96 protein-coding genes and 1 tRNA gene (2 of these 97 cut by a window edge) are annotated in these 115,343 nt (G+C 31.6%); 68 read left to right on the top strand and 29 right to left on the bottom strand.

Annotation, left to right across the window (positions count from 1 at the left end):
• The 3 genes in view from UEQ13_RS14385 to UEQ13_RS14395 are tightly spaced (at most 10 nt apart) and all read left to right on the top strand, a layout consistent with a single transcriptional unit that may run on beyond the window.
• On the top strand, positions 1-505 hold the 3' end of the coding sequence (locus UEQ13_RS14385; RefSeq protein WP_329807019.1) for a TonB-dependent receptor. Its footprint begins 2,279 nt before the window's first position; the window shows 505 of its 2,784 coding nt (coding positions 2,280-2,784); the start codon falls outside the window, past its left edge; its stop codon occupies positions 503-505.
• Between the two features lie 10 nt (positions 506-515).
• On the top strand, positions 516-1,136 hold the full coding sequence (locus UEQ13_RS14390) for a choice-of-anchor J domain-containing protein (RefSeq protein ID WP_329807020.1): 621 nt from the start codon (positions 516-518) through the stop codon (positions 1,134-1,136).
• 5 nt (positions 1,137-1,141) lie between these two features.
• The gene (locus tag UEQ13_RS14395) at positions 1,142-2,536 is read left to right on the top strand and encodes a DUF5689 domain-containing protein (protein WP_329807021.1); all 1,395 of its coding nucleotides are present in this window, start codon (positions 1,142-1,144) and stop codon (positions 2,534-2,536) included.
• A gap of 82 nt (positions 2,537-2,618) precedes the next feature.
• Here the strand turns inward: UEQ13_RS14395 and polA are convergent, their stop codons facing one another.
• Complete coding sequence (gene polA, locus UEQ13_RS14400; protein ID WP_329807022.1) at positions 2,619-5,453, bottom strand: DNA polymerase I; 2,835 nt, start codon at positions 5,451-5,453, stop codon at positions 2,619-2,621.
• Between the two features lie 125 nt (positions 5,454-5,578).
• Here polA and UEQ13_RS14405 point away from each other — a divergent pair, with 125 nt between their 5' ends.
• Entirely contained in the window at positions 5,579-6,808 is a 1,230-nt protein-coding gene (locus UEQ13_RS14405; RefSeq protein WP_329807023.1) for a metallophosphoesterase, read from the top strand.
• A 74-nt stretch (positions 6,809-6,882) separates the two neighbouring features.
• Entirely contained in the window at positions 6,883-7,179 is a 297-nt protein-coding gene (locus UEQ13_RS14410) for a thioredoxin family protein (protein ID WP_091469308.1), read from the top strand.
• On the opposite strand, the gene UEQ13_RS14415 is transcribed toward UEQ13_RS14410, so the two are convergent.
• The 3 genes from UEQ13_RS14415 to UEQ13_RS14425 form a co-directional block, all read right to left on the bottom strand.
• The gene (locus UEQ13_RS14415) at positions 7,176-7,805 is read right to left on the bottom strand and encodes a polysaccharide deacetylase family protein (protein ID WP_329807025.1); all 630 of its coding nucleotides are present in this window, start codon (positions 7,803-7,805) and stop codon (positions 7,176-7,178) included. The genes UEQ13_RS14410 and UEQ13_RS14415 overlap by 4 nt on opposite strands.
• Before the next feature lie 70 nt (positions 7,806-7,875).
• Complete coding sequence (locus UEQ13_RS14420; RefSeq protein ID WP_329807027.1) at positions 7,876-8,070, bottom strand: hypothetical protein; 195 nt, start codon at positions 8,068-8,070, stop codon at positions 7,876-7,878.
• 175 nt (positions 8,071-8,245) lie between these two features.
• A complete protein-coding gene (locus UEQ13_RS14425; RefSeq protein ID WP_329807028.1) occupies positions 8,246-11,473 on the bottom strand; it encodes a DUF2723 domain-containing protein in 3,228 nt (1,075 codons plus the stop codon).
• 140 nt (positions 11,474-11,613) lie between these two features.
• Between UEQ13_RS14425 and UEQ13_RS14430 the strand changes: the two genes are divergently transcribed.
• Positions 11,614-11,684: transfer RNA gene (locus UEQ13_RS14430), tRNA-Gln, on the top strand.
• 138 nt (positions 11,685-11,822) lie between these two features.
• On the opposite strand, the gene UEQ13_RS14435 is transcribed toward UEQ13_RS14430, so the two are convergent.
• Complete coding sequence (locus UEQ13_RS14435) at positions 11,823-12,647, bottom strand: universal stress protein (RefSeq protein WP_329807030.1); 825 nt, start codon at positions 12,645-12,647, stop codon at positions 11,823-11,825.
• 182 nt (positions 12,648-12,829) lie between these two features.
• On the opposite strand from UEQ13_RS14435, the gene rimP reads away from it, so the two are divergent.
• From rimP to UEQ13_RS14520, 17 genes are all read left to right on the top strand, one after another.
• Positions 12,830-13,297, top strand: a complete 468-nt coding sequence (gene rimP, locus UEQ13_RS14440) for a ribosome assembly cofactor RimP (protein ID WP_329807031.1) — start codon at positions 12,830-12,832, stop codon at positions 13,295-13,297.
• A gap of 15 nt (positions 13,298-13,312) precedes the next feature.
• A complete protein-coding gene (gene nusA / locus UEQ13_RS14445; RefSeq protein ID WP_329807032.1) occupies positions 13,313-14,554 on the top strand; it encodes a transcription termination factor NusA in 1,242 nt (413 codons plus the stop codon).
• Between the two features lie 55 nt (positions 14,555-14,609).
• The gene (gene infB, locus UEQ13_RS14450) at positions 14,610-17,462 is read left to right on the top strand and encodes a translation initiation factor IF-2 (RefSeq protein ID WP_329807033.1); all 2,853 of its coding nucleotides are present in this window, start codon (positions 14,610-14,612) and stop codon (positions 17,460-17,462) included.
• Between the two features lie 660 nt (positions 17,463-18,122).
• On the top strand, positions 18,123-18,722 hold the full coding sequence (locus tag UEQ13_RS14455) for a murein L,D-transpeptidase catalytic domain-containing protein (RefSeq protein WP_329807034.1): 600 nt from the start codon (positions 18,123-18,125) through the stop codon (positions 18,720-18,722).
• A 105-nt stretch (positions 18,723-18,827) separates the two neighbouring features.
• Positions 18,828-19,430 (top strand): flavin reductase family protein, encoded by a 603-nt coding sequence (locus tag UEQ13_RS14460; RefSeq protein ID WP_329807036.1) that lies wholly within the window; start codon positions 18,828-18,830, stop codon positions 19,428-19,430.
• A gap of 136 nt (positions 19,431-19,566) precedes the next feature.
• The gene (locus UEQ13_RS14465; protein ID WP_329807037.1) at positions 19,567-21,858 is read left to right on the top strand and encodes an oxidoreductase; all 2,292 of its coding nucleotides are present in this window, start codon (positions 19,567-19,569) and stop codon (positions 21,856-21,858) included.
• 9 nt (positions 21,859-21,867) lie between these two features.
• The gene (locus UEQ13_RS14470) at positions 21,868-23,457 is read left to right on the top strand and encodes an AMP-binding protein (RefSeq protein WP_329807039.1); all 1,590 of its coding nucleotides are present in this window, start codon (positions 21,868-21,870) and stop codon (positions 23,455-23,457) included.
• A 64-nt stretch (positions 23,458-23,521) separates the two neighbouring features.
• Positions 23,522-25,102, top strand: coding sequence for an FMN-binding glutamate synthase family protein (locus UEQ13_RS14475; protein ID WP_329807040.1), 1,581 nt, complete (start codon positions 23,522-23,524; stop codon positions 25,100-25,102).
• A 192-nt stretch (positions 25,103-25,294) separates the two neighbouring features.
• Positions 25,295-25,711, top strand: coding sequence for an acyl-CoA thioesterase (locus UEQ13_RS14480; RefSeq protein ID WP_329807042.1), 417 nt, complete (start codon positions 25,295-25,297; stop codon positions 25,709-25,711).
• A 291-nt stretch (positions 25,712-26,002) separates the two neighbouring features.
• Positions 26,003-26,983 (top strand): carbon-nitrogen hydrolase family protein, encoded by a 981-nt coding sequence (locus tag UEQ13_RS14485; protein WP_329807043.1) that lies wholly within the window; start codon positions 26,003-26,005, stop codon positions 26,981-26,983.
• Between the two features lie 61 nt (positions 26,984-27,044).
• On the top strand, positions 27,045-27,662 hold the full coding sequence (locus UEQ13_RS14490; protein WP_329807045.1) for a hypothetical protein: 618 nt from the start codon (positions 27,045-27,047) through the stop codon (positions 27,660-27,662).
• A gap of 56 nt (positions 27,663-27,718) precedes the next feature.
• Positions 27,719-28,828, top strand: a complete 1,110-nt coding sequence (locus tag UEQ13_RS14495) for a cupin domain-containing protein (RefSeq protein ID WP_329807046.1) — start codon at positions 27,719-27,721, stop codon at positions 28,826-28,828.
• A gap of 55 nt (positions 28,829-28,883) precedes the next feature.
• On the top strand, positions 28,884-29,792 hold the full coding sequence (locus tag UEQ13_RS14500) for a fumarylacetoacetate hydrolase family protein (protein ID WP_329807047.1): 909 nt from the start codon (positions 28,884-28,886) through the stop codon (positions 29,790-29,792).
• 70 nt (positions 29,793-29,862) lie between these two features.
• Positions 29,863-30,612, top strand: coding sequence for a maleate cis-trans isomerase family protein (locus UEQ13_RS14505; RefSeq protein WP_329807049.1), 750 nt, complete (start codon positions 29,863-29,865; stop codon positions 30,610-30,612).
• 97 nt (positions 30,613-30,709) lie between these two features.
• A complete protein-coding gene (locus UEQ13_RS14510; RefSeq protein WP_329807050.1) occupies positions 30,710-31,603 on the top strand; it encodes a J domain-containing protein in 894 nt (297 codons plus the stop codon).
• A gap of 7 nt (positions 31,604-31,610) precedes the next feature.
• Complete coding sequence (locus tag UEQ13_RS14515) at positions 31,611-31,901, top strand: chaperone modulator CbpM (RefSeq protein ID WP_166128977.1); 291 nt, start codon at positions 31,611-31,613, stop codon at positions 31,899-31,901.
• Between the two features lie 260 nt (positions 31,902-32,161).
• Entirely contained in the window at positions 32,162-32,398 is a 237-nt protein-coding gene (locus UEQ13_RS14520; RefSeq protein ID WP_329807052.1) for a 4a-hydroxytetrahydrobiopterin dehydratase, read from the top strand.
• A gap of 185 nt (positions 32,399-32,583) precedes the next feature.
• Here UEQ13_RS14520 and UEQ13_RS14525 read toward each other — a convergent pair whose 3' ends face one another.
• Positions 32,584-34,782: a TonB-dependent receptor plug domain-containing protein gene (locus UEQ13_RS14525; protein ID WP_329807054.1), complete on the bottom strand. Its 2,199-nt coding sequence runs from the start codon at positions 34,780-34,782 to the stop codon at positions 32,584-32,586.
• Positions 34,783-34,838: 56 nt separating this feature from the next.
• Positions 34,839-35,231, bottom strand: coding sequence for an SPOR domain-containing protein (locus tag UEQ13_RS14530; protein ID WP_329807055.1), 393 nt, complete (start codon positions 35,229-35,231; stop codon positions 34,839-34,841).
• Positions 35,232-35,437: 206 nt separating this feature from the next.
• On the opposite strand from UEQ13_RS14530, the gene UEQ13_RS14535 reads away from it, so the two are divergent.
• The 8 genes from UEQ13_RS14535 to UEQ13_RS14570 are packed head-to-tail and all read left to right on the top strand — an operon-like array spanning position 35,438 to position 46,989.
• Positions 35,438-36,769 carry a cytochrome c3 family protein gene (locus UEQ13_RS14535; protein WP_329807056.1) on the top strand — a complete coding sequence of 444 codons (1,332 nt, stop codon included), beginning with the start codon at positions 35,438-35,440 and terminating at the stop codon, positions 36,767-36,769.
• A gap of 31 nt (positions 36,770-36,800) precedes the next feature.
• Complete coding sequence (locus tag UEQ13_RS14540; protein ID WP_329807057.1) at positions 36,801-39,866, top strand: TAT-variant-translocated molybdopterin oxidoreductase; 3,066 nt, start codon at positions 36,801-36,803, stop codon at positions 39,864-39,866.
• A 26-nt stretch (positions 39,867-39,892) separates the two neighbouring features.
• Positions 39,893-41,332, top strand: coding sequence for an NrfD/PsrC family molybdoenzyme membrane anchor subunit (nrfD, locus tag UEQ13_RS14545; protein ID WP_329807248.1), 1,440 nt, complete (start codon positions 39,893-39,895; stop codon positions 41,330-41,332).
• An 11-nt stretch (positions 41,333-41,343) separates the two neighbouring features.
• A complete protein-coding gene (locus tag UEQ13_RS14550; RefSeq protein ID WP_329807058.1) occupies positions 41,344-41,868 on the top strand; it encodes a DUF3341 domain-containing protein in 525 nt (174 codons plus the stop codon).
• A gap of 5 nt (positions 41,869-41,873) precedes the next feature.
• The gene (locus UEQ13_RS14555) at positions 41,874-42,434 is read left to right on the top strand and encodes a c-type cytochrome (RefSeq protein ID WP_329807059.1); all 561 of its coding nucleotides are present in this window, start codon (positions 41,874-41,876) and stop codon (positions 42,432-42,434) included.
• Positions 42,435-42,461: 27 nt separating this feature from the next.
• Positions 42,462-44,009 (top strand): quinol:cytochrome C oxidoreductase, encoded by a 1,548-nt coding sequence (locus tag UEQ13_RS14560; protein ID WP_329807060.1) that lies wholly within the window; start codon positions 42,462-42,464, stop codon positions 44,007-44,009.
• A gap of 23 nt (positions 44,010-44,032) precedes the next feature.
• A complete protein-coding gene (locus tag UEQ13_RS14565; protein ID WP_329807061.1) occupies positions 44,033-45,193 on the top strand; it encodes a cytochrome c oxidase subunit II in 1,161 nt (386 codons plus the stop codon).
• Positions 45,194-45,222: 29 nt separating this feature from the next.
• Positions 45,223-46,989: a cytochrome c oxidase subunit I gene (locus UEQ13_RS14570; RefSeq protein WP_329807062.1), complete on the top strand. Its 1,767-nt coding sequence runs from the start codon at positions 45,223-45,225 to the stop codon at positions 46,987-46,989.
• Positions 46,990-47,043: 54 nt separating this feature from the next.
• Here the strand turns inward: UEQ13_RS14570 and UEQ13_RS14575 are convergent, their stop codons facing one another.
• The 4 genes from UEQ13_RS14575 to UEQ13_RS14590 are packed head-to-tail and all read right to left on the bottom strand — an operon-like array spanning position 47,044 to position 52,410.
• Positions 47,044-49,902 (bottom strand): DEAD/DEAH box helicase, encoded by a 2,859-nt coding sequence (locus tag UEQ13_RS14575; RefSeq protein WP_329807063.1) that lies wholly within the window; start codon positions 49,900-49,902, stop codon positions 47,044-47,046.
• 13 nt (positions 49,903-49,915) lie between these two features.
• Positions 49,916-51,268: a magnesium transporter gene (mgtE, locus tag UEQ13_RS14580; RefSeq protein WP_329807064.1), complete on the bottom strand. Its 1,353-nt coding sequence runs from the start codon at positions 51,266-51,268 to the stop codon at positions 49,916-49,918.
• A complete protein-coding gene (gene rsmA, locus UEQ13_RS14585; RefSeq protein ID WP_329807065.1) occupies positions 51,258-52,034 on the bottom strand; it encodes a 16S rRNA (adenine(1518)-N(6)/adenine(1519)-N(6))-dimethyltransferase RsmA in 777 nt (258 codons plus the stop codon). Before rsmA ends, mgtE begins: the two co-directional genes overlap by 11 nt.
• 49 nt (positions 52,035-52,083) lie before the next feature.
• The gene (locus UEQ13_RS14590) at positions 52,084-52,410 is read right to left on the bottom strand and encodes a DUF4286 family protein (RefSeq protein ID WP_166128928.1); all 327 of its coding nucleotides are present in this window, start codon (positions 52,408-52,410) and stop codon (positions 52,084-52,086) included.
• A 506-nt stretch (positions 52,411-52,916) separates the two neighbouring features.
• Here UEQ13_RS14590 and ruvB point away from each other — a divergent pair.
• From ruvB to UEQ13_RS14630, 8 genes are all read left to right on the top strand, one after another.
• Positions 52,917-53,939 (top strand): Holliday junction branch migration DNA helicase RuvB, encoded by a 1,023-nt coding sequence (gene ruvB / locus UEQ13_RS14595; RefSeq protein WP_329807066.1) that lies wholly within the window; start codon positions 52,917-52,919, stop codon positions 53,937-53,939.
• 119 nt (positions 53,940-54,058) lie between these two features.
• Entirely contained in the window at positions 54,059-56,356 is a 2,298-nt protein-coding gene (locus tag UEQ13_RS14600; RefSeq protein ID WP_329807067.1) for an NADP-dependent malic enzyme, read from the top strand.
• Positions 56,357-56,474: 118 nt separating this feature from the next.
• Positions 56,475-57,056, top strand: a complete 582-nt coding sequence (gene ruvA, locus UEQ13_RS14605) for a Holliday junction branch migration protein RuvA (RefSeq protein ID WP_329807068.1) — start codon at positions 56,475-56,477, stop codon at positions 57,054-57,056.
• 52 nt (positions 57,057-57,108) lie between these two features.
• Positions 57,109-64,281, top strand: a complete 7,173-nt coding sequence (sov, locus tag UEQ13_RS14610; RefSeq protein ID WP_329807249.1) for a T9SS outer membrane translocon Sov/SprA — start codon at positions 57,109-57,111, stop codon at positions 64,279-64,281.
• 70 nt (positions 64,282-64,351) lie between these two features.
• A complete protein-coding gene (gene gcvH, locus UEQ13_RS14615) occupies positions 64,352-64,732 on the top strand; it encodes a glycine cleavage system protein GcvH (RefSeq protein WP_329807069.1) in 381 nt (126 codons plus the stop codon).
• Entirely contained in the window at positions 64,725-65,099 is a 375-nt protein-coding gene (locus UEQ13_RS14620; RefSeq protein WP_329807250.1) for a VanZ family protein, read from the top strand. Before gcvH ends, UEQ13_RS14620 begins: the two co-directional genes overlap by 8 nt.
• Positions 65,100-65,131: 32 nt before the next feature.
• Positions 65,132-65,875 carry a deoxyribose-phosphate aldolase gene (deoC, locus tag UEQ13_RS14625; protein WP_329807070.1) on the top strand — a complete coding sequence of 248 codons (744 nt, stop codon included), beginning with the start codon at positions 65,132-65,134 and terminating at the stop codon, positions 65,873-65,875.
• Positions 65,876-66,004: 129 nt separating this feature from the next.
• Complete coding sequence (locus tag UEQ13_RS14630; RefSeq protein WP_329807071.1) at positions 66,005-68,089, top strand: gliding motility protein RemB; 2,085 nt, start codon at positions 66,005-66,007, stop codon at positions 68,087-68,089.
• Between the two features lie 130 nt (positions 68,090-68,219).
• Here UEQ13_RS14630 and UEQ13_RS14635 read toward each other — a convergent pair whose 3' ends face one another.
• The 5 genes from UEQ13_RS14635 to UEQ13_RS14655 all read right to left on the bottom strand — a co-directional run bounded on the left by UEQ13_RS14635 (position 68,220) and on the right by UEQ13_RS14655 (position 72,083).
• Positions 68,220-69,350 carry a hypothetical protein gene (locus tag UEQ13_RS14635; RefSeq protein ID WP_329807072.1) on the bottom strand — a complete coding sequence of 377 codons (1,131 nt, stop codon included), beginning with the start codon at positions 69,348-69,350 and terminating at the stop codon, positions 68,220-68,222.
• A 10-nt stretch (positions 69,351-69,360) separates the two neighbouring features.
• Positions 69,361-69,804, bottom strand: coding sequence for a hypothetical protein (locus UEQ13_RS14640; protein ID WP_329807073.1), 444 nt, complete (start codon positions 69,802-69,804; stop codon positions 69,361-69,363).
• A 342-nt stretch (positions 69,805-70,146) separates the two neighbouring features.
• Positions 70,147-70,911, bottom strand: a complete 765-nt coding sequence (locus UEQ13_RS14645; protein WP_329807074.1) for a hypothetical protein — start codon at positions 70,909-70,911, stop codon at positions 70,147-70,149.
• Positions 70,912-70,965: 54 nt separating this feature from the next.
• Positions 70,966-71,577, bottom strand: coding sequence for a hypothetical protein (locus tag UEQ13_RS14650; protein WP_329807075.1), 612 nt, complete (start codon positions 71,575-71,577; stop codon positions 70,966-70,968).
• A 56-nt stretch (positions 71,578-71,633) separates the two neighbouring features.
• Positions 71,634-72,083, bottom strand: coding sequence for a hypothetical protein (locus tag UEQ13_RS14655; protein ID WP_329807076.1), 450 nt, complete (start codon positions 72,081-72,083; stop codon positions 71,634-71,636).
• Positions 72,084-72,483: 400 nt separating this feature from the next.
• Between UEQ13_RS14655 and UEQ13_RS14660 the strand changes: the two genes are divergently transcribed.
• From UEQ13_RS14660 to UEQ13_RS14735, 16 genes are all read left to right on the top strand, one after another.
• On the top strand, positions 72,484-74,166 hold the full coding sequence (locus tag UEQ13_RS14660) for a helix-turn-helix domain-containing protein (protein WP_329807078.1): 1,683 nt from the start codon (positions 72,484-72,486) through the stop codon (positions 74,164-74,166).
• A 120-nt stretch (positions 74,167-74,286) separates the two neighbouring features.
• On the top strand, positions 74,287-74,439 hold the full coding sequence (locus tag UEQ13_RS14665) for a hypothetical protein (protein WP_329807079.1): 153 nt from the start codon (positions 74,287-74,289) through the stop codon (positions 74,437-74,439).
• A 63-nt stretch (positions 74,440-74,502) separates the two neighbouring features.
• Positions 74,503-76,140: a S8 family peptidase gene (locus tag UEQ13_RS14670; protein ID WP_329807080.1), complete on the top strand. Its 1,638-nt coding sequence runs from the start codon at positions 74,503-74,505 to the stop codon at positions 76,138-76,140.
• Positions 76,140-78,359 carry a lantibiotic dehydratase family protein gene (locus UEQ13_RS14675; RefSeq protein ID WP_329807082.1) on the top strand — a complete coding sequence of 740 codons (2,220 nt, stop codon included), beginning with the start codon at positions 76,140-76,142 and terminating at the stop codon, positions 78,357-78,359. Before UEQ13_RS14670 ends, UEQ13_RS14675 begins: the two co-directional genes overlap by 1 nt.
• Positions 78,352-79,251, top strand: a complete 900-nt coding sequence (locus UEQ13_RS14680; RefSeq protein ID WP_329807083.1) for a thiopeptide-type bacteriocin biosynthesis protein — start codon at positions 78,352-78,354, stop codon at positions 79,249-79,251. The genes UEQ13_RS14675 and UEQ13_RS14680 overlap by 8 nt, the downstream gene beginning before the upstream one ends.
• Positions 79,252-79,412: 161 nt before the next feature.
• Entirely contained in the window at positions 79,413-79,862 is a 450-nt protein-coding gene (locus tag UEQ13_RS14685) for a transposase (RefSeq protein WP_329807084.1), read from the top strand.
• A 74-nt stretch (positions 79,863-79,936) separates the two neighbouring features.
• The gene (locus UEQ13_RS14690) at positions 79,937-80,722 is read left to right on the top strand and encodes a toxin-antitoxin system YwqK family antitoxin (RefSeq protein ID WP_329807086.1); all 786 of its coding nucleotides are present in this window, start codon (positions 79,937-79,939) and stop codon (positions 80,720-80,722) included.
• Positions 80,723-81,076: 354 nt separating this feature from the next.
• Positions 81,077-81,970 (top strand): heme o synthase, encoded by an 894-nt coding sequence (gene cyoE / locus UEQ13_RS14695; protein WP_407934664.1) that lies wholly within the window; start codon positions 81,077-81,079, stop codon positions 81,968-81,970.
• A 117-nt stretch (positions 81,971-82,087) separates the two neighbouring features.
• On the top strand, positions 82,088-82,672 hold the full coding sequence (locus UEQ13_RS14700) for a cytochrome c oxidase subunit 3 (protein WP_329807088.1): 585 nt from the start codon (positions 82,088-82,090) through the stop codon (positions 82,670-82,672).
• Positions 82,673-82,716: 44 nt separating this feature from the next.
• The gene (locus UEQ13_RS14705; protein ID WP_329807090.1) at positions 82,717-83,685 is read left to right on the top strand and encodes a cytochrome c oxidase subunit 3; all 969 of its coding nucleotides are present in this window, start codon (positions 82,717-82,719) and stop codon (positions 83,683-83,685) included.
• 22 nt (positions 83,686-83,707) lie between these two features.
• Positions 83,708-84,058 carry a cytochrome C oxidase subunit IV family protein gene (locus UEQ13_RS14710; protein WP_329807091.1) on the top strand — a complete coding sequence of 117 codons (351 nt, stop codon included), beginning with the start codon at positions 83,708-83,710 and terminating at the stop codon, positions 84,056-84,058.
• 77 nt (positions 84,059-84,135) lie between these two features.
• Complete coding sequence (locus UEQ13_RS14715; RefSeq protein ID WP_329807093.1) at positions 84,136-84,828, top strand: hypothetical protein; 693 nt, start codon at positions 84,136-84,138, stop codon at positions 84,826-84,828.
• Between the two features lie 18 nt (positions 84,829-84,846).
• Entirely contained in the window at positions 84,847-85,749 is a 903-nt protein-coding gene (locus tag UEQ13_RS14720) for a hypothetical protein (protein ID WP_329807094.1), read from the top strand.
• 13 nt (positions 85,750-85,762) lie between these two features.
• Positions 85,763-86,389, top strand: coding sequence for an SCO family protein (locus UEQ13_RS14725; RefSeq protein WP_329807095.1), 627 nt, complete (start codon positions 85,763-85,765; stop codon positions 86,387-86,389).
• 130 nt (positions 86,390-86,519) lie between these two features.
• Positions 86,520-87,101, top strand: coding sequence for a DUF420 domain-containing protein (locus tag UEQ13_RS14730; protein ID WP_329807096.1), 582 nt, complete (start codon positions 86,520-86,522; stop codon positions 87,099-87,101).
• A complete protein-coding gene (locus UEQ13_RS14735) occupies positions 87,091-87,357 on the top strand; it encodes a hypothetical protein (RefSeq protein ID WP_329807098.1) in 267 nt (88 codons plus the stop codon). The genes UEQ13_RS14730 and UEQ13_RS14735 overlap by 11 nt, the downstream gene beginning before the upstream one ends.
• A gap of 79 nt (positions 87,358-87,436) precedes the next feature.
• Here UEQ13_RS14735 and UEQ13_RS14740 read toward each other — a convergent pair whose 3' ends face one another.
• Positions 87,437-88,828: a DUF4403 family protein gene (locus tag UEQ13_RS14740; RefSeq protein WP_329807099.1), complete on the bottom strand. Its 1,392-nt coding sequence runs from the start codon at positions 88,826-88,828 to the stop codon at positions 87,437-87,439.
• Positions 88,829-89,000: 172 nt separating this feature from the next.
• Between UEQ13_RS14740 and UEQ13_RS14745 the strand changes: the two genes are divergently transcribed.
• The 3 genes from UEQ13_RS14745 to tsaB all read left to right on the top strand — a co-directional run bounded on the left by UEQ13_RS14745 (position 89,001) and on the right by tsaB (position 92,513).
• Positions 89,001-90,431, top strand: coding sequence for a TolC family protein (locus UEQ13_RS14745; protein ID WP_329807100.1), 1,431 nt, complete (start codon positions 89,001-89,003; stop codon positions 90,429-90,431).
• A 4-nt stretch (positions 90,432-90,435) separates the two neighbouring features.
• A complete protein-coding gene (locus UEQ13_RS14750) occupies positions 90,436-91,761 on the top strand; it encodes an efflux RND transporter periplasmic adaptor subunit (RefSeq protein WP_329807102.1) in 1,326 nt (441 codons plus the stop codon).
• Between the two features lie 83 nt (positions 91,762-91,844).
• Positions 91,845-92,513, top strand: coding sequence for a tRNA (adenosine(37)-N6)-threonylcarbamoyltransferase complex dimerization subunit type 1 TsaB (gene tsaB / locus UEQ13_RS14755; RefSeq protein WP_329807103.1), 669 nt, complete (start codon positions 91,845-91,847; stop codon positions 92,511-92,513).
• A 1-nt stretch (position 92,514) separates the two neighbouring features.
• On the opposite strand, the gene UEQ13_RS14760 is transcribed toward tsaB, so the two are convergent.
• A complete protein-coding gene (locus UEQ13_RS14760; protein ID WP_329807105.1) occupies positions 92,515-93,276 on the bottom strand; it encodes a mechanosensitive ion channel family protein in 762 nt (253 codons plus the stop codon).
• 104 nt (positions 93,277-93,380) lie between these two features.
• Complete coding sequence (locus tag UEQ13_RS14765) at positions 93,381-94,277, bottom strand: NifU family protein (RefSeq protein ID WP_329807106.1); 897 nt, start codon at positions 94,275-94,277, stop codon at positions 93,381-93,383.
• Positions 94,278-94,453: 176 nt separating this feature from the next.
• Between UEQ13_RS14765 and UEQ13_RS14770 the strand changes: the two genes are divergently transcribed.
• Complete coding sequence (locus tag UEQ13_RS14770) at positions 94,454-95,473, top strand: PorP/SprF family type IX secretion system membrane protein (protein ID WP_329807107.1); 1,020 nt, start codon at positions 94,454-94,456, stop codon at positions 95,471-95,473.
• Positions 95,474-95,521: 48 nt separating this feature from the next.
• Complete coding sequence (locus UEQ13_RS14775; RefSeq protein WP_329807108.1) at positions 95,522-96,037, top strand: gamma carbonic anhydrase family protein; 516 nt, start codon at positions 95,522-95,524, stop codon at positions 96,035-96,037.
• A gap of 137 nt (positions 96,038-96,174) precedes the next feature.
• Here UEQ13_RS14775 and murI read toward each other — a convergent pair whose 3' ends face one another.
• From murI to UEQ13_RS14815, 8 genes are all read right to left on the bottom strand, one after another.
• Positions 96,175-96,951, bottom strand: a complete 777-nt coding sequence (murI, locus tag UEQ13_RS14780; protein WP_329807109.1) for a glutamate racemase — start codon at positions 96,949-96,951, stop codon at positions 96,175-96,177.
• A 74-nt stretch (positions 96,952-97,025) separates the two neighbouring features.
• Positions 97,026-97,532, bottom strand: a complete 507-nt coding sequence (locus tag UEQ13_RS14785) for an OmpH family outer membrane protein (protein WP_329807110.1) — start codon at positions 97,530-97,532, stop codon at positions 97,026-97,028.
• A 25-nt stretch (positions 97,533-97,557) separates the two neighbouring features.
• Positions 97,558-98,394, bottom strand: a complete 837-nt coding sequence (locus UEQ13_RS14790; protein ID WP_329807111.1) for an OmpH family outer membrane protein — start codon at positions 98,392-98,394, stop codon at positions 97,558-97,560.
• A gap of 37 nt (positions 98,395-98,431) precedes the next feature.
• On the bottom strand, positions 98,432-101,050 hold the full coding sequence (bamA, locus tag UEQ13_RS14795) for an outer membrane protein assembly factor BamA (protein WP_329807112.1): 2,619 nt from the start codon (positions 101,048-101,050) through the stop codon (positions 98,432-98,434).
• 7 nt (positions 101,051-101,057) lie between these two features.
• Positions 101,058-101,792, bottom strand: coding sequence for an isoprenyl transferase (locus UEQ13_RS14800; RefSeq protein ID WP_407934665.1), 735 nt, complete (start codon positions 101,790-101,792; stop codon positions 101,058-101,060).
• A 1-nt stretch (position 101,793) separates the two neighbouring features.
• Entirely contained in the window at positions 101,794-102,480 is a 687-nt protein-coding gene (gene porG, locus UEQ13_RS14805) for a type IX secretion system protein PorG (RefSeq protein ID WP_329807113.1), read from the bottom strand.
• A gap of 198 nt (positions 102,481-102,678) precedes the next feature.
• Positions 102,679-103,563: an NAD kinase gene (locus tag UEQ13_RS14810; protein WP_329807115.1), complete on the bottom strand. Its 885-nt coding sequence runs from the start codon at positions 103,561-103,563 to the stop codon at positions 102,679-102,681.
• A 3-nt stretch (positions 103,564-103,566) separates the two neighbouring features.
• Positions 103,567-104,226, bottom strand: coding sequence for a CBS domain-containing protein (locus UEQ13_RS14815; RefSeq protein ID WP_329807117.1), 660 nt, complete (start codon positions 104,224-104,226; stop codon positions 103,567-103,569).
• 90 nt (positions 104,227-104,316) lie between these two features.
• Here UEQ13_RS14815 and UEQ13_RS14820 point away from each other — a divergent pair, with 90 nt between their 5' ends.
• The 8 genes from UEQ13_RS14820 (at position 104,317) to clpX (ending at position 112,910) form a co-directional block, all read left to right on the top strand.
• Positions 104,317-105,030 carry a pyridoxine 5'-phosphate synthase gene (locus tag UEQ13_RS14820; RefSeq protein ID WP_329807118.1) on the top strand — a complete coding sequence of 238 codons (714 nt, stop codon included), beginning with the start codon at positions 104,317-104,319 and terminating at the stop codon, positions 105,028-105,030.
• A gap of 12 nt (positions 105,031-105,042) precedes the next feature.
• Complete coding sequence (locus tag UEQ13_RS14825; RefSeq protein WP_329807119.1) at positions 105,043-105,801, top strand: alpha/beta fold hydrolase; 759 nt, start codon at positions 105,043-105,045, stop codon at positions 105,799-105,801.
• A gap of 106 nt (positions 105,802-105,907) precedes the next feature.
• Positions 105,908-107,182 (top strand): OmpP1/FadL family transporter, encoded by a 1,275-nt coding sequence (locus UEQ13_RS14830; protein ID WP_329807120.1) that lies wholly within the window; start codon positions 105,908-105,910, stop codon positions 107,180-107,182.
• A 17-nt stretch (positions 107,183-107,199) separates the two neighbouring features.
• A complete protein-coding gene (locus UEQ13_RS14835) occupies positions 107,200-108,921 on the top strand; it encodes a G-D-S-L family lipolytic protein (RefSeq protein ID WP_329807121.1) in 1,722 nt (573 codons plus the stop codon).
• Between the two features lie 149 nt (positions 108,922-109,070).
• The gene (locus UEQ13_RS14840) at positions 109,071-109,412 is read left to right on the top strand and encodes a phage holin family protein (RefSeq protein ID WP_329807122.1); all 342 of its coding nucleotides are present in this window, start codon (positions 109,071-109,073) and stop codon (positions 109,410-109,412) included.
• A 102-nt stretch (positions 109,413-109,514) separates the two neighbouring features.
• A complete protein-coding gene (locus UEQ13_RS14845) occupies positions 109,515-110,843 on the top strand; it encodes a trigger factor (protein ID WP_329807123.1) in 1,329 nt (442 codons plus the stop codon).
• Positions 110,844-110,932: 89 nt separating this feature from the next.
• Positions 110,933-111,589: an ATP-dependent Clp endopeptidase proteolytic subunit ClpP gene (gene clpP, locus UEQ13_RS14850; RefSeq protein WP_166125466.1), complete on the top strand. Its 657-nt coding sequence runs from the start codon at positions 110,933-110,935 to the stop codon at positions 111,587-111,589.
• Positions 111,590-111,677: 88 nt separating this feature from the next.
• The gene (clpX, locus tag UEQ13_RS14855) at positions 111,678-112,910 is read left to right on the top strand and encodes an ATP-dependent Clp protease ATP-binding subunit ClpX (RefSeq protein ID WP_329807124.1); all 1,233 of its coding nucleotides are present in this window, start codon (positions 111,678-111,680) and stop codon (positions 112,908-112,910) included.
• Positions 112,911-113,145: 235 nt separating this feature from the next.
• Here the strand turns inward: clpX and UEQ13_RS14860 are convergent, their stop codons facing one another.
• Positions 113,146-114,717, bottom strand: a complete 1,572-nt coding sequence (locus tag UEQ13_RS14860) for an OmpA family protein (RefSeq protein ID WP_329807125.1) — start codon at positions 114,715-114,717, stop codon at positions 113,146-113,148.
• Between the two features lie 188 nt (positions 114,718-114,905).
• Positions 114,906-115,343, bottom strand: the end of a protein-coding gene (locus UEQ13_RS14865; RefSeq protein ID WP_329807126.1) for a GH3 auxin-responsive promoter family protein. 1,071 nt of this gene lie beyond the right edge of the window; 438 of the gene's 1,509 nt are visible here — the last part of the coding sequence; its start codon lies beyond the right edge, outside the window; the stop codon is at positions 114,906-114,908.

Below are 115,343 nucleotides of genomic sequence, written 5' to 3' on the forward strand. Positions count from 1 at the left end.
AGTTGATTTTGGTAAAGCATATTTAAAAAATTACAGAGTTGCAGGTATGCCACAAACAGCAGCATCTTTAGGTTTAGAATATAGAGATCCACATTTCTGGTGGATTGGAGCAAACATCAACTATTTAGCAGATTCTTATTTAGATGTTTCTAATATTTTAAGAACAGATAATTTTGTTATTAATTCTGCAGACGGTTTAGGTTACCCTGGAGCTAATGATGAATCAGTAAGAAAAGCTTTAAAACAAGAAAAATTTGCAGAGTTTAATTTATTAAACGTAACAGGTGGAAAGTCTTGGAGAGTAGATAATACAACAATTGGTTTCTTTGCTTCAGTTAATAATGTTTTAGATACAACATATAAAACTGGAGGTTTCGAGCAATCAAGAAAAGCTACATTCCCAGATCAACAAGCGGATAATGCAAACAGCACACCCTCTTTTGGATCTAAATATTTTTACGGATACGGAAGAACTTATTTTGTAAATTTGTATGTTAACTTCTAATTTAATTGCTATGAAAAATAATTTTTTAAGAATAGTACTTGCTTTTGCTACTTTAAGTTTAGTAGTAAGTTGCGAAGAAGATATTACGGACATCGCACCGTTTAAGCCATTAATTTTTTCTCAAAACTTTGAAGGACAACCTTACGGAAGTGGTTCAACAGAAATTCCTATTAATATTTCTGGTTGGGGGAATTATAATTTAACTGGTACCAGAAAATGGATTGGTAAATCATTTAATAATACTGTATTTGCTGAGTTTTCTTCGTTTTATTCTGCTGCAGGTACAACTGATCAAACTTGGTTAATAACTTCTAAGATTGACCTTACATCGACTAGAAATGAAACTTTTGTTTTTACTACTAAAACAAGATATGCAAATGGAGCACAACTTAAAGCATTAGTTTCAACAAACTTTGATGGTACTCAAGCTGGAATTTCTACAGCAACTTGGACAGAATTAAGCCCAACGCTTCCAACTGCTGATGATGTAGCTACTTCAAGCGGAAATATTGATTTAAGCAGTTATGAAAGTAATAATGTTTATATTGCTTTTAAATATATGGGTAGCAAAGCTGGTGGAACAACTACTACTTTTCAGTTAGATGATATTAAATTGTTTGAAAATAAATAATCGATATGAAAAATTTAAAATTAATTTTAGCCGCATCATTATTTACAACTCTTTTTAGTTGTATCAATAATGACAATTATAGTGAGCCAGATTTAACTGGTGAATGTGCTGATTTAACAGCTACAAAAACGATACAAGATGTTGCTTTAGTTGCAACTACAACTGCTCAACAATGGAATTCTACTACAGATTCTATAATTGAAGCATATGTAACTTCAAGTGACGAAGGTGGAAATTTCTACAAATCTATTTCTATGGTTTCTATTGATGGAACTAAAGGATTTAGTATGCCAATTGATGCTTATAATTTATATACTAAATACGAACCAGGAAGAAAAGTATTTATCAATTTGAATAAAAGATATTATGCAAATAATACACAAACAGCTTCATTAGATCTTGGGTCTTTATACGCTGGAACTCAAGTTGGAAGAATTTCTGGTGTAGAATATGAAGCTGCCATCAAAAGAAGTTGTACAAAAGTGGATGAAAACACATTGGTGAATCACTTAACAATTGCCGCTGCAAAAAACAATGCTAATACTAATAAATTAGTGGAGTTAGATGGAGTACAATTTGCAGAAATTTCAGTTGGTAAAAAATATTTTGATAAAAGTTTAAATGCTAGCCCAACTTGGACAGCTACAAATCATACTTTAACAGATGCTTCAGGGAATTCAATTATTGTAAGAGTAAGTGAATTTGCTAATTTTTCATCTAAAAACGTAGCAACTGGAAATGGTAAAATCAGAGGTATACTTACTAAATATAATAGTGATTTCCAATTTATGATTCGTACGGAAAATGATGTACATTTGAACGGACCGAGAGTTGATAGTTCTCCTCCAATTGTAGGAAGTGCTAATGTTTTTGATGCTACATTAAATGAGCCATTTACATCATACGCTTTGAATCTTGCAAATTTTCCAAAATATATTAATGATGCAGATTCAGGACCAAGATACTGGCAAGTGAAATCGTTTGGAACACCAGCAAATAAATATATTGAAATGTCTTCTTTTGCGGGTGCTACAAATCCTGGAGTTCCAGCTAAAACATTCTTTATGGTTCCTGTAGATTTTACTGCAGCTAGTACTATGACTTTTAAAAAAGAAATGAGATTTTATAGAGGAGAAGTTGCTTTAAAAGTATATTACATTAAAAGTGCAGATTATGTAGCGGGAAGTGCAGTAGATAGATCGAAATTAACTGATATCACAACTGGATCTGGATTCAATATTACTTATCCAGCAATTGGTGCTTCAGAGAATACATTTTCTTCTCCTGGGACATATAATATCCCAGTAAGTTTAACAGGAAATGGTTATTTTGTTTTCGAATATATCGGTACAACAACACAAACAACTACTGTACAAATTGATGATATCCTTATCAACTAATACAATTTAATATATAAAAAAAAGCCTTCTTAATTTTAAGAAGGCTTTTTTTTTAAGAATACATTGAACACTGAAAACTCTTTTAATGCGCTTCCAGCCAGTTTTTACCCATTCCAATTTCCACGTCTAATGGAACAATCATTTTAAAGGCGCTTTCCATTTCGTGTTTAATCATGGGTTGAATTTTCTCTAATTCGCTATTATGTACATCAAAAACTAGCTCATCATGAACTTGCAATAACATTTTAGATTGCCAGTTTTCCGATTTTAGTTTTTTATGAATGTTAATCATCGCAATTTTAATAATATCGGCAGCAGAACCTTGAATTGGCGCATTTACGGCATTTCTTTCAGCTCCACCACGAACGATAGCATTCGCAGAGTTTATGTCTTTTAAATAACGTCTTCTACCTGAAATCGTTTCTACAAATCCGTTTTCTCTTGCGAAATCAACTTGATCTGAAATAAACGATTTCAATTTTGGATAGGTTTTGTAATACGCATCAATTAATTCCGCACTTTCTTTACGTGATAAATTCGTTTGATTACTCAATCCAAAAGCAGAAACACCATAAATAATTCCGAAGTTTACCGTTTTAGCATGACTTCTTTGTTCTTTAGTCACTTCTTCTAAAGGTACATTAAAGACTTTTGCAGCCGTACTTTTGTGAATGTCTTCGTTATTTCTAAACGCTTCAATCATATTTTCTTCACCACATAAAGCCGCAATAATTCGCAATTCAATTTGAGAATAATCGGCAGAAACTAACGTATAATTTTCATCTCTGGCGATAAACGCTTTTCTAATTTGCCTTCCTCTTTCGGTACGAATTGGAATGTTTTGTAAATTCGGATTGTTAGAACTCAAACGTCCCGTAGCAGCAACCGTTTGCATATAATCGGTATGAACACGACCTGTTTTTGGATCTACTTGATTCGGTAATGCATCAATATAAGTACTTTGTAATTTCACCATTTGACGCCATTCTAAAATGTCTTTTACAATCGGATTGTCGTTAGCTAAATAACTTAAGATTTCTTCACCAGTAGCATATTGACCGGTTTTTGTTTTCTTTTGTTTCGCACCACCAATTTTCATTTTGTCAAATAACACATCTCCCAATTGTTTTGGAGATGCTAAATTGAACGTTTCACCAGCGGTTTCGTATATACTTTGTTCTAAAGCTTTACTTTCAGCAGTCATTTCAACTGACATTTTTTTCAAAAAATCGACATCTAAGTTAATTCCTTCTTTTTCCATATCGGCTAAAACGGGAACTAAGGGAATTTCAATTTCATCGTATAATTTTTTCGTACCTACTTTTTCTAAAATCGGTAAGAAATGATTTTTCAATTGAATCGTAACATCCGCATCTTCTACAGCATATTCTTTGATATCATCCAAAGGAATATCACGCATATTGCCTTGGTTTTTTCCTTTTTTACCAATTAATTCGGTTATAGATTTTGGTGAATATTTCAAATACGTTTCACTCAAAACATCCATGTTATGACGCATATCTGGATTAATCAAATAATGCGCAATCATCGTGTCGAATAAATTTCCTTTAACTTCAATTCCGTATCGAGAAAGAATTTTTAAATCGTATTTAATATTTTGTCCGACTTTTTCAATGGTTTCATTCTCGAAAAACGGTTTGAATTTGTCGATTAAAATTTGTGCTTCTTCCTGATTTTCTGGAAATGGTACATAAAATCCTTTTCCTTTTTCCCATGAAAACGCTAAACCAACTAATTCCGAATTTAAAGCATCCAAACCAGTCGTTTCCGTGTCAAAACAAACTGAAGTTTGATTCAATAAATTTTGAATGAACATTTTTGTAGGTAAATCACCTTGCACGTTTTGGTAAAAATGTTCTGTGTTTTCTAAGTTCGCATAATACGAAGTTTGTGTTTCTACTACATCTTCCGCATCAGAAAAACCAAATAAATCGTATTGTTCATCATTCGTTTTCTTAACTGGAGCCTTTTTTAAAACTGGAGTATCTGAAGCAGTTTCTTCTGAAGTTGCTGCTGGATTGTATAATTTGTCAAACTGCGCTTTCATTTGACGGAATTCTAATTCCATAAACAACGCATCTGTTTTTTCTACATCTGGTGTAGATAATTCGTAATCTTTTTCATCAAAAGTCACTGGGCAATCTAATAAAATCGTAGCTAATTTTTTAGATAAAATTCCTTGTTCTTTATTGGCTTCAATTTTAGTTTTTAAAGCGCCTTTTAGTTTATCTGTGTTGTCCAAAAGGTTTTCCATCGAACCGAATTCCGCCAATAATTTCTTTGCAGTTTTTTCTCCAACTCCAGGTAAGCCTGGAATATTATCCACGGCATCACCCATCATTCCTAAGTAGTCAATTACTTGTAATGGATGTACGACTTCAAACTTGGCTTGTACTTCAGGAATTCCCCAAATTTCAATATCATTTCCCATTCGAGCTGGACGATACATGAAAATATTTTCGGAAACCAATTGTGCAAAATCTTTATCTGGAGTCACCATAAAAACTTTGTAGTTTTCTTTTTCGGCTTGTTTGGCAATCGTTCCAATTAAATCATCGGCTTCAAAACCTGCCACTTCAATAATTGGAATGTGCATGGCGCTTAATAACTCTTGAATATACGGAACGGCAATTTTTATGGCTTCTGGCGTAGCATCTCGATTGGCTTTATATTGTTCGAACATTTCTAAACGAAACGTACTTCCTCCTTTATCAAAAGCAACGGCTAAATGATCTGGTTTTTCACGTTTAATTACATCCATTAAGGCATTCATAAATCCCATAATGGCAGAAGTATCCATGCCTTTTGAGTTGATTCTTGGGTTTTTTATAAAAGCATAATACCCGCGAAAAATAAGTGCGTAAGCGTCTAAAAGAAATAAGCGTTTTTGTGACATAAATGGTTTTTTATTTATTCGTTTGTAAAAATACAATTCTTTAAATAAAAAATCTTTGTTAAAATTCAATAAATATTTATGTTAATTGTCAAGTTGTTAGTTAATTTGTGTAAAATTTAAAAAACATGAAAGGTTTAATACCGTTAATTATATTGTTAATTGTTGAATTCTACTCGTTTCAAGCAATTAAAACCATAACCAAAAACAAGTGGGTTTTAGGTGTTTATTTAGCTATATCGCTTATTGCGATGCTTTTTATCGTGTATTCTTTTATGAATTTCGATAGAGGTAAAGGACAAAATAAATCGAGTTTGTTTGTTGTCGGCTTAGCCTTATTAATATATATTCCGAAAATTTTAATCTTTTTGGTGTTGTTTATTGAAGATGTTTCCCGTTTTGTAGAAGCTTGCATTATGAGTTTTGTGGATGAAGATAGAGAACAATTTTTCAGTCCAAGAAGAAGATTTGTGAGTCAGATTGCTTTAGGAATTGCTGCTATTCCGTTCGCCTCTTTAGTTTATGGAATGACAATTGGAAAATATAATTTCAAAGTGATTAAACAACAACTCTTTTTTGATGATTTGCCTGAGGAATTTGATGGCACAACTATTACTCAAATTTCAGATATACACAGTGGAAGTTTTGATAACAATACGGATAAGATTAAATATGCTGTTGATTTAATTAACGAACAAAATTCCGATTTGTTATTATTTACAGGTGATATCGTGAATACACATGCCAAAGAAATGGATCCATGGATTGATACTTTTAAAGGTTTATATCATCCGAAATTAGGAAAGTATTCTATTTTGGGAAATCATGATTATGGAAAATATTTTGAATGGGATTCTGATAAAGAAGAAAATCAAAATTTTGAAGATGTAAAAGCCATTCACCAAAAAATAGATTTCAATTTATTGATGAACGAAAACGTAAGGCTTAAAAAAGGTTTGAGTGAAATTGTATTGGTTGGTGTAGAAAATTGGGGCGTTCATTTCGGTAAAAAAGGCGATTTGAAAAAAGCTACTGCTAATACAAAACCAGAAGATTTTAAAATAGTAATGAGTCACGACCCAAGTCATTGGGAAAATGAAATCAAAAATCATGACACACATTATCACTTAACCTTATCTGGGCATACGCATGGTTTACAATTTGGAATTGAAATACCGGGTTGGTTCAAATGGAGTCCGGTGCAATACGTTTACAAACAATGGGCGGGTTTATATGAAAATGCGGGAAGATATATTTATGTAAATCGTGGTTTTGGCTTTCATGCCTATCCGGGAAGAGTAGGAATTATGCCAGAAATCACCGTAATAGAGTTAAAAAAAACTAAAAAAGACGCGTAATCACTGAAAAAGTCTGCATATTTGTTTGATATATTAAAAAAATATTTACATTTGTTTAATAAACACTTCGGTCTATGTCGAAATTTGGAGAACTTATAGATGCACAAGTACCCGTATTAATTGATTTTTTTACGGAATGGCACGAGCAATCTATTACTATGAATGAAACAATTCGTCACGTTGCTGCTGCCTTAGGCGATAAAGCAAAAGTGATTAAAATTGATGTAGATAAAAATAAAGAATTAGCAGAAGCACTGCGTATTAAAGGTTTGCCAACTTTTATGATTTATAAAGATGGTCAAATGGTTTGGAGACAAAGCGGTGAATTTGATGCGAATACTTTAATTACTCTTATTCAAGAACAAGCTTAGGCGATTTTTTCAAAATTAAATCCTTTACTTTTTAATGTTTCAATGGTTTTATCTAAACTATTGAGCAAGTTTTTTTGTGCTTTTACGCTATCATGAAAAACAATAATACTTCCTGACGACACGTTATTAACTACGTTTTCATAACACGTTTCTGGAGAAAGATTCACATCGTAATCTTTACTCAATACATCCCACATAATTATTTTGTAGCCTAATTTTCGTAGTTTATAAGATTGCCAAGGCGTAATTTTTCCATAAGGCGGACGAAACAATTTCGAATTTCGAATTTTAAATAGCGAGTTCAACTTGATTTCACAAGCTTCGGTGTTACTGATATAAGTTTTAGTTGGTGTTTTCCAACCTTTCAAATGACTATATGTATGATTACCTACAGAATGGTGTTTAGAAATGATTTTCTGAACGATTTCTGGATGTTCTCTGACATTATCACCAATGCAAAAAAACGTGGCTTTGATTTGATGTTTTTCTAAAATTTCTAAAACTTTTTCGGTGATTTCAGGAGTAGGTCCGTCGTCAAAAGTTAAATAAACAGAATTGTCAGCATTTGGAATGTTCCAAACCTGATTGAAAAATATGTGTTTTATTATTTTAGGAATTTTTGTCATTTACCACCCAAAAGTAATAAAGTTTTAAGTTCCTTTTTGTCTTAAGATGTTTTTTATTTTGAAAATACTCTTAAGATTCGTCTTTTGTTGTTTTTACAAGTCCAATCCCTGCAATAAAAAACACGATTCCTAATATTCCATATATGATTAAAGATTTTACGTCACGTTCGCTTCCAGATGTAGAAGTAAATACAAATGCGGTATAAATCAGACCAGCAATTCCAAGAATTGTTAATAATGCGCCAAAAAGTCGTTTAATATTCATGATTATAAGTTTTGAATTACTTCCAAAGTTAAGATTTAAACTTTTTGGCCTTGTTATTGAATTTTGGATATAATTTGTATAATTCCTACTTATAAGATGAGTGCTGTTCGCATAAATTTATTTCGCTATTATGTATAAAAAAAAGCCACTCGAAAGTGGCTTTAGTATTGTTGTTTTATTCTATGTTAATTCCGTAATCACCCATCATTTTGTTGTAATTGTTGAATTTTACAATTTGTTGACGATGGAAGTCTAAATCATTATTTTCTTCTGCAATAAGAAGTAACATGTAATATCTTTTAATTTCATCATTAATTTCTCTTCCATAAAATGCTTTTTGTTTTTCGGATTGCGAATTAAAGAACGTAATTTTTTCCTGATGTTTTTTCATCAGTTGATTCAAGATTTTTCTTCCTTCTTCTGGTTTGCCAATTTTATAATAACCTTCTGCAAATGGATTGACAGTGGTGTAGTATTCAAAATAGTCAATTGGCATGTTTTTCATTGCAATTTGAATTACTTTTTCCGCCTTATCGAATTTCTTTTCTTCAATTAAAGCTGTCATCAAACGAGAAAGATTATTTCTATACGATAAAGCATTTTTACGTGTTTCTGGATCATGATAAATTTTATCACTTCCGGCATTGCCCCAAGTCCATTTGTTTATAATAGTATACATTTTATCTGTATCAATATAACCCATGTCATAAGAATTTCCTTCTTCTAGCTTAGTTTTAACAGGTACTAATTTGTAAACCATTCCATCTAATTGCAGGTATTCTTTCATCCAAATATAATCATCAGAACCGAAACTTCCTGGAGAAAAGTAAATAGGTCTTTTCCAGTTGTTTTCGTTAAAAATATCTAACATTAATATTCTGTTTTTATATAATGCGCCACCTTTTAATTTCAATTGAATTTCATCAACAATCGAATCATTGTATTTTGGAGAAACCACTTTATTTTTAATAATATTTTGCTTGTCGATTTTAATCTTCAAGTGCTCACTTGGATAAAAATGAACAAATTGTCCGTTTTTCATTTCTCTTTTCGAACGGTCGTCTTTTAAGAAATCTAAGGTTAAGCCTAAATCTAATGTATCTGTTGTTCTTTCGTCAAACAAACAATAGTTTCTTTTATCACCAACATATTGATCATGTGTAAATGAAATCGGTAACGCATCAGATTTGTTTGATTTTACTTTCATTTCATCAATATACCAATCCGTAGCTAATAAACTGGTGTTTACAATTCTAATATCTGTTCTATAACCTTCAATTTCTTGTAAATACCACATTGGGAATGTGTCGTTATCTCCAATAGTAAATAAAATAGCGTTCGGTTCGCAAGAATCTAAATAGGCTCTTGCCATTGCAACAGCTGTGTGTTTTCCACTTCTGTCGTGGTCATCCCAGTTTTGAGAAGCTAAAACGACTGGAGAAGCCAATAAAGCAGTTGCTAAAACTGCTGGTAAAGCTACTTTCGGTTTCACATATTTTAAAATGTATTGATAAATGGCATACACTCCAACTCCAATCCACATCGCAAAAATGTAGAACGAACCCACTAAAGCATAATCTCTTTCTCTTGGTTCAAAAGGTCTTTCATTAAGATAAACTTTTAAGACTAAACCAGTGAATAAGAAGAGTAAAAGTAAAACATAAAAGGATTTCCATTCCTTCTTAGCGTGATATACCATTCCGATAACGGCTAAAATAAATGGTAAAAAGAAATATACATTTCTACCTTTATTGTTTTTCATGTCAGTAGTTAATTCGTCTTGATTGTCTAAGTGTAAATTGTCAATGAATCCAATTCCACTCAACCAGTTTCCTTCTAAACTTTCGTAATTTCCTTGTTGATCATTTTGTCTTCCAACAAAATTCCACATTAAATAGCGGAAATACATGTAGCCAAACTGATATTCAAACATGAATTTCATATTGTCTGAAAACGACGGTTTTTCAATGGTTAAATAATCGCCATATGTTTTTAAGAATTCTTCATATTCGTCTAATCCTAATTTATTTGAAGCAAATTTACTTCTAAAATCAGAAACAATTTCTGTAAACTGACCTAGTTTCTCTTCATTTGTTTCGCCAGTTTCTTCGTCATAAAAAGCTTCGTGATTGATGCTAAACTCTAATGGTTTTGTAAAAGTCATGTAGTTTTTAGCGTGTTCTTCACTCCAAAGTCTTGGTAAAAAAGCGTTGTGATCTGAGTTTGGATTGTGATTGGCGTCTTTATAGTTATTGGTAATTACATATTTACCAGTTTTCTCGTCTCTTTCGTAGTTAGGTTTGTCATCAGAGTAGGGGTCTTCTTTATCTGCTCCAGCATAAACATTTGAAAATTGTGGACCATAAAATAATTTCGTTTCACCGTATTGCTCTCTGTTATAATATGCTAAAACTTCGGCAGCGTCACTTGGTTTGTTTTCGTTAATGTTAATGTTTGAATTCGCTCTAACTGGTAACATGATCCATGTTGAGAACCCAATTAATATAAATAACACGCACAATAATAGGGAGTTGTAATCTACTAATCCTTTTTTCTTAGTGTACGATAATCCGAAATAAAATCCAGCAACAATTAATATAAAAGCAATTATAGTTCCTGAATTAAAAGGTAATCCAATTGAGTTAACTGCGAAAATTTCTGTTTTTGCGAAGAAGGATAACGTGTACGGAAGTAAAAATTTAAAAATAAACATCAGAATAGCCAAAATTACTACATTGGCGATAATGAAATTTTTTGTAGTTACATTTTTTTGTTTCTTGAAGAAATACAACATTCCAATTGAAGGCAAAGCTAACAAAGCCATAAAGTGGACTCCAAATGAAAGTCCAATCACCAAAGAAATTAGAATTAACCATTTGTTTCCTCTTTCTGATTCTAGTTCTTCTTCCCACTTCAATCCAAGCCAAAATAATAAAGCAATAAATAACGAAGCCATAGAATAAACTTCTGCTTCTACAGCATTATACCAGAAACTATCTGTAAAAGTAAAAGATAAAGCAGCAATTAATGAAGCGCCTAAAGTTAGTTTTGAAGTTTGGTCATTCCATTCAGAAGTAGCTTTTACAATTTTTCTAATAATTTTAGAAGTCGACCAATACATAAACAAAATAGTAAACGCACTAGAAAAAACCGACATCATGTTAATCATTAATGCAATTTGAGTGTCATCTGTTGCGAACATAGCAAAAAAGGCACCTATCATTTGGTATAAAGGCGCACCTGGTGGATGTCCAACTTGAAGTTTTGCTGCGGTTGCAATATATTCACCACAATCCCAAAAACTCATAGTAGGCTCTACTGTTAAAGTATAAGTTATTAATGCAATTATAAAAGCAAACCAACCTAAGTAAGTGTTCCATTTGCTGTAATTAAATGAAGTCATATTTGTGCTAAATTAATTTAGATTACAAAGAAACTATTTATTGAACAGATAAGCAATTAAAATTTTCTTAAAAATTTTTAAAGAAATGTTTGCAAAGAAAAAAATATATATTACATTTGCACTCGCAATAACGAAATAATTGGCTCATGGTGTAATGGTAACACTACTGTTTTTGGTGCAGTCATTCAAGGTTCGAGTCCTTGTGAGCCAACAAAAAATCCCGCTTTGAAAAAAGTGGGATTTTTTATTTTATATGGTTTGGGTTTTGTGAAATGTAATTAAGTTAATCCTATAAAAAAATCCCGTTCTGAATATATCTGAACGGGATTTTTATTAAATTATTTAGAACTTATATCTTAAAAGCAACAACTGGTCTTTTAGCATGGTTTACTAAATCTTCAGAAATACTTCCGTTTAAAAAGTGAGATAATCCTTTTCTACCGTGTGTACAAACTCCGATAATATCTGTGTTTGAATCTTTAGCGAAATGTAATATTCCTTTTTCTACATTGATGTCGTTGTAGATGTGTGTAGAATAGTCTGAAAAATGAAATTCTTCAATAAAACCTTTTACTTTTTCTTCTGCAGCTCTTGTTGTGCTAAAGTTGTTTGGAGTAATGATGTAAAGTAAATTAATATGAGATCCAAAGCTTTTTGCGAAATCAACTACTTTTTCAAATGGTTTTTTTATTTCTTTAGAGAAATCAGATGCAAAAGTAAGTGTGTCTACTTTGAAGTCTTCTTCTTCTTTTTTAATTACTAATACTGGGATTTCAGAATTTCTAGCTACTTTTTCTGCGTTAGAACCTACAAACATTTCGTGGAAACCGCTAGCGCCATGAGAACCCATAACTACTAAATCCACATTGTGTTTTTTAGCATTGTCCATAATTCCGTCAAATGCCATATTAAATTGAACCAAACTCGAAACTTTTACATCATCTAAAAAACTTGTATTCTCTAAATCTTCTAATTTTTCTAAAGCTGCATTTTTGAAAAACATCAATTCAGGAATGTCATGCGCAGTATGAAGAGCGTCATTTCCCGATGTAGATAACTCTAACATGTGTAATAATATAATTTCGCCATCATTTTTTTTGGCAATTTGTGCGGCTACTTTAAGAGCATTTTCTGCGTGTTTAGAAAAGTCGGTAGGTACTAAAATTGTTTTCATTGTGTTTAAATTTAATTACGGTTTGTTAACAAATATAAAATTACAAAAATATTTTGGAATTGTTCAACTTTTTTTGAAAAATGAAATATTTGTGCATTTCAAAAAAAATGTTGTATATTTGCGCAGTTATTTCGTAATGAACCAAATAATGAGGCACGCATTGCGTGCCTCTTTTTATAAAGATGACATTTAAAGAAAAAGTAAAAGACTTGCTTGGCAAGGCGTTAGAAGAGCACCCGCAATTGTTTTTGATTGATTTAGATTTTTCAGAAACAAACAAGATTTCCGTTGTTTTAGATGGCGATTCAGGCGTGAATTTGCAAGATTGTATCAATGTTAATAGGTTTTTAGACAACGGATTAGAAGGAGAAGAAATAGAATTTTCTATTGAAGTGGCTTCAGCTGGTTTGTCAACTCCGTTAAAATTGGTAAGGCAATACAAAAAAAATATCGGTAGAACGTTAAAAGTGAAAACAATTTCTCACGGAGATGTTGAAGGAACCGTAACTGAAGCAGATCAGGAAGGTGCAACATTAACTTGGAGCGCGAGAGAGCCTAAAGAAATCGGAAAAGGAAAAGTTACAGTTGAAAAAACTTTAAAGATTTCTTATACAGATATAAAAGAAGCAGTAGTAATAATATCATTTTAAAAAATAAAGCATAACATGGAGAATATTGCATTAATAGATTCATTTTCAGAATTTAAAGACGACAAACTAATCGACAGAGTTACCTTAATGGCAATTTTGGAAGATGTGTTTAGAAATGCGTTAAAAAAGAAATATGGTTCAGATGACAATTTCGATATTATCATTAATCCTGATAAAGGAGATATGGAAATATGGAGAAACCGTGTGGTAGTTGCTGATGAAGATTTAGATTTCGAAAATGAAGAAATTACGTTAACAGAAGCAAGAAAAATTGAACCAGATTTTGAAATCGGTGAAGAAGTTTCTGAAGAAGTTAAATTAATCGATTTAGGAAGAAGAGCCATTTTAGCTTTACGTCAGAACTTGATTTCTAAAATTCACGAACACGATAATACGAATCTTTACAAGCAATTTAAAGATTTAATTGGTGATATTTATACAGCAGAAGTACATCACGTAAGACCTAAAATGGTAGTATTGATGGATGATGATGGAAATGAAATTATTTTACCAAAAGAAAAACAAATACCAAACGATTTCTTTAAAAAAGGAGAAAACGTGAGAGGGATTATCGAAAGTGTAGAGCTTAAAGGTAACAAACCTCAAATTATCATGTCAAGAACAGCGCCAAGTTTCTTAGAGAAATTATTCGAACAAGAAATTCCAGAAGTTTTTGATGGTTTAATTACAATTAAAAAAGTAGTTCGTATTCCTGGTGAAAAAGCGAAAGTTGCTGTAGATTCTTACGATGACAGAATTGATCCAGTTGGAGCTTGTGTAGGTATGAAAGGTTCTCGTATTCACGGAATTGTTCGCGAATTAGGAAATGAAAATATCGACGTAATTAATTATACACAAAACACACAATTATTTATCACTAGAGCCTTAAGCCCAGCTAAAGTTTCTACTGTAAAAATTGATGAAGAGAATAAAAAAGCAGAAGTTTTCTTAAAAATTGAAGAAGTTTCAAAAGCCATTGGTAGAAACGGTCAAAACATTAAATTAGCTAGTCAATTAACTGGTTACGAATTAGATGTAATTCGTGAAGGTATTGTTCAAGAAGAAGATGATGTGGAATTAAGAGAATTTAGCGATGAAATTGAAGAATGGATTATCGAAGAATTTGAAAAAATCGGTTTAGATACAGCAAGAAGCATTGTAGATCAAGATGTAGCTGATTTAGTTAAAAGAACAGATTTAGAAGAAGAAACCATTTTAGATGTGATCAATATTTTAAAAAATGAATTAGATAGTTAATTCAAATTAACATAATAGCAACGCAACAACACAGAAAATTAAGCAAAATACACATATGTCTGAAGAAAGAGTAATACGAATAAGTAAAGTTTTAAAAGAATTCAACATTTCACTAGATAGAGCTGTTGACACCTTAAAAGAAAAGGGTCATAGCATTGAGCATAGTCCCAATGCAAAAGTTTCTCAAGTGGAATTCGACGTCTTGTGCGATATTTTTTCGGCCGATAAAGGTAACAAGGTAGCTTCGAAAGAAGTTGGCGAAGAAAAGAAAAAAGAGAAAGAAGCATTAAAACGTGAAATCGAAAAAGAACTTGAAGTTAAGCGTCTTGCAGAAGAAGAAAGACAAAAACAAGAAGTTATTAAAGCAAGAGCAGTTGTTACCGCTCCTGTTACTTTAGGAAAAATTGATTTAAATCCTAAAAAACAAGAACAACCAAAAGTAGAAAAACCTGTTGTTGCTGAGGAGAAACCTGCTGTTGTTCAAGAAAATAATGTTGTTGCAAAAGAAGAAAAACCAGTTGTTGCAGAAAAAACTTCAGACAAACCTGCAGAACCTGTAAAAAAATCTTTTGAGAAACCTAAAGAAGCTCCAGCAAAAGCTGAAGAACCTTCTATTCAACCACAAGAATTTAATGCTGACGGAACTCCAATTGAAGTAAAGTTAGACACACAATATACAAAGCTTTCAGGAGCAACTTTTACTGGTCAAACGATTGATTTATCTCAATTTAATAAACCTAAGAAAAAGAAAGAAGAGTTTAAAAAACCAGGAACTCCTGGTGCTGCAAACAAACCAGGTACGCCAGGAGCTGCCGGAGCAGGAGCTGCAGCCAACAAACGTAAAAGAATTATCAAGCCAGGAACTCCAAATACAGGTGGAACAGGTGGAAATACGCAAGGCGGTGGTGGCTTTGTAAAAAAACCATACCAAGGCGGACAAGGCGGAGGTGGTTTCAAAAAACCAGGTTTCAACAAAACAACACCAGTTGTAAAAGTTGAGCCAACTGAAGAAGAAGTCAAAAATCAAATTAAAGAAACTTTAGAAAGATTACAAGGAAAAGGTAATAAATCTAAAGCGGCTAAATATAGAAGAGATAAAAGAGATACGCACCGTCAACGTACTGATGACGATTTAGCACAACAAGATTTAGAAAGCAAAATCCTAAAAGTAACAGAATTCGTTACAGTTGGTGAAATTGCTACAATGATGGATGTGCCAATTACGAAAGTAATCGGAACTTGTATGTCTTTAGGAATCATGGTTACCATGAACCAACGTTTAGATGCAGAAACATTAACAATTGTTGCTGACGAATTTGGTTACGAAATGCAATTTATCACTACAGACATTGAAGAAAATGCAGTAGTTGTTGAAGATACAGAAGAAGAATTAGAATTCAGAGCGCCAATTGTTACGGTAATGGGTCACGTCGATCATGGTAAAACATCTTTACTGGATTATATTCGTAAAGCAAACGTTATTGCTGGAGAATCGGGAGGAATTACACAACATATTGGAGCATACGGAGTAACTTTAGATGGTGGTCAAAAAATCGCTTTCTTAGATACACCAGGTCACGAAGCCTTTACAGCGATGCGTGCCCGTGGAGCTCAAGTTACCGATATTGCTATTATTGTAGTGGCAGCGGATGATGACATCATGCCTCAAACAAAAGAAGCAATCTCTCACGCTCAAGCAGCTGGAGTTCCAATGATCTTCGCTATTAACAAAGTGGATAAGCCAAATGCAAATCCAGAAAAAATTAAAGAACAATTAGCAGGTATGAATTTACTTGTTGAAGATTGGGGTGGAAAATACCAATCTCACGATATTTCTGCTAAATTCGGACAAGGAATTCCAGAATTATTAGAAAAAGTATTATTAGAAGCGGAAGTTTTAGAACTTAAAGCTAATCCAAATAAACCAGCACAAGGAACTGTTGTGGAAGCACAATTAGATAAAGGTCGTGGTTATGTATCTACTATTTTAGTACAAGCCGGAACTTTGAAAATTGGTGACTACATGTTAGCGGGTAAAAATCATGGTAAAATTCGTGCCATGTTTGATGAAAGAGGAAACAGCATTAAAGTAGCTGGTCCATCAACGCCTGTTTCAGTACTTGGTTTAGACGGAGCACCAACAGCTGGAGATAAATTCAATGTTTACGAAGAAGAAAGAGAAGCGAAACAAATTGCAACTAAACGTGCACAATTAGCTCGTGAGCAATCTGTAAGAACTCAAAAACATATTACGCTTTCAGAAATTGGTCGTCGTATTGCATTAGGTCAATTTAAAGAATTAAACATTATCCTTAAAGGAGACGTGGATGGTTCGGTTGAAGCCTTATCTGATTCGTTCTCTAAATTATCAACAGAAGAAATTCAAATTAATATCATTCATAAAGGAGTTGGAGCGATTACAGAATCTGACGTATTATTAGCTTCTGCTTCTGATGCGATTATTATCGGATTTAACGTTCGTCCTGCTGGAAATGCTAAAGCCTTAGCTGACAAAGAAGAAATCGATATCCGTAACTATTCTATTATTTACGCAGCTATTGACGACTTAAAAGACGCAATGGAAGGAATGCTTTCTCCAGAATTGAAAGAAGAAATTACAGGTACTGCAGAAATTAGAGAATTATTCAAAGTTTCTAAAGTTGGAACAATTGCTGGATGTATGATTACAGATGGTAAAGTAATCCGTAACAACAGAATCCGTTTAATTAGAGAAGGTGTTGTTATCTTTACAGGAGAATTAGTAGCTTTAAAACGTTTCAAAGACGATGTAAAAGAAGTTTCTAAAGGATACGATTGTGGTATGCAAATTAAAGGATACAACGATATCAAAGAATACGATATCATTGAAAGTTTCCACGAAATTGAAATCAAAAAGAAATTGAAATAATATTTTGATATAACTTAAAAGTCCCAATGAAAATTGGGACTTTTTTTGTTTAATAATTTTTTTATTAATTCTATAATTTTAATATTTTTGAAAATATATTAAATAATAAAATTCATTTAAATCATTAATTTCTTTTACCATGAATGCTATTATAGGATTCAAATTTAAAACTCATTATGATAACTAAAATAGTAACACTTTTATTAATTAACGCTTTATTATACTTTCTATTCTTGAAAAATTTTAAATTGTATTATTATATAATATTTTATTTTGTTTTTGTTTTTATTTTTAAAATTATATTTAAGGTCATGACATCCTATGATGTGCAAATTTATGATATGGAGTTTAAAAACCTGTTGTTTTTAAGTTTAGGTTTGTTGTTTTATCACACAATTTCTAATAGAATTAATAAACTGTTTTCATTTAAAGAAATTAATTCCACATATGTTTTTTTAATGTTGATCTCCTTTTTACAATTTTTTATTTTAATTAAAATTGTTTAGTTGCGAAATAAATTTGATATTGTAGAAATATTTTAAGTGTCCAAATTGTAAATAAAAACTAAAACTCAAAATAAGCAGATTGGTTTGGTAGGTTTTGTTGATTTAGATGGCATAATAATATCACAACTTCTTCGTTATTCCATAAAAACTAACAATGAATTATATTAAAATATTTCTATTAGCAGTCTTATTTCTTTCTTGTCAAACGGAAACACCTAAATTAGAAATTAAACCAAAAGACTATACCTCTTATGTCAAAGAAGCAAAAGCTTATGTGAAAAAGAACAACCTCAATCAAAACAAATTTATATTAATCGATTTAGATGTACATTCCGGTTTAAAACGCTTCTTTGTCTACGATTTAAAAACCACTAAAAAAACAAAATCATACATGGTAAGTCACGGTTGTGGCGATCATATGTGGAGTTGGACCTCAAGCAAAGAAAACGCGCCAATTTCAAATGAACTCGATTCACATTGCTCTTCTATTGGGAAATATGTAATTGGTTCCCGTGGTGTAAGTCAATGGGGAATTAAAGTGAATTACCTTTTAATCGGAAAAGAGAAAACCAATTCAAATGCGGTAAAACGCGCAATTGTATTGCATTCTTGGGAGAAAATATCTTCTGAAGAAGTGTTTCCTAAAGGCACGCCAGAAGGTTGGGGTTGTCCAGCTGTTTCAAATGAAAGTATGAAGGAAATTGACATGCTTCTTAAAGCCAACAAAAACATGTTAATGTGGATAATTAAATAATTTGAATATCCCACAAATTCTTTGCAAATTCAGATAATTTTAAACCTAAAAAAATATAATTATTATTATTTTTAACTTATTTTTGAAGATACTAAAATTCTTCAAATGCAATTTGATATTCAAAATACAGAATCTTCGGCTTTATATAAATTATTAACAGGAACTGTTATTCCTCGCCCTATCGCTTGGGTTTCAACTGTTGATGGTTTTGGAAATAATAATTTAGCGCCGTTTTCCTTTTTCAATGTAGTTAGCGAAGATCCGCCACACATTATGTTTTCTACAGTTAGAACCGGAAACAAAAACAAAGATACCTTAAATAATATCATCCTAAACAAACAGTTTGTTGTCAATTTAGTAACGGAAGATGTAGTAGAACAAATGAACATCACTTCCCAAAGTGTAGCTTCAGATGTGGATGAATTCGAATTAGCAAACGTAACGCCAATCGATTCCATTTACATCAAACCAAAGCGCGTAAAAGAAAGTTTAGTGCATTTTGAATGTGAAATGGTGCATCATTATTTTATCGAAAACCATCAAAACGGTGGTGCTTGTATTATCATCGGGAAAATAATTACCATGCATATTGACGATGCTATACTATTAGAAAATCACAGAATCAATTTAGATACTTATAAACCTGTAGCACGTTTAGCAGGTTCTAATTATAGTAAAATAGGAGAAATTTTTTCCATTAAAAGATAATTTAATAGGAAAATAGATTTAAGAAATTAGAGAAATTATTATAATTTTTTAAATTTCTTAAATCTGTGTTCCAAACAAAAATAATAGTAAAAATAGTATCTTGATAACTTGAGATACTGAAACAAGTTCTGTGTAAATGAAAATAGCAATAATTGGTGGTGGTCCTGGCGGACTATATTTTTCGATATTAACCAAAAAAGCAATGCCGCATTGTCAAATCGATGTGTACGAGCGCAACAAACCAGATGATAGTTTCGGTTTTGGAGTGGTTTTTTCAGATGAAACTTTGGGTGAATTCTTAAAACGCGACATGCAATCCTACGAGTTAATTCGCAGCAAGTTTGCCTATTGGGACGATATTATTATTGCTCGTGACGGAGAAAGTGTTAATATCGCTGGAAATGGTTTTTGTGGTTGTTCTAGAAAAACGCTATTGCAATTATTGCAACAACGCTGTCAAGAAGAAGGCGTGAATTTGCATTTCGAACAAAATGTAGATGATATTTCGCTTTTCGAAAACGCTGATATGGTTATCGCTTCAGACGGAATTGGAAGTAGTATTCGTACCAAATACGAAAAGGAGTTCGGTACAAAAATCGTAATGAAACAAAACCGTTTCGTTTGGTTAGGTTCTACAAAACCCTTAGACGCTTTTACGTATTTTTTCAGAAATACGGAACACGGTTTAATCGTAGCCCATTCGTATCAATACCAAGAAGGTATGAGTACCTGGATTTTTGAATGTTCGGATGAAACCTGGCAAAAACATGGTTTTGAAGTCACCAATGAAGAGGATACGATTGCTAAAATTTCAGAAATATTCGCAGCTGAATTAGACGGACATCTTCTAATTTCAAATAAATCACATTGGCGCCAATTTCCGCACGTAACCAATGAAAACTGGTACCACAAGAATATCGTTTTATTAGGCGATGCCAAAGCTACGGCACATTATTCTATCGGATCGGGTACAAAATTAGCCATGGATTCCGCTATCGGATTATCGGATGCAGTAATTGCGAATCCAACAGATGTGCAAGCTGCTTTTCAACAATATGATAAATCTCGTAGAAATACAGTTGAAATGATTCAATATGCGGCTTTAGTCTCGTTAGATTGGTTTGAAAACATGAACCGTCATAACCAACATCCGTTTTATCAATTCGCTTTCGGTTGCATGACGCGTTCGAAAAAAGTAACTTTCGAAAACTTACGCTTGCGCGATAAATCATTTACAGATAAAGTTTTAGAAGAATTCAATGGCAATAATAATGTAAATGACAAAAATCAATCGGCAGCTTTCTCAACTTTCAAATTAAGAAATTTAGAATTGCAAAACCGAATCGTAATGGCGCCAATGGGACAATATGCCGCAGCAAATGGATTGGTTAACGATTGGCATTTTCAACATTATACGTCAAGAGCAGTTGGCGGTTTAGGTTTAATTTTAACCGAAATGACTGCTATTTCTGAAACAGGAAGAATTACAGAAGGTTGTGCCGGAATTTATAACGAAAATCAAATTACAGAATGGAAACGTATTAACGATTTCATTCATCAACATACACAAACAAAAACAGGAATGCAATTAGGTCATTCTGGTAGAAAAGGAGCAACTAAAAAACCATGGGAAGATTCATTTAATGGAATAAGTTGGGAATTACTTTCCGCTTCAGCCCTTCCTTTTAACGAGAATTCAAATACGCCAAAAGCAATGACTTTAGCCGATATGGATTTGATTATTTCTCAATTTGTTCAAGCTTCAAAAAATGCCAATGATGCCAATTTTGACATGATTGAATTGCAAGCACATCACGGATTTTTATTAGCTTCTTTCTTGTCGCCATTAACGAATACTAGAACTGATGCATTCGGCGGAAGTATCGAAAACAGATTAAAATTTCCATTACGAGTTTTCACCGAAATGCGAAATGCTTTTCCAAAAGAAAAACCCATGTCGGTTCGAATTTCAGCTACAGATTGGGCAGAAAACGGAATTACAGAAGATGATGTAATAACAATTGCCACTGCTTTCAAAAATGCTGGTGCAGATATTATCAATGTTTCAACAGGAAATACAGTAGCCAATCAAAAACCACAAACGGGAAGAATGTGGCAAACACCTTTTTCAGATACTGTAAGAAATACCGTTCATGTTCCAACGATAACTGCTGGTTACATTCAAGATATTGATCAAATTAATACCATCATTTTAAATGGTCGTGCCGATTTAGTAGCCTTAGGAAGACCTTTATTATTAGATGCAAACTTTGTAAGAAACGCTCAAGCCTACGAACAATTTCAAGCAACTGATATTCCAAATCCATACAAAATGGGAATTTCACATTTGTATCCGCTAAAAGCTTCGGAAAGAAAACAAACGGAAGGCATGAAAAAAGCATTGAAACCGAAGAGTAATAAGAAGTAATTGGTAGTTATGAAACATTACGAAGATAATTTTGCCCATATAAATTTACCTGATCTGGAGTTACAACCAGAATATAAATTCTTGGATTTAACACAATTCAATCGACCAGAAATGCTTAATTGTGTGCAAAAACTTTTGGATAATCACATTAAAGAAGGTCGTGGAAATAATATTTGTATCCGAACTTTTGAGGAAACTTGGACGTATCAAGATTTATACGAAAAAGCCAATCAAATTGCACATGTTTTGGTGGATGATTTAGGTTTGAAATCTGGAAATCGTGTTTTAATTCGTTCTGCAAATAATCCCATGATGGTCGCTTGTTGGTTTGCCGTGTTAAAAGCGGGCGGAATTGTAGTCGCAACTATGCCTTTATTACGTTCGAAAGAATTAACTACAATCATAGATTGCGCCGAAATTTCTCACGCCTTTTGCGATAGCGATTTAGCCGAAGAAATGCATTTAGTGAAATCCGATTTTCTAAAAAAAGTGAGTTTCTACAGAAATTCCGATTTAGAAAAGTTAATGGAATCTAAACCAAAAACGTTTCATAATTACCATACAAAATCTGATTCGGTAGCATTAATTGGTTTCACTTCTGGAACAACAGGTTTGCCAAAAATGACCGCACATTATCATAAAGATATTTTAAATATTTGCGAAGCTTTCCCACAATACGCTTTGCAACCTAATCAAAATGATGTGTTTGCTGGAAGTCCGCCACTTGGTTTTACATTTGGTTTAGGCGGCTTGGTTTTGTTTCCCATGTATTTCGGCGCTTCGACATTCTTAATCGAAAAGCCAAGTCCCGATTTACTATTAAAAGCGATTCAAGATTATAAAATCACTATTTGTTTTACAGCTCCTACGGCTTGGCGAATTATCACTACAAAAGTCAACGATTTTGATGTTTCAAGTCTTCGAAAATGTGTTTCTGCTGGTGAAACCTTACCCTTAAAAGTTTGGCAAGATTGGTACGAAGCGACTGGATTAAAAATCATAGATGGAATCGGAGCAACAGAAATGTTACATATTTTCATTTCATCCAATGAAGAAAAAATGAAGCCTGGCGCAACTGGTTTAGCTGTTACAGGTTACGAAGCTAAAATTATCGATGCAAACGGAAACGAATTACCTAGAAATGAAGCCGGAAGATTAGCAGTTCGAGGCATTACAGGTTGTAAATATTTAAACCGAGAAGACAAACAAAGAGAATACGTAGCAAACGGCTGGAACATCACAGGCGATATTTTCCGTCAAGATGAAGAAGGTTATTTCTATTTTGTAGCGCGTGGCGATGATATGATTATTTCTTCTGGCTATAATATTGCCGCAATTGAAGTAGAATCCGTACTTTTAACTCACGAAGCCATTTTAGAATGTGCCGTTGTCGGTTTACCGGATGAAGAACGCGGTATGTTAGTTTGTGCTTATGTAGTTTTGAAAGATTATAACGAAGCTTCAAATGCATTATCAAAAGAAATGCAAAATTGGTTTAAAGAAGTAGCAGCACCGTATAAATATCCAAGATTATTATATTTTGTAGAAGCTTTACCCAAAACAGAAACTGGGAAAATTCAACGATTTAAATTGAAATAAAAATAATTTAAAACTTGCGAAGCTTGCGTAAAACCTTATGAGCTTTGCGGTTAAAACATAAACTATGAGAAAAGCATTTTTAATAATAAGCATTACCATTCTTTCCTTAACAGGAATACTTATCTACATCAATTGGAAATTCAGTTTTCTACTTTTGATATTTCTTCCATTAATTGGGATGGGATTATACGATATGTTTCAATCGAAAAAAACCATTCGTAGAAATTTTCCACTATTAGGAAGAATGCGTTATTTGCTTGAAGCTCTCGGACCTGGAGCGCGTCAATATTTCATTGAAAATGATACGGATGGAAAACCTTTCAATCGTTTACAAAGAAGTATTGTCTACCAAAGAAGTAAAAAAGAAACAGATTCTATGCCTTTCGGAACACAACTCGACGTGTATAAAGAAGGTTACGAATGGATCAATCATAGTATAAAAGCGATTCCTTTTTCAAAAGTTAACGAAAATCCACGCGTAAAAATTGGTTCTTCGCAATGTGAAAAACCTTATGAAGCGAGTTTGTTTAATATCAGTGCGATGAGTTTTGGTTCGTTAAGTAAAAATGCCATTTTAGCTTTAAATAACGGAGCTAAACAAGGTGGTTTTTATCACAACACGGGCGAAGGCGGCTTATCACCTTACCATTTACAAGGTGGCGATGTGGTTTGGAATATCGGAACAGGTTATTTCAGTTGTCGTACCGATGAAGGAAAATTTAATTACGAAGAATTCGTAAAAAGGGCGACATTAGACAACGTAAAAATGATAGAAATCAAGTTTTCTCAAGGCGCAAAACCAGGTCATGGCGGAATTCTACCTAAAGAAAAAGTAACAGATGAAATCGCCGAAATTCGTTTGGTATCAAAAGGAAAAGATATTTTGTCTCCACCAACACATTCTGCTTTTACAACACCTTTAGAATTAATGGAATTCGTAAAACTATTACGAAAAGGTTCTGGCGGAAAACCCATCGGAATTAAAATTTGTATCGGAAATAAAACAGAATTCATCTCCATTTGTAAAGCTATGGTGGAAACTAAAACCTATTTAGATTTTATTACCGTTGATGGTGGAGAAGGTGGAACGGGTGCCGCACCGCAAGAATATTCAGACCATGTTGGAATGCCATTGCGAGATGCTTTAGCTTTTGTTTACGATTGTTTAAACGGTTTTGCAATCAAAGATCAAATCAAAATTATCGCATCAGGAAAAGTAATTACTGGATTTGACATCATTAGAAATCTATCATTAGGTGCCGATGTATGTAATTCTGCTCGAGGAATGATGTTTGCCTTGGGTTGTATTCAAGCATTAGAATGTCATGCTAACACTTGCCCAACCGGAGTAGCAACGCAAAATCCAAGACTAACAAAAGGTTTAGTGCCTGAAGAAAAAAGCATACGTGTTTCCAGATATCATCATGAAACGGTAAAAAGTGCGATGGATTTAATGGCGTCAGCAGGTTTAGCACATCCTGATGAAGTTGACAGAACAGTAGTAAGCACAAGAATTGAACGTTCCAAAATACAAACTTTCGAAGAAACCTATCCAGAATTAAAAAAAGGAGCCTTGCTTGAAGGAGCAACCGTTCCCAACGAATTTTTTAGATTTTGGAAAAGAGCCAATTCAGCAAGTTTCTAATTTTTTTAAGAAGCTAATCCCGCTATCCGTTACAATCTTTTCTTTTTTTTTAAGGAAAAACAAAAGGATTTACACTACTATCGGGGCTAGAATAAGCACAAATGAAGAATTTTTAGACAAACATAAAACAAAAACTTAGCGACTTGGTGTCTTCGTGGCAAACAGCAAAATTCGCGACATAATACATAAAAAATGATATTTACCAAACAAGAAAAAATCCGTTTCAAACACATCGATTACGCCGGAATTGTTTTCTATCCGCGTTTTCTAGAAATGCTAAATGATTTAGTAGAAGATTGGTTTGAAGAAGCTTTAGACAGACCTTTTTCAAAAATGCACGAAACCAACGGCATTCCAACCGTAGATTTAAAAGTACAGTTCAAAAATGCCGCTAGAATTGGTGAAACCTTATCCAAAAAATTGTGGGTTTCGGAACTAAAATCGTCATCAATAGTATGCGGATTTCAATTCACCAATCAAGAGGATAAAACCGTTTTAGAAGGTGAAGTCACTTTAGTGAATGTGAAAATTCAGGAAGACAGGCAAAGTATCAAAGCAGAACCTTTTAATGAGGAAATGAAAGGTAAAATTTCAAAATATACAGTATAACAACACAGATTAAAGAAATCTGAGAAATCCACACAGATTAATTTTTAAAATTTCTCAAATTACTTAAATCTGTGTTCCAGAAAAATCAGCAATTATCAGCGTTTGAAATGCAATCCGTTTCATCCGCGTACCAAAAATATCGAATTATAAAAGAGTTAAAATAACACTTAATTAAGGAACCTAAAAATTATAATAATTTCTCAAATTTCTTAAATCTGTGTTCCAAAAAAATCAGCAATTATCCGCGTTTGCAATGCAATCCGTTTCATCCGCGTACCAAAACAATAAAATATGGACTTTAAAAAATTCAAAGCAGCCACCGTTCAAACCTCACCCGTTTTTCTAAACGTAGAAAAAACAGTTGAAAAAGCGATTACATTCATTAAAGAAGCCAGTCAAAATGGTGCGCAATTGATTGCCTTTCCAGAAGTGTTTGTTGCGGGTTACCCTTATTGGAATTGGATCATGACGCCAGTTCAAGGTAGCAAATGGTATGAAAAACTATATAAATGTTCGGTAAAAACAGATGATGAAGCGATGCAACCTTTGTTTCAAGCGGCAAAAGATAATAACATACATATCGTAATCGGAATTAACGAACGAGGCGATTCTTACGGTGAAATTTACAACACCAATTTAATTATCGATAACAAAGGAATCTTAATCGGAAAACACAGAAAGTTAGTCCCAACTTGGGCTGAAAAACTAACGTGGACTTCTGGTGACGGTTCTTCATTAAAAGTATATAATACAGAAATTGGTCCAATTGGAACTTTAGCTTGTGGAGAAAACACAAATACTTTAGCACGTTTTACCTTGCTTTCTCAAGGGGAATTAATTCACATTGCGAATTATATTTCATTACCAGTCGCGCCACCAGATTATAATATGGCTGAGGCGATAAAAATTCGTGCCGCAGCCCATTCTTTCGAAGGAAAATTGTTTACGATTGTTTCGTGTTCAACCGTTTCTAAAGAAATTATGGAAGCGTTAAAAGAAGATGTTCCAAATGTAGAAGAATTACTAACTCGTAAAAACTCGGCTTTTTCTGGATTTATTGGTCCAAATGGCGCTGTAATCGGCGAACCTTTAATTGATGATGAAGGAATGGTTTACGCGGATATCGATTTAGAAAAATGCATCCAACCAAAACAAATGCACGATATTCTCGGACATTATAACAGATTTGATATTTTTGATTTGAGAGTCAACATCGCACCAACTCGAAAAATTACGTTTATCGACAATCACGAGGAATTTAATAAGAGATAAAAAATAACGTCTATAAACTACGACAGAGTTTTGAACTCTGTCGTAGTTTAATTTAAATTAAATGAAAAATTACAAGCCAATACCACTTGAAAAAGGAAATTATTACCACATTTATAATCGTGGCAATAATAGTATTGATGTTTTTTATGATGCTGAGAGTTATTATCATTTTTTAAGATTATATGATAAATATATTTCTCCAATTGCTGATACATATGCTTGGTGTTTGTTAAAAAATCATTTTCATATTTTAGTTTATGTAAGATTGGAAAATGAAATTGAATTTGAAAAATTAGAATATTCAACTATAGAAAAACCAAAATCTATTGAACCATCAAAACAGTTTGGCTATTTGTTTAATGCTTATACACAAGCTATAAATAAAAAATTCAATAGAACCGGAGGTTTGTTTGAAAAACCCTTTGAAAGAAAAGTAATTACTTCTGATAAGTATTTACAAAATGTTATTTATTATATACACAATAACCCAGTTCAGCACGGTTTTGTTAAACAAGCTAATTTATATCCTTGGTCATCTTACGATTCCGTTTTGTCTGAAAAGCCGACTAAATTAAAAAGGGATGAAATTATAGATATTTATGGCAGTAAAGAAGAATTTGTAAATTATCATAATATCAAACAAGATTTAAATGAAATTGCTAATTTTATTATAGAATAAATTATTTACTAACTCCGACAGAGTTCGAAACTCTGTCGGAGTTTAACAATGAAAATATGGAAGATAAATTTTCAGATGACCAAATTGGTCGTGCCAGAGTACAAGATTCACCAGAATTAGTTGCGTATTATAAAGAATTAGAAACACTTGGCGCTGGTGCATTGTGGACAGTTGCCAACGATATTGAACCATGGGAACCAAGAAGTTCATCAGTTCCAATGCTTTGGAAATATGACGATTTACGTGAATTCGTTTTAAAATCATCAGAATTAGTTACGCCAGAACAAGCGGGAAGACGTGTAGTTTATTTGGTAAATGACAAACGTAAAGATGTTTCGGCAGCTGTTGGTTGGTTGTATACTGGAATTCAAGTCACTCGCCCTGGTGAAAGTACTTCTGCGCATAAACATAAAGCTTCAGCTCTTCGATTTATTATGGAAGGCGAAGGCGGTTATACTGTGGTGGATGGAAATAAAATCACTTTTGAAGTGAATGATTTCGTAATTACACCTAATTCAACTTGGCATGAACACGGTGTTGCTGAAAATGGTAAAACCTGTATCTGGCAAGATGGATTAGATATTCCATTAGTAAATGCGTTGGAAGCGAATGATTATGCGGTGTATGATGGAAAACAACCACTTGAAAAACCGTTGAATTATTCTCCAATCGTTTATGGTTGTGCCGGATTAATTCCAGCTGATACAACTTGGGATAAACCGTATTCGCCCTTATTCAAATATTCTTGGAAAAATGTTTATCCAGCACTTTTAGAAACGCAAAAAGTAACGGAAGTCAATCCGTTTGATGGAATTTTTATGCAATATTCGAATCCATTAACTGGTGGACACGTCATGCAAACGATGGGAGCAGCTATGCAATTATTACCAGCTGGTTTTAAAGGAAAAGCGCATAAACATACAGGTTCGTTTGTATATCAATGTGCAAAAGGAAAAGGATATTCAATCATTAACGGAAAACGATACGATTGGAAAGAAAGAGATATTTTCTGCGTTCCATCTTGGGCTTGGCACGAACATCACAATTTATCAGAAACGGAAGACGCCTGCTTATTCCAATTCAACGATTTACCAGTAATTGAAAGTTTAGGTTTATTCCAATCTAGAGAATTAGAAGAAAATAACGGACACCAACAAATACAATAACAATAGTAAAACAATTTAGGTCAACTTTAAACCTGAAACTTGAAACAAAAATATAATGAAACTACTTACTTACAAAACACAAGACACTGAACCAAGATTAGGTTTTTTACATAACAATCAAGTTGTGGATATGGAAGATTTTGGAGAAATTTCTAACTTTCCATTACCAAATGATATGTTGGATTTAATTGATATGGGATTTGAAATTATTGCTGAAATCACAGAATTAATTTCGGAAACTGAAGAAAATTTCTTCGAAGAAATCTCTTATGAATTAGACGAAGTGACTTTCTTAGCACCCATCGAAAAACCAAGAAAAAATATCATCGGAATTGGTTTAAATTACACAGAACACGTGGCAGAAAGCGCAAGAACTTTAGATACAACAGGAAAATTACCTGCTAAACCAATTATTTTTTCGAAACCACCAACAACAGTTACAGCTACGAATACAGAAATAATTAAAAACACTAAATTAACTTCTCAATTAGATTGGGAATGTGAATTGGCTGTTATTATTAGTAAAAAAGGGAAATATGTAGCTAAAGAAGACGCATTAGATTACGTTTTTGGATATACTGTAATTAACGATATTTCTGCACGTGATTGTCGTCGTGAAGGACAATGGATTGTATCAAAAGGTCAAGATACTTTTGCGCCAATGGGTCCGGTTTTAGTGACAAGAGACGAAATTGAAAATCCACACAACTTAAATTTAACGTTAAAAGTAAATGGTGTGGAGAAACAGAGTTCTAACACAAAATTTATGTTATTTAATATCAATGATTTAATTGAAGATTTAAGTGTTATTTTCACTTTAGAACCAGGAGATATTATCGCAACAGGAACGCCAGCTGGAGTTGGAGCCGGAAGAAATCCACAAGAATGGATGTATGATGGCGATGTGGTAGAAGCGACGGTAGAAGGAATCGGAACGATTGTAAATACGATTAAAGAAATATAAAAGAGTGTTCAGTTAAAAACTTTGCGAACCTTGCGAAAACCTTAGCGTCTTTGCGGTAAAATAAAAAAATATGAGAAAATACAGAATAGGACAAATAGTTCCATCCTCAAACGTAACGATGGAAACCGAAATACCAGCCATTTTTCGCTCACGCGAAACCATTTTACCAGAACGTTTTACATTTCACAGTAGTAGAATGCGTATGAAAAAAGTGACCAAAGAAGAATTGGAAGCGATGGATGCGATGAGTTTAAAATGTGCCCAAGAATTATCGGATGCTCACGTCGACGTGATGGGTTATGCTTGTTTAGTGGCGATTATGAGTATGGGAAGAGGCTATCATTGTGTTTCAGAAGTAAATTTACATCAGGAAACTGTAGCTAATGATTTTCCAACGCCAATTGTAACTTCTGCTGGTGCTTTAATTAATGGTTTAAAGGTTTTAGGTGCGAAACAAATTTCAATCATCACACCTTATATGCGACCATTAACGGATATGGTGGTGGATTATATCGAAAATCAAGGAATAAAAGTAAAACAAAGTATTGCTTTAGAAATTCCAGATAATTTAGAAGTGGCGGCTCAAAATCCATTGAATCTTTTGGAAATTTACAAACAATTAGACCTAACTGATGTAGACGTTTTGGTAGCTTCAGCTTGTGTGCAAATGCCATCGTTAGAAGCCATTGATTTAATTCAAGCGGAATGTGGAATTCCCGTAACTTCTGCAGCCGTTTGTACAACATATGAAATGATGAAAAAGCTTGGAATCGAACCAAAATCAGCTATTGGTGGTGAATTGTTAAATGGGAAATATTAGCACATAATCTTGTAATATTTTTTTAAAGAAAGATCACTTGTTTTTCGTAAATTTACTATAACCTATTAACCGTTAATTTGTTTAATTCACTGCTGTTATGGAATTTATTGATTATTATAAAGTACTGGGTGTGTCTAAAGATGCAACAAGTGATGAAATAAAAAAAGCATATCGAAAATTAGCTAGAAAATTGCATCCCGACATTAATCCTAGCGATAAAGAAGCACATGCAAAGTTTCAACAACTTAATGAAGCTAATGAAGTTTTAAGCCATCTCGAAAAAAGAAAGAAATACGATAAATACGGTAAAGATTGGGAAAATGGCGAAGAGTATGAAAAATACCAACAACAGCAAAGATCCAATTCCGGTAGACAACAACAAGCTAATGCTGATTTTGGTGGAGAAGATTTTTCTGATTTTTTCTCTTCTATGTTCGGAAATCAAGAGCGCGGTGGAAGAGCTCAAACTAAATATAGAGGTCAAGACATTCAAGCCAAGCTTCAAATAGATGTTAAAGAAGCGTATACCACTCATAAAAAGGAATTTACAGTTAACGGGAAAAGCATACGAATAACTATTCCGGCTGGAATTGAAGATCAGCAAACCATAAAAATTAGTGGTTATGGTAGTCCAGGAATAAATAATGGTCCAAATGGCGATTTGTATATTACTTTCTCCGTTTCAAATACGAGTTTGTTTAAACGAGTTGGAAACGACTTGTTTTTAACGCATAACTTAGATTTATATGCTGCTGTTTTAGGTGGCGATGTTACCATTTCAGATTTTAATCAAGCTAAATTAAAATTAAAAGTTGCACCTGGAACTCAAAACGGCACAAAAGTAAGATTGAAAGGAAAAGGTTTTCCTGTTTATAAAAAAGAAGATCAATTTGGAGATTTGTACATCACCTACAATGTTGTGATTCCAACAAATCTTTCAGAGAAAGAAATAGAATTGTTCCATGAATTAGCAAATTCTGTAAATAAATAAAACAACTATGGAAACTCAAGAATTAATCATAGTCGACGTGTTTTGTCAGGAATACCAAATTGAAATTAATCTAATTAATGATTTAGAATCCTTTGGTTTGATCGAAACTATTGTGCATAACGAAAATAAATATTTGGATAAAAACCAATTAGTTTATGTGGAGAAAATTATTCGGTTGCACAATGATTTAAACATTAATAAAGAAGGTATTGAAATTATTTTAGATCTTCTTGAAAAGGAAAAACAATTGCTTTTAGAAATCAAATATTTGAAGAATCGTTTGGGTTTATATGAGTAATCTTTTTACATAGTTCTTATTTTTAGTTACGAAATTGTGCTTAACTCCAATATTATTGCCTCTTCAGGTTGCTTTTATGTTAGTTTTAGAAACTCTAGACACTATAGAAATTGTAGTTCAAAGTACAATGAATTCATTGGGAATCTACAAAAAACTGAATTGACCGCAGTTTGTACTACTTTTGAAATGATGAAGAAACTTAGCATCTAAACCAAATAGGGAATAGATGGAGAACTACTAAACAGTAAAAACTAAATAGTATGGAATGGATTGTAATTGAAGGAAAACTAGTAAATAATTTTAAGTTTAAATCTCAAACAGAATTGGCGCAATTTCTTTTAAAAGTGGCTAATTATGCTGATGAAATTAACCATCACCCTGATTGTAAAATCCATAAAGCCTTTCAATTGGAAATCACTTTATATAGTCACGACCAAAATAAAATAACCGATTTAGATTACCAATTAGCAGAAAAAATTGATAGTTTGTTTCATTAAAAAGTAAATCTATGAAAAATTTAATTGCCTTTTTTGCGGCTTTTTTTGCCTCTAAGAAAACAAATTTTGGATGTTTTGGAACAATAATAGTGTTTATTGTTGTGTATTATTTAGTAAAGAAAATTTTATAATTACAAAAAGGAGTTCCATTTTGAACTCCTTTTTTGATATTGTATTTGTGGTCATTAAAAACTATACTTTGCTCCACCATAAATATTTCTTCCACCAGCGTTAATTCCTGATGCGAAATTTCTATACTGTGTATCTAAGATGTTTTCCATTCCTGCAAATAAAGTAAAACCATACATTGCTTTCGTTGCAGCTTTAAAGTTATAAGTTTCCCAAGCTGGCATTCCGCCTTTAGGTGCATACACTAAATTATCTTCTCCACTTGTAGAATAGTCTTTTAAGTATTTTTTACCATTGAATAACATATACACTTCAAAAGTAGCCCATTTTGGCGCGAAATTAAATCCTAATTTCCCAAAATACGGAGGAATGTGATCTAAAGGTCTTTTGTTTCCTGAAGTGGTAACTCTACCTAAAGTAACATTGTAGGAACCGTTAAATTGTAAGTTTCTAGCAATTGTTGTTTTAATATTTCCATTAACTCCAGTTACAAATGCTTTACCTAAATTCTGGTTTGCAATTACATTTCTAACATCACCGCCACCAAAATCATAAGTACTAGATCCATTAAACGTAAATTCATCCGTTACAATAGCATCGAATAATTGTGTGTAAAAGTAAGTAGCATCAAATTGATGTTTGCTTGTTTTAGATTTCAATACAAATCCTAAATCTCCTGTGATAGTTTGTTCTGGTTTTAAATCTTTGTTAGGCACGATTAAAGTTCCAGCTCCAGATTCAAATATTTTAGCTAAATCATCAATGTTTGGAACTCTAAATCCTGAACTTATATTCGTTTTAATGATAAAATTTTCAGAAGTATTATGTACTAAACCAATGTTTCCACTATAAGTAAAATTTTGTTGTTTAATTTCTGTAAACGGTAAATTAAATATAGAATTGTCAGCAATAGTGCTATTTAAAGTCGCATAACCTGCTCTAGCACCAATTGTAAAATTTGTTTCTTTATATCTGTTTGAAGAATACGAAACGTAAATGTCATTACGCATCATGTTGTTTTGCCCGTTTGGATATCTCGTATCTAAGGGAACAACAATTCCAGTTTTAATATTGGTTTTTTCAGCTGTTGATTTTAAATCATCATAATAGTTTTCAATACCGTAGTATAAATTTCCTTTTTTTAATTTGGTTTCGAAATTTGCAGCTATCGAATAAACGGCTACTTTTTCAATTCTATTATTTCTGTTCGCTGACCCAAAATTTCTATTAATTCTGCTTTCTTCAACGTTTTGATATCCTGCATCCAATTTGAAATCTGTCTTATTAAATACATTTTCTTTTTCTAAGTTATATACTCCTAACAATCTTTTTTGCGGACCATAATACCATTCTGCACTTTTCAAGCCTGTTGAAGTTTTGTCAGTTAATCTATCATAGCGTGTTACATCTGTTGAAGTTGAATATTGAAAATTAGCACTATGTGTAAAACCACTTTTTGTTTTATAAGCTAATTTTTGCATGAAATTATATTGTTTATAACCAGTAGTTTTTTGCGTGTATTTATCACTATTTAGTGTTAAAACATCAGTACCGTTAATTGTTTCTACATAAAATGGACGCTCTCCAAAGAAATCACCATTATGATTTTTGGTTCTTCCCATTTTTAAATCGCCAAAATCATTATATGATAAGGCAGTTAACGAAGCAAAATTCGTAGTACCATAATTGATATCGAAATATTCTGATTTTTCTTCATTTACAGAAGAATATCTTGAGTTAACATTTCCAGATAAACCTTTTCCGAATTTGGCTCTTTTTGTAATCATATTTACAGACCCACCTAAGGCGTCACTACCATATAACGATGAGGTCGGGCCGAATTGAATTAAAGCAGTTTCTAAGAAGTTTTCGTCTACAGTAATTACGTTTTGTAAGTGTCCTGATCTGAATATTAAGTTGTTCATACGAACACCGTCTACTAAAAGCAATACTCTACTCGCTTCAAATCCTCTAATTACGGGGCTACCAGCTCCTTGTTGTGATTTTTGAACAAATAAAGCCCCTGAATTAGCCAACATATCGCCCGTGTTTTGGAAATTTTGAAATTCTATCTTTTCTTTTGAAATAATTTCAATTTGTGAAGGTGTTTGGTTTTTATCAATTGAAATTTTGTTAGAATTGATTTTAATCTCTTCAATGTTTTGCGTCTTAATTGTGTCAGTAACTTGTTGACTAAAAGACAATTGAGAGGTTAGTGCTATTAATCCAAAAAGGGATAAGTATTTCTTCTTCATATTAGTTAAGTTTGAAGAATTTATGTGTCAAAAATTATGCCAAAATTATGTTAAAATTATTTTTTATTAGGCTCGATAAGGACTGCTGTTGTGTATTTCTTTTTTATGGTAAGTAGTGCCTTTTCGGCTTCAATTTTACTCTTAAAACTTCCTACCCAAACTTTATAAGACGGATTGCTAAAAATGATAGTTCCATCAGTTTGAGAAAAGTCTTTTTTAAATGCAATCAGTGTTTTTTTTGATTCTTCTATGTTTCCGAAGAAGATTTGGATTTTAAATTTGTCATTTATAGTAATGGCTGAATTGTTTTTTCGCTTTTCAAGTAGTAATTTTTCAATTTTTTCGTCTTGTTCGATGTTACTTTTCTTGGTTTGTGAAAAAATATTTTGACTTGATAATAGGCAAACAAGTGAAAAAGAGAATAACGTGAAATTTTTTAATGTCTTCATAATGAATGGTATTTCTTGCAAATTTATTATTTTAGAATTAAATTATTAGCCTAAATCTTATTTAGAATTAAAATAAATTACATTTTAAGATAAATTTAAGGTTTTGATAATTATTCTAATGTTGTATTTTTGTCCAAGTTTTTAAAAAGTATGACAAAGCATTAGCTAAAATCATACCAAAATAAGTTTGATAATTAATTTTTAATATGAAAAAGTTGGGTAACCCTAAATCGTTTTCAAAAACTATCTTTTCTTTAGCGTTTTCTGCAATGTTTGCAGTGGGCGTTTCTGCGCAAGAAGCTGTTGCAGCTGCTGTGCCTGCTGCAGCTGCAGCGGCACCAGCAACTGGTTCAGGTGATCCAGTAAAAGGAAAAGAATTGTTTAACACTAATTGTGCCGCTTGTCACAAATTAGATGCAAAAATGACTGGTCCTGCATTGAGAGGTGTGGGCGATAAGTATGACAAAGAATGGTTGTACAAATGGGTCAAAAATAGTTCAGATCTTATTAAGTCTGGTGATGCTAAAGCTGTAAAAGTGTACGAAGAATTTGCGAAAGCAAATATGACGGCTTTTCCACAATTGTCAAATGGAGACATTGATAATATTGTAGCTTATGCTATGGAGCCTGCTCCTGTTGCTGAAGCTCCAAAAGCTGTTGCGGCTGAAGGTTCGGGAAGCTCAGAAGGTGGTCTTTCTAACAACTTAATTTTAGGTGTTTTAGCCTTTATATTAGGTGTTTTAGTATTTATGCTATTTACAGTTAAAAGATTATTGAAAAATGTAATTGAATCAAAAGGAATGGAAGTTCCTGAAGCACCAAAAGGATTGTCTTTCTGGAGTGCTTTAGTGAAAAACCAATTCTTGATGGTGGTTGCTGCGATCTTGTTCTTGTTGTCTTCTGCTTACTTTATGTATGGGTATTTCATGCAAATTGGAGTAGATAAAGGATATGAGCCAATTCAGCCAATTCATTATTCGCACAAAATTCACGCTGGTGAAAACGGTATTGATTGTAAATACTGTCACTCATCTGCAAGAGTTTCTAAAAACGCTGGTATTCCTTCGTTAAATGTGTGTATGAACTGTCATAAAAATATTGCTGAATTCCAAGGTTCTAAAGATTCTACTTATGTGGAATACACAAAAGAATTCTATACTGGAGAAATTCAAAAATTATATGATGCAGTTGGTTGGGATAAAGCGACTCAGAAATATACAGGAAAATCTAAACCAGTTAAATGGGTTAGAATTCATAATTTACCTGATTTCGTATACTTCAATCACTCTCAACACGTAACTGTTGGAGGTATTGAATGTCAAAAATGTCACGGTAAAGTAGAGTCATTTGAAGTGATGAAACAAGACCAACCATTAACAATGGGATGGTGTATTAACTGTCACAGAGAAACAAATGTGAAAGTTGAAGGTAATGGTTATTACGCAAAAATCCACGACCAATTAGCTAAGAAATTGGGTGTTACTAAGTTGACAGCTGCTCAAATGGGTGGTTTAGAATGTGGTAAGTGTCACTATTAATAATAATATAAGAAGTTAATATCTATATACAATGGCATCAAACAAAAAATACTGGAAAAGTGTTGAAGAACTAAATGAAAATAGTTCTATTGTTGAGGCGTTACAAAGCAACGAATTTGTAGAGCAAATTCCTGTTGATGAGTTTTTAGGTGATAAAGAAAATCTTTCTAATTCATCTACTTCGCGTCGTGACTTTTTAAAGTACGTTGGTTTCAGTACAGCTGCAGCATCTTTAGCGGCTTGTGAAGGGCCGGTAATCAAGTCAATTCCTTATGTGGTTCAACCAGAAGAAATTATCCCAGGTGTAGCAGATTATTATGCTACTACAATTGCGGATGGTTATGATTTCGCGAATATTTTAATAAAAACTCGTGAAGGTCGTCCAATTAAAGTTGAAAATAATTCTGCTGAAGGTTCAGTAACAGGAGCAAATGCGAGAGTACACGCTTCAGTTTTATCTTTATATGATAATTTAAGATTGAAAAATCCTAAAATTAACAAAAAAGAGGCTTCTTGGAATGAAGTAAACGCAAAAGTAAAAGCTAGTTTAACAGAAGCGAAAGCTAAAGGTGGTCAAGTAGTAGTTTTAACTAATACTACTGCAAGTCCTTCTACTGATAAATTAATTTCAGATTTAGTTACAAAATATACTAATGTAAAACATGTAGTGTATGATGCGATTTCTGATTCTAATGCCTTAGATGCTTTTCAAGGTGTTTACGGTTTTAGAGCTTTAGCAAATTATAACTTCGAAAAAGCAGATACTATTGTTTCTGTTGGTGCGGATATCTTAGGAGATTGGCAAGGTGGAGGTTATGATGCTGGATATTCAAAAGGACGTGTTCCGAAAAATGGAAAAATGTCTAAGCACATTCAAATCGAAGCAAATATGTCATTAGCTGGTGCTAATGCAGACAAAAGAATTCCTTTAACTATCGCAAATCAAAAATTAGCTTTAGTTAAATTATATAATGCAGTTACAGGTGCTGGTGTTTCAGTTGCTAGTGTTGGTGCTTTAGATAAAGAAGTAGAAAAAGCTGCTCAACAATTAAAAGCGGCTGGTTCTAAAGGAGTTGTTGTTACAGGTTTAGATGATTTTGATGCACAATATTTAGTATTAGGTATCAATTTAGCAATCAAGTCTGAAGCATTCAATCCTTCTGATGCTAAGTTAACTAGAAAAGGTGATGCAAAAGCTGTTGCTCAATTAGTAGCAGATATGAATGCTGGAAAAATTCACACATTAATTATGAGTGGCGTGAATCCAGTATATACATTAGCAAACTCAAAAGAATTTGTTTCTGGTTTAGGAAAAGTAAAATTATCTGTATCATTCTCTACTAAAGAAGATGAAACAGCTGTTAAAACTACTATCGCTGCTGCTGCAAGTCATTACTTAGAGTCTTGGAATGATGTATCTATTACTCGTTCAAACTACAGTATTGCTCAGCCAACAATCAGACCATTATTTAATACAAAACAATTTCAAGAAGCTTTATTGTCTTGGAATGATAATACAACTCCATATTACGATTTCTTAAAAGGATTTGCTGCTTCTAATTTAGGTGGTAAAACTTGGAATCAAGCAGTACATGATGGTTTTGTTGCTACTGCTGTTGGAAGTCTTTCTGCTCAAGGTGGTAACTTCGGAGCTTCTGCTTCAAAATTATCTTCAGCTAAATCTAATGGTTTAGATTTAGTATTGTACAGCAAAGTTGGAATGGGTGATGGACAACAAGCGAATAACCCATGGTTACAAGAGTTTCCAGATCCTATTACTAGAGTATCTTGGGATAACTATGTAACGGTTTCTAAAGCTGATGCTGAAAAGTTAAGTTTAGAAAACTTTAATGTGGCTAACGGAGGTTTAAACGGAAGTTATGTTACTATTAAAGTTGGAAATACTACTTTAGAAAATGTACCAGTAATTATTCAGCCAGGACAAGCAGTTGGTACTGTTGGTTTAGCTTTTGGTTACGGTAGAAAAGAAGCATTAAAAGATGAAATGCAAACAGGTGTAAATGCGTACACTTTATACGCTAACGCTAATGCAAATCAAAGCGCTACAGTTACTTTAGCTGATGGTGAACATGAATTTGCTTGTGTGCAATTACAAAGAACTTTAATGGGTAGAGGTGATATCGTAAAAGATACTACTTTATCTATTTTCAATAAAGCAAATGAAGCAGGTGATAAGGAAATTTACAATCCAACGCCAGTTGTTTCATTAGATCACAAAGAAGTAGCCGCTACATCTGTAGATTTATGGACTTCTTTTGATAGAACTACAGGTCATCACTTTAACTTATCTATCGATTTAAATTCTTGTACAGGTTGTGGAGCATGTGTTATCGCATGTCACGCTGAAAATAATGTACCAGTTGTTGGTAAATCAGAAGTAAGAAGAAGTCGTGATATGCATTGGTTAAGAATTGACAGATATTATTCTTCTGAAGAAACTTTCTCTGGTGATATTGTTAAGAAAGAAGACTCAAAAGGTTTAACGGGAACAGTTTCTGCATTACAAGAGATGGAAGATCCTTCAGTAAATCCACAGGTTGTTTTCCAGCCAGTTATGTGTCAGCACTGTAACCACGCTCCATGTGAGACGGTTTGTCCAGTAGCTGCTACATCACACTCTCGTCAAGGTCAAAACCATATGGCATACAACAGATGTGTTGGTACGCGTTACTGTGCTAACAACTGTCCTTATAAAGTACGTCGTTTCAACTGGTTCTTGTATAACAAGAATGATGAGTTTGATTACCACATGAATGACGATTTAGGTCGTATGGTATTAAATCCAGATGTGAATGTTCGTTCTCGTGGGGTTATGGAAAAATGTTCTATGTGTATCCAAATGACTCAAGCTACAATCTTAAAAGCGAAAAAAGAAGGAAAAGAAGTTGGTAAAGATGACTTCCAAACTGCTTGTTCAGCTGCTTGTACTTCAGTATCAATGAAATTTGGAGATGTTAACAATAAAGAATCTGACGTTGCTCAATTATTAGAGGACGATAGAATGTATCATTTATTAGAAAGCATTGGAACAAAACCTAACGTGATGTATCATGTTAAAGTTAGAAACGATAAATAATTATTAATAAGAAACACATATAAAGGATTATGTCTCATTACGAAGCACCCATTAGAAAACCTTTGGTTATTGGTGATAAATCTTATCACGATATAACTGTTGATGTGGCTCGCCCTGTTGAAGGAAGAGCAAACAAACTATGGTGGACAGTATTTTCAATAGCATTAGCCGCATTCCTTTGGGGATTAGGCTGTATGATATATACAATCACAACAGGTATTGGTACTTGGGGATTAAATAAAACAATTGGATGGGCTTGGGATATTACCAACTTCGTTTGGTGGGTAGGTATTGGTCACGCTGGTACACTTATCTCAGCTGTATTATTATTGTTCCGTCAAAAATGGAGAATGGCGATTAACCGTTCTGCAGAAGCGATGACAATTTTCTCAGTAGTTCAAGCAGGTTTATTCCCAATTATTCACATGGGTCGTCCATGGTTAGCATTTTGGGTTTTACCAATTCCAAATCAATTTGGATCATTATGGGTAAACTTTAACTCTCCATTATTATGGGACGTTTTCGCTATCTCTACGTATTTATCTGTATCATTAGTATTCTGGTGGACAGGTTTATTACCAGATTTCGCAATGTTAAGAGATAGAGCTGTTACTCCATTTACTAAAAGAGTTTATTCTATTCTTTCATTCGGTTGGAGTGGTAGAGCTAAAGATTGGCAACGTTTTGAAGAAGTTTCTTTAGTATTAGCTGGTTTAGCAACTCCTTTAGTACTTTCTGTACACACAATTGTATCTTTTGACTTCGCAACTTCTGTTATTCCAGGTTGGCATACAACTATCTTACCTCCATATTTCGTGGCTGGTGCAGTATTCTCAGGATTTGCCATGGTAAATACGTTATTAATTGTAATGCGTAAAGTATCGAGTTTAGAAGATTATATTACAGTACAACACATTGAATTGATGAACATCATTATTATGATTACAGGTTCTATCGTAGGTTGTGCATATATTACTGAATTATTTGTAGCTTGGTATTCTGGAGTAGAGTATGAACAATACGCTTTCCTAAACAGAGCAACAGGACCTTACTGGTGGTCATATTGGTTAATGATGACTTGTAACGTTTTCTCTCCACAATTTATGTGGTTCAAAAAATTAAGAACAAGTATTGCATTCTCTTTCATTATTTCTATTGTGGTAAACATTGGAATGTGGTTTGAACGTTTCGTAATTATCGTAACTTCATTACATAGAGATTACTTACCATCATCTTGGACAATGTTCCAACCAACTTTTGTTGATGCAGGTATTTTTATTGGAACTATCGGATTCTTCTTCGTATTATTCTTATTATATTCTAGAAGCTTCCCAGTTATTGCTCAAGCAGAAGTAAAAACAATCTTGAAATCTTCTGGAGATAATTTCAAAAGAGAAAGAGGAGATAGTAAACCACATCATGACAATCACGGACATGATGGACATGAAGGACACGATCATCATTAATATAAAGAATTATGAGTAATAAAGTAGTACACGCTATATATAACGACGATGATATTTTGTTAGCAGCAGTTCACAAAACTAAAGCCGCACATTATCACATTGAAGAAGTTTATACGCCATTTCCAGTTCACGGACTAGATAAAGCGATGGGCTTACCAGCAACAAGACTTGCAATTTGCGCATTTTTATACGGATTAGTTGGTATTTCTGTTGCCACAACAATGATGCGTTTTATAATGATTAAAGATTGGCCTCAAGATATTGGAGGTAAACCAAGTTTTAGTTATTTGCAAAATATGCCAGCTTTCGTTCCGATTATGTTCGAAATGACTGTGTTTTTTGCAGCCCACTTAATGGTTATCACTTTTTATATGAGAAGTAAATTATGGCCATTTAAACAAGCAGAAAATCCAGACGTAAGAACTACGGATGACCATTTCTTAATGGAAGTTGGAGTTCACGGTAATGAAGATGAATTAGTTTCTTTCTTCAAAAGTACTGGAGCAGTAGAAGTTAAAGTAATTGATAAGCATTAATAGGTATGAAAAGTATTTTAAATATATTGACATTAGTTGGAGCATCTTTGCTAATGACATCTTGTTTTGATAAATCTGCACCTAATTATCAGCTTTTTCCAAACATGTACGAACCAGTTTCTTATGAAACATACGGGGAATCAAATGTTTTTAACTCACCAACAGGTGAAAAAGGTAAAGTAAGTCAAATTCCACCAGCAGGAACAATTAAGCAAGGTTTTGTACCTTACGAGATTCCAAATACTCCTGAAGGTTACGCGGCTTCTAAAGAAAACGTTTCTCCTTTAACTGCAGATCAAATTGATGCAGAAAAAGGGAAAGAATTGTTTACTATTTACTGTGCAATTTGCCACGGTGAAGGCGGTGATGGAAAAGGAAATTTGGTAAAAAGAGAAAAATTTCTAGGTGTACCTAGTTATAAAGATAGAGTGGTTACTACAGGTAGTGTATTTCACGTTGTTACTTACGGTTTAAACTCAATGGGTTCACATGCAAATCAGTTGTCAAAAGAAGAAAGATGGCAAGTAGCTGATTATGTTATGAAACTTAAATCAGAATTAAAATAGTATTACTTTTTTGAAAAAAATAAAAATATGTACCAGTTTTCTAGTAGATTAAAAAGCTTTTCATTTGCCTTAATGGTATTAGGTATTTTAGGAATCGGTTACGGTTTCTGGACTGCACCTAAAACTAATGAAGATGTTGAAGCAATTTTAAAAGAGCAAGAAGCTCATCATGGTGGAGCACACCACGATACTCATGCAGCGGCCCCTCATTCTGAAGCTACTCATGATGCACATGCAAAAGTTGAAGAGCATGCTTCTCACGAAGCTACAACTCATAAAGCAGAAGGTGTTGATACTTTAAAACATGAAGTAGCTCATGTAATAGTTGATACTGCTGCTCATGCAGAAGCAGATTCTACTGCTGTAGTAATTGCTCCTGTTGTAACTAATCATAAAAGTGATGTTTACGTAAGTAAATTTCATAAAGAAACTGTTGATCACGCAGCAGAACACAAAGAACATGTGGAACACGTGAAACACCAATTACAAAACAAACCTTGGTCTGCTTTGTATGTAGCTTGTATTTTCTTTATGTTAATTGCAGTTGGTGCTTTAGCATTCTACGCTATTCAATGGGTAGCTCAAGCAGGCTGGTCTCCAATTTTGTTTAGAGTAATGGAAGGAATTACATCTTATGTTTTACCTGGTTCTATTATTTTTTTCGTATTGTTATTATTAGCAGGTTTCCATTTTAATCACATGTTCACATGGATGGTAGATGGTGTTGCAGATCCGAAAAGTCCTAATTACGACCACATTATTGCAGGTAAAACAGGTTTTTTAAATGTGCCATTTTTCTTAATTAGAGCGGTTATTTTCTTATTCGGTTGGAATTTATACAGATATGTATCTAGAAAAAATTCTATTAAATTAGATCAAACTAGAGATCAATCTTTCTTCAAGAAGAACTACAATGCTGCAGCTATGTTCTTAGTATTCTTTATTGTTTCAGAATCTATGATGTCTTGGGATTGGATTATGTCTGTTGACCCACACTGGTACAGTACTTTATTCGGTTGGTATGTATTTGCAAGTTTCTTTGTAAGTGGTATTACTGTTATTACATTAACTACTATTTATTTAAAAAATAAAGGTCTATTACCAGAAGTTAATAAATCTCATTTACATGATTTAGCTAAATTTATGTTTGGTATCAGTGTATTCTGGACATACTTATGGTTCTCACAATTTATGTTAATGTGGTATTCTAATATTCCTGAAGAAGTTACTTATTTCGTAACTCGTATTGAAAACTATAACTTACCTTTCTTCGGAATGGTTGTTATGAATTTCGTTTTCCCATTATTAATATTAATGAATGCCGACTTTAAACGCCTTCAATGGGTTGTGGTTATGGCTGGTATCGTAATATTAGCAGGTCACTATGTTGATTTCTTCAACATGATTATGCCTGCAACTGTTGGTGATCAATGGTTTATTGGTGTCTCTGAAATTAGTTCAGTACTTTTCTTCGCTGGATTGTTTATTTTTGTAGTGTTTACTGCACTTACAAAAGCGCCTTTATCGTCTGACGGTAATCCATATATAGAAGAAAGCAAGCATTTTCATTATTAATAATTAATTAACGAAATAAACAAATGAACGGTTTATTGATACTTTTAATCATAGTTTTATTAGGTATTGCAGCATGGCAATTATCTAAGATATTTAGTCTAACACAATTAGGAACGAAAAGAGATGACTCTGGAATTGCTAATGATAGAGACAACAATATAAATGGATATTTAATGTTTGCGTTTGTAGCATTTATATACATAGTTACAATTCTTTCTTTTGTAAAGTGTGGAAGTTTCGTGTTAGATACACCAGCTTCTGAACACGGAAAAGAAGTAGATAGTTTAATGAACATTTCGATGGTTATTATCTTTATTGTACAAACATTTACTCAGTTTTTATTACACTATTTTGCTTTTAAATATAGAGGTAAAGAAGGTCAAAAAGCGTTATACTTTGCAGATAATAACAAATTAGAAGCAATTTGGACAATCATTCCAGTTATCGTTTTAGCGGTATTAATTCTTTACGGATTATACACTTGGAATCAAATTATGTATGTTGACGAAGATGAAGTAGTAATCAATGTTGAATTATATGCTAAACAATTTGCTTGGGAAGCACGTTATTCAGGTGAAGACAATACTTTAGGTAAAGCCAATGTTCGTTACATTAAAGATGTAAACACACTTGGTGTGGATATGTCTGATCCTGCATCACAAGATGATAAAGTGGTAGCTGAAATTCACTTACCAGTTGGTAAAAAAGTACATTTCAGAATGCGTTCTCAAGACGTGTTACACTCAGCTTACATGCCTCACTTTAGAGCACAAATGAACTGTGTTCCAGGTATGGTTACTGAATTCGCTTTCATTCCTACACTTACAACTGCAGAAATGCGTGGTACAGCAATGATGATGAAAAAAGTGGATGGCATCAATAAGATTAGAGCTAAAAAGTCTCAAGCATTAGTTGCTGAAGGTAAACCGGCTTTAGAACCATATACATTTGATTACTTATTATTATGTAATAAAATTTGTGGAGCTTCCCACTACAACATGCAATTAAAAATTATTGTGGAGTCTGAAGCAGATTACAAAAAATGGTTAGCATCTCAAAAAACACTTGTAGCAACAATTAAAGAAGCAAATGCTCCTAAAGTTGATCCTGCTGCCAGTCCTGAAGCAGCTAAAGTTGTAGTAGATTCTACTAAAACTGTAGCAGAAGTAGTAGCAAAAAAATAAATTAAGATTCAAAAAATAATATAATTATTATGTCACACGATCACGGTCATCATAAAGACACTTTCATTACTAAATATATTTTTAGTATTGACCATAAAATGATTGCTAAGCAGTACCTAATTTCAGGTTTATTAATGGGGATTATAGGGGTAGTTTTATCTTTATTTTTCAGAATGCAAATTGCTTGGCCTGAAGAATCTTTTGAAATTTTTAAAATTTTCTTAGGAGAAAAAATGGCTCCAGGTGGAGTTATGAGAAATGATATTTACTTAGCTTTAGTAACTATTCACGGTACTATCATGGTATTCTTCGTGTTAACAGCAGGATTATCTGGTACCTTTAGTAACTTATTAATTCCATTGCAAATTGGTGCACGTGATATGGCGTCTGGTTTCATGAATATGTTATCATTCTGGATGTTCTTTATTTCTTGTATTATCATGATTTCATCTTTATTTGTTGAATCGGGTCCTGCATCTGCAGGTTGGACAATTTATCCACCACTTTCCGCTATTGAAGAAGCAATTCCTGGATCTGGAATGGGTATGACTTTATGGTTAGTATCTATGGCTATTTTCATCGCATCTTCATTAATGGGTTCTTTAAATTATATCGTTACTGTTATCAATTTAAGAACAAAAGGTATGACGATGACAAGATTACCACTTACAATTTGGGCTTTCTTCGTAACAGCAATTATTGGTGTTATTTCATTCCCAGTATTGTTCTCTGCAGCATTATTATTAATTTTCGATAGAAGTTTCGGAACTTCTTTCTACTTATCTGATATCTTTATCAAAGGTGAAGTTTTACATTATCAAGGTGGTTCTCCTGTATTATTCGAGCACTTATTCTGGTTCTTAGGTCACCCTGAAGTATATATCGTATTATTACCAGCTTTAGGAATTACATCTGAAGTAATCGCAACTAACTCTAGAAAACCAATTTTCGGTTACAGAGCCATGATTGCTTCTATTATTGCAATTGCATTCTTATCTACAATCGTTTGGGGTCACCACATGTTTATTTCAGGTATGAATCCATTCTTAGGTTCGGTATTTACATTTACAACATTATTAATTGCAATTCCATCTGCTGTAAAAGCGTTTAACTATATCACTACACTTTGGAAAGGTAACTTACAATTAAACCCAGGAATGTTATTCTCTATTGGTTTAGTGTCGACTTTCATTACTGGAGGTTTAACTGGAATCATTTTAGGAGACAGTACGTTGGATATTAACGTGCATGATACGTATTTCGTAGTAGCGCATTTCCACTTAGTAATGGGTATTTCAGCATTATACGGATTCTTTGCTGGGGTTTACCACTGGTTCCCAAGAATGTTCGGAAGAATGATGAACAAAACTTTAGGATATATCCATTTCTGGGTAACTGCAGTTTGTGCTTACGGAGTTTTCTTCCCAATGCACTTTATTGGAATGGCAGGTTTACCAAGAAGATACTATACTAACTCAAACTTCCCATTATTTGATGAGTTAGCTGATACAAACGTTTTAATTACTGTTTTTGCTTTAGTAGGTGCAGCGTTTCAATTAGTTTTCTTCTGGAATTTCTTCTACAGTATTTTCAAAGGTAAAAAAGCACCAATGAACCCATGGCGCTCAAATACTTTAGAGTGGACAGCACCTGTAGAACATATACACGGAAACTGGCCAGGAGAAATCCCAGCTGTACACCGTTGGCCATATGACTACAGTAAGCCAGGTCATGATGAAGATTTCGTACCGCAAACGACACCAATGAAAGAAGGTGAAGTAGAGTTACATCACTAAAATATAAAAGTCCCAATGAAAATTGGGACTTTTTTTGTTTTAAGTATTTTGTTTTTATCTTATTAATTCTTCAATATTATTAAAGATTTCATTGGTTACCTCTGTATCTACATCAAATATGGAATTTCCAAGCACTCTTTTTTTATCTTGTAATAGAATGATTTTTTCTTCAATGGTGTCTTTTGTTATGAATCTTAGAACTGTAACTTTCTCAGTTTGTCCCATTCTATGTGCTCTGGATAAAGCTTGGTTTTCCTTGTAAGGATTCCACCACGGATCTAAAAATAAGACATAACTTGCTTCTGTTAGATTCAATCCAGTTTCCCCCGCCTTTAATGATATAAAAAATAATAACGGCTGTGGTTTGTTCTGAAAATTATATACTAATTGTTCTCTAGTTTCTTTATTCGTTTTCCCCGTTAGTGTTTGAAAATTGATTCTATTCTCTTTACACCAATTTTCATATATGTTAATATGTTTTACAAAGGAACTAAACAATAATACCTTTTTGTTATTCGCCACTAAGGTTTGAATTTTAGTTGTGATGGCAATGAATTTTCCTGATTCTATATCTAAATTTTCATCTATTAATTTTGGATGATTGCTCCATTGTCGTAACCGAAGTAACGATTTTAATATTTGAATGCGATCTGGTTTGTCTTTATCTATTGAAAGTATTGAATTTCTTGCTTTCGACTTTTCTTTCTCATATTCCTTAGCTTGTTCGGCACTCAACTCACAATATATTACTTGCTCTGTTTTTTCTGGCAGTTCATTTAGTACTTCTTCTTTAGTTCGTCTCAGTATAAAAGGACTCAATATTTTTTTTAACTCGAGTAATTGATTTTCATCCTGTTTTTTTTCAATCGGATCTGAATAATTTTTCTTAAAGTATTCAAAATTCCCAAGTATGTCTTTATTAATTAATTGCATTTGCGACCAAACATCTGATAATGAATTTTCAATCGGAGTACCACTCAAAACAATTTTTTGTAGGGCCGAAATAGTAGCTAAATTTTTGTAAGCAACGGATTCTTTGTTTTTAATATTTTGACTCTCATCTACTATGATGAAATTAAACCCTATTTTATTTAGTTCCATTACATCTTTATTTAAGGTGCCATACGTAGTAAATACTAAATCGTAATTCTTCAATCTGTTTAGTATTGTTTTTCTTGTTGGTCCGAAATAGGTAATACAGTGAAAAAAAGGAGTGAATTTTTTGCTTTCTTGATACCAATTAAATAATAACGATTTGGGTGCCACAATTAAGGCTTTCACTTTAGTTTTTTGTGGTTCGATAGCGGCAAATAAATCGGTTGTGATTTCTGGATCTGTTGTTTTTTTTAATAAGTTGTTTTCTTGTATTGTTGCCAAATAACTTAATATCTGTATGGTTTTTCCTAAGCCCATATCGTCGGCTAAACAAGCGCCATATCCGTTTTGAAATAATTGCAGTAACCAATTCACACCATAGGTTTGATAAGGTCTTAATGTAGCCTTGATTTGTGTTGAAATCGGTATAGTTTGTTGTTCTTGGATGGTGTAATCTGTGTTTTCTAGTAAAGCTACCTTTGTTTTCGCTAAGGTTGCTGTTTCCTCAGAAGTTACAACCAGATGTTTCACTAATGAACTGTATTTACTAAACCATTCTTCCGGAATCATAAATATACTTTGGTCAGGAAGTTCGAAAGTAAATTTTTTCTGTTCTAGATAAGGAATAAACTTTACAAATGGAATCGTAAAATTTCCTATGGTAACTCCAATCTTTACATCAAACCAATCATTTTTTTCTACAACTTGTGTTTGAATTTGATAAGCAGCTGGATTGATTTTCTTATTGCCATATAAAAAGGTTCCAATAGTAAAATTATAGTTTTCTAATGTTTTTTTATGAATTTCTAGATATTGATATAAAGAATTTGTAGTAGAAGTTAAGTGCCATTTTTCTTGTCTTGTATCTTTAAATTCAAAGTTGTCTAACAAAGCAATTTGTGTAGTTTCTTCTGATTTGTTTCGTTCTGTCAAAGTGACTTTGATTTCTTCGTTTTCAAAATCAATAGAAACTTGTTTTTTTCGTTTTTCTTCTGAACTAAATCTTACGTCGTGATAACCAAATTCTAAATAAAAATAAGGTTTGTTTTTAAAGAAATCTACTTCAGTAACTATAGTGCAATTTGTTAGTGTGTTTTGATGGATAATTTCAAATCCATTGGTATGAATCGCGACCTTTTGTACTATATCTTTTATAAATGTATTGAAATAAGAAGCCAACATACGTTGTGGAACTTCTATAGTGGTTTTGGAAAGAAAAGGTTTTAGTTTATTCGTGTTGATATTTTTTAAAACTACTAATTCAGCATTCATTACAAACCAAAATGTGGTATTGGTAAGTAAATGTATGTTTTCTTGACATGGAATAATCGTTTCGTTTTCCTGTTGTAAATACAATTCATACGATAAACCATCTTCTTTTTTATTGAAATGTAAACTTACATCATACGCTTTTTCCGTATAAGTTATTTTTTTAGACGTAAAATCTTTTTCGTGAAACAGATTTAAAGTAAGTTGAATTTGTTGTCCTTTCGCCAGCACAAGTAATTCATCAATACGATCATCTAAATATTGAAAATAAAAAGTAGCTAACGATTTATCTTCCAAAAAAGAGCCTTTTTTGACTTTCTTATTAAATCGTTCTAGAAGTTTTTCGGGTTGTAAAAGCGTTAGAATTTCGAATATTCTGGAGATTTCTTTACCAATTTGCTTCGGTTCTATTCCGAAATGTTGTAAAACTTCTGGTGTCGCTTTTTTTTCTATATATCTGAATTCCTTTGCGTGGTTGATATATAGCGTAGGTAAATACGCTTTAAGTTCTTGATGATAAGAAAAATCAAGAATAAAAAAATAATCCATTATGAAAATAAACTTAAATTTCTAAAACCAATCTTGCAATGGAAAAGTAAATGATAATTCCCATAATGTCATTACTAGTTGTAATAAATGGGCCAGTGGCTAATGCTGGATCGATACCGTATTTGTCTAATACAATTGGAATAAATGTTCCAACTAGTGAAGCAATTACAATAACCGTTAATAAAGCCACAGAAACGGTAATTCCTATAAGGAAAGGATAACCAAGTAGGAAATGACTGCCAAGTATTAAAATACCGGCTAAAATGCTTCCGTTTAATAAGCTTAACGATAATTCTTTTAACAATCGGTTCCACAAACTTCCATTAATGGAATTATTAGCCAAACCTTGTACTACAATCGCACTTGATTGTACACCAACATTTCCAGCCATCGCCGCAATTAATGGTGTAAAAAACAAAATCGTTCTATGACCTTCCATAGTTGGTTCAAAAATACTTAAAACTTTTACCGAAATAAATCCACCAAATAAAGCTAAAACTAGCCATGGCAAACGCGCTTTGGTTAATTCCAAAATGCTATCATCCGCCTCAACGTCTTGTGAAATACCGGCAGCTAACTGGTAATCTTTATCCGCTTCTTCTTTTATAATATCAATAATGTCATCAATCGTAACACGACCTACTAATCTATCTAATTCATCAATAACTGGAATCGCTTCCAAGTCATATTTTTGCATGATTCTAGCTACTTCTACATCTTTAGTTTCTACACGAACGTAATCCACTTTTTTAATATAAATATCGCCAATTTGTGTTTTAGTAGAAGTTGTCAATAAATCTTTCAAAGACAAACGCCCTTTCAAACGGTCTTCGTCATCTACAACGTATATTGAATGTACTCGAGTCACATTTTCTGCTTGATGACGCATTTCTTTCACGCACGTTAATACGTTCCAGTTTTCGTTCACTTTTACTAACTCTTTCGCCATAATACCACCAGCGGTATTTTCGTCATAACGTAAAAGGTCAACAATATCTTTGGCGTGCTCAACATCTTCTAATTCAGAAATTACTTGCGCTTTTTTAGATTGTGGTAATTCGGCAATAATATCCGCCGCATCATCTGTGTCTAATTCGTCAAGCTCTTCTGCAATTTCTTTGGCTGATAAACTTCGTAAAATGTTTTCACGAACTTCCTCATCCAATTCTAGTAATATTTCTGCTGTAATTTCTGAATCTAATAAGTTGAAAAGATAAATGGCTTCGGAAGTATCCAAATCATTCATAATTTCCGCTATATCAGCAAAGTGAATTTCATGCAAAATCGTTTCCAACTCAACAATATTATTTTGTTGAATTAAATTCTCAATTTGCGTGATAAGTTCTTTACTGATTTTAAATTCCATCGGCAGCTATTTTTTGAGTCAAAGCAATGAATTCTTCAACTGACAATTGTTCTGGTCTTTGTGCAAATATAATATCTTCTTGTAATTTATCTGATAAATTTAAAGTTTTTAAACTATTGCGTAAGGTTTTTCTTCTCTGTTGAAAAGCAGTTTTTACCACTTTAAATAAAAGTTTTTCATCACAAGGCAATTCGTAATTCTCTTTTCGAGTCATTCGCATCACACCAGAATCTACTTTAGGTGGCGGATTAAACACAGTTGGAGGAACTGTAAATAAATATTCTACATCATAAAAAGCTTGCGCTAATACAGATAAAATCCCGTACACTTTGCTTCCTTTTTTGCTACAAATTCTTTCCGCAACTTCTTTCTGAAACATACCAGAAAATTCCGGAATTTGATCTCTCAACTCCAAAGTTTTAAACACAATTTGTGTAGAAATATTATATGGAAAATTCCCAATAATAGCAAATTGCTCGTTTTTAAAAGCCGTTTGCCAATCGTGACGTAAAAAATCTAAAGAAAAAATATTATTATTTAATTTTAAATAATGCGCTTGTAAATAATCAACAGATTCTTTGTCAATTTCAACTACAAAAGTTTCGTAGGGTTTCTCCAATAAGTATTTGGTTAAAACTCCCATACCCGGACCAATTTCTAATACTTTATTATAGTTAGAGCCAACCAAAGAATCGGCAATTTGTTGCGCAATGCTTTCATCCGTAAGGAAATGCTGACCTAAATGTTTTTTGGCTTTAACTGACATATATTTTTATTTTTTTCTTAAACTTCCAACTTCCAGCTTCAGAATTTCTCTAGTTTTCGTTACTAAAAAATTCGTTAATAACTTCTAACTCGGTTCTAAAAGCTAACATTTTATCACCAAACAAACGCATACCTTCTTCTCTCAATTTTGGGGCATAGGTTTTGTAATATTCCTGAAGTTTTTCATTACTTTCCGCAGAATATTGAATCGAATAAGTTGTGCCACCCATTTCTTCTTCTACTAAAACTCTAGAAAGTTTCGCTTTATAAAAACAACCTGTAGCTAAAACTTCTCCAATATGTTTGGTTTTTAACCAATTTAACCATTGGTCGTGTGCGCTTTCGTCAATGTTTATGGTAACATTATAAATAATCATGTGCTCAATTTTTTACAAAGATACTTTTTTAATATCAATGACAATAGCAATGCTAAAATTCAATTATTTTTAATTTGGGCGTGCCCCTTCGGGTCGGGCTTTCCGTTCCCGCTTTTTTTGTCCCGAAAAAAACGGAACAAAAAAGAGCTCCTCTGCAATCCCTCACGCAAGAAACCGTATTTCAATCATAAAATTCTCAACTCAACATCATCAACACAGATTTAAGAAATTATTAAAATTTTAGAAATTTCTTAAATCTGTGTTTAAAAAACTTATATTACTTAAATGTTTAAAAATCCGCACAAATCCCTTACCATAATGCAATAAAAAAATAAAACGCTAAATCCGCATGCCAAACTTAAATGCGCTATGTTGAGCGGAGCGACTTTATTCAAAATCTAAATTATGTGCCTATGTGTTTAAAAACTCATACAACTTAATGTTTAAAAATAAAAAAACTCCCAACTCCCAACTCTCAACTCCCAACTTAATATTATATTTGTAACATGAATGAAAATTTAGATCCCAACAAAGAGCGTTTTACACCGCAAGAAATAGATGTTGAAAAAGCATTGCGTCCGTTAAGTTTTGACGATTTCGCAGGCCAAGACCACGTGCTTGAAAATTTAAAAATATTTGTTGCAGCCGCCAATCAGCGAGGCGAAGCGTTGGATCACGCCCTTTTTCATGGTCCTCCAGGATTAGGAAAAACCACTTTAGCTAGTATTTTGGCGAATGAGTTGGGTGTGGGAATCAAAATCACTTCAGGTCCAGTGTTAGATAAACCAGGAGATTTAGCTGGTTTGTTAACTAATCTTGATGAACGTGACGTTTTGTTTATTGACGAAATTCACCGTTTGTCACCCATTGTGGAGGAATACTTGTATTCTGCTATGGAAGATTACAAAATCGACATCATGATTGAATCAGGACCGAATGCACGTTCTGTACAAATCAACCTAAATCCGTTTACTTTAGTCGGAGCTACAACACGTTCTGGATTATTAACCGCTCCTATGCGTGCGCGTTTCGGAATACAAAGTCGTTTACATTATTATAATACCGAATTATTAGCCACAATTGTAGAAAGAAGTTCCGGAATTTTAAATGTTCCAATCGATTTAGAAGCGGCCATTGAAATTGCTGGTAGAAGTAGAGGAACACCTCGTATCGCAAATGCATTATTACGAAGAGTTCGAGATTTCGCTCAAATAAAAGGAAACGGAAAAATTGATATTGAAATTGCTCGTTATGCCTTAAAAGCATTAAATGTTGATGCGAATGGCTTGGATGAAATGGATAATAAAATTTTATCAACCTTAATTGATAAATTCAAAGGCGGTCCAGTTGGGCTTACTACTTTAGCAACTGCCGTTTCAGAAAACGGAGAAACTATTGAAGAAGTATATGAGCCTTTTTTAATCCAAGAAGGCTTTTTAATGCGAACACCTCGCGGCCGTGAAGCTACCGAAAAAGCCTACAAACATTTAGGCAGAATTAAGGGATTAAATCAAGGAGAACTGTTTTAACACGTATTCTCTAATTTTTTGTTTAAACAATTCACAAAAGAAATCGTAACTTTTTAAACAATCGCTATTGTTATTTCATTGCTTATTTTATCTTTGTAAGTCGATGCAAATGAATATATATGTCTAATAACAACAAAAGAAGAGAAGCCCTACTATATCACGCAAAACCAACGCCTGGGAAAATTCAGGTCGTGCCTACTAAAAAATATGCTACCCAACGAGATTTGTCTTTGGCCTATTCACCAGGAGTGGCAGAGCCGTGTTTGGAAATCGCAAAAGATGTAAATAACGTTTATAAATATACCGCTAAAGGAAATTTAGTAGCTGTAATTACCAATGGAACAGCCGTTTTAGGTTTAGGAAATATTGGACCGGAAGCTTCAAAACCCGTAATGGAAGGAAAAGCGTTGCTGTTTAAAATATTTTCTGACATCGATGTTTTTGATATTGAAGTCGACGCGACAGATATTGATAAATTCGTAGAAACCGTAAAAGCGATTGCACCAACTTTCGGTGGAATTAATTTGGAAGACATCAAAGCACCAGAATCTTTCGAAATTGAAAGAAGATTGGTTGAAGAGTTGGATATTCCTGTGATGCATGACGACCAACATGGAACCGCTATTATTTCTTCGGCAGCTCTTTTAAATGCATTAGAAATTGCAGAAAAAGATATTACGAAAGTAAAAGTTGTCGTTTCAGGAGCGGGTTCAGCAGCTTTAGCTTGCGCGAATTTATACGTGCTATTAGGAGTGAAACCTGAAAACTTATACATGTTCGACGTAAATGGTTTACTAACAACTTGTAGAGATGATGTTTCGGAATTACAAATGCGTTATGCGAAATCTTGTAAACCAGGACCATTATCTGAAATTATAAAAGACGCCGATATGTTCTTAGGATTATCGGTTGGAAATATTTTAAAGCCAGAAATGTTATTGTCAATGGCGCCTAATCCAATTGTGTTTGCGATGGCGAATCCGGAACCGGAAATTGATTATAACGTGGCAATTAATACGCGTGAAGATATCATTATGGCAACCGGTCGTTCTGATTATCCAAACCAAGTAAATAACGTATTAGGATTCCCTTATATTTTCCGTGGTGCCTTAGATGTTAGAGCTCGAAAAATTAACGAAGCGATGAAAATGGCTGCTGTTAGAGCGTTGGCAGAATTAGCAAAAACACCTGTTCCAGAACAAGTAAATATCGCTTATGGCGAAAAGAAACTGGTTTTTGGTAAAGATTATATCATTCCGAAACCTTTTGATCCACGATTAATTTCTACTATTTCTCCAGCAGTGGCAAGAGCAGCAATGGAAAGTGGTGTAGCCGGAATTGAAATTACAGATTGGGAAAAATATGCCGATGACTTGCAAGAGCGTTTAGGAGGTGATAATAAAATTGTAAAATTACTTACGAACAGAGCTAAAACAGAACCGAAAACTATCGTTTTTGCTGAAGCAGATCAGTTAGATGTGTTAAAAGCCGCTCAAATTGTTCATGAAGAAGGTATTGGAATTCCAATTTTATTAGGAAATTTAGAAATCATTCAAGAATTAAAAGAAGAAATTGGTTTCGATGCCGAATTAAAAATCATCGATCCAAAATCTAAAGAAGAAGATAAAACTAGAGAAAAATACGCGCAATATTTCTGGAAAACCAGACAACGCAGAGGAACCTCATTATTAGATGCTCAAAAATGGATGCGTGAACGTAACTATTTCGCAGCCATGATGGTAAATGCTGGCGATGCAGATTGTATGGTAACTGGATATTCTCGTAGTTATCCAAATGTGGTAAAACCTGTAATGGAGTTAATCGACAAACAACAAGGTGTTGGCCGAATTGCTACTACAAATATCATGAATACTAAACGAGGTCCGTTATTTTTGTCTGATACCGCAATTAACCCAAATCCATCTGCGGAAGAATTAGCGAAAATTGCTTTAATGACTGCAAAAACAGCGAGAATGTTTGGGGTTGAGCCTGTTATTGCCATGATCTCATTCTCTAACTTTGGTTCTTCTTCTAACGAAAGTCCAATTAAAGTAAGACAAGCCGTTAAATATTTACACGAAAATCATCCTGAACTAATTGTAGATGGAGAAATTCAAACCGATTTTGCGTTAAATCCAGATATGCTAAAAAGTAAGTTTCCTTTTTCTAAATTAGCTAGTAAAAAGGTAAATACTTTAATTTTTCCTAATTTAGATGCGGCAAATATTACCTACAAAATGCTGAAGGAATTAGATAAAGTGGTTTCAATTGGACCAATTATGATGGGATTAGAAAAACCAGTGCATATTTTTCAATTAGGAGCAAGTGTAGAAGAAATGGTAAATATGGCTGCAGTTGCCGTAGTTGATGCCCAAGAAAAATTGAAAAATAAATTAAAAGTAAAAGGCAAAAAGTAGAGACGCGATTTATCGCGTCTAGAAGAATAAAAAGAAACGCGATTTACGGGATAATAATTTAAAAATAGCATTGCAAACCTTGCAAATACATAGCGAGTTTAGCAGTTAAAAAAAACATATGATTGCACACATTCAAGGAAAATTAGTAGAAAAAACACCCACAGAAGTGGTGATAGAATGTAATGGCGTGGGCTACGAAATTCATATTTCATTGCATACCTATTCTCAAATTCCTGAATCTGAAAATGTCAAATTATATACTTTTTTACAAGTAAAAGAAGATTCACATTCCTTATTTGGATTTGCAGATAAAAAAGAAAGAGAATTGTTTAAATTACTAATTTCTGTTTCAGGAATTGGTGCGAACACTGCAAGAACCATGCTTTCGTCTTTAAATCCAGAACAAATTATTCAAGCAATTGCTTCCAATGATGTGGGAACAGTCCAATCGATAAAAGGAATTGGACTTAAAACAGCACAAAGAGTAATTTTAGATCTGAAAGACAAAGTATTAAAAATATATGCCATCGAAGAAATTTCTGGTGGTTCATACAATACAAACAAAGAAGAAGCGTTATCTGCATTAGAAGTTTTAGGTTATATTAGAAAAAATGCCGAAAAAGTATTAGAAAAAATCATTGCTAATAGTCCAACTGCAACCGTAGAAGACTTAATCAAACAAGCTTTAAAAGTATTATAATTTGGGAAAATTATTCAAAAATATAGTTTCAAAAACTAGCATCGCTATTTTTATGATGTTTGCTAGTGTTTTTGCATTCGCACAAGAAACACCAGTTAAAGAACAAGATTCAGTGAAAACTGGCTATAGTGTTGGTCAAATTGCTATGCCTAATCCGAAAAGTATTATTGACGCGTATACTTATGATCCTGCAACAAATCGATATATTTATACGTCTTCTGTAGATGGTTTTAATATAGATTATCCATTAATTTTAACTCCTGAAGAATACGAGAAGTTGGTACGAAAAGAAACCATGCGCAAGTATTTTCAAGAAAAACTTAACGCAGTTGATGGAAAAAGAGCCGGTTCTGAAGAAGCGAGAAAGAATTTATTGCCAAGATTTTATGTAAATAATAAGTTTTTTGAAGCTATTTTTGGAGGAAATACAATTGATGTAAAACCGAGTGGTTCTGTTGAAATTGACTTAGGTGTACGATTTACTAAACAAGATAATCCATCCTTTTCACCAAGAAACAGAAAAACTACAGCCTTCGATTTTAATCAACGAATTTCAATGGGTTTACAAGGAAAAGTTGGAACACGTTTAAATGTAAATATTAATTACGATACACAATCTACTTTTGCCTTTCAAAATTTAATAAAACTTGATTACTCGCCAACTGAAGACGATATTTTACAGAAAATTGAAGTCGGAAATGTGAGTTTTCCAATTTCGAATTCTTTAATTCGTGGCGCGCAAAGTTTATTTGGTGTGAAAGCACAATTTCAATTCGGTAAAACTACTTTCACAGGAGTTTTCTCAGAACAAAAATCACAATCAAAAACGATTACAACACAAGGTGGTGGAACAATTCAAGAGTTTGATTTCTTCGCTTTAGAATATGATTCAGACAAACACTATTTCTTATCACAATATTTTAGAAACAACTATGATAACGCGTTAAGAAATTATCCTGTAATTGATTCACGTGCACAAATTACAAGAATTGAAGTTTGGATTACCAACAAGCAAAACAGAGTGACTCAAACAGACAATAATTTAAGAAATATTATTGCGCTACAAGATTTAGGAGAATCACAGTTAACTTCTACTCCAGATAATGAAGTGGTTGGTACCGATTTAACATTAAACCCAACCCTGTTTAGTGTTGCGCCAAATACACCAACGGATAATAAAAACAACAAATTCAATCCAGATCCTTTGTTAATTGGTCAACCAACCAGTTTTTTAAAACCTGCTATTAGAGAAATCGCAACAGCATCTCAAGGTTTTAATTTGGTTTCTAATCCTACAAGTACTTTTTCTGAAGGGATTGATTACTCGAAATTAGAAAATGCAAGAAAATTATCTACTTCAGAATATACTTTTCATCCACAATTAGGATACATTTCCTTAAATCAGAAATTACAAAACGATGAAGTTTTAGCTGTAGCTTACCAATATACTGTTGGAGGTGAGGTGTATCAAGTAGGGGAATTTGCTAATGATGGTATAGAGTCAACAACAGTTGATCCAGCAGGTATTCCAAAAACTCAAGCGTTGCTTTTAAAAATGTTAAAAGGAAGTTTAATCAATGTTAGCGAACCAAGTTGGGATTTAATGATGAAAAACATCTATCAAATTCCAGGTGGAAACCAATTACAACAACAAGATTTTAAATTCAATATCTTATACCAAGATCCTTCGCCATTAAATTATATTTCACCTGTAGCCGGAACGCCTTTTCCAGATGAAAACAATCCAGTTTTAAATATTCCTTATACGGTTACGAAAACACCATTATTAAAAGTATTTAATTTAGATAAGTTAAACTTTACGAATGACCCACAACCAAATGGAGACGGATTTTTCGATTTTTATCCGGGTATTACTGTTGATTCTCAATACGGAAGAATTATTTTTACAACAGTTGAACCTTTCGGTAAAACCTTATTTGATAAATTAAGTTTAGCTGCGGAAGATTATAATGTTCCTTTATTATATAATGACAATCAGGAGAAATACGTTTTCAGAACCTTATATAAATCTACACAAGCTGCAGCTTTACAAGAAAGTGCAAAAAATAAATTCAAATTAAAAGGTAGTTTTAAATCTTCAGGTGGTGACGGAATTTCTTTAGGTGCATTTAATGTTCCACAAGGAAGTGTTGTTGTATCCGCCGGAGGAAGAATTTTAGTTGAAGGTGTAGATTATACAGTAAATTATCAAGCAGGTCGTGTTAATATTTTAGACCCTTCATTACAAGCTTCCAATACACCAATTAATGTGTCATTAGAAAATAATTCTGTTTTCGGACAACAAACGAAACGTTTTTATGGTTTAAATGTAGAACATAAATTCAACGAAAAGTTTTTAGTTGGAGCTACTTTCCTGAAAATGACAGAAAGACCTTTTACTCAAAAAGCAGATTATAATCAAGAATCGGTAAACAATACAATAGTTGGTATCAATACGAATTTCTCTACAGAAGTGCCTTTCTTCACAAGATTAGTAAATAAATTACCTAACATTGAAACAGAAGCGCCTTCTAATTTATCTTTCCGAGGAGAATTTGCTTACTTATTTCCAAATGCACCAAAAACAGCTGATTTTAATGGTGAACCTACTTCATACATTGATGACTTTGAAGGTTCTCAATCTAATATCGATTTAAAATCGCCACTATCTTGGTCATTAGCCAGTACACCAATTGGTTTTGGAGGTGAATTAAATGAAAATGATTTAGCCTACGGATATAAAAGAGCCAAATTATCATGGTACAATATTGACCCCGTTTTTTATGTAGATCAACCTGCAGGAATCGATGATAATGATATTTCTACCAATAGAACAAGAAGAATTTTTAGTCAGGAATTATTTCCAAATATTGATATTCCACAAGGGCAATCAAACGTAATTAGTACGTTAGATTTAACCTATTATCCAAAAGAAAGAGGGCCTTATAACTACAATCCAGTTGCGGCTTCCAATAACCAGTTTCCTGCTATAGACGCTCCAAACAATTGGGGTGGAATAATGCGTGCCATCAATACAACAAATTTTGAACAATCTAATGTGGAGTATGTTCAGTTTTGGATGTTAGATCCTTATTTTGGTACTACTTCAGATGTGACCAGTCCAACAAATACGGGTATGTTAACCTTAAATTTAGGTGAAATTAGTGAAGATATTTTAAAAGATGGAAGAAAACTATATGAAAACGGTTTGCCAGAAAATGGAGGTTCTCAGCCAACAGTTCCTACAAACTGGGGTAAAGTTCCAGCTTCACAATCTTTAATTTATGCTTTTGATACTAATGAAGGAAATAGAGGCGTTCAAGATGTTGGTTTAAATGGATTAAATGACACAGAAGAAAAAATCAAATATCCAGCTTTTGCTAGTTTTGGTGACGCTTCTGCAGATAATTACAATTATTATTTGAATGCTTCAGGTACTATTTTAGATAGATATAAAAACTATAACGGACTTGAAGGGAATTCTCCTATCACAGTTACAGATACCAATAGAGGTAATTCAACTATTCCGGATGTGGAAGATTTGAATAGAGATAATACCATGAATACTATTAATGCGTATTATAAATTTAATATTCCAATTTCTCCCAATCCAGTTGTGGGACAAAATTATGTTTCGGATGTCTTAACAACAACCGGCAGTGTTCCTAATGGAGATGGAATTCCTGTGAGATGGGTACAATATAAAATTCCAATTTTAGAAGCTACTGCGGCTAACATTGAAGGACCAATTACGGATTTCAGAACCATTCGTTTTATGAGAATGTATATGTCTGGTTTTAGTGATGAAGTAACACTTCGTTTAGGAACTTTAGATTTAGTTCGTGGAGAATGGAGACGATATGTGAATTCATTAGATGCTTTAGATGCTGATGTTTCCAATGACGACACAGGTTTTGATGTGGTTGCCATAAACGTTCAAGAAAACGGAAGTAGAAGTCCGATTCCTTATGTAGCACCTCCAGGTGTTGATAGAGAACAATTGTACAATAACAATACAGTTATTAACCAAAATGAGCAATCATTATCATTAAGAGTGTATAAAAAAGACCCAGCACTTGTTGGGTTAGGCGGATTAGAAGAAGAAGATGCCAGAGCCGTATTTAAAAATGTAAATGTAGATATGCGTCAATATAAAAAACTTCGTATGTTTTTACACGCAGAACCTTTACAAGTTGACGTTGCTGGCGGAAATGATTTAAAAGATGACGAAATGGTTGCTTTTATTCGTTTAGGAAATGACTTTACGGATAACTTCTATCAAATTGAAATGCCTTTAAAAGTTAGTGATTTAAATGCTCGTACTGCTGAAGATATTTGGTTGGCAGATAACGAAATTGAATTGCCATTGGCATTATTAGCTAGAATAAAAAGTTTGAATATTGCAGGTAATCTTCCAACTCCAGATGCAAACGGAATTTCTTATTTAAATGAAAATGCTTTAGGTTCTGATAAAAAAAGAATGACTATTGGTATAAAAGGAAATCCAAATTTCGGACAAGTGAGAACCTTGATGGTCGGGCTTAAAAACAATACCGATCCAACGCTACCAACAGGTTCAGTTAGAGGAGAAGTTTGGTTTAACGAGCTTCGTATGTCTGAAATTGATAACAAAGGTGGTTATGCTGCAGTTGCAAATTTAGATACGAATTTAGCCGACTTCGCAACGTTCTCTGCAACAGGTCGATTAAGTACAATTGGTTTTGGAGCTTTAGAAGAAGGTCCGAATGAAAGAAGTAGAGAAGATGTAAAACAATATGATATCGTTTCTAACTTTAATGTTGGGCAATTATTACCAAAGAAATGGAAACTAAATTTGCCATTTAATTATGCTGTTGGCGAACAAATTATTACACCAAAATACGATCCATTATATCAAGATTTAGAGTTGAAAGAAGTAATTGCTGCCGAATCTGATGCTAATAAAAAAGATGAAATTGAAAACCGCGCCATCGATTATACAAAACGTACAAGTGTTAACTTTATTGGTGTAAAAAAAGATCGTGGAGAAAAACAAAAACAACGTTTCTATGACGTGGAAAATGTAACACTTTCGTATTCGTTTAACGAAATGTTACATCATGATTTCCAAGTTGAAAACTTAGTAGATCAACAACAAAAATCATCAATAGATTATGCTTATTCTTTTAAACCATTGTCATTTGAACCGTTTAAAAAGAATAAGTTTTTCAAGAAAAATGCATATTATAAAGCGTTAAGTGATTTTAATTTTAATTTCTTACCAAGTAATATAACATTTAATTCTAATATTGTCAGACAATTTAATCGTCAACAATTCCGTTTGGTTGATGTTCAAGGTGTCGGTTTAGATCCATTGTATAGAAGAAATTATTTCTTTAACTATCAATATGGAGTGAATTTCCCAATTACAAAATCGTTAAAATTAAATTATACAGCAGCTAATAATAACATCGTTCGTAATTATTTTGATGCACAGAACAACCCAATTAACGACTTAGATATTTGGAATGATTATTGGAATTTCGGTAGCGCCAATACACACAACCAACAAGTAACAGCTAATTACGATTTACCAATTAATAAAATCCCAGCTTTAAGTTTTGTGAAATCATCATATGTGTATACTGGAGATTATAGTTGGCAACGCTCTTCAGATGCATTTGCAACTTTTCAAGCTTTAGATGGAACAACCTATCAATTAGGAAATACCATTCAAAATGCTAATTCGCACAAAATTAATACAGCATTAGATATGAATGCGTTTTATAAATATATTGGTTTAACAGTTAAAAAACAGAAAAAGCAACCTGCAAACGTTAAAAAAACACCACCAAAACCAGGAGAAAAAGTAGTAAATGCTACTCCAAAAGTAACTCAAGAAGAAAGAAATGGTTTTGCTAAGTTTGGAATTGGTTTACTTACTTCTGTAAAAAACATACAAGTAAATTATTCCGAATCTGGTGGAACATTATTACCTGGATATTTACCAGGATTAGGTTTCTTTGGAACATCTCGTCCAACTTTAGGGTTTGTTTTCGGAGATCAATCGGATATTAGATACGAAGCAGCTAAAAGAGGTTATTTAACTAATTATCCAGAGTTTAATCAGAGTTTTACGCAAATTAAATCGAAAAAATTAGATTATACTGCAAGAGTAGAATTTATTCCAGATTTAGTTATTGATGTTAACGCAGAACGAAATATTACAGAAACCTATTCAGAACAATATGATGCAGTTGGAGGGAATTATAATTCACTTGCACCTTACAATACTGGGAATTATAGTATTTCTACAATAATGATTAAAACCGCTTTTAAACCAAGTGATGAAAATCAATCTGAAATTTTTGATAGATTCCGTAAAAACCGTTATGCAATGGCAACTCGTTTGGCGGAACAATATTATGGAACTTCAAATTATGTTTTAGACGCAGATGGTTATCCTGATGGATTCGGAAAAAATAGTCAACGTGTTTTAGTTCCAGCCTTTTTATCTGCTTATACAGGAGTAAAAACATCTTCTGTACAAACAGGTTTGTTTTCTAATTTTCCATTGCCAAACTGGACATTAAAATACACGGGTTTAATGAAGTTGGCATGGTTTAAAGATAATTTTAAACGTTTCTCTATGCAACACGGATATCGTTCAAGTTATAGTGTAAATGCTTTTAGAAGTAATTTAAATCCAGTAGTTAGAGATCAAAATGATAATGTTTATGCAGATATTATTACTTCGAATGTTAATTTAACAGAACAATTTAATCCTTTGTTTAATGTCAATTTCGAATTGAAAAATTCGTTAAACATTATGGCTGAAATTAAAAAAGACAGAAGTTTAAATATGAGTTTCGATAATAATTTATTAACAGAAGTTCAAGGTAACGATTATACAGTTCGTGTAGGTTATAGAATTAAAGGCGTTCAGTTCAATTCAAAATTAGCCGATAATGCACAAGGAATGATTAAAAGCGATATCAATTTAAAAGCCGATTTCACACTTCGTAAAAACATGACAATCGTTCGTTATTTAGATTATGATAACAACCAATTAGGAGGCGGCCAAAATATTTGGTCATTTAAGTTAACCGCAGAATACTCATTTAGTAAGAATTTCACCGGTATTTTCTTCTATGATCATCAGTTTTCAAAAGCGGTTATATCAACAGCGTTCCCGCTTACAAATATCCGTTCAGGAATTACATTACGTTATAATTTCGGAAATTAAAAAATAAAAATTAATAGTAAATTTTAAGAATATAATTTACATTTGTCAAAAATAAAACACAATTATACAAATGAATATACCAGCAAACTTAAAGTACACAAAAGACCACGAGTGGGTTTCAATTGATGGAGATGTAGCAACTGTAGGAATTACCGATTTTGCTCAAAAAGAATTAGGAGATATCGTTTATGTTGAAGTAGAAACTTTAGACCAAACTTTAGATAAAGATGAGGTTTTTGGTACTGTGGAAGCGGTTAAAACAGTATCAGATTTATTTTTACCATTAAGTGGTGAAATTATCGAATTCAATGACGATTTAGAAAGCAATCCAGAAACTGTAAATTCTGATCCTTACGGAGCAGGTTGGATGGTTAAAATAAAAATTTCAAATGCTTCTGAAGTAGAAGAATTATTATCAAGTGAAGCATACACATCACTTATTGGTGCATAATTTATTTAAGATTCTTGCATTTCTTTGGACACTTTTAATTTTTTATTTGTGTTTAGATGATTCGCCAAATGTTCCTAAAATTAATTTCCAATATAAAGACAAAGTAGTTCATTTTATTTTCTACTTCGTATTTGTTTTTTTTTGGACAAAAAGCTTAAAAATCAAGAATTTAAATTACCTGTTAATTGTCTTGTTTTTGGCGGTAACCACAGGAATTACAATTGAATTTTTACAAGAAAATTACACCAATCATCGAACGTTTGATTGGTATGATATCTTAGCAAATTCTATAGGTGCATTTGCAAGTTTTATATATGTCAAAAAGTTTTATGCAATAAAAAACGAATTTAAAATCTCACTTTGGTGAGATTTTTTTATTTTTACCAATAATTCATTAAAATGAACATCAAACACTATTTAGATTCCACGTATTTAAAAACAGCCGAACAAGCAAAAGTTTCTGAAAAAGAGAACGTTGTTTTAGTTCAAAATTTTGTACAAGAAACTATCGACGAAAAGTTCAAATTGGTAATGATTCGACCAGATAAAGTCGCGTTAGCTAAAAAACTTATAGAAAATCAAAATTCTAAAGTTTTGATTGGAACCGTAATTGGTTTTCCTGAAGGAACAAATACGATTGAAGAAAAATTAACGGAAGCCCAACAGGCAATTAACCACGGTGCAGACGAATTAGATTTTGTAGTTAATTTTGAAGCGTTTAAATTAGGTGAAATTAGTTTGGTGAAAGAAGAAGTTTTTCAAGGCACTCAATTCGCATTGCAACACAACAAAACAGTGAAATGGATTATTGAAATTGCGGCATTAAATGGCGCACAAATTATTCAATTGACTTCTCTAATTAAAAATGTAGTTGTAGCTAATTTTAAAGAAAAAGAATTTGAAAACGTATTTGTTAAATCTTCTACCGGATTTTATAAAACTTTAGACGGTTTACCAAATGGAGCAACTTTTCCAGCGATAATTGCCATGTTAGAAAACGCATTTCCTTTACCGGTAAAAGCGTCTGGCGGTATCAAAACAAAAGAAGAAGCACTTGAAATGATCAAATTAGGTGTAAAAAGAATTGGAACATCATCGGCGAAAGCTATTTCTGAAGGAGTGACAGTTTCGGGCGAATATTAAAAAAGTAGAGATGCGATTTTTCGCGTCTATCAAAAGAGCCAAGTTAAAAGTTAAAAGAATCAAGTATTAAGATATTCGCATTGTCAAACTGAGCTTGTCTAAGTGTTTGCGGTTAAAAAAAAATATCAAATGAAAAAAATAGTAAGTACTATCGTTATGCTGTTTTCTCTGTCCGTTTTTTCACAAAACAACACGGAAAAATTACCCATTTTTGAAACTTGTAAAGCGAAACCAGAAGATGATACTTGTTTTTTTGCAACCATTCAAGAAAATTTCAAGCAAAATTTCAACAAAGAATATACAGCAGAGAAGTCAACAATAATAGCACTTTTTGCTGTAGATACTTTAGGTAAATTCAACCTTTTATATATAGACGCGGCCTCAGAAGAAATTAAAAACGAAACCAAGAGAATATTCTCCCAGCTTCCTAAAGTTGAGCCAGCTACTTACAATGGAAAACCAGTTTATGCTAAATATACTTTAAAAGTTAACTTCCCTTTTTCAGACGATGAAAGAGCTAAGAAAGTTGCTGCAAATGCCTACCAAACAGAGAAAATTACTGCAAAAACTGAAATTGAAGAATTTGATAAAATAGTATATAATAAATTTGAAAACTTACAACTTAAAAGCGGATTAAATATCCCATTCAATCATCAAAAATATGCTGAATTTGATGCGTATATGAATCAAGTTGGTGCCAATAGTCATACTGCAGAAAAACCGTATTCGTACAAAGATGTGGCGAGATATTATGATTTCGATAAAAATTATAAAGCCAAATCTACAACCAAAAAATCATGGTGGGGCAGAAAATTTTGGAATGAAAATTTAGTAGAAGTACAAGGTGATGGTTATTGGTTTTTATTCAATCCAATTTTAGATGTACGTGGAGGAAAAGATTTTAATAGTGAATTAAAAAACACATTTGTAAACACACGTGGTGTAAATATCCAAGCAGGTTTAGGCAAAAACATTACATTCACCACTTCTATATATGAAAGTCAAGGTCGTTTTGCCGATTATTATAATGCTTATGCGGTTAGTTTAAAACCATCAGGAGGAAATCCGGGTACCATTCCAGGAGTAGGAATTGCGAAACAATTTAAAGTTGATGCTTTTGATTTTCCTATGGCAGAAGCCAATATTAAATTCTCAGCTGATAAATTTTTTGATGTACAATTAGGTTATGGAAGAAATTTTATTGGTGATGGATACCGTTCGGTAATTCAAGGTGATGCTACAAGTCCTTATCCTTTTATTAAGTTCAACACCACATTTTGGAAAATAAAATACACAAATACTTATATGTTTTTGCGTGATTTAACACCAGAAAACACATTGGAAAACACGTATGCTTCTAAATATATGGCCAATCATTATTTAAGTTGGAACGTAACTAAAAGATGGAATTTAGGTTTATTTGAAAGCGTGGTTTGGTCAAATACTAACGGAAGAGGTTTTGATGCGAATTTTATTAACCCAATCATTTTTTATAGAGCCGTGGAATTCGCTTCTTCGCCTAAATCAGGAAATGCCTTACTAGGATTAACATCTAAATATAAGTTCAACAGTCAAATTTTAGCTTATGGACAATTTTTAATTGATGAGTTTTCTGTGGGCGATGTTTCTAAAGGAAATAAAAGTTGGAAAAACAAATTCGGATACCAAATTGGAGCCAAATATTTCAACGCCTTCAATATTGAAAACCTAACTTTACAAGCCGAATATAATATAGTTCGCCCGTATGTATATTCTCATAGTGCTACACTTACAAATTATACACATAACAACCAAAGTATGGGTCACGCTTGGGGTGCCAATTTTAAAGAGTTAATTGGAATTGCGCGTTATACTAAAAACAGATATTTTGCACAAGCTAAATTAATTTACGGGAAAAAAGGATTCGATTACACAGACGGAACCAACAACTTTAATTATGGAACCAATTTGTTTATCCCTTACAATAGCGAAACCAATCCACGACCTTATGACGAAGGTGCTTTCGCCGGACAAGGAAATACAACAACTATTTTAATTGGAGATTTCACAGCAGGTTACATCATCAACCCGAATTCTAACCTGAAAATATTTGCCAATTTGGTTCACAGAAGCTTCGACCCAACTAAAACATCGGCAACTTTTGAAAAATCAAACACCACTTGGGTTTCTGTAGGGATTTCTACAGATTTGTTTAACTGGTATTTTGATTATTAATAGTTTAATGATTATATAGAATTAAAAACCCTCGCAGGGTTCAAAACCCTGCGAGGGTTATTAAATTTTAGATTCTTCGTGTTTTGTTCATTAGTTTGTCAAAACCGATAACGAGGATTTGCAATCCGGGCTACTCAAACTCATTCAGCCCATATAAAATCTCTTTCATTTTGGTGCCGTTGATTTCCACGGGTTTGTAAGCAATGTTGAATTTATCAATAGCCACATCAATATCAGCTTTAAGTTTTTTGTATTCTAATGGAAGCTTAGATTCACATTGTTTTCCGTTTTCATAACTATTCAAGATCACTTTAAACTTCTCATAGAATTTTCCACCTTGATCAATAAAGTTGTTGTATAGACTAATAAATTGCAATAGTCTATCAATAGGAAATTCTAAATTGACTTGCATTTTATATTGTTGCGTGCCAGTTGCTGTTTTCATTTTCGTTAAATATTCTTCCATTTTTGTAGTGACATTTTCCCAATCGTCATTAGTTCTACATTGTTCTAGAGTAGTAAAATAATTGATAGGCTTGGTGTAATCTTTAAATAAAATTTCTATTTCACTTTTCATTTTCTCATTGCTTTTTTGTAAAAATGCTGTTTCAAAATAGATTGTATTTAAATCATTTTGCATGCGCAATGTAAAGTCTAAAATGCATTCAATGTTGCCCAGTTCTTTTTCTTTCTCCTCTTTTGTTAATGAAGAACTTAACATGTTTGTAAAAGTTTGTACAACAGCGATAATAGTGTTTGTTCCTAAAATAGAAGTCAAATCAAGTCCAGTTTTCTTGTCTTTTTTTGCAGTAACTAAGTTTTTTAATTTTTCAAATTCTGGATATTGATTTGGGTTAGATATTTTATTGATTTCGTTAAAAGTTCTGATAGAAGCAAAGTGATGGTCTAAACTTAAAACTTTTTCATATAAAATTTTAATTATTTGTAAGCCCTTAATATATCTAATCTTAGAAATTTCTCCAGAATTGTTTTTTGTTAATTGCTTAATTTCATCATCAATTCGGTTTTTTTGAATTAATAAGTCTACTTTCTTTTTTGTTTTTGACGTTGTAAGAAGTGCATTATTTATGGCTTCAATTTCTTCAATTTTTCGATTGATTAGGACTTCATATCTTAAATTGATTGAGTTTATTTCTATAAATAATTCGGAAATAATAATATTAGGATCTTTTTCAAAATCATTTGAAAACGCCAAACTACAAAATAGAAGTAAAAAGTATGTTAAAAAGCGTTTTTTCATAATTTCATATTTAAATTTTACTAAATAACTTCAATAGGATTATTGCTCTGTTGTCAACTAGTTTTATTGGATATAATCCACTTTTTATTGTTGGGTTTTTAGTGGTTAGCTTTAAAAGATTTATGGTTACATTATTCAATTCAAAATCATAATCTTGATTAAAGTAGAATTTTTCTATATCAGAAATTGCTTTAATTTCTTTACCGAAAAGAAATTTTTGATCTTCAATTGTAAGCGCATCTGTTTTAATGGTTAGCTGTAATTCTGTTTCAGAAATTTTTAATAAATAAAACTTTTCTGTATTCGTATTTTTATTTGTACTAGTTTCTATGGTACATAAACCGACACCTCCTTTGCATTCTCTTCCTCTGATGTCAATTTCAAGTTTGCTTTCTATATTTTGTGCGTTTAAGACTGCGCAAAAAAGTATTAGTATGATTGTTGTGATTTTCATTTTTGAAGTTATTAGGTGGAATAATTTTGTTTTTAAAAAGCGGTAAAAATTATTTACCGCTTTTTTACTTAACTAAACATAATTTAGATTTAATTTAAGAGTTGTCGTTTAATCAAAAAAGACCCATTTTAATGTTAAATGGCTTATAAAAATTGTGTTTTTTTCGTTTGGATCTTTTTTGTTGATTAAACAATGAAAATTATGTACTCTTTAATTAATCTTCAAATCAAATATTTGATTGATTTGAGCATTAATTGTTACATGAAATAAATATTTTCACTTCTATACAATCTAATAAATTTGACAATCTTTAACTTTTTAATTATAATAAAATTAATTCTGTTAATTAGTTACTTTATATCCGAGTTTTTGAAGGCTATCTTTGATTCCTACAAAATGCGCTTTGCCGTATATGATGGCTATTTTAGATTTATTTTCAGTTAAAACATGGCTAATAACACTTTTGCTTCTGTCTTGCATCATCATTTCATCATAAATTTTTTTGTCAGGTTTTTTTGAACAAGTTGATTTCTCATAAAATTTCGTATCAAAATCACAAGATTCTAAAACTATTTTCCCATATTTTTTTTCATAATTTTCAAGAATTTTTTCTATTGATAAGTCAGTGTTTTTGGAATTAATTTCTGAAAGACCAAATTCTAAATATGAAGGTTGTTTTATAAGGTTTTCTTTAATTCTAATGCCGTGTTCTTTAAAAAAAGATAAATAATCTGTGTTTAGTTTTTCTGATATCAAAGGTTTGCCATTTATTTTTCTAAATTTATATGCTAAATCAAATAAAACAACTGAGTCTTCTTTTGTTAAATTTGTTTTACCTGAAAATTGTGAGTTAACTCCTTCAACAAAAAAGAAATAATCTTTTTTTATTAAAGAATCTACTTTTGTTTTTACATCATTATAAAATTCATCTTTCCCAAAGTGATGCATGCCGAATAATACAATTTCTTTATTGTTGTTTGATAATTTTTCTAATTTAATTTTAATGTCATAAATACCAACACTTTTAAAGTATTCATTTGCTATATAAGATTTACAAGATGATAAAATAATTATAGTAAGCGTGATTAAGATTTTTTTTAATAGCATTTCGAATTTTTTTTAACTGTTCTTAGTAAATGAATATAAATTAGATGTTTATTTTTATATCTTAAAAGCATCTAGTATTTCTTTTTTTTCACTTTCACTGAGTTTCCAACTTTCTTGTAAGTCATAATTTACTAAATAGTAGTTTATATTTATACCTTTTCTTTTAGCTTCTTCTATTAGTTCGATCCATTCAAAAGCTTTGTTTTTATTAACTTTGCCAACAAATGTTGCCCAGGTAATGATTACGTTAATATCAGATTCTTTAAATTTTTCATTTTTATTATTGCAAATGTTATCTTCAAAAATTTTTATATTTTTTGTTTTAACTGTTTTGAAATTAGAAAATTCAGTTAGATTTTTTATGAATTCTCCAACATTAGCATTACATTCTTTACTGTCTTTTTTATAATTCACAAAATCCCCGTCTTTATTAAAGAAATATGCTTCTGGAAAACTTGAATATTTTTCATTTAATAATTTTTCATAGTTTTTCCAAGTTTTTATATAATAAATACTTGATTGGTTTAAATCTTTTTTTACTAAAAAATCATTCAATTGTTTATGAGTTTTAAAAGTCGGATTTTTTACACCTAGATAAATTTTTGTAATAGATTTACAAGATGCTATTAGAATTGATAAAAAAGAAATAAAGAATAATTTTTTCATATTTTAAATATTAAATGAGGGAGCAATTTGAAGTTGTATTGCTCCCTTATTAGTTTTTATAGAATTATATTATAAACACCTTTACTAATGTTTTTTATTGAATATTTTCCTGATTTTATAGTATATCCATTTTTTAAATCTAATGATTTACATGTTTCTTCTGATAATTTGAAATCCTCCTCAATAATAATTGTTGATACGTTTCCAAAATGTTTTCTAATTTGATCAATCCCTTGGTTATTGGTTTCTAAAATTAAATTTCCATTTATGTCTGTAGTTGCTTTAAAAGTAGATTCTAAATCAATATTAATATCCACTTTGCAAATTCCCCAACCGTCACAATCTTTAGATGCTCTGCCAAATTCAATTGATATTTTAATTGGAATTTTTGGTTTTTCAGAGACTAATGTTTTAGTTGATCCCTTTTCTAATGTTGAAATTTGATTAGCATTTCCGCTAACACTTAACAATACGGTGGCAATTAAGCCTAATACCATTTTTTTCATTATATTTGTTTTTTTAAAATTAATTGCAGTCAACTTAAGTACGCCAATACTGTTTATAAGTTTGACTGCTTTTTTTATAGTTGGATTTTTCAATATTAAAAGCAAAGCCAACTTTCTCTTTACTCTTAACAAACAGTTTTCAAGAAATCTGATAATTCTTTTTTGTTCTTCATTTTACTTGCAAGTTTTGTTTTCAGAACAGGGCAAAGAAATGTAATTTGGAGAATAGGAAGCAAATTATGTATGTCTGTTTTCATGAATTTCGACTCGAAATTCCGAAATTTCATTTAAAATTAAATTTAACTTATTGATTTTAAGTTGTTTTAAAAAGTTTTAATGATTTAGCAAAATAACATAAGAAAAAGATTACTTTTGGCGTTTATTAAGTAAATTATTCAGAATGAACAAATATTTATGTCTTTGTTTTTTAATTTTTACATCTTTTTCTTCTCAATCTCAAAACAAGAAGAACTATCTTGAATCATTATCTTATGATGAATTGAAAGAGGCTTTTTTTAAAAATGAAGGAAAAATTGAAATTCAAAAGAAATATGCTAAAGCTTTTTTAAACAAAGCTAAAAAAGAAAATAATACTCCAAAGATAGCTAGGGGTTACTATTATCATTCCTTCTTATATGATGATAACAGAAAAATTGTTTATTTTGATAGTATAATTAATAATGTAAAATATCCACCTAGTGAAAAGAACTTTCCTTTTGTAGCACATTTAGAAAAAGGATATTTTTTAGCAGATAAATACAGGTATAATGAAGCTATTAATTGTTATTTGGAGTTGGAAAAACTTGCGATTTCTAAGAATTTAAATTATTATTATAAAGCAAAATTCGCCATTGGTGTTTTAAAATCTGAGAAAATGGGAGAAGTGAAAGAGTCACTTCCTTTGTTTAAGGAATGCTATACTTTTTATAAAAGCCAAAAAAACAATCCAGATTTGACTTTTACCTATCAACTTTCAATATTTGCTTTGGCAGATTCTTACAAATCTTTAAAAGAAATAGATAGTGCAACTTATTATAATAAATTAGGATATTTTGAAACAAAAAAATCTAAAAACGATTATCTACATAATATTTTCATTTTAAATGAAGGAGCAAATCAAGTATTAGCAAATAATTTTAAAGCAACTTTGGACAGTGTTACAAAAGCTTTACCTTACATCATTAAGAATAAAGATAACAATAATATACTTGCGTCATATTATTATAGAGCAAAAGCCTATCAAGGATTAGGTGTTAAAATTAAAGCTTTAGAAAATTATAAAAAAGTAGATTCTTTATATAAGTTAAATTCTTTCATATCTCCTGAATTTTCTGATGGATATAAATTTATAATTGATTATTATAAAGAGAGTGGAGACAAAGAAAATCAATTGAAATATTTAACGACTTATCTAGAAATTCAAAATCATTTTCAAAAGGAATACAAAGAATTGTCAGTAAAGCTAAAAAACGATTATGACTTGCCCAATCTTGTAAAAGATAAAGAGTTGTTAATTAATGCTTTAAAAACTGAAGAGAAAAAATATTTTTGGTTAATCATTTTTTTAATTGGTTTAGCGTTATGTTTTGTGATAATTAGTATTTATCAAAGCAGGCAAAAGAAAAAATATAAAATAAATTTCGAAAAACTCATCAATCAGACTTCAAAGCCTGAGATTCATAATGACGTTATAATAACTCAAACTCCCAAAAAAGAAAGTTTGCTTTCTATTAGTTTAGTAAAAGACCTAAATGATAAATTAAAAAGGTTTGAAAAAGATAAAATATATAAAAACTCTAACATTAATATTCAAAATTTAGCAATTGAGTTTAAAACAAATACAAAGTATTTATCATTATTTATAAATGAAAATAAAAATAAATCATTTGTTAATTATATTAATGATTTGAGAATTGATAATATTATAGAAGAATTAAAACAAAATAAAAATCTAAGAAAATATACTATTGCTGCATTAGCAGAAGAAGCCGGATTCAATACAGCAGAATCCTTTTCTAATGCGTTTTATAAGCGAACTGAGATCAAGCCATCTTTTTTTATTAAAGAATTAAAGGAAATTTAAATTATTGATAGTTAGGTTTTTAAATTATTAAAATACCGAAATTCTTGAATTTCGAGAAGCTTTATTTTATTAATTAATAGTTTAAAATTAGGTTTGCAGCCTAAATTTAAATCTTAAAAAATGAAAAAAGAAAAAAAATTCACAATTGATAAGTTTCAGGTGGCAAAGTTGAAAAACATGAAAAAAATTAGAGGAGGTTTAGGTGACCCAAATCCTACAAATGATCATGAAATCACAGATATTTTAAGGAGACTTAGTTCAAATGTTTGTTAGTAAATTACTATTATGTAAATGTTAAATTAATTTTTTTGATGTTTATTCTATATTTATATTAAAATGAAAAAATATTTAAGTGCAATTTTATTATTGTTTTTAGTGTCATGCAGTTTAAAAAAAATAAACTCTAAAGATGTTTTTTGGCAGCATCAAGTTCCAAAAAATTATAGTATAAAAAGCACATCTTTGCAAAAATTGTATTCTGAAAAAATAATAAAAAGGAATTCAAACCTAATAATTGTTGCTGTTTTGGACACTCAAATTGATATAAATCATGAAGATTTAAAAGATCAAATTTGGGTAAATAAGAAAGAAATTTCAGACAATGATATTGATGATGACAAAAATGGATACATAGATGATATTAATGGTTGGAATTTTATAGGAAAACCAAATGGAGGATATTTTAGATATTGGAATTTTGAATGTGTTAGAATAATAAAAAAATGGGATAATTATTTTAAAGGTAAAAATTCTGTTCAAGATGATTCTTTAGAATATTTCAATGAATATAAAAGAGCCAAAACATTATATGAAGCTGAAAGTAAACTTTATAAAAGTTGGCTAAAATCCTTAGTGTATAATGTTAAAAATAGGCCAAAAGTTGAAGATACTTTAAGGTTTTTTTTTCCAAAAGAAGACTATTCAATGTTGCAATTAGATAGTTTGTACAACAAATATAAAATTAATGATAAAAGGTATAAACAAAGAAGAGATGATAATGATCAAGATTTAGGTGCTTTAATAGATTATATGAGGGTTTCAATGGAGACAGGAGATAGGAAATTTGAAGATTTAATCGAACATAAAAATCAAAAAGATTCTATTGTAAATAGAAATTTTAATATAGAGATAAATGATAGGTTGTTAATTGGAGACAATCCAAATGTTTTAGAAAAAGGGTATGGAAATAATAAATTGAACAGCAATATATTTCAATTAACTCATTCTACAGAAGTTTCATCAATTATAGCTGGACAAAGAAACCAAATTGGAGTAAATGGTTTTCATAATAATATTAAAATAATGCCTTTATGTATATCTACTTCTGGAGATGAGTACGATAAAGATATTGCTATGGCAATATATTATGCTGTGGATAATGGTGCTAAAGTGATTAACATGTCTTTTGGTAAGGAATTTTCTTTAAATCAAAAATGGGTTTCTGACGCTTTTAAATATGCTGAAGATCATAATGTGTTGTTAGTACACGGTTCAGGTAATAATAATTTTAATGTTGATTTAAATAGGTATTATCCTAATGATAATGATTATGTTAACAAAAAAGAATTGGTTGGCAATTTCATTAATATAGGTTCGATTTCAAAAAGAACAGATAGTACTATGGTTTCTCCATTTTCTAATTATGGGAAAGAGAATGTAGATCTTTTTGCTCCTGGAGAAGAGATTTATGTAGCGAAACCAAATAATGAATATGGATATGATTCTGGGACTTCACTAGCTGGGCCAATGGTTTCTGGAACTGCAGCTTTAATTTGGTTGTATTATCCAAAACTTACAGTACATCAAGTGAAAAATATAATTTTAGAATCGGGTATAACAATTGACAAAATGGTTGTAAAACCTGGAACAAAAGATGAAATGGTTCCGTTTTCAGATTTATGTAAAACAGGTAAGGTGCTAAATACATATAATGCTATGCAATTAGCTAAAAAAATCAGTAAGCAGAAACAATAATGAAAATAAATTCTATTGGCTGTTTTGATACTTTTGTATTGCGAACACCTTTATTACCCATAAATTTTTATACAAATCTTCTTAATGATTATTCAAACGATAATTTATTTGGAGTTTTAGAGGATGAACTTGTTAAAGAGGCTATTAAAATTGCATCTCCTGAACTTATCAATGAATTTGAGAAATTACTAAGGAATCCAATTCAAATTAATTCCGATAAAAAATTAAATTTAGAATTAGCCTTGTTAAAATATATAGCAAGGCTTTCTTCTAGAGCAACACCTTTCGGAATTTTTGCTGGTTGTACTTCTGGTTTGCTATCAAATGAAACTTCCATTCAAATTGATTCTATCGAAAAGTATGAAGTATTTACGCAATTTGACATGCATTATTGGATTTGTTTGCTACAAGATATTTCTAAAAACGCAACTGTTCAAAAGAATTTAATTTATTATCCAAATTCATCATTATATAAAATCGCCGATTTTTACAGATACATCGAATATGAATATGTAAATAAAAAAAGAGAACATACCTTGTCTTCTTTTAGGGTAAATCCTGTGATAGATGCTCTGATTAAGAATTCTAAAATGGGTTTAAAATTCAATGAATTGATTGATTTAATTATTGAGGATGCATCTGAAATTGAAGAAGCTAGTGAATTTGTTTTGGGATTAATTAATAACCAAATTTTAGTTAGTGAACTTGATGCTACAATTACAGGTAATTTTGATATTAAAAGAGTTGTTGAAATCATTGAAAAAAGTACTGAATTTAATCTAGAATGCAATATCTTAAAAGAAATGTCCTCGCTTTTAGATGGAAAAGTTAATCTGACTGATTTAATAAATCAATTTGATAGTTTAAAAAAGTTGGTCGAGAAATTTGACACAGAATCTGAAGAAAAGTATATTTTACAAACGGATTTATATAAAATAACGACTTGTGCTACATTGAATAAAAAAGTGAGTATTAAAATAACAAAAGCTCTTCAATTCTTAAGCAAAATCCGAGAAAACAAAGAAAATAGTAATTTAACTAATTTCAAAAAGACTTTTCAAAAAAGATATGAAACTAGAGAAATGCCTCTTTCTGTCGTTTTAGATTCCGAATTAGGAATTGGATATCTTCAAAATACTAACATGAATGACACACATTCTGTATTGGATAAGTTTTCTTTCGATACTAGTAGGAAATCAAATGCCAATTCTGAAGAATGGACAAAAGTAGATTATGTTTTAGAGAAAAAATTAAAAGAGACCATTTCCAATTCTCAAGATGTTATTTTGTTAGAAGATAAAGATTTTGAGTTCATTGAGAACGGAAACAGTAACATGCCAGACACATTTTCTGTAATGGTTGAGATCATATCTAAAAATGAAGAAGAAATAATCTCAATTGAATCATCAGGCAATTATAGCGCAGCAAAGCTAATCGGTAGATTTTGCAATGGAGATGAAGCGATTCATAATTTAGCAAATGATATTATCAAAAAAGAAACCGAGTTAAATCCAAATAAAATTTTAGCAGAAATTGTTCACATGCCACAATCAAGGACGGGAAATGTGTTAAGAAGGCCATGTTTGCGAGAGTACGAAATTCCTTATTTAGCAAATAGTATTTTGCCTCTAAGGAATCAAATTACTATTGAGGATTTATACGTGTCAATAAAGAATAATAAAGTGGTTTTGAAATCGATGTCACTTAATAAAGAAATCATTCCTTGCTTGTCCAATGCGCATAATTATACCTATAATTCGTTGCCGATATATCATTTTTTGTGTGATTTACAAGGACAGTCTAAAAATCCAATTTCAGGTTTCAATTGGGGGGTTTTAGAAAAGCATTATAGCTATTTTCCAAGAGTCATTTATTCTGGTGTTGTCATATCAAAAGCAAAATGGATATTTGAATATATTGAACTTGAAAAATTCATAAAAGTAAAATTTACGAGTGAAATGCGAAACCAGTTTAGCGTTTGGAAAGAAAAAATGAAAATACCTCAATATGTTAATTTAGTTAATGGTGACAATACTTTACTACTAGATTTGAATGTAGAAATCGGAATTACATTATTTCTAAAAACAATCAAACCCAATTTGAAAATTATTTTAGAAGAGTTTTTGTTTGAAGAGAATTCTGTAGTTAAGGATGAAAATTCCAGTTCTTTCGCCAACCAATTCATTTTGTCATTCTTTAAATCAAATAAAAATGAATAGAGTTCTTAGTTTGGGAAGTGAATGGGTCTATTTTAAAATTTATTCGGGTTATAAAATTGCCGATGTTATTCTGTTAGAATATTTAAAAGAGAAAATAGAATTGCTCGAGTCAAAAAAATATATTAAAAAATGGTTTTTCATAAGATATAACGATCCGGATAGCCATATCAGAATTCGATTTCAAGTGACTAAAATCGAAAATGTTTTTCATGTGATAAAAGAACTGAATCCTGTTTTTGAAGATGTATTGCATAAAAATTTCATTTGGAAACTTCAAAGCGATACCTATTTAAGAGAGATAGAACGCTACGGATTAAATACTATGGAAGATTCCGAAACACTATTTTATTTTGATAGTAAAATGATAATGGACTATTTAGTTTTGAAAAAAGATTTCGAAAATGAGCAAACTCAATTGCTTTTTAGTTTGCTTTCCATAGATAGTTTTTTAAATACATTTTCTTTATCAACTTCAGATAAACTGAGGTTACTAGACGATATGCAATTAGCTTTCAAACAAGAATTTAACGCTACAAAAGTTTTAAAAAGCGAATTAGATAAACATTATAGAACATTAGAAAATGATATATCAAATTGCATGAATGCGATTTCAAATCAGGAATTATTACCGCTTTATACAATAATTGAAGAAAAATCCTGTAACATAAATCCTGTTGTACAAGTAATAAAACAAAACTTAGAAATCAATTTAAATGCCTTTCTAACCAGCCACATCCACATGATGATAAACAGGCAATATACTTCTCGCCAAAGAGAATATGAAACCCTTGTTTATGATCATTTGTATAGGTATTATAAAACGTGTTTTTATAGGAAGGTGCATATTATTAGTTTAATCGATGCTTCTACCCAAACTGAAGTTCTTACTTGATTTGACGCTACCGCGCGAATCCTTTCGCGTGGTTTTCTAATAATTATTGAAACATAATAAATGAGTAGAAATTATAAATTCCATAATTCAGAAGGTATTTATTTTGTAAGTTTCGCAGTTGTAGGTTGGTTAGATGTGTTATAAGAAATGAATATAAAGATTTGATTATTGAAAGTTTAGAATTTTGTCAAAAAAGTAAAGGAATGGAAATACATGCTTGGTGTATTATGACAAATCATTTACATTTGATTTTTAGAAGTATTGAAAATCAAAAACCGGAACTTTTATTAGGCGATTTTATAAGATTTATAAGTAGAAGTTTCATTAAAGCAATACAGGAAAATCCTAGTGAAAGTAGAAAAGAATTTTTATTAGATTATTTTAAAAAAGAACCTAAAAAAACCTCGAATACTAGTAATTTTCAATTTTGGCGACACGATAATAAACCAATAGAATTATGGAGTAACGAAGTAATACAACAAAAAATCAATTATATCCACAATAATCCAGTTGAACAAGGAGTTGTATTTAGACCTGAAGATTATAAATATAGTAGTGCATCAGACTATGCCGTAGAAAAAGGTTTATTAGATAATGTTGTAGTGTTTTAGTATTTTAAATTATAAAACCACGCGAAGGGATTCGCGCGGCAGTGGGGCTAATGAAGTTCAACAAAAAAAGAAAAATGAAAGTAAATAATAAAATTAAAATGACTTTAGTTTGTTTGACTATTGTAATTATTGGACTGATAATTTTTTATAAATTCTTTAAAACAGAAAAAGTATATGTTTTTAAAGAATTTAATTCAAAGGGACAATTAATAGGTACAAAAGAATATGTATTAAGAGATGGGAATGCCATTATTCATGGAAAATTCATTGACTACAATATTAAAGGAATTAAAATTTCTGATGGTCAATTCATTAATGGTCACATTTATGGTAAAACTTCATATTATTATGATAACGGTAAAATTGAAGAAGTTCATTTTAGGAAAGATAAAGAAACTACTTTAGAAAGTATATTTTATAATCCAAAAGGATATATTGAAAAATACATAATATATGATGATTATGGTAATTTCTTTAACACTATTTATTTCGATGAGAAAGGGCCAACGAATTATTCAGGACGTTTTCAAATAGAAATATATCAACACAAATTTGCTAATAAAGCAAAATTTAACATCAAAGAAGACCAATATTTAAAAATAGGTGACACATTAAAATATAGCTATATAATTGCTAATATTCCTAATGCAAAACTTAGTTTTAAAATTGATAATTTAAGTATTGATAATTCTAAAGTTAAAAGAACGCAAAAAAACATTCTTCCTGCTCAAATTGATGTAAAAGAAGTTTTAATCAAAAAAGGTAAAAACACTATTAGAAGTATTGTCAGATATGAATTTAATGACAAAGTTACACCAGTTTTTACTGATACTCTTACTTTTGATGTTAATGTAAATTAGGGTAATGTCCCAAATTATGATATGGAGTAATTCACTAAAATAAATAACACTAAAACAGTAGCTAGAAATATAATATTTTTTAGTTGCTGTTTTATTTTTTGGAATAAAAGTAAATTAAAACAAAAAATCCCAACCGTTGAAAGTTAGGATTCTTGCTTTAATTAAAAGATCTGGTAAATCTTAATACCACGCGAAAGGATTCGCGCAGCAGCAGATATAAGTCACATTTAAATCCCGTAGGGATGTCATATTTTGTAACAATGGATTTTAATCCATTGGTTGTAAAAAAAATAAAACTCAGTACACAAAACTCACAACTTCTTACTATCTTTGCCCTCGATTAAAAATTCACTTTTGGAAACAAATACTATAACCCTAAAATCAGTTTTTTTGGATTTTAAAGAAATAACTAAAGCCGGCTTAGCTATAAGTGTGGTTTTTTCTTCTATTGTGGGGTATTTATTGGGTTTTTCAGAAACGCATCCTTTTAGTATTACTACACTTTTATTATTAGCCATCGGCGGATATTGCATGGTAGGCGCGTCAAACATTTTCAATCAAGTCATTGAAAAAGATTTAGATGCCAAAATGGATCGTACGAAAAACCGTCCCGTTCCATCAGGTAGAATGTCTGTCAACAAAGCTTTAACTTTAGGTTTCGTGTTAACGTTTGTCGGGTTAATTGTTTTATATATCATCAATCCAAAAACTGCTATGTTTGGTGCCATCTCCATATTTATGTATGTGAGTTTATATACACCGTTAAAAACATTAACACCTTTATCTGTTTTTGTGGGTGCTTTTCCAGGTGCCATTCCATTCATGTTAGGATGGGTAGCTGCAACAGGTAATTTCGGCATTGAAGCAGGAACGTTATTTTTAATTCAGTTTTTCTGGCAATTCCCACATTTCTGGGCAATCGGCTGGTTCTTATTTGAAGATTATGAAAAAGCAGGTTTCTTTATGTTGCCAACAGGTAAACGCGACAAGAAAACAGCCATACAAATTATATTATACACCTTTTGGTTAATGGTAGCTTCGGTACTTCCAGTTTTTGGTTTCACTGGAAAATTACAGTTGTCAGTGGTTGGAGCAGGAGTTGTTTTGTTTTTAGGAGCTTGGATGATGTATTGGGCTTTTAAATTATATAAAAACAGAGATGCAAAAACTGCAAAAAAACTAATGTTAGTTAGTGTAACTTACATAACTTTGCTGCAAATCATTTATGTAATTGATAAATTTATATAAGTAAAGAAATAAAACGTAAAACATAGATTAGTTTTCTATGTTTACTTTTAAAATAAAATAGCAGAAAGCACAAAAATTCTATGTGACTATGTGTTTAAAAAAATAAAAAAATAAAAAATGGAAAGCATTTCAGTTCAAGAAGCTTACGATAAAAAAGCAAAAACATATAAAATGTTGTTATACTTCGGTATGATTAGTATTATTATGATTTTTGCTGGATTAACGAGTGCATTTGTAGTAAGTAAACAACGCCCAGATTGGTTAAAAGATTTAGCCATTCCAGATACATTTACATACAGCACAATTGTTTTAATAATAAGTAGTATTACGTTTTATCTAGCAAAAAAAGCAATAAAAGAAAATAATCAATCTTTAACTACAGTGTATTTATTAATCACTTTAGGTTTGGGATTAACGTTTGTGTATCTTCAGTTCAAAGGATTCGATTTATTGTTCAATCAAGGGTTAGTTCCTTTCGGTTCTTCAAGCAAAGTTACGGTCTCTTTTTTGTATGCTTTCGTGTTTGTACACGTTGCGCACCTGTTTGGAGGTATGATTTCGTTAATTTATGTAATTTATAATCATTATAAACAAAAATACAATTCGTCGCAATGCCTTGGTATTGAACTAAGTGGCATGTATTGGCACTTTATGGATTTTATTTGGGTATACTTGTTTTTATTTTTCTATTTTTTCAAATAGAAAAAAATCAATAAATTTGGGAACTTTTTAACAATAACTATTTTATGAGCGCTACGGTTAATAATGAACACGCTTTAGACGGAGGTCCAGGACCAATGGGAGCCACTTATGGTAAAATGATGATGTGGTTTTTCATCGTATCAGATGCTTTAACCTTTTCAGGTTTTATCGCTGCTTACGGATTTTCTAGATTTAAATTTATCGAAACTTGGCCAATCGCCGATGAGGTATTTACTCACTTTCCATTCCTACACGGTGTAAATGCACCAATGTACTATGTGGCATTGATGACGTTTATCCTTATCTTTTCTTCAGTAACAATGGTAATTGCCGTTGATGCTGGTCACAAATTACAAAAAACAAAAGTAGCGATTTACATGTTGCTTACTATTGTTGGTGGTTTTATGTTCTTAGGTTCACAAGCTTGGGAATGGAAAAATTTCATCAAAGGTGAGTACGGAGCGGTGGAAACTGCTGGAGGTTCTATTTTGCAATTTGTGGATAAAGATGGTAAAAGAATAAAACTTGAAGAGTTTGCTGCTACTTTACCTGAAGAAAGAGAACAATTGACAAGAGATAAAGGGGTTTGGTTTATGGAAGAAGATCATGCTTTACCAGCCTATTCAGTTGCTGAAGTAATTGCAGGATTCAAAGCACATCCAGAACTTTTAGTAAGAACAGAGTTTATTACTAAAGACAAAGAAAAAACAGTTCTTTCTCGTGAAGAATCTGAAAAAAGATTAAATGACGCCATTCTAGTTGTAGAAGGTGCAAGTTTAATTAGAAATGAATACGGACATAAATTATTCGCAGATTTCTTCTTCTTTATTACAGGTTTCCACGGATTCCACGTATTTTCAGGAGTAATGCTTAATATCTTAGTTTTCTTTAATGTATTATTAGGTACTTACGAAAGAAGAAAAAGTTATGAAATGGTAGAGAAAGTTGGTTTATATTGGCACTTTGTCGATTTAGTATGGGTGTTTGTATTTACATTCTTCTATTTAGTTTAATTTTTAGTAAAAAGAAAATATTATGGCACACGCACATGAATCTAACATGAAAAGAATCTGGACAGTTTTTGGAATCTTATCTATCATAACAACTGTTGAGGTTGCTTTAGGTATTGTAAAACCACATAGTTTATACTTTACCAATCTTTTAAGTATGAATTTACTAAACTGGATATTTATTATCTTAACAGTTGTAAAAGCATACTACATTATGTGGGCATTTATGCACTTAGAAGGTGAAAAGAAAAGTTTACGTTGGTCTATTGTAGCTCCTTTAGTATTCTTAATTTTATATTTATGCTTCATCGTTTTAGTAGAAGCAGATTATATTTTTGAAGTATTTAAAAATTCTCATTACAAATGGATTTTTTAACAAAATTTATATAAATCAATCCCGACTAACGTCGGGATTTTTTTTTACCTTTGTTTTTCAAAATTTAGCTTTCTATAATGAAAAAATATTTAGTATTATCTGTTCTATTCATCTTGCCTATAGTGGCTTATATGTTTTTCGCAACAGCCTCACACAATTCTCTTTTTCTTCCAATTATTTCAAAAAATCATTCTGATATTCCAAGTCAATTCGTTTCATTAAACAATGAAAAAATTACTTTAGATAAAAACATTACGGTTTTAGGTTTCCCTGGAAGTGATATTGAAGAAGTAAAAGCAAATTTATTCAACTTAAATCAGAAAATTTACAACAAATACGGTGGGTTCAAAGATTTTCAAATGGTAATGATTTTGCCTGATGGCAATCAAGAGAAAATTAAAGCCATCATGTTAGAGTTTCGTAGATTGTCTAACGATTTAAAAAACTGGCATTTCCTTTTCGGTAAACCAGAAGATATCGAAACGTATTTTAATACATTCAATTTCAAAAACACCTTAAACGATAAATCAGGAACTTCTTTCGTATATATTATCGATAAAGAAAAATGCCTTCGTGGAAGAAAAGGGCAAGAAATAAAAGGAAAAGTAGAATACAGAGAATGTTACAACACTATTTCTGCTGCCGAATTGCACAATGAAATGTCTGATGATGTAAAAATTCTTCTTCGCGAATACCGTTTAGCACTAAAAAAGAACAAACGCAAAGATGAATTCAGAGATAAAATTGAGCAAGAAGTTAAAAAGAAGTAATTAGTTAATATATACGTTATGAAAAAGCGATATATCATAATAATTGTGATGTTTATCTTTTTGAATTTTAGTTATTCTCAAATTAAGAAAATAGTAATCTTTGATAAGTTTAATAATTCAGTTGTTGAAAATGCTTTTTTAAAATTTGATGATAGTATTAATTTTGTTTCTGACAAAAATGGTCTTATTTTATTGAAAAAATTTAAAAATGAAAATTTCTCAATTTCTCATTTGTCTTATAAGCCTTTTAGAAACAAATTTTCATTAATAACAGATACAATATTTCTTGAAACTAAATTTAATAGTATTGATGAAATTACTATAAACAATAAAGTTGTTAAGATATTAAAGCCTAAAAAAGCTTTTGGAAATTTAAATCCAAGAAATTATGGAGGTGGTGGTGCACCACTTGATGAAAAACTGATTTACGCGATTTATATTCCAAATAAAACAGGTAAAGAATTTTATATTAACGAAGTAAGTCTTGAACCAACTGGATATTCTTTAGTTTATGGTAATGGAAAATTAAAAGAAAAATTTGAGAATCATAAATATGCACCATTTAAACTCGATATTTATAGTAATGATTCAATATATAATATTCCTAAACAATCAATTTTGAAAGAACCAGTAATCATTATTTTGGAAAAGGATAAAAAATTTGCAACCGCTTCTTTTGACGAAAAATTTGTTATTGATAATAACGGTTTTTTTATTGTTTTGACTGCTTTGGAAAAATCATATTATGAAAATATTGGATTTAAAAGTTCTCCTGCATTTAATACAATTCAAGCAGATAAAGAAACCAAATATTTAATGTTAACTAAAAACATTGCTGTTGAAGATAGTATTTGGAAACAAGATTTAAGAAATAGAGATTATAATACAATATTTAACTTTTCAATTCAAATTGAAAATTAGAAAAAATAGAATCATGAAAAAAAACTCATACATCGGAATAACGTTTATCGTTTTATTGTTCGGAATTTGGACCGTAAAAGAATTAACCGAAAAATTTAAAAATAACGGTTTAGAAAAGTTAAGCAAAGTTCCAAATTTTGAATTAACGGACCATAACGGTAAAAAAATATCTAACAAATCATATGAAGGAAAAGTGTATGTGGTAGAGTTTTTCTTCGCATCTTGTCCAACTATTTGTCCGAAAATGAATCAAAACATGTTACAATTGCAAGAAGCATTTTACGGAGATTTGAATTTCGGAATTGCATCTATAACTATTGATCCAGAAAATGATACGGTTGCTTCCTTAAATGAACACGCTAAAAAATTAGGAGTGAAACATTCTAATTGGCATTTTCTTACAGGCGATTACGACTATATTATGAATTTAGCTAACAAAGGATTTAATATTTTTGCTGGAAAAAACGAAAAAGTACAAGGCGGATTTGAACATTCTGGATTATTCGCTTTAATCGATAAAGAAGGAAATATCAGATGCAGAAAAGATAAATTCGGTAATCCAATTTTATACTACGATGGTTTAGAACAAACTGGAATCGACGCAATCAAAGAAGATGTCAAATTATTATTAGAAGAATAGTTAGAAGAGCCAAGTAAAAAGGCAAAAGGCAAAAGGGATAAGTAAAAGTTTAATTCTTTGCGAACTTTGCGAATCCATTGCGAGCTTTGCGGTTAATAATTATCGAGAAGAAGTAAAAAACAAATACATTATGGAAAACAACATAGAAACAAAATACAACAAACTAATTACAGCGGTATCCATCATTATTCCTGTTGCAGTAGCAGCACTGTTTGGAGTTAACTTAAGAAAATTAGGATACGATGTAGAGCCGTTAAACTTTTTACCACCAATTTATGCAACGATTAACGGAATTACAGCAGTTTTATTAATTGCAGCAGTTGTTGCTATTAAAAACGGTAAAAGAAAACTACACGAAAACTTGATGAAAACTGCAATTGCGTGTTCTATTGCGTTTCTGTTAATGTATGTGGCGTATCACATGACATCAATTTCTGCAGTTTATGGAGATGTGAATCATAATTCTATTTTAGAGGAATCTGAAAAATTAGCCGTAGGAAGTTCAAGAGCAATTTATTTAATAATTTTATTAACGCATATTGCCCTTTCAGTAATTATTATTCCTTTGGTGTTAATTACTTATGTTAGAGCATTAGCACAACGTTTTGACAGACATAAAAAAATTGCGAAAATCACATTTCCAATTTGGTTATACGTAGCAATTACAGGTGTTATAGTTTATGTAATGATTTCTCCCTATTATGTTAAGTAATGTTAGAAACTGGAAGCTGGTTGCAGGAAGTAAAGCAGTAGTTTTTGCTATTGCCTTTTGCTTATTGCCTTTAGTTTCAATTGGACAATGTGCTATGTGTCGCGCTTCCTTACAAAACGAAGCGAATAAAGCCGCTGCAGAAGGTGTAAACGACGGAATTGTGTATTTAATGGCAATACCCTACATTTTAGTTGCCGGTGTTTTTTATGCGGTTTACAGGCTAAAACAAAAAAAGAAAGAACAAGTATCTTCATAAAAAAATCCCGTTCCGATAATCAGAACGGGATTTTTTATATCGTAAATCCAAAATCATAAATCGTAAATCGTAAATAGAATTAGTCCATTCCGTCAATCGTAATTTTCATTGTTCCTGTTGAAGTAATAAAAGCTACAATTCCTTTTTCGGTAAGTTCCATTTTTTCAAAGATGAAATCATTTAATTTTCCATTTACGAAAACACCTTTCATTGGAGAATAATTCGTTAAATACGGTAACATGTTTTTCTTGCCTTCGTCTAAATTGGGTTTGATAGAATATTTACAACTTTCTTTAATTTTATTCAAAATCATACCTTGTAATAACCAATTAGCAGTTCGAGTTAAAATGCCTTTGGTGTTTAAAACATAATCCATTTCTTCAAAATAAATTTCTTTTGTTTCTGAATTGTATTTCGGAATACCAGCTAAATAAATCGTACCGTTTACAGAACCTAACATATCTAACGCAATAATCATTTTACCATCTTTATACCATAAATCGACTTTTTGAACCGTAACTTTTCTTTTTCCAGAACCAAATTCCTGTCCCATAAAGTTTTTAGTCATAATTCTACTCGCGCTTTCATAAGTGGAAACCGCTGCAATCGAAGCGTTAAAATCTGATGGAATTTTACTTACTGCTTTGGAAGTAATTTTCGTTCTGTCAAATCCGTTTTTTGGTTTTTGTCCGATTAAAGTTTGCATCTGACATTTCATGCCTAAATTCATCGTAATTTTTGAATGACTCAAAACCGCATTCGTACTATAAATTTCGTTTGGCACTAATTTAAACCAAGTTTCATACGTTTCATTTGCCATAAATGGAGTAGAAATAGTTTCTAAAACATTCATAACTTGTTCTTTGAAATCACAACTTTTGTTAATCGCTTCATCAATCATTTTAGCTACTTTTCCTTTAAAAATCGATAAAGTCGGATTAATGATATACGTAATCGGAACATTTTTCCCTGCAACTAAAATACTCGGACTTTCACTCCATTCGAAATCTTCAATTTTTGAAGTCGTGTTCAATTTCCAATTCGCAAAATTGGCTTTGCTGTTTAAGGTTATGGTTCCGTTTAAGTTGATTTCTCTAGTATCGTTTAAACCCATAAACTCCGTTCCATATTTTATTTTTGCCCAAATTTTTAAGGGAATAACAGAAACTATTTCTCCGTTTTTTTCTACCAATTTAATGTCGGAGGTTTTCCAAATTTTCATTTCGGTTTTGTCGTCATTCAAAATGGAATCATTATAAATCAAACCTTTTAAGTTTTTATTTAAATGGTATTCAATTTCTTTCATGCTCACTTCCATTGGCATAGAAATTAGCGAAGTTTTATTGCTATAAACTATTGGTGCGTTATTAGTTGGCTCTGGTTTCAAAGCTTCAATTTTTTTAGTTGAGCTACAACTAAAAAGTCCAATATTTAAGAGTCCGAAAAGCAAAATTTTAATTTTTAAATTCATTATAATGGTATTACGCTAGTTTCAAATAGATTCCTGATGAAAACGCAAAGAAACTCAAAATATTGTTTTTTGAAATTCCTGAGATTTTTTTTTAGGTATAAAAGTAAAATATTAATTGGAAAGTGTAACAAATTTTTGAAAAATAGGTCAAATAAGAAAAACATTAATAATAATGAAATCAGTACAACTATTAGTAGTATTATTTTTTGCGAGTGTTGCTTCTTTTGCCCAAGAAAAAAAATGGACTTTAAAAGAATGTATCAATCATGCCATTCAAAATAATATTTCTATAAAGCAATCAGAATTAGATTTACAAACTACCTCCATTACTAAAAAAGATGCGATTGGTAATTTTCTACCAAGTTTAAACGCGTCTGGATCACATTCTTGGAATATTGGTTTGAATCAGAACATTACAACGGGTTTACTTCAAAATCAAACCACTCAGTTTACATCTGCGAATTTGAATGCCAATGTTGATATTTTTAAAGGTTTACAAAATGTAAATCAGTTAAGAAAAGCGAATTTATCTATTATCGCATCGCAATATCAATTGACAAAAATGCAAGAAGATGTAGCTTTAAATGTAGCGAATGCGTATTTGCAAATTTTATTCAATAAAGAAAATTTGAAAGTGCAAACCGTGCAAAATTTATTGGATACTAAACAATATAATAGAACCGTTCAATTGGTTGATGCAGGTAATGTGCCAAAAGGCGATTTATTAGACATTCAAGCAACAATGGCTTCTGGGAAACAACGCGTAATTGTAGCGGAAAATACTTTAATGTTATCAAAATTAAGTTTAGCACAATTGCTTCAAATTCAAGATTTTCAAAATTTTGATGTTTCAGATGAAGATATGCCAACTATGTTGTCTACTATTTTAAGTGAAACGCCTGAAGCACTAATTACTAAAGCAAAAGAGACTAGGACAGACTTAAAAATTTCTAATACAAATATAGAGATTGCTAAAAAAGATATAAGTATTGCTAAAGGCGCTTATTTGCCTACTTTATCTGGGTTTTACGGATTTAATACTAGAGCATCTTATTCTAAAAGAGTTACAGGTTTTACTTTAGATGCTTCAAATCCAATTCCAATTGGTTACGTTAATGGAACTAATCAGATTGTATACCAACCAAATTACACATCAACTGTAGGAAATCCATCGCCGGTTTTTGATCAGTTTGATAAAAACAAAGGTCAAAATTTTGGTTTATCATTAAACATACCAATTTTTAATGGTTTTGCAGTTAGAAATAATGTAGCTAGATCTAAAATTGCTTTAGATAGAGCTGAATTAGCGAAAAGTCAAACAGAATTAGATGTGGAACGTAGTGTTTTTACAGCTTATACAGATACTAAAGCAGCTAAAGAAAGTTATGAAGCTGCTTTACAAATTGAAAAAGCACGTGAGTTAGCGATGCAATACGCAAAAGATAGATACGAAATTGGAATGATGAATATTTTCGATTACAATCAATCTCAAACGGCATTCGTAAATGCACAATCAGAAGTATTAAGAACCAAGTACGATTATATTTTTAGAATTAAAATTTTAGAATTTTATTTCGGAATTCCACTTATAGAAAAACAATAAAGCCATGTCAAGAAAAAAATTATTTATCATTTTAGGAAGTGCAGTCGCTGTTATTGCACTATTAATTGTTCTGAAAAAATCAGGAAAAATTGGAAATAACGACGACGGTAAAGTGGTTGAAGTTTCTAAAGCAGAAACGATGACAATTGTTGAAACGGTTTCGGCAACTGGAAAAATTCAACCAGAAGTTGAAATTAAAATTATGCCAGAAGTTTCTGGTGAAGTTATTGCCTTAAATGTAAAAGAAGGGCAAGAAGTTAAAAAAGGACAGTTGTTAGTAAAAATCAATCCAGATATTTATACTTCTGGTGTTGATAGAACAGTAGCGTCTTTATCTACTTCAAAAGCTGGAGTAAGTCAAGCGGATGCTCAAGTTAAAGAAGCGAAAGCGAACTACGACAGAAATAAAAAATTATTCGAGAAAGGCGTTATTTCTCGTTCAGAATGGGATAGAATTGTTTCTGCTTATGAAGTGGCAGTTGCAAGTAAACAATCTGCTTATTATCAAATGAAATCTGCTTCAGCAAACGTAACAGAAGCAAGTGATAACTTAAAAAGAACTACCATTTTCGCACCAGCTGATGGAACGATTTCTAAATTAGATATCGAATTAGGTGAAAGAGTTTTAGGGCAACAACAAATGGCAGGTACAGAAATGATGCGTATTGCCAACTTAAACAATATGGAAGTTGAAGTGGATGTAAATGAAAACGATATCGTAAAAGTAAGCATTGGTGATTCGGCTAAAATTGAAGTAGATGCGTATTTAAAAAGAAAATTTGATGGCGTGGTAACGAGTATTTCTAACTCTGCTACAACAGGTTTAACAGCAGATCAAGTAACTAATTTTAAAGTAAAAGTAAGATTAGTAAAAGAATCGTACCAAGATTTATTAGATGGAAAACCAGTGAGTTATTCACCTTTCCGTCCAGGAATGACGGCTACAGTTGATATTGAAACAAAAAGAAGTACAAATGTTTTAGCGGTGCCAATTAGTGCTATTGTTATTAAAGATGATACGACTTCAACTAAGAAAGATATTGTAGCAGAAATTGAAAAAGAAGAAGCGGAGAAAAAAGGTAAAGCGCCTAAAAAAGATATTAAATTCGAATGTGTTTTTGTTAAAGTTGGCGATAAAGCTAAGATTAGAGTCGTAAAAACTGGAATTCAAGATGATACAAACATTGAGATTTTATCAGGTTTGAAAAAAGGAGATGAAATTATTACAGGTCCTTATACTTTAGTTTCAAAAGAGTTGATGCCTAATGATAAAGTACGATTAGAAACCAAATCTGATAGAGACAAAAAAGCAAAAGAGCAGAAAAGTTAGTTATGAATAGATTTTGATTTTAAGAAGGCACAAGTAATTGTGTCTTTTTTTTTGTTTCTTTGTATCACTAAAATAGTATTAAAATGGCATTACTTCTCAATATAGAAACCGCAACTAAAAATTGTTCTATAGCTTTGGCTAAAGACGGAATAACTATAGCTATAAGAGAAATCGCAACTCAGAATTTTTCTCATGCTGAAAAATTGCACGTTTTTATTGAAGAACTTTTTGCAGAAACGAATTTAAAGCTACAGGATTTAAATGCGATAGCAGTTAGTCAAGGTCCGGGTTCTTATACAGGTTTGCGAATTGGTGTTTCAGCTGCAAAAGGGTTGTGTTATGCGTTGTCGGTTCCGTTAATTGCTGTTGATACGTTAGAATTATTAGCCAGAAAAATTACTATTACAGAAGGAATTATCGTTCCAATGATTGATGCACGTAGAATGGAAGTATTTTGTGCCTTCTTTGATAGCAACTTCAACAAAATAAAAGAAACCAAAGCTGAAATCATTGATGAAAACAGTTATCAAGATATTTCTGAAACTATGCATTTAATTGGAGATGGTGCGATGAAGTTTAAAGACGTATTAACAGCTGCAAAATTTCAATATTACCCAGAAATTGAATTTCCATCGGCTACAGAAATGGCATTAGTTTCTTATGAAAAATTCCAAAAAAAGGAATTCGAAGATGTCGCATATTTCGAACCTTTTTATTTGAAAGATTTTGTTTTGATGACGAAGAAACAATAAATTAAATTCTCACCAAATCTTTACACTGTTCTAAAACATCTGATTTCACTTGCATGTGATTTGGGTTTTCTGTCCAAACTCTTGCGCTAAAATGAATTGATGATTCTGTAAAATTATTGATAAAAACATCCGCTTTTGGTTCTTTTAAAACCAATGGATGTTGATTGATGATTAGGTGAATCTTGTTTTTAATATCTGAAACATCAGAAGTGTAATTTGTGATGATTTCAATGTCAACTCGTCTGGTGCTTAGTTGGCTGTGATTTTTAATTTTTCCGTTAGATAAAATTCCATTCGGAATGTAAACTACTTGGTTGTTTGATGTGATTATTTTGGTTGAAAATATCAAAATTTCTGAAACTGTTCCTTGTTCGCCTTGTACTTCGATGGTGTCACCAACTCGAAACGGTTTGAATAAAATAATTAAAATTCCACCAGCAAAATTGGATAAGGAACCTTGTAAAGACAAACCAACAGCCAAACCTGCTGCTCCTAAAATGGCAACAAAAGAGGAAGTTTCTACACCTAATTTAGATATTACGCTAATGAAAAGCATAGTTCTTAAGGTCCAAAAAATGATGTTTCCTAAGAAATTAGTTAACGTAATTTCAACGTTTCTTTTGAACATTAATTTTTTGGCTGTTCTGGTTATAAAACTCGTTAACCATAACCCACCAAATAGCATAAGTAATGCTACAGCAACTTTTGGTGAATAATCAAAAATTAGATTTTTTATTGTGTTTAAATATGTTTGAAATTCCATTATACTTTTTTTGCAAAAATAAAAAAGCGCTCAATAAAAAGAACGCTTTTTGTAATTATTTATAAAATTTAATTAATCTAACTCGAAAGTTGTTTTAAATGATGTTACCCATTCATCGCTTCAACCACAATTGTATTGTTTTTTAGCATATCACGTAACATGTTCTCAATTCCGTTTTTCAAAGTGAATGTTGAAGAAGGACAACCGCTACAAGCGCCTTGTAAAGTTACTTTTACCACATTTGTAGTTTCGTCGTATGAATTAAAAGTAATGTTCCCGCCATCACTTTGTACGGCCGGTTTCACATATTCTTCTAAAATATTGATGATTTCTTGAGAAGTTACATCTAAATTATCAAAAAATTCCTCTTGTTTAATTTTGAAATTATCTGTTTTTTCGATTAAACTTTCGTCAACTACTAAATCAGTTTGTTCTAAATACTGTTTTAAAAACGTACGCAATTCTAATGTGATGTCATTCCATTCTGCAATATCGTATTTCGTAATTGAAATGTAATTTTCGTCAATGAAAACTTCTTTTACAAACGGAAAACTAAATAAATCTTTTGCTAATGGAGACGCTTTAGTTCCATCGATGTTTTTGCATTCTACAGCAGTGTTCGTTAGTTTTTTATTAGCTACGAACTTGGTTACTGAAGGATTTGGTGTTGATTCGGCATAAATAGTTACCGGATTTTTTTTAGTAGTAGTTTCTTCTAAAATTATTTTGCCGCCTTTTTCTATGAAATCTTCAATTTGCTTTGCCACATCTTCCTGAACATCTTCCCATTCAACAATAGAAAATTTTTCTATCGCAATAAAATTTCCAGAAATATAAACTGATTTTACAAACGGAAGATAAAATAATTGTTTAGCTAATGGCGAATTTTCAGTTTCGTCAATATTCTTAAATTCAAAATTTTGGTTTCTTGTGATAAATTCCTCTAATTCAAATTTAACAATTGAGTCGTTATTAGTAGTTTTTATTGATATTTTACTCATTTGATTCTTTATTTTTTGCAAAGATACAAACATTGTATAAAGTAATTTGTTAATTTTAAATTAATACTAGAAATTGTGTATATTGTATTTTTATTTTTTATATATTTGGCAAATTGAATAAAATTAATAACAACTGATACTAGGAATCCTATTCTGAAAAGAAATAAACGAATACTATGAAACTAAGAAACTTATTACTACTTAACTTAATTATTTTTTTTCAATCAGCATATTCTCAAGAAGGAATTGCTGTATATACTGATTACTTAACGGATAATTATTATTTAATACACCCATCAATGGCTGGTGCTGCAAATTGCGCCAAACTTAGAGTTACAGGTAGACAACAATGGTTTGGTCAAGAGGACGCGCCTTCGCTACAAACTATGAGTTTTAATACCGCTTTAGATGAAGATGGAAAATCAGGTATTGGTATTATTGCTTTTAACGATAAAAATGGTTACCATTCTCAAACAGGTGCGAAATTATCATACGCACATCATATTTTATTTTCAAGATCTAAGGCAGATTTAAATATGCTTTCTTTTGGATTAAGTGCGGCAATGATTCAAAGTAGATTAGATGAAACTGCTTTTACTGAATTTGACCCACAAATTTATGGTGGAATTACTCAAAAAGATTCTTATTTTAATTTAGATGTGGGTGCTTCTTATCATTATATGGATTTTTTCACACACGTTACTGTTAAAAATTTTATAGCTAATAGAAGAGAATTATATTTAGCTGGAATTGAATCTGATAATTTAAGAAAATATTTGTGGAGTGTTGGAGCTAATTTTGGTGATGATGAAAAAGTTTCAATTGAACCATCATTTATGTTTCAAATTACTGAACAAACTGGAGAAAAATCTATTGATTTAAATGCGAAAGTATATAAAGCTATGGAGTTCGGTAAACTTTGGGGAGGACTTTCATACAGAAGAAGTTTCGACGGTGCTGTGTATTCAAAAGAACCAGGAAAACCAGGAAGCGTATTAAATAACCAAAAATTACAATGGATTACTCCTTTTGTTGGTGTAAACTTTAAACAGTTTATGGTTGGCTATTCATACAATAAAGTATTAGGTGATGTTAAATTTGACAATGCAGGTTATTATCATCAGTTAACTATTGGTATGAACTTATTCTGTAAACCAAAAGCATTTGACTGTAACTGTCCAGCAGTTGCAAACTAAGATATTTAATCCCGATTTATTCGGGATTTTTTTTTAAATTTTTTTATTATGATTATTAAAGAAGTTAGAGGTAAAAAACCTGCTATTCCAGCTGATTGTTATATTGCAGAAAATGCTACTATTGTAGGCGATGTTTCGTTTGGTGAAAAATGTAGCGTTTGGTTTAATGCAGTTATCAGAGGTGATGTTAACTTTATTTCAATTGGGAATAAGGTCAATATTCAAGATGGTGCAGTTATTCATTGTACGTATTTGAAACACCCAACTATTATTGGAAATAACGTTTCTATTGGACATAATGCGATTGTGCATGGTTGTACGATTCATGACAACGTTTTGGTGGGAATGGGCGCAATTATAATGGATGGTTGTGTGATAGAAAGCAATTCAATAATAGGAGCGGGTAGTGTAGTGACACAAAACACACATGTAGAAAGTGGTTTTATTTATGCTGGTATTCCTGCAAAGAAAGTAAAAGAGCTTAACACAAGTGATTTCGCTGGCGAGATTGATCGTATTTCTAATAACTACGTTATGTATTCAAGTTGGTTTAAGGAAGACTAAAAAGACGTTGATGTGTATTTTAGCCGTGGTTGTAGCGGCATCCTTTTATTTTGTTGCTTTTGATTCAGAAAAGCAACAAAATAAAAGATATAGCGGAAGACACGACAATTTTTGTTTTGAAACAGAATGTTGTGCTTCTAAAAATCTTTATAATTGACTTTAAATTTAGGTCCAATTAATTCTTGCATAACTTCTGGTGGGTTATTAATATAAAATGTTTGTTTTGTAGTTTTCGAAGTATTAAACAGATGGTTAATTTCCAGAATATGTTTGGTCTGTTTTGCAACAGCTTCGCCCGAATCAATAATTTTGATGTGATTCGGAATAATTTTTTGAATTTGCGGAATTAAGTACGGATAATGTGTACAGCCCAAAACTAAGTAATCAATATCTTGTGCGACCATTGGAAGTAAATATTCTTCCAAAAGTTGTGTCATTTTTTTAGAGTGCATTTCTCCATTCTCAATTAGTTTGACTAAGTCAAAACCAATTTGTTCCACAACTTTTACATCAGAATATAAAGCTACAGTTTGATGAAAAAGTTCACTATTGAGTGTGCCTTGTGTAGCTAAAATTCCAATTTTTTGTGTTTTTGAATGTAATGCTGCGGGTTTTATAGCAGGTTCTATTCCTATAAATGGAACATCGTAGGCTGCTCTTAAGGCTTTTATGGCATTTGTAGTTGCGGTATTGCAAGCAACAATGATAAGTTTGCAATTGTTGTTCAGTAAAAACTCAGTGTTCTTTTTGCTTAATTCTATTATTTCTTCCTTAGTTTTTTGACCGTAGGGTGCATTTTTACTATCGGCTAGATAAATAGTGCTTTCATTAGGTAAAAGGGCGTGAACTTCCTTCCAAATAGAAGTGCCACCTACGCCAGAATCGAAAAGTCCAATTGGGTTGTTATTGCTCATAAAACAAATGTAAAAAAAAAACTGCTCAATCTAAAAATAAGATGGAGCAGTTCTGGTATTTTTTTGTATTGTTATTAGAAACCTAATTCTTTTTTAACATCAGCTAATAAATCAACACCGTCAGCTAATAAAACTCCGCTACCTACAGTTGAGTCTAAAACGTATTGAATTCCTTTTGCACGTGCTACTTTTTGAATAGCTGCTTGTGCTTTTTCCATTAATGGTTTTTGTAATTCAACTGATTTATCTTGTAATGATTTTGAAGCATCATCTTGATATTTTTGAATTCTAGTTCCCATATCTTGCATTTCTTGAGAACGTGTTTGGTTTAAAACATCTCCAGCAGTTTCTGCTTCTTTTTGATATTGAGCTGCTTTAGTTTGGTATTCAGTTACCAATTTTTTGTATTCTGTATCGTAACCTTCTCTCAATTTATTTAATTGAGTTTCTGCTGCTTTCATTGCTGGCATTGTAGTCATTAAAGCACTTACATCAATATGTCCAACTTTAGTTTGAGCACTTGTTACTTGCGCTCCAAAAAACATTACTATTGCAATAAATAGGGTCTTTAATTGTTTCATTTTAATTTAATTTAATAAGGGTTATTTACTTTTTTTTTGGTTCTGGGTTATTATTATTCTCTTTTTTCTTATTTAATAAGGCGTCTCTTTTTGCTTTTTGATCTTCTAATAATTTCTGACGCGCTTCTGTTCTTGTTTTTAAAAGTTCTGCTCTTTTTTCGTCTGCTTCTTTTTTCTTAGCAGCCACTGCATCTTTTCGTTCTTGTAACTTTTTTTCTCTATCGTCTTTTGTGGCTTGAACTTTTTTCTCTTTTTCTAATATTTCAGGATTTTCAGTAGTTTCAAATTCTCTTAAATTTTTGGCGTCCTGAATTTTTTGTTGTTTTTTAGATAGCTCTACTTTTTTTCCTGCTCTTGCTAAAGCATCTACAACAAAATCGCTAATATCAAATCGTTCTGCTGTAAAAAGCATGGTTAAATCCGATGATTTATCGAAAATGAAATCGTAATTTCTTTTCGCAGCAATATCTTGTACAATATTAAATACTTGGTCTTGTATTGGTTTTACTAACGCCGATTTTTGAATCATTAAGTCGCCTTGTGGTCCAAATCTTTTTTGTTGGTAATCTAGCATTTCTTTTTCAAGAACGTTTATCTCTTCTTCTTTGTCGTTAATTAATTCCTTAGTTAACAATACTTTTTCAGATGCTAAAGCATCTTTAAGTTTTTTGATTTCATTTTTCTTGGTTTCAATTTCTTGCTTCCAAGTGTTTGCTTTTTGTTCTAATTGGTTTTTAGCTTCTGCATATTCTGGAACTTTTTCCAAAATATATTCCATGTCAATATATCCAATTTTTGTTGTTTTTTGTGCTTGCGCTACAAATAAAACAAAACTAAAAAGTAAAACAAAATATTTTTTCATAAACTTAAAATGTTAAATTCAACTATCGTGCCAAAGTTTAAAATTGTTGTCCGATGATAAAGTGAGGCTGCCAACCACTTTTTACTGTACCACCCGGAATTGGGTCGAAACCATGAGCGAAATCTATACCTAATAATCCGAATGCAGGCATAAATACTCTTAATCCTACACCTGCAGAACGTTGCATTTTGAATGGATCAAATTTCTTGAAACTATCAAATGCAGAACCCGCTTCTAAGAAAGTCATCGCATAAATTTTTGCTGATTGTTTCATTGTAATTGGATATCTTAACTCCATAGAGTATTTGTTATATACTGTTCCTCCGTTAGACGAAGATAAGGAATTATTTGTATATCCACGCAATTGTACTACTTCTCTACCATCTAATGAGTAGTTCGGTGTTCCATCTCCACCAACATAAAATCTTTCAAATGGTATAACTCCTCTTTCTTGATTGTATGCGCCAAGGAAACCAAATTCCCCTCTTGTACGTAAAACGAGTTTTTTGTATATTTTAGTATACCAATCCCCACTAAATTTAATTTTATAAAATTCTAACCATTTAAATCTTTCTTGGTCAATTTTAGATTGATCAGCAATTCCTTCTTGATAGTTTGTAGTTGCATCACCAAATTGGTCAACATATGAACCAGATGGGACTTGATTTCCATTCGCGTTTGTGTATGCTGCTCCCGGGTTTTTATATTTATATTCTTCTTTGTTTTTTAAGCCACCATAATTAACACCATTAAATAATGAATACGGTAATGAGAATTTAGCAGAGACCGAAAAGTTTGAACCATATTCTGGAAAAACAGGGTCAATTCCTCTACTGTCACGTGTTAATGAAGTATTGAAAGCTAAGTTTCTTGAAGCTCCATTTCCAAATGTAAATAATCCAGTATTGTAGTTATTTAAATCATAGTAAGAAAAGGAAACAGAGTTTGATAAACTAAAGTAATCATCCGGCACTTTTAATCTTTTTCCATAACCAACTGTTAAAGTTGTGATGTTGAAACTTTTATCTCTAGTCACGTTCCTTGAAGAATAGTCGTATAAAAATTGTTTACTATGAGAAATAGACGTGAAAAAGCTAATTGGTTTTTTGCCACCTAACCAAGGTTCTGTAAATGACAAACTATATACTTGGAAACTTTGACTTCCTTGTAAACGTAAAGACATTTTTTGTCCGTCACCCATTGGTAAAGGTTGGTAGGCTTTTTTGTTGAATATGTTTTTTAACGAGAAGTTATTAAAAGATAAACCTAAAGTTCCAATGAAACCTCCAGCACCGTAACCTCCTTGAAGTTCTACTTGACTAGAACCTTTTTCTACAACTGTCCAATCTAAATCTACAGTTCCTGCAGCAGGATCCATATTTGTAGGTTCTGGTCTAATAGCTTCTGCATCAAAGAAACCTAATTGTCCTAATTCACGAACAGAACGAATTACTTGTTCTTTGTTCCATTTTTGTCCCGGACGGGTTCTTAATTCACGGTAAATTACTTTATCATTTGTTTTGTCGTTTCCTTTTACTGTAACGTTATTAAGATAAGCTACTGGGCCTTCAGAAATTCTTATTTCAAAATCAATGGTATCATTTGCTGTTTTTACTTCAACAGGATTTATGTTTGACCATAAATAACCATTATTTTGGTATAAATTAGTAACATCTTCACTATCTGGTGCCGTGTTATCTGCAATTCTTTTTTGTAATAATACGCCGTTGTAAATGTCTCCTTTTTTTATTCCTAAAATAGAGTTTAAGATTTGATCAGAGTATACGGTGTTTCCTAAGAATCTAATATCTCCGAAATAGTATTTTCTTCCTTCTTCAATAGAAACATCAATGTTGATTTTGTTTTTTTCTTTGTTGTAAACAACATTTTCTGAAACTATTCTAGCATCTCTATATCCTTTTTCTTTGTATTTCGAAACCAAAGAAGTTAAGTCTTCTTTATATTTGTCTTTAATGAATTTAGAAGATTTAAAAATTCTATAAATTTTCTGTTCTTTTGTGTTTTTGAATGTTTTTTTTAATTTTTTATCAGTCAATTTTTCATTACCCACAAAATTTATTTTACGAATCTTAACTTTTTTACCTCGATCCACAAAAATAACCATATCTACTTTTGTGTTTGTAGAGTCGGCTAATGTATTTATAGTAACTTTAGAGTTGTAATACCCGTCTTTTTTGTACTTGTTTTCTATGTAATTTTTGGTGTTTGTAAGTAAATTATCATTAACCACTTTACCTTTAGTTAGTTCAGTTTCTTTGATTATGTCTTCTTTTTTTCCTTTTTTTACACCTTTGATTTTTACTTCATTAAGTTTAGGTAGTTCGAACAATTCTAATTCAAGAAATATGTTTTCTCCTTCAATTTTTTTAACGTAAAAATTCACATCATTAAACAAGCCAAGTTTCCAAAGTTTGGTAATAGCTAAGCTGATTTCTTCACCAGGAATTCTAATTTTACTTCCGATTTCTAGTCCAGTAAATGTAATTACTGTTTGCTCATTGAAAGAAACTTTTCCAGTAACTTCAACATCAGCAAGAGTATATTCCTTTCCTTTATCTAAAGTTGTTTCTTGAGCATTTATTGTATTTCCTATAAATAATAAGGCAAATAAAAATAGTATTCTGTTTTTAAACATTGTCAATTTATCTAATTTGTTCGCTAGTTTTTCCAAATCTTCTTTCTCTTTTTTGATAACTTATTAGTGCTTTTTGTAATTCTTCTTCGTTAAAGTCTGGCCAAAGCACATCTGTAAAATAAAATTCAGCATATGCAATTTGCCATAGTAGGAAATTACTTATCCTGTGTTCGCCACTTGTTCTTATCACTAAGTCCACATCTGGCATGTTCTGTGTGTAAAGATGCTGATTAATAATTGATTCGTCAATAGCATCTGTTGAAATTATATTATTTTTAACTTTTTCTGAAATTATTTTAACAGCATTTATGATTTCATCTCTAGCGCCATAACTTAAAGCTAAAGTCAATGTCATTCGAGTATTATCTGTCGTTTTAGAAATAACTTCTTGTAATTCCTTTTTAACACCAGATGGTAAACTGTCTATATTACCAATGGCATTTAGTTTTATATTATTTTCTTGTAATGTTTTCAATTCTTTTTTCAACGCACTAATTAATAATTTCATTAATGTGTCGACTTCAATTTTTGGTCGGTTCCAGTTTTCTGTTGAAAAAGCATAAAGTGTTAAAAATTCAATACCTAATTTGGCGCAATTCTCAACAGTTTGTTTCACAGATTTGGTTCCTTTTTCATGACCAAAAACGCGTAACATACCTTGTTTTTTTGCCCAACGACCATTGCCATCCATAATGATAGCTAAGTGTTTTGGTAAATTATTTTTATCTATTTCTTTTTCCATTTTATTTATTTGCACAAAAACATGGGTTTTTCCCAAATGTATATGTTAATGTGAATCCTGTAAAAACGTACCAATCTTTATTGTTTAAATTTCCAAATTTTAAAGTTTCGAAATTTTCATTTTTAGGATTACTTCCATCTAAATTATCTGTAAATGTATATCTAGCACCCGTTTCCAATCCTAAAACCAAATGTTCTGTAACTTTTGCTTTTACACCAACTACCATTGGAATTGCAAACGAATAATGTTGATAATCTATTTTACTTACTTTGTTTAAAACAAAAGTTTCATTGTATACAAACGTTGAAATTCCAGAGTAAACATAAGGTGTGAAAACAAAATCCGACTGATGTAAATCGAAATCTAAGAAATTGAATTCTAAACCTGCTGAAAATTCTTTAATATTGTTTTTTATTTCAAAACCTCTTAACTTTTTATTTGGCGCATTACTTTCCACATCTTTTGCTGAAATTGATGTTTGAGTATACGAAAATCTCCAAGAATGTCTTGTACTTCTATTCCATTTGTAAAGCACACCTAAAGCCGCGTCTTTTGGGGCTAAATAGTCTGTTTTTCCAACGTCACCGATATAATTACTACCGCCTACAAATACTCCAATTTCGTGAATTTGACCGAAAGAAGTAATGCAGAATAATATTCCGATAATATTTAATAAAAATCTTTTCATTTTTTAAATAGTTTGCAAATATAATAATATTGAGGTACTAACCATCTTAAACCAAGTTTTTTTGATGATTAACTTGATGTAATAACGTAAAAAAATGAAAAATCGTGTGTTATTTCCAATATGTATTCCATATAGTTTGACTTTTATCAAACCATTTTTAATACTATCGGAATTTTAATCTTTTTAGAAAAGTGGTTTTTAGTTTCTTTTGTCTTCTCCCCAAAGCAGTTTTTTTCTAATAGTTCTTAAGAAACCTTCTTCAGGAAATTCTACAATTGAGATGAAAAAATCAGATTTTTTAACTGTAAGTGCAGTTTTGTTAGAAACAGATGTCATTCGGGAATCTAATGAAACTAAATATTGGTCTTCTCTTCCTTTTATTTTTAAAGTTAATTCAGAGTTGTCAGGGATTATTAAAGGTCTTGCTGTTAAATTATGTGGTGCAATTGGTGTAATTACAAAACAGTTAGATGTTGGCATAATTACAGGTCCGCCGCAACTTAATGAATATCCGGTTGAACCTGTTGGTGTAGAAATGATTAATCCGTCTGCCCAATACGAATTTAAATATTCATTGTTGATATACGTTTCAATCGTAATCATAGAAGTAGTATCTTTTCTGGAAACCGTAATTTCATTTAACGCGAAATTAATATCTTCTAAATCAATATTTCCAGGATGTGCATTTAAGCTAACTAAGGTTCTTTTTGAAATAGAGAAATCGTTGATTAAAACTCTATTCAATAAATTTTCAATATTTTCTTCTTGAACGGTTGCTAAAAAACCTAATCTTCCAGCATTAATTCCGATAATTGGTAAGTTAGAATCTCTAACAAAAGTGGCCGCTCGTAAAATCGTTCCATCACCACCAATACTAATTAGATAATCAAAATTATCTTTCAAGCATTCGTAAGAATCAAAGGTTTTGTAATTGGATAATTCTACATTATTTTCAAGTAACTTGTGATAAAAAACACTGTAGAAACATATTTCAATATTTTTTTGATCTAAAAACGCCACCACTTTTTCTACAATAGAATGGGTGTTGTTTTGATAATACTGACCAAATACGGCTATTTTCATAACTTAAATATTTAAATATTTATCTAAATAATCTGAACGTTCTTTTAAACCAGCCAAATAAGAATCTTCTTGGTGTTCAGATAAAATAGTATAATTGTATCTTCTAAACGTTTGAATAATTTCGTTAAAATTACTTTGCGATATTTTCAGTGTAATTTGGGTTAAAGTTGGAGTAGTGTTAGAAACGAATACGCCTAAAATTTTAGAATCATTACTTTCTATAATTTGGCAAATTTGACTGAATGTAAAATCGGAAGTTTCTTTTTCAATTACAATAATGCCGCCATCTTCTTTTACAAAAGTAGTTTCGTTTAAAAAATGCAACACATCATCCAATTCATAAAAACCAACATATTGATTTTTCTCATCCAAAACCGGTAATATATTCGTGTGATTTTTAGAAAATTCTTCAAAAACATCAAACCAATTCATAGTGCTTCGTACAAAAAAACGATGTAAACCAAATTTATGTTCGTTAATTGAAGTACCTACGGGAAGAATTTCTACATCATCTTTAGCAATGGAACCAATATAAACGTCTTGTTCTAAAACAGGAAAATGAGAGTAGTTAAAATCTAAAAACAAATTTTCCGCGTCAGCAACAGTATCGTTGACATGTAAAGGTTTAAATTCGATGTTTAAAAAATCAGTAATTTTATCCATAAATTATTAGTTCAAAACTATTGCAAATTAAGTAAAAAATACAAATTAGTCTATTTTTTGTTTGTAATTTTGTACAAATTAAATACAATTATGACAAAGTTATCTGTTAATATTAATAAAATTGCGACCCTGAGAAATGCTCGTGGTGGTAATGTTCCTGATTTATTGCAAGTTGCAAAAGATATTCAAAAGTTTGGTGCGAACGGAATTACGATTCATCCGCGTCCAGATGAAAGACATATTACGTATCAAGATGCACGAGATTTAAAAAATGTAGTGTACACAGAATATAATATAGAAGGAAATCCGCAACATAATTTTATTGATTTAGTTTTAGAATGTAAGCCAGACCAAGTTACTTTAGTACCAGATGCTATTGGTGCGATTACTTCTAACGCAGGTTGGGATACAGTTAAGCATCAATCGTATTTAAAAGAAGTGGTTCAAGAATTCCAACGCAATAATATTAGAGTTTCGATTTTCGTAGATCCAATTGAAGCTATGATTGACGGTGCGAAGGAAACAGGAACAGACCGAATTGAATTGTATACCGAAGTGTTCGCTCATCAATATGGTTTAGGAAATCAAAATGCGATTGAACCTTTTGTAAAAGCTGCGATTAGAGCTAACGAATTAGGTTTAGGAATTAATGCCGGTCACGATTTAAGTTTGGATAATATCAAATTTTTTAAAGATAATATTCCGAATTTATTGGAAGTTTCAATCGGGCACGCTTTGGTTTCGGAATCTCTATATTTAGGTTTTGAAAACGTAGTGAATATGTATTTAAATAAATTGAAATAATATTTTAAAGATATGCTGTTTTCAAAAATAGAAGGAGAAGGAAAGCCTTTTTTAATCATTCACGGATTTTTAGGAATGTCAGACAATTGGAAAACCTTAAGTGCACAATTTGAGCAATTAGGATTTCAAATGCATTTGTTAGATATGCGAAATCATGGAAAAAGTTTTCATTCCGAGGAATTCAGTTATGATGTGATGGTGGAAGATGTAAAAGCGTATATCGATTTTCATAAATTGGAAAATATCACACTTTTAGGACATTCCATGGGTGGAAAAATTGCGATGTTGTTCGCAACTCAATATCCAAATTTAATTGAAAAACTTATTGTTGCTGATATTGGTCCGAAATTTTATGCACCACATCATCAAAGTATTTTAGCCGCTTTAAATGCCATTGATTTTTCTAAAAAACCAAGTAGAACAGAAGTAGATGAAATTATTTCAGAATACATTTCAGATTTTGGTACGAAACAATTCTTACTTAAAAATCTATATTGGGTAGAACCCGGTCAATTGGGTTTCCGATTCAATTTAAAGGTTTTTAATGATAAAATTTCTGAAATCGGAGCAGCACTTCCCATAGAAAATCATTTTAATAAACCAACTTTGTTTCTTCGAGGTGATAAATCAGATTATATTTTAGATGCTGATTTTGAAACTATTTATTATCATTTCCCAGAAGCAAATATTATAACAATTCCTAATGCTGGGCATTGGTTACACGCAGAAAATCCAAAAGCATTTTATTACGAAGTTGCCAATTTTCTATAAAATTTATTATGCATACATAATATTTTAGTTAAAAAAATTGTAAATTTCATAATTAATGTTAATTTTGAATTAAATATTTAAACTAAAAACTAACTAAATTTTAATTATGAGAAAATTATTTTCTTTATCATTACTAACTTTGACTTCGATGTCTATGTTCGCTGGTGGATACAGAGTTTCGATTCAAGGTCAGAAACAATTGGCGATGGGACATACCGGAGTTGCAGTTGTTAATAGTGCAGAGGTTGCTTTTTTTAACCCTGCAGGTATGTCTTTTTTAGATAAAAAATTTAACTTATCAGTTGGTGGAAATGCATTGTTTGCTAAAACAAGGTACCAAAATTCACTGTATAATCAAACAGCAGCGACGGATAACTTGGGGACACCATTTAGTTTGTACGCTACTTACAAAATTAACGATTGGGTTTCTGCAGGTTTAGCAGTTTATACGCCTTATGGTTCTTCTGTAGAATGGAATAAAGGGTGGCAAGGTTCTCATTTAGTCAATAGTATTGATTTAAAAGCAATTTTTGTACAACCAACTATCTCTTTTAAAATAGAAGATGTATTTAGTATTGGTGGTGGACCTATTTATGCTAATGGTAGTGTAAACTTTAATAGAAACATTACGCCAAATCCATTGTTAGGTAGCACAAATGTAGATTTAGAAGCCAAAAATATTACAGCTTGGGGATATAATGTAGGTATGATGTTTAAATTAACCAACCAAGTAACTTTAGGTATGGATTACCGTTCAGAAATTATAATGAAAGCTAGAGGTGGTTCTGCAACTTATTTAGACAAAAATGCAATTGCTAGTTTAAATCCAGCTTTTACTGATGGAACTTTTGATGCGGATTTGCCTTTACCTGCTGAGTTTACAACTGGTTTATCATACAAGCCAACTGATAAATGGTTGTTTGCATTTGATTACAATTACACAAAGTGGAGTGTGTATAAAAATTTAGATATTACAATTCATAATCAAAATCCAACACCAGTATTCTCTGAAAATCCTAGAAACTACAAAAACGCAAGTACATACCGTTTTGGAGCTCAATATAAAGCTTCTCAGAAATTAACAGTTCGTGGTGGTTATTATATTGATGAAAGTCCAGTTCAAAATGGTTATTTCGCACCAGAAACGCCACGTAATGACTCTGTAGGTTACACAGGTGGTTTAACATATCAAATAAATAGTAAATTAGGTATTGATATGTCATTCTTGTATTTACACTTTGATCAAGTTGATAATTCTTATGATTATTATAATGATCCATTAACTAGTCCTCCTCCAGGACAATCTCAGTATTCTTCTTTCGGTGGAACATATAAATCAACTGTATTTTCTCCAGGTATTGGTATAACTTACGGTTTCTAATTTTTAAAAATAGTAAAATGAAAAATAAATTTATATTATTAGCAACTTTAGCAATTGGTTTTGCAGGTTGTGAACCAGAATTTGAAAATGAAGTAACTGCTGATTATACTTCTGGTGATGCTAATTTTTCTTCTTATGTAGCTATTGGTAATTCACTTACTGCTGGTTATATGGACGGAACGGTTTCTAAAGGAAGCCAAATGAATTCTTACCCAAATTTATTAGCACAACAATTTGCCTTAGTGGGTGGAGGTGCTTTTACACAACCTTCTTACGCAGATGATACATTTAATAGAGGTGGATTAAAATTAGGAGGAATTCAAATATCATCAAATAGATTAGTTATCAATGCTGATTTAAAAAGAGATGGAAGTGGAAATTTAGTGTACGATGCAAATAAAAATCCTACAGCTAATGGAGTTCAGCCTATTGGTTTAACTGCTGGACTTCCTTCAACTATTGAAATTTCTGCTGGTGTAGCTGGACCATACAATAATATGGGCGTACCTGGTGCAAAATCTTTTCATTTGCTTTCAACATCTTATGGTAGTTTAGCTGGTGTAGCTTTAGGTACTGCTAATCCTTATTTTGTGCGTCAAGCATCTTCTCCAACTGCTTCAATTTTAGGTGATGCTGTAGCTAAAACACCTACATTTTTTACTAACTGGATTGGTTCTAATGATGTGTTAGCGTATGCTACAGCTGGTGGTGCTCAAAGCAATGGAACTTCTGCTGCAGATGATCATAACTCAACAGGAAATATGAATCCAGCATCTTATGGTGGAAATGATATAACAAATAGTACTGCTTTTAAAAATGTGTATGGTACAATCATTAATACCTTAACTGTTAGCGGAGCTAAAGGTGTGGTTTGTACGATTCCAAGTGTAACTTCTATTCCATATTTTACAACGGTTCCTTATGCGCCTTTTACAGTAATGAGTTTAGGTAACGATTCAACTAAAAGTAGAGCTCAGCAAAGCGTAGTAGACCAACAAGCAGCTGGGAACGCAAAAATTACATCAATTAATTCCATTAATGCTTTGTTAGATGGTATTTTTACCGCTTATGGTGAACCTAATAGAGTGAATTTATTTACTGCGGCTGGACCAAATCCATTATTAATAACAGATGTTGATGCTGTTGATAGAAGCGCTGAAATTTCTGGTTACTTACAAAGTGTTTTGATGTATCCTCCTGCTACAGCAGCAGCTTTTGGTTCTGTTTTTGGTAAAGCTCGTCAAGCTACATCTGCAGATTTAATTGTGTTGCCAGCAAGTGGTATTATTGGTACTGTTAATTCATCTGCACCAGCTCAAATAAATTTAAATGGTATTACTTATCCTTTAGCTAACAAATGGGTATTAACAGCTAATGAAAAAGCAAAAGTAGCTGCGGCAACTTCAGCTTTTAATGCTTCAATTGTTTCTATTGCAAATGCTAAAAACACTGCGGCAGGAAAAACTGTTATCGCAGTTGCTGATATGAATGCAATTATGAATCAATTAGTAACTGGTTTAAGAATTGAAACTGGTTCTTTCTATACGGCAAACTACTTTAGTGGTTCTGCTACAGAAGGACAAGTGTTGTTTTCTTTAGATGGAGTTCATCCAAATGCACGTGGATATGCAGTAATTGCTAATGAAATCATTAAAGTAATTAACGCAAGTTTCAAATCAAAATTACCATTACACAATCCAACTTATTTTCCAGGTATTAATATTTTACCAACTAACTAAGTTAGAGTTTTAAATAAAATTAAAAATAGGCATCATTTTTGGTGCCTATTTTTTTGTTTATAAACTTCGATGTTCATAATTCAGCGTTCAGTATTCCAAGTTTAAAAAAATATTTTTTACATTTACACATTAATTACAATCCTTCAAATATGAAAAATTACCTTATCAAATTACTTATCTCAACGATTTTAATTATTGTGATATCTCATTTCTTAAAAATTGAAATTACAGATTATACGGCCGCTATTTTTATGGCAGTTGCATTGTCTCTTTTAAATACTTTCTTAAAACCAATTTTAGTGTTTTTTACCATTCCGGTAACTATTATGTCATTAGGATTATTTTTGTTAATTATCAACGCAGTAATTGTAAAAATCGCCGATTATTTTATCGATGGAATTTCTGTACCTACATTTTTAACGGCTATTATTTTTAGTATTATACTTTCAATTAGTCAGTATATTTTAAATAAAATTTTTATTGATAAATAGGAAATCTATATTTCTAAAATTCAATAAATTAAAAACTTGTATGGGTTGCAAAAATTATATAATTTTGCAACCCATATTTTATACTTCAAAAAATCAATAAAAATGAACATTAGAAAAGAACACATTGACGCTTTAAATGCCGTTGTAAAAATTACAATTGGTAAATATGAATATACTGAAAAAATTGAAAATTTTTTAGAAGTTAAAAGAAAAACAGCTACTTTACCTGGTTTCAGAAAAGGAAAAACTCCAATGGATGTTGTGAGAAAACAATTCGAAAAGCCTGCTATCATTGAAGAAGTTAGTAAATTAGTAAACAAAGGTTTAACGGATTATATCGCTAAAGAAAAATTAGATTTATTAGGTAATGCTTTACCAAGAGTAAACGAAAATTTCGATTGGTCGGCTGATGAGTTAGTTTTCGAATATGAATTAGGTTTAGCACCAGAATTTTCTGTTGACTTAGCAAGAGCTGCTGGTGTAACACGTTATAAAATTATCGCTGATGAGGCGTTATTAAACGAGCAAGTAGAAAGAATTCAAAAACAATACGGTAAAATTCTTACGGAATCAGAAGTAAAAGAAGGTTTCGAAATCAACGGAACATTCTCTAACGAAGAAAAAGGAATTGAAAACCAAGCTTTAATTAGTTTAGATATTTTTGCTGATGCGAAAACAGGTAAACAATTTATCGGTAAAAAAGTTGGTGATGTAGTAGTTTTAAAAACAAAAGGTTTATTTAACGACGACCACCAATTAATGGATTATTTAAAAGTTGCTCATGACGATGTTCATGGTTTAGATATTGAAGTGAATTTCACAATTGATGCGATTCAATCTATCGAAAAAGCAGAAATTAATGACGAATTATTCGCAAAATTATTCCCTAATGGTGAAGTAACAACATTAGAAGGTTTAAAAGAAAGAATCAAAGAAGATGCGGAACAACAATTCGTACAACAAGCAGATCAAAAGTTTTTAAATGACGTTACAGAAGCGTTATTAGAAACTACAACATTTGATTTACCAGAAACATTCTTAAAAAAATGGATTCAAACTATTGGTGAAACTCCTTTAACTGAAGAACAAGCAGAAGCTGAATTCGTAAAGTCAGAAAGAGGTTTACGTTACCAATTAATCGAATCTAAAATCTTTATTCAAAATAACTTACAAGTTAGATTTGAAGAATTAAAAGATTTTACTTCAGGATTAATCAGACAACAAATGACGCAATTCGGACAAGGTAATGCAACTGATGCAGAAGTAGACGGAATTGTTTCAAGAGTAATGTCTAATCAAGAAGAAATTAAGCGTATTTCTGACCAAGTTTTAAGCTTAAAAATGATTGACTTATACAAAACAAACGTAAAAGCAACGGAAAAAGAAGTAAACTATCAAGATTTCGTTAAAGCTTCATATGGCGAAATGTAATATTGATAAAAATTAGTATATTTGAACGTCAAACCATTTCGGTTTGACGTTTTTTATATTTAGAAATAAACTTTCAAATAAAATTTAAGATGAACTACGGAAAAGAATTTAAAAAATTTGCGACAAAAAAACACGGTGTAAATAGTTTGTATTACGATAAATTAGTTGGTAGTTTAACGCCTTATATTATTGAAGAACGCCAATTAAACATTTCTCAATTAGACGTATTTTCTCGTTTAATGATGGATAGAATTATCTTCATGGGAACAGGTGTTGACGATTATATGGCTAATATTATCCAAGCACAATTATTGTTTTTAGAAAGTGTAGATGCTTCTAAAGACATTCAAATTTACATCAACTCACCAGGTGGAAGTGTATATGCAGGTTTAGGTATTTACGATACGATGCAATATATTAAACCAGATGTTGCTACAATTTGTACAGGAATGGCAGCTTCAATGGGTGCGGTTTTATTATGTGCTGGTGCAGAAGGAAAACGTTCAGCGTTACCTCATTCTCGTGTAATGATTCACCAACCATCTGGAGGTGCGTCAGGAGTTGCAACAGATATGGAAATTAATTTAAGAGAAATGTTGAAATTGAAAGATGAATTGTATCAAATCATTTCTTCACACTCTAAACAACCTATAGAAAAAGTATTCAGAGATAGCGAACGCGATTATTGGATGATTGCAGATGAAGCGAAAGAATACGGAATGATTGATGAAGTATTAAGAAGATAAATTTGGTCGAAAGTCCAAGGTCATAATGTCAAAAGCACTGCTGCTAAGACTTTATGACTTTAGACTTTACGACTTTAGACTAAAAATAATGGCAAAAGAAGTATTAGAATGTTCGTTTTGTGGAAGGAAAAAGCCAGAAACTAATTTATTAATTGCAGGTATCGATTCGCATATTTGCGATAAATGTATTGAGCAAGCACATGGTATTGTGTTGGAAGAGCTAAAAGGAACAATGGATCCTGAAGCTTTTGGCGACTTAGTATTGCGCAAGCCTAAAGAAATAAATGCGTTTTTGAACGAGTATGTAATCGGACAAGAACAAACCAAAAAAGTACTGAGTGTAGCGGTATATAATCACTACAAACGTTTGTCGCAAGTAGTTACAACTGATGATGTTGAAATTGAAAAAAGTAATATTTTAGTTGTTGGGCAAACCGGAACCGGAAAAACATTAGTAGCAAAAACCATTGCAAAAATGTTAAATGTTCCTTTAGCTATTGTTGATGCGACTATTTTAACAGAAGCAGGTTATGTTGGTGAAGATGTGGAAAGTATTTTGACACGTTTACTTCAAGCTGCAGATTATGATGTAGCTAAAGCGGAAAGAGGTATCGTTTTTATTGACGAGATTGATAAAATTGCTCGTAAGAGTGATAATCCATCTATCACAAGAGATGTTTCTGGAGAAGGCGTGCAACAAGCTTTATTGAAATTGTTAGAAGGTTCAGTTGTGAATGTTCCGCCAAAAGGAGGAAGAAAACATCCAGATCAGAAATTTGTTGAGGTAAATACGCAAAACATATTATTTATTGCAGGCGGCGCTTTTGATGGAATTGAGCGTATCATTTCAAAAAGATTAAACCGTCAAGCAATGGGTTTCAGTGCTTCTAAAGATTTAGATAAGGTTGATGAAACGAATTTATTACAGTATATTATTCCACGCGATGTGAAAGAGTTTGGTTTAATTCCTGAAATTATTGGTCGTATGCCGGTTTTATCACACATGGATCCATTAGATGCGAAAACCTTACGTGCGATTTTAACAGAGCCTAAAAACGCTTTAATTAAACAATATCAGAAGTTATTTGAAATGGATGATGTAGCGTTTACTATTGAAGATGGAGCTTTAGATTTTATTGTAGAAAAAGCATTAGAATATAAATTAGGTGCGCGTGGTTTACGTTCGTTATGTGAAGCGATTTTAACTGATGCAATGTTCGAATTGCCAAGTTCAGATGAGAAAGACTTAAATGTAACTCGTGAATTTGCAGAACAAACTTTAAACAAGAATTTACTTCAGAAGTTACAAGTTGCTTCGTAAAGTTAAAATCTAGTATATTAAAAAAGGCAATCAAATATTTTGATTGCCTTTTTCTTTTTTTACAGTTGTTGTATGTGTTTTATGCAGCTTTTTTTTCAGTTGCAACTGGTTTTGCATTTACATATCTCGATTTACAGCTCCAACCTCTACTAGAGCATGATGTTAATATTGAGGCAACTGCTACTACTGCGATAATTTTTTTAATTGACATTCTGTTGTGATTTTTTTGTTGTTTTTATTTGTTTATTTTAAATTCTGTTCTTCTGTTCAATTGGTCTTCTTCCGCTGTACAAGTTGTACATTTTACTTTCAATTCCATTTCACCCATTCCCATATATTTCAAACGGTTTTTACTAATTCCTTTTGAAACTAAATAATCGAAAGTAGCTTTAGCTCTTTTTTCAGATAAGACTTTGTTGTATTCATCTGAACCTTTTGCATCTGTATGAGCGAAAATCGAAATAGACATTTCTTTGTTTTCATTCATTACATTTATGATTTTATTTAAAGAAAGCGTAGATTCTTGTTTAACAGTTACTTTGTTAAAATCGAAATAAATGTTTTCAATCATAATTTCAGTTTCCGTAACAATTGGTTTAGCTTGTTTTAATTCTATAGCTGTATCACTGTAAAAATCTCCAGAAGTCAATTGTTTGGTAAAAGGTTCGTAGCCATCTTTCTCAACTGTAACATTGTAAATTGTTAAAGGATTATAAATGATAGAAATGTTTCCTTTGTCATCTGTTTTTCCATCTGCCAATATTTTACCAAATTCGTTTTTAACAACAATTTTAGCGTTTGGTAAAGTTATACCAGTAGTTTTTTCTTTTATTGCCAATTTAGAAACGGTATTTGGAGCCATTTTTAAATTATATCTGAAAATATCGTAATTTCCGTCTGTAGCTGTTTTGTCTGAAGATACATAACCTTTATTGTCACTAACCATTACAAAAGCTAAATCGTCTTTTCTTGAATTTAAAGTACCACCTAAATTAAATGCAGTATGGTAGCCATCTTCTGTAATTGAAGATCTGAAAACATCAAAACCTCCCATATTTGTATGTCCTTTAGAAGAAAAGAACAAATAGTTGTTGTCATTTGATACAAATGGAAACTTTTCATCTTCCTTTGTGTTGATTTTAGAACCTAAGTTCATAGGAGCGCCTAACGTTCCGTTTTCTAAAATAGACACTTCGTATAAATCAAATCCACCAGCTCCACCAGGAATGTTCGAAGAGAAATATAATTTTTTACCATCATTAGAAACAAAAGGAGTTTCCACAGAATATTGGTCGTCCATTAATTTTAATTCTGTAATATTTGTCCAATATTTATCAGATTTAATGTCTAAATCAGCTGTGTATAACTTGTAAACGTTTGGATTTTCTTTAGTTGATTGCGTGAAGAAAACTTTGTTTTCATCAGGTGTGAAAGCAATTGTACCTTCGTTGTCTTTTGAATCAATAGCAGAAGCAAATAATAGAGGAAAAGTTAAATTTCCTGTACTATCTACGCTTACGCAATATAAATTGTTATTAGGTGTTTTGGTATCTTCGTTAATTGTAGTTTCATAATGTCTTCTTTTTTTGTTAGACAAAATGATGAATTTATTTTTAAAGAAAGAAGTTCCAATTTCAGATAATTCGGAATTAACACTAACTTCGCTTAATACAAATCGTAAACCTTTTGCGTTTTTATTAATAATGTCATTTATAGAATCTAATCTTGCATTTCTTACTGGTTCTTGGGCAGTTGCTGTATTGAACAGTAAAGAAATTAATGTTAATAATAAAAATTTTGTTTTCATGGTATATTTTAGGTTAAATTTTCTGGGGCTACAAAAATATACATTTTTGTTATAAAAATGCGTTTTATTCTGAATTTTGTGCAAATATGAAGTCTTTGTTGCGGTTTTAAAATAAAAACCGACAATTTACCTCTTTATTCGGTAAAATGCACTAATGTGAATTTTACGTTAAGGAATAAGGGATTGTTTTAAGATTGTAGTAGTTCTTCTAGGTAATTTCTTGAATTTGAAAGTCTTGGAATTTTGTGTTGCCCACCTAGTTTGTCATTTTTCTTCAACCAGTTGTAAAACAGATTTTCTTTCGCAACATGTAAAACAAGTTTGTTTAAAGTCATGTTGTTAAAACGTTTAGCTTCGTAATCAGAATTAACCTGTTGCAAGTTTTTATCTAATAATTCTGTGAAATTTTTAATGTTATCGGGATACTTTTTGAATTCAATAATCCATTCATGCGCTCCTTTTTCTTTGCCTTCCATGAAAATTGGAGCTACAGTATAATCTAATATTTCGCAATTTAATGTCGCACAAGTTTTTGCTAAAGCCGAATCGGTATTTTCCACCATTAATTCTTCTCCAAAAACATTGATGTGATGTTTGGTTCTTCCAGTAACTTTAATTCGGAACGG

Origin of the sequence: Flavobacterium facile (genome assembly GCF_036321945.1) — a bacterium.
GTDB lineage: Bacteria > Bacteroidota > Bacteroidia > Flavobacteriales > Flavobacteriaceae > Flavobacterium > Flavobacterium facile.

What these genes read in the sequence shown, in the direction of transcription:
- UEQ13_RS14390 (WP_329807020.1), top strand. Translation starts at nt 516, where the DNA reads ATGAAAAATAATTTTTTAAGAATAGTACTTGCTTTTGCTACTTTAAGT.
- UEQ13_RS14395 (WP_329807021.1), top strand. Translation starts at nt 1,142, where the DNA reads ATGAAAAATTTAAAATTAATTTTAGCCGCATCATTATTTACAACTCTT.
- polA (WP_329807022.1), bottom strand. Translation starts at nt 5,453, where the DNA reads ATGTCACAAAAACGCTTATTTCTTTTAGACGCTTACGCACTTATTTTT.
- UEQ13_RS14405 (WP_329807023.1), top strand. Translation starts at nt 5,579, where the DNA reads ATGAAAGGTTTAATACCGTTAATTATATTGTTAATTGTTGAATTCTAC.
- UEQ13_RS14410 (WP_091469308.1), top strand. Translation starts at nt 6,883, where the DNA reads ATGTCGAAATTTGGAGAACTTATAGATGCACAAGTACCCGTATTAATT.
- UEQ13_RS14415 (WP_329807025.1), bottom strand. Translation starts at nt 7,805, where the DNA reads ATGACAAAAATTCCTAAAATAATAAAACACATATTTTTCAATCAGGTT.
- UEQ13_RS14420 (WP_329807027.1), bottom strand. Translation starts at nt 8,070, where the DNA reads ATGAATATTAAACGACTTTTTGGCGCATTATTAACAATTCTTGGAATT.
- UEQ13_RS14425 (WP_329807028.1), bottom strand. Translation starts at nt 11,473, where the DNA reads ATGACTTCATTTAATTACAGCAAATGGAACACTTACTTAGGTTGGTTT.
- UEQ13_RS14435 (WP_329807030.1), bottom strand. Translation starts at nt 12,647, where the DNA reads ATGAAAACAATTTTAGTACCTACCGACTTTTCTAAACACGCAGAAAAT.
- rimP (WP_329807031.1), top strand. Translation starts at nt 12,830, where the DNA reads ATGACATTTAAAGAAAAAGTAAAAGACTTGCTTGGCAAGGCGTTAGAA.
- nusA (WP_329807032.1), top strand. Translation starts at nt 13,313, where the DNA reads ATGGAGAATATTGCATTAATAGATTCATTTTCAGAATTTAAAGACGAC.
- infB (WP_329807033.1), top strand. Translation starts at nt 14,610, where the DNA reads ATGTCTGAAGAAAGAGTAATACGAATAAGTAAAGTTTTAAAAGAATTC.
- UEQ13_RS14455 (WP_329807034.1), top strand. Translation starts at nt 18,123, where the DNA reads ATGAATTATATTAAAATATTTCTATTAGCAGTCTTATTTCTTTCTTGT.
- UEQ13_RS14460 (WP_329807036.1), top strand. Translation starts at nt 18,828, where the DNA reads ATGCAATTTGATATTCAAAATACAGAATCTTCGGCTTTATATAAATTA.
- UEQ13_RS14465 (WP_329807037.1), top strand. Translation starts at nt 19,567, where the DNA reads ATGAAAATAGCAATAATTGGTGGTGGTCCTGGCGGACTATATTTTTCG.
- UEQ13_RS14470 (WP_329807039.1), top strand. Translation starts at nt 21,868, where the DNA reads ATGAAACATTACGAAGATAATTTTGCCCATATAAATTTACCTGATCTG.
- UEQ13_RS14475 (WP_329807040.1), top strand. Translation starts at nt 23,522, where the DNA reads ATGAGAAAAGCATTTTTAATAATAAGCATTACCATTCTTTCCTTAACA.
- UEQ13_RS14480 (WP_329807042.1), top strand. Translation starts at nt 25,295, where the DNA reads ATGATATTTACCAAACAAGAAAAAATCCGTTTCAAACACATCGATTAC.
- UEQ13_RS14485 (WP_329807043.1), top strand. Translation starts at nt 26,003, where the DNA reads ATGGACTTTAAAAAATTCAAAGCAGCCACCGTTCAAACCTCACCCGTT.
- UEQ13_RS14490 (WP_329807045.1), top strand. Translation starts at nt 27,045, where the DNA reads ATGAAAAATTACAAGCCAATACCACTTGAAAAAGGAAATTATTACCAC.
- UEQ13_RS14495 (WP_329807046.1), top strand. Translation starts at nt 27,719, where the DNA reads ATGGAAGATAAATTTTCAGATGACCAAATTGGTCGTGCCAGAGTACAA.
- UEQ13_RS14500 (WP_329807047.1), top strand. Translation starts at nt 28,884, where the DNA reads ATGAAACTACTTACTTACAAAACACAAGACACTGAACCAAGATTAGGT.
- UEQ13_RS14505 (WP_329807049.1), top strand. Translation starts at nt 29,863, where the DNA reads ATGAGAAAATACAGAATAGGACAAATAGTTCCATCCTCAAACGTAACG.
- UEQ13_RS14510 (WP_329807050.1), top strand. Translation starts at nt 30,710, where the DNA reads ATGGAATTTATTGATTATTATAAAGTACTGGGTGTGTCTAAAGATGCA.
- UEQ13_RS14515 (WP_166128977.1), top strand. Translation starts at nt 31,611, where the DNA reads ATGGAAACTCAAGAATTAATCATAGTCGACGTGTTTTGTCAGGAATAC.
- UEQ13_RS14520 (WP_329807052.1), top strand. Translation starts at nt 32,162, where the DNA reads ATGGAATGGATTGTAATTGAAGGAAAACTAGTAAATAATTTTAAGTTT.
- UEQ13_RS14525 (WP_329807054.1), bottom strand. Translation starts at nt 34,782, where the DNA reads ATGAAGAAGAAATACTTATCCCTTTTTGGATTAATAGCACTAACCTCT.
- UEQ13_RS14530 (WP_329807055.1), bottom strand. Translation starts at nt 35,231, where the DNA reads ATGAAGACATTAAAAAATTTCACGTTATTCTCTTTTTCACTTGTTTGC.
- UEQ13_RS14535 (WP_329807056.1), top strand. Translation starts at nt 35,438, where the DNA reads ATGAAAAAGTTGGGTAACCCTAAATCGTTTTCAAAAACTATCTTTTCT.
- UEQ13_RS14540 (WP_329807057.1), top strand. Translation starts at nt 36,801, where the DNA reads ATGGCATCAAACAAAAAATACTGGAAAAGTGTTGAAGAACTAAATGAA.
- UEQ13_RS14550 (WP_329807058.1), top strand. Translation starts at nt 41,344, where the DNA reads ATGAGTAATAAAGTAGTACACGCTATATATAACGACGATGATATTTTG.
- UEQ13_RS14555 (WP_329807059.1), top strand. Translation starts at nt 41,874, where the DNA reads ATGAAAAGTATTTTAAATATATTGACATTAGTTGGAGCATCTTTGCTA.
- UEQ13_RS14560 (WP_329807060.1), top strand. Translation starts at nt 42,462, where the DNA reads ATGTACCAGTTTTCTAGTAGATTAAAAAGCTTTTCATTTGCCTTAATG.
- UEQ13_RS14565 (WP_329807061.1), top strand. Translation starts at nt 44,033, where the DNA reads ATGAACGGTTTATTGATACTTTTAATCATAGTTTTATTAGGTATTGCA.
- UEQ13_RS14570 (WP_329807062.1), top strand. Translation starts at nt 45,223, where the DNA reads ATGTCACACGATCACGGTCATCATAAAGACACTTTCATTACTAAATAT.
- UEQ13_RS14575 (WP_329807063.1), bottom strand. Translation starts at nt 49,902, where the DNA reads ATGGATTATTTTTTTATTCTTGATTTTTCTTATCATCAAGAACTTAAA.
- mgtE (WP_329807064.1), bottom strand. Translation starts at nt 51,268, where the DNA reads ATGGAATTTAAAATCAGTAAAGAACTTATCACGCAAATTGAGAATTTA.
- rsmA (WP_329807065.1), bottom strand. Translation starts at nt 52,034, where the DNA reads ATGTCAGTTAAAGCCAAAAAACATTTAGGTCAGCATTTCCTTACGGAT.
- UEQ13_RS14590 (WP_166128928.1), bottom strand. Translation starts at nt 52,410, where the DNA reads ATGATTATTTATAATGTTACCATAAACATTGACGAAAGCGCACACGAC.
- ruvB (WP_329807066.1), top strand. Translation starts at nt 52,917, where the DNA reads ATGAATGAAAATTTAGATCCCAACAAAGAGCGTTTTACACCGCAAGAA.
- UEQ13_RS14600 (WP_329807067.1), top strand. Translation starts at nt 54,059, where the DNA reads ATGTCTAATAACAACAAAAGAAGAGAAGCCCTACTATATCACGCAAAA.
- ruvA (WP_329807068.1), top strand. Translation starts at nt 56,475, where the DNA reads ATGATTGCACACATTCAAGGAAAATTAGTAGAAAAAACACCCACAGAA.
- sov (WP_329807249.1), top strand. Translation starts at nt 57,109, where the DNA reads ATGATGTTTGCTAGTGTTTTTGCATTCGCACAAGAAACACCAGTTAAA.
- gcvH (WP_329807069.1), top strand. Translation starts at nt 64,352, where the DNA reads ATGAATATACCAGCAAACTTAAAGTACACAAAAGACCACGAGTGGGTT.
- deoC (WP_329807070.1), top strand. Translation starts at nt 65,132, where the DNA reads ATGAACATCAAACACTATTTAGATTCCACGTATTTAAAAACAGCCGAA.
- UEQ13_RS14630 (WP_329807071.1), top strand. Translation starts at nt 66,005, where the DNA reads ATGAAAAAAATAGTAAGTACTATCGTTATGCTGTTTTCTCTGTCCGTT.
- UEQ13_RS14635 (WP_329807072.1), bottom strand. Translation starts at nt 69,350, where the DNA reads ATGAAAAAACGCTTTTTAACATACTTTTTACTTCTATTTTGTAGTTTG.
- UEQ13_RS14640 (WP_329807073.1), bottom strand. Translation starts at nt 69,804, where the DNA reads ATGAAAATCACAACAATCATACTAATACTTTTTTGCGCAGTCTTAAAC.
- UEQ13_RS14645 (WP_329807074.1), bottom strand. Translation starts at nt 70,911, where the DNA reads ATGCTATTAAAAAAAATCTTAATCACGCTTACTATAATTATTTTATCA.
- UEQ13_RS14650 (WP_329807075.1), bottom strand. Translation starts at nt 71,577, where the DNA reads ATGAAAAAATTATTCTTTATTTCTTTTTTATCAATTCTAATAGCATCT.
- UEQ13_RS14655 (WP_329807076.1), bottom strand. Translation starts at nt 72,083, where the DNA reads ATGAAAAAAATGGTATTAGGCTTAATTGCCACCGTATTGTTAAGTGTT.
- UEQ13_RS14660 (WP_329807078.1), top strand. Translation starts at nt 72,484, where the DNA reads ATGAACAAATATTTATGTCTTTGTTTTTTAATTTTTACATCTTTTTCT.
- UEQ13_RS14665 (WP_329807079.1), top strand. Translation starts at nt 74,287, where the DNA reads ATGAAAAAAGAAAAAAAATTCACAATTGATAAGTTTCAGGTGGCAAAG.
- UEQ13_RS14670 (WP_329807080.1), top strand. Translation starts at nt 74,503, where the DNA reads ATGAAAAAATATTTAAGTGCAATTTTATTATTGTTTTTAGTGTCATGC.
- UEQ13_RS14675 (WP_329807082.1), top strand. Translation starts at nt 76,140, where the DNA reads ATGAAAATAAATTCTATTGGCTGTTTTGATACTTTTGTATTGCGAACA.
- UEQ13_RS14680 (WP_329807083.1), top strand. Translation starts at nt 78,352, where the DNA reads ATGAATAGAGTTCTTAGTTTGGGAAGTGAATGGGTCTATTTTAAAATT.
- UEQ13_RS14690 (WP_329807086.1), top strand. Translation starts at nt 79,937, where the DNA reads ATGAAAGTAAATAATAAAATTAAAATGACTTTAGTTTGTTTGACTATT.
- UEQ13_RS14700 (WP_329807088.1), top strand. Translation starts at nt 82,088, where the DNA reads ATGGAAAGCATTTCAGTTCAAGAAGCTTACGATAAAAAAGCAAAAACA.
- UEQ13_RS14705 (WP_329807090.1), top strand. Translation starts at nt 82,717, where the DNA reads ATGAGCGCTACGGTTAATAATGAACACGCTTTAGACGGAGGTCCAGGA.
- UEQ13_RS14710 (WP_329807091.1), top strand. Translation starts at nt 83,708, where the DNA reads ATGGCACACGCACATGAATCTAACATGAAAAGAATCTGGACAGTTTTT.
- UEQ13_RS14715 (WP_329807093.1), top strand. Translation starts at nt 84,136, where the DNA reads ATGAAAAAATATTTAGTATTATCTGTTCTATTCATCTTGCCTATAGTG.
- UEQ13_RS14720 (WP_329807094.1), top strand. Translation starts at nt 84,847, where the DNA reads ATGAAAAAGCGATATATCATAATAATTGTGATGTTTATCTTTTTGAAT.
- UEQ13_RS14725 (WP_329807095.1), top strand. Translation starts at nt 85,763, where the DNA reads ATGAAAAAAAACTCATACATCGGAATAACGTTTATCGTTTTATTGTTC.
- UEQ13_RS14730 (WP_329807096.1), top strand. Translation starts at nt 86,520, where the DNA reads ATGGAAAACAACATAGAAACAAAATACAACAAACTAATTACAGCGGTA.
- UEQ13_RS14735 (WP_329807098.1), top strand. Translation starts at nt 87,091, where the DNA reads ATGTTAAGTAATGTTAGAAACTGGAAGCTGGTTGCAGGAAGTAAAGCA.
- UEQ13_RS14740 (WP_329807099.1), bottom strand. Translation starts at nt 88,828, where the DNA reads ATGAATTTAAAAATTAAAATTTTGCTTTTCGGACTCTTAAATATTGGA.
- UEQ13_RS14745 (WP_329807100.1), top strand. Translation starts at nt 89,001, where the DNA reads ATGAAATCAGTACAACTATTAGTAGTATTATTTTTTGCGAGTGTTGCT.
- UEQ13_RS14750 (WP_329807102.1), top strand. Translation starts at nt 90,436, where the DNA reads ATGTCAAGAAAAAAATTATTTATCATTTTAGGAAGTGCAGTCGCTGTT.
- tsaB (WP_329807103.1), top strand. Translation starts at nt 91,845, where the DNA reads ATGGCATTACTTCTCAATATAGAAACCGCAACTAAAAATTGTTCTATA.
- UEQ13_RS14760 (WP_329807105.1), bottom strand. Translation starts at nt 93,276, where the DNA reads ATGGAATTTCAAACATATTTAAACACAATAAAAAATCTAATTTTTGAT.
- UEQ13_RS14765 (WP_329807106.1), bottom strand. Translation starts at nt 94,277, where the DNA reads ATGAGTAAAATATCAATAAAAACTACTAATAACGACTCAATTGTTAAA.
- UEQ13_RS14770 (WP_329807107.1), top strand. Translation starts at nt 94,454, where the DNA reads ATGAAACTAAGAAACTTATTACTACTTAACTTAATTATTTTTTTTCAA.
- UEQ13_RS14775 (WP_329807108.1), top strand. Translation starts at nt 95,522, where the DNA reads ATGATTATTAAAGAAGTTAGAGGTAAAAAACCTGCTATTCCAGCTGAT.
- murI (WP_329807109.1), bottom strand. Translation starts at nt 96,951, where the DNA reads ATGAGCAATAACAACCCAATTGGACTTTTCGATTCTGGCGTAGGTGGC.
- UEQ13_RS14785 (WP_329807110.1), bottom strand. Translation starts at nt 97,532, where the DNA reads ATGAAACAATTAAAGACCCTATTTATTGCAATAGTAATGTTTTTTGGA.
- UEQ13_RS14790 (WP_329807111.1), bottom strand. Translation starts at nt 98,394, where the DNA reads ATGAAAAAATATTTTGTTTTACTTTTTAGTTTTGTTTTATTTGTAGCG.
- bamA (WP_329807112.1), bottom strand. Translation starts at nt 101,050, where the DNA reads ATGTTTAAAAACAGAATACTATTTTTATTTGCCTTATTATTTATAGGA.
- UEQ13_RS14800 (WP_407934665.1), bottom strand. Translation starts at nt 101,792, where the DNA reads ATGGAAAAAGAAATAGATAAAAATAATTTACCAAAACACTTAGCTATC.
- porG (WP_329807113.1), bottom strand. Translation starts at nt 102,480, where the DNA reads ATGAAAAGATTTTTATTAAATATTATCGGAATATTATTCTGCATTACT.
- UEQ13_RS14810 (WP_329807115.1), bottom strand. Translation starts at nt 103,563, where the DNA reads ATGAAAATAGCCGTATTTGGTCAGTATTATCAAAACAACACCCATTCT.
- UEQ13_RS14815 (WP_329807117.1), bottom strand. Translation starts at nt 104,226, where the DNA reads ATGGATAAAATTACTGATTTTTTAAACATCGAATTTAAACCTTTACAT.
- UEQ13_RS14820 (WP_329807118.1), top strand. Translation starts at nt 104,317, where the DNA reads ATGACAAAGTTATCTGTTAATATTAATAAAATTGCGACCCTGAGAAAT.
- UEQ13_RS14825 (WP_329807119.1), top strand. Translation starts at nt 105,043, where the DNA reads ATGCTGTTTTCAAAAATAGAAGGAGAAGGAAAGCCTTTTTTAATCATT.
- UEQ13_RS14830 (WP_329807120.1), top strand. Translation starts at nt 105,908, where the DNA reads ATGAGAAAATTATTTTCTTTATCATTACTAACTTTGACTTCGATGTCT.
- UEQ13_RS14835 (WP_329807121.1), top strand. Translation starts at nt 107,200, where the DNA reads ATGAAAAATAAATTTATATTATTAGCAACTTTAGCAATTGGTTTTGCA.
- UEQ13_RS14840 (WP_329807122.1), top strand. Translation starts at nt 109,071, where the DNA reads ATGAAAAATTACCTTATCAAATTACTTATCTCAACGATTTTAATTATT.
- UEQ13_RS14845 (WP_329807123.1), top strand. Translation starts at nt 109,515, where the DNA reads ATGAACATTAGAAAAGAACACATTGACGCTTTAAATGCCGTTGTAAAA.
- clpP (WP_166125466.1), top strand. Translation starts at nt 110,933, where the DNA reads ATGAACTACGGAAAAGAATTTAAAAAATTTGCGACAAAAAAACACGGT.
- clpX (WP_329807124.1), top strand. Translation starts at nt 111,678, where the DNA reads ATGGCAAAAGAAGTATTAGAATGTTCGTTTTGTGGAAGGAAAAAGCCA.
- UEQ13_RS14860 (WP_329807125.1), bottom strand. Translation starts at nt 114,717, where the DNA reads ATGAAAACAAAATTTTTATTATTAACATTAATTTCTTTACTGTTCAAT.